We start from the raw sequence: 112,534 nt of genomic DNA, 5'->3' as shown, positions 1-112,534 counted from the left end.
CATCGGAGCCAGGACGTGGTCCAGCACCTCGAACGCGTCGGGTGCGCGCTCGCCGCGGTCGCGGGCGCGATCGAGCATGGACTGCAGTTGCCGGGTGCGTTCGGCGCGAAGCGCGGCACCGGCCTGCAGCCCCTGCTGACCGCTGCTCGACAGGGCGAAGGCCAGGTGCAGGACGGCCGGTCCGTCAGGTCCGGTGATCTCGCGGGCCACTTGGGCCGCGTAGGTGCGCAGGTCGCCGTCGAGACTCCCGGTGTCGGGCATCGGTGACTGCGCATTGAGGCGGGTGAGCGCCACGTCGGTGAGCAGGGCTTCGAGGTTGCCCCACCGGCGGTAGATGCTGCTGTCGGCCACGCCCGCGCGGGCTGCGACATCGCCGACGGTGAAGTTGCCGTAGCCCCGCTCGCTGATCAGGTCGGTGACGGCCTGGTGTACCTGCGTGCCGACGCGGGCGCTGCGCCCACCGGGCCGTCGGGCTCGCTGTCGCTCGTTCATACCGCCACCTTAACGCAGTTGCCGCTTGCGTTTGCGGAAGGGGCTTCCCTATAGTCGACTAACGCAGCCTCTGGCTGCTTTAGGGCGCTCGGGTGTGTGGCCACCCGCGTCGACCGTGACCGGGCGCAACTGACGATGAGGGGGATTCCATGGCTGCATCCAGTGCGACCGTGGGCAGTCGATCAAGCCGAGCCGTGGTGCTCACGGTGACCTGCCTCGGGCAATTCATGGTGCTGCTCGACAACACCATCGTCGGAGCGGCACTGCCCGATATGCAGCATCGGCTGCACACTCAACTGACCGGACTGCAGTGGATCGTCGACGCGTACGTGCTGCTGGTCGCCATGCTGCTGCTGTCCGGCGGTGTCTTCGCCGACCGATTCGGCCGCAAGCGGGTGTACCTGACCGGGGCGACGGTGTTCACCGCTGCGTCACTCATGTGCAGCCTCGCGCCCTCGCTCGGTTGGCTGGTCGCCGGCCGAGTGCTGCAGGGCATCGGGGCCGCGGCGCTGAGCCCTGCCTCCCTGGCCCTGCTCGCCGCAGCCCATCCCGTGCCGCAAGAGCGAGTCAAGGCGATCGGGCTGTGGGCCGGACTCAGCGGCATCGGTCTGGCCGCGGGACCCGTGGCCGGCGGCGTGCTGACGCAGGCCTTCGGCTGGCCCGCCATCTTCCTGGTCAATCTGCCTGTCGGCGCGGTCCTGCTGCTGGTCGGCCTGCGCCACCTCGGCGAGTCCCGCAACCCGAGCGCCCCCGCGATCGACATTCCGGGCACGGTGCTGTCGGTTCTGGCGGTGGGGGTACTGACGTATGGATTGATCGAGGGAGGTGCCCGCGGCTGGACCTCACCGGTCATCCTGGGCAGTTTCGCCGCCGCCGTGGTCCTCCTCGGCGTCTTCGTCGCCGTCGAAGCCCGTCGTTCCGCTCCGATGCTGCCGCTGCGGCTGTTCGCTCAGCGTCTGTTCACCGTGTCGAACGCCGCCATGGTCGTGGTGGGGTTCGCGCTCATGGGGTCGTCCTTCTTCTTCTCCCAGTTCTTCGTGTACGTCCAGGGCAGCTCCCTCCTGCGCGCCGGCCTGCAGACCCTGCCGGTATCCCTCGCCATGGTGATCGTCAGCCCGTACGCGGGCCGACTCGCCGTCCGGTACGGCTTCCGCATCGTGGTCACCACCGGCCTCGCCTTGGCCGGCCTGGGACTGCTGGCGCTCGGCACGGTGCACGCCGACACCGGTTATGGGAACGTGTGGTGGCGGCTGGGGCTCATCGGCGTCGGCTTCGCACTGGCCATGTCCCCACTGACAGGTGCCGCCATCCAAGCAGTCAGCCCGCGGGAAAGCGGCCTCGCCTCAGGCAGCAGCAGCACCACGCGGCAGATCGGTGCGGTGCTCGGCGTGGCGTTGCTCGGAGCCATCGTCCGGACCCGACAGTCCAGCGGTGCCTCCTTCGAGACCGGCCTTGACAGCGCCTTCGTCGCCGCCGGCGCCGCCGTCTTGGTCACCGCCCTGTCCACCGGTGTGTGGTTGGCCAGGTCCAAGTCCGCGGAAGACAGTGCGGAACCGCACCGTTCCACTGACCCAGCTGCGGTCACCACCCTGAACGAGGCGTCGGTAAAGAGCCGTTGACAACAACCGCGCCGACAGGGACGAACCGCTGCGCGCGCCGGGGGGCATCGACTCCACCATGCCGCTACCGAGGCCCTCGGCGAACTCGCCTTGCACCGCAAGGTCCCGCACATCCATGGACCGGAGCGTCCCACCATCGGCAAAGATCGAGTGCTCACCACCTGAACCACCGTCCGCTATGGATGAGACCATCAAGATCAAGCTTCCTACGCGTACGGAAGCCCTCTTGAACCCTTGTCCCTATTTGAAGATCGTTCTCTTGGAGATCGAAGCATGCAGAATCTGCCGACCTTCGTTTTTGTTCACGGGGCCTTCGCGAATTCGTTCTCGTTCGCGCCGCTGCAGGCCGAACTCGCTCTCCTGGGGCACCGTTCGGTGGCGGTCGACCTTCCGGGGCACGGCTTCGAGGCGACCTTCCCCGCGGCGTACCAAGCCCCCCAGGATCTCGACGCCCTCTCCGCGGAACCGGGACGCATCAAGGGGGTCACGCTCGCCGACAACGCCGCCCGCGTGATCGAGATCCTCGAACGGGCCAAGCGGAACGGGCCCACCATTCTTGTCGCCCACAGCAGGGGCGGCATCACCACCACCGCCGTCGCCAACGCCCGGCCCGAGCTGATCCACCGCATCATCTACGTCTCCGCCTGGTGCCCCGTCGATCTGGACGTGAGCGACTACTACGCCCAGCCGGAGATGGCGGACGTCGACGCGGGAGCCTTCGTTGCCACGCTGGTCGGTGACCCGGCCCAACTCGGCCTGCTTCGCACCAACTTCCGCACCGCCGACCCGGCGGCACTCGCCGCGTTCAAGCGAGCGTTCGCGGCCGACCTCACCGATGACGAGTTCCGGACCTTCCTCAACACCTTCCAGCCCGATGAGAATCTCGACGTCGGCACGTCCGCCGACCGAGCACAGGCCACCACCTGGGGTCGGATTGCCAAGACCTATGTGCGCCTGAACGCCGATGCCAGCATCCCGCTCGCCATGCAGGACCGCATGATCCGCGAAGCCAACGCGCTCACACCCGACAACCCCTTCGACGTCCGCACACTCGAGGGGAGCCACCTGCGCTGGCTCGTCCACCCGAAGCCCGCCGCCGAATTGCTCGCAGACTGCGCAGTTCGCTGACGCCTTCCGAATGTGGTCGGCTTGGTCGCCGCCTGGTCGACGAGTAGGCAACTGGCCTTGCTGATGGATGTGGGTGCCCTGAGGGCCGGCGGCCAAGGCCCGCTACCCCGCGGCCTGCGGGCACATCACCGCGCAGTCGGGCCGAGCAGGGTGGCTGCGCGGTCGACCCCGAGGACGGGGGCGGATACCGGCGGTCGCTGCGGCGGGGGCGGTGCGGTCCCTGTCACGCTGCGCTGGGCATGCTGCGGCGCGCTCGGCAGCAGCCGTCCAGTCGGCCGATTCAGCGGTCAGGACAAGAGGGCATCGGTCCACCACCCGGGCGGCGGGTGTGCCGGGCCGGGACGCGCGGGGTGCTGGGAAGGGCCGGTGACGGGCCAGGGCATCGGCGCGGACCTGCCCTGGCGTGTGACGACGGCGTCTTTGGTGATGTTGAAGACGGTGAGATCCTGCGAGGCTGTGACCGGACCGTCGTACTCGCGGCGCATCTCCTGGAACACCGGTCCGACCGTTTCGTGATCGAGCGCGAGGTGCCAGAAGGACGACATCCGCGCGCCCACGCGCTTGAAGACCCGGCCCGCCATGGTCGGGCTCGTGTGCGCCTGGTCGATGATCTTCGATGCGACGTCCAGAGGCATGCCCGCCTTGGCCGCGAAGGTGGACGCGGTGGGGAACGTTTCGTGGATCAGCAGATCGGCGCCGACGGCAGCGTTTACCAGGGTGCGGCACGGCCTGGTATCGCCGGAGAAGACCACGCTGAGCCCCGCGAAGTCGATGCGGTAGCCGACCGCGCCGTTCAGGATGTGGATCACGGGGAACGAGGTGACGGTCACCCCGTTGCGCTCGTAGACGACCGCCTGCGCGTCGTAGGGCACCTCGGTGGTCAGGGTCCGCGCGCCGCCCTGACGCGGGTCGCCCGCCAATGACTCGGTGTCCCAGGCGAACGCCGCAGCGAGGTGTTCGGTGAAGGCGCGGGTTCCGAGGGCTTGGTACTCGCCGGCCGGGCCCCACACTTCGACCGGGTCCCGGCGGCCGCCCTTGGCCAGGGACCACAGCAGGGTGGGGAGGTCGCCGACGTGGTCCGCGTGCAGGTGCGAGAGGAACACCTTCGTCGCCGCTGTGACGGGCAGGCCCAGGCCGTTGAAGTTCGCGACCGCCCCCGACCCGATGTCCAGGAAGAAGAAGTCGTGCTCCTGGTTGCCCACCTCGACCAGAATCGAGGCGGCCGCCTGGCTCCGGCGGACGAACGGGTCGCCGCTGCCGAGGACGGTCACCCGTATCTCGCCGGCCTCGAGAGGCTCCATCCCTGGCTCGAACACTTCCCCGTAGGTCCGCTCGGGAGTCCCGACCACGGGAGTCGCGGTGAGGGGAAGCCTGCCGCCCTCGTAGGCCAACTCCGTGAGCTCTGACACCTCACTGCTCATGGCTGTCCGTCCTCGGAAGCTTGACGTGGCCTGACCGCGGCTCGCCTCGCGCCCAAGACGGCCGTACTCCTCATCGTGGCACCGTGCGTTTGTACCGGCACCTTGAAGAACCGCCTCCCGACCTGCGGAAACTCTGCTCGTAAGCCTCGGTGGAGGTGAATGCCGCGGGCTCTGACTCCTTGGCCCCAGGTCAACGTCCTCCGCGACGGCCGGCCGGGGCTGGCGACCGGGCCGGGGCAGGTGGCTCAGGGGCAGTCCGGCACGCGGTCCGCAGGCAGCAGGGGGCGCAGGGCGCCGAGGACGGCGCCGACGCAGATGTCGCGGAGTTCGGTGCGGGAGCAGGTCTGCTCGGTGAGCCAGTCGACGACGAGGACCTGGACGAAGACCAACCAGCTCTTCAGTACCGCCGAGACGGCTCGGCGTGCGCTCTCGTCGGCGAGGGGCAGCACGGCGAGCAGGCGGGCGCGGAGCGCGTCCAGCTCGCCGGTCATGATCGTCTGGATGACCGGGTCGCCCGCGAGCACCCGGTTCGCGGCGAGGACGGCGTGGCGGTTGGCCACGAAGTAGTCGAGGTGGACGTCCATCCCCTGGACGAGTTGTTCGACGAGCGAGTCGGCGGGGTCGAGCTTCGTCTCGGCGAGCAGCCGGTCGGCGGCCTGTTGGTAGACCGCGGCGAAGAGTGCGTGCTTGCTGGGGAAATGACGGTAGAGCAGGGCCCGCGAGACGCCGGCCTGCTGCGCGACGTCGTCCATCAGCACGTCCTCGTAGGGGTGGGCCGCGAACATCCGCGCACCGACGGCGAGGAGCTGGGCGCGGCGGTCGGCGGGACGGAGGCGCCGGCGGGGAGTCACGGCGACAGCTTACTTGACATGCGTCTACTTATTCGCTCACGCTGGTGCAGAGCTTAGTAGACACACGTCAACTTATACGTCGGGTCAAGACGTCGGACCAGGACAGGGTGATGGACCAATGGCCAGGACTCTGCGCGTACTCGTACAGCTCATGGGATGGTCGTGTGTGGTGATCGGGCTGATCCATGTCGCCCTCGGCAACGCGGCCATCCCGGGCGCGGGCTCTGCTGGGGCGACCGTCGACAGCTGGGGGCGGTTCATGGGGGCTAGCTTCGTCGGCTACGGCCTGGCCTGGCTCTGGGCCGCCCGGCAGCGGCCCATCCCGGCGACGGCGGTGCGTGCCCTTTCCGCGGTCTTCCTGCTGGGTGGGATCGGCCGGCTGATCTCCCTGGCGGTCCACGGCCGGCCGCAGTGGTTCCAGCTCGCGCTCGGGGTGATCGAACTCGGCCTTCCGCCCGTCCTGCTCTGGCTCGCCCCGTCCGAGGAGCGGGCGACGCAGCCGACGGCGGAACGTGGCGCAGGACTGCGCCACTCCCCGGCCCGGGACCTGTGACGGTCGCGGGCATTGCTGGGAGGGCGCCGGGCGGGGCGATGGTGGCGAGGAGACCCGCGCCGACAGGAGCGGCGGTGGCGCCGACACCGGCGGCGGACCGGCTGTGGTGGAGGCGCGTGTCGGCTCGTCCAGGGCTCACGTGAGTCCGAGAGCGGCCTGCGGACGCGGCATGTCGCGCCTGTGACGGCCGTACGCCGAGCTCGAAACTGCACCTGGTGTGACACCTGACGGCGTCCGGCCGTGTCACCCGGTCAGGGTGATGTCTGCCTTCTTGTCAAGGGACAGCATGGTCACATGGGGGGCCCGGTAGCGGCTACATCTGCAAGGGAGACGCGCTCATGCAGTACGAAATCCGCGTCGAAGGGCAGATGTCGAAAGCGATGACCACCGCATTCCCGGAGCTGGAGAGTTGCATCGTGGCCGGGCAGACCTTGATGTTCGGTCAAGTGACCGACGAAGCCCATCTCTACGGGCTGCTCGCGCGGTTCCAGTCGCTGGGCCTGCACGTGGTGGAGATGCGCAAGACGGCGTCCTGACGGGCGTGTCCAAGCCCCACTACACCGTGACGGCCTGCCATGACAGCCGGCCCACTCGCGTCCCCCCACGGGCAGGGAGAGTTGTGCGTCCGGTGCGCGTCCGCCTCGGCGTACTCTCGCATGATCAGCGAGGGAGGCTGTCCGCGCCGCAGCGGCCATGGTGCGCAGGGGGGGCGGTCGATGTGGTGAAAGAACGCTTTGAAGCCGGCACACAGATGATTCAGGCCCGGCTCGCCGTCCGGCGTGGTGTCGAAGCCGTCCTTGGGGCAGCCGCCGTGGCAGGCGACGCGGACGTCGCAGTCGAGGCAGTAGCGAGGCAGCGTGTCGTGCTTGTCCTGGCCGAACTTCTGCTGCCGGGGTGAGTCGACGAGTTCCAGCAGGTGCCGCTCGCCGATGTTGTCCAGCAGATGGTCGGGCTCGACGAAGTGGTCGCAGGAGTACACATCCCCGTTGTGCTCCAGCGCCAAGGCGCTGCCGCAGGGTTCGGGAGTGCACGCACAACGAGGGCGGCTCCCCGTACCAGTTCGCCAACGCCACGTCGAACATCTGGACGTAGATGCGGCCGACGTCGTGGCGTACCCAGTCATGGAAGACGTCGATCAGGAAGCGGCCGTACTGCTGCCCTGTCACCGACCGGGTGGTGACCCGGTCGCCTTCCTGCCGGTACAGGGGCCGGTCCGTGGCGCGCTGTCCCCACCCTTCGTCGGCCAAGGGAGGGTGTGCGCGTCGGTGCGTTCCACGATCGGGATGAACTGCATGTGCTGCGCACCGCAGTCGTCGCGCTGAAAGGTGTAGATCTCGCGTGCGTGCCCGGCATTGGCGTCGTGCAATGTGGTGAGCACGTTCCAGTTCACGCCGTGTGCGCGCAGGTGGTCCAGGCCGCGCATGACGCGGTCGAACGTGGGCTTGCCCCCTTTGTCGAGGCGGTAGGCGTCGTGCAGGTGGCGGGGGCCGTCGACGGAGAGTCCCACGAGGAAGTCGTGCTCGCGGAAGAAGCGGGCCCATTCGGCGGTGATCAGCGTGCCGTTGGCCTGGATGGTGTTGACGATGCGCTGGCCGCGGCGGGGATGGCGCTTTTCGTACCCCAGGGAGCGGCGGAAGAAGTGCCCACGGGCACCGGCTCCACCGGAAGCATCAACGGGGCGGGGGCCGGACGAAGACGTCCATGACCCACCGCCCGTATCCCGGCCACCACCGCCGGCGTGCCCCCTTCACCTCGTCCTGAAGGAGGCAGGCCGCCCCGCACAAGGCGTCGGCTGTCCCTTCTCAGGTTTCCTTCCGCACGACGCACAGGCCCCAGATGATGAAGCCGTACATCGCGATCAGGAGGAGTGACCACACGGGGTAGTACGGCATCGACAGGAAGTTGGCGATGATCGCCAGGCCTGCGATGCCGACACCGACGACCCGGGCCCAGGTGGCACGCGCCACGAGGCCGGCGCTCACGCCCATGGCGATCACGCCGATGATCAGCTGGATCCAGCCCCAGCTGGTCAAATCGAACTTGAACACGTAGTTCGGGGTGTTCACGAACACGTTGTCGTTGGCGATGGCCATGATGCCCCGGAAGAAGTCCAGGACACCGGCGATGAACAAAAGGACGGCGGCGAACACCGTCAGGCCTCCGGCCGTCGCCTCGGCGGCTGCCGAGTGACGGTGGGGTGTGGTCGTGGCCATGGTCCGTTCCTCACTTCGTCGGCGTTACGCAGCACGCGGTGCTGCTTCTTCGAGCATGCGAAGCGCCCAGGACCGGGTGATCACCCGTGGAGGGTGAGGTTCGCAGGGCGCATTCCTGGGGCCGTGGGATCCCGGGCACGAAAGGGCCGGCAGATGAGCAGCGAAGCCTGGACAGGGGTTGCGGCGGCAGGTGTCACCGCTGCGTACGCACTGGGCTCGCGTCGGCTCGCGTCGACACCGGTGTCGTCGGCGATGGTGTTCGTCGGTTGCGGAGTGCTTCTGGGACCCGCGTCTCGCCGGCAGCGGGCTGCGCCCGCCCACGGTGGCCTACATCGGATGGTTCGGTCCCCGCGGCCTGGCGTCCGTGGTGCTGGGCCTGCTCGTCCTGGAGGAGCACGTTCACGGTGTGCAGCTCCTCGGCAGCGTGGTCGCCGTCGCCGTCGGTCTCAGTGTCCTGCTGCACGGTGTCTCGGCCGTCGCCCTCGCCCGACGGCTACGGCCGCTGGCATGAGCGGACCACGGCCGTGGGCGGGAACTGTACGAGACCACTCCCGTTCAGGCAGCTCAGAGGCGAGGACTGACCGCGCGATGACGCCGCTGCCGGGCTCGTCACCCGTGGGGGGTGATGCGTGAGCAACCTTGCGTGACCAGGGTGGAAGCGAGTCTGTCAGGACTCGGGGCAACGAGGAGAACGGTCATGGCCAAGCCTTTCAGGGGAAGGATCGCCCTCGACATCCGTGACTCCGATCCGGACTGGACGCCGTTCCTCGCGCCGCAGGCCCCGCACAACGCCCCGAACGTCCTGGTGATCGCGTGGGACGACGTCGGCTACGGGACCATGGACTGTTTCGGCGGCCCGGTGCGGACACCGACGATGTCGCGGATCGCCGACATGGGGGTGCGCTACTCCAACTTCCACACCACGGCCTTGTGTTCTCCCACCCCGGCCTCGCTGATGACGGGCCGCAACGCCACCTCGAACGGCATGGCGACCATCGCCGAGCGTGGTGATGGCCGCCCGCGGTATCGGTGAGGCCTTCGGGCTTGACCTGCTGCCCGACGCAGGCGAGGAAGAAGGAGCTGTGACATGAATCTGGCCTACGACTACCCGGTCCTGGGAGCGTTCTGGACGGTCATGTGGGTCTTCCTGTGGATCCTGTGGTTCGCTCTGCTCTTCCGGATCATCGGCGACATCTTCCGTGACGACACGCTCGGGGGGTGGGGCAAGACCGGATGGCTGATCTTCGTGGTCTTCCTCCCCTTCCTCGGCGTGTTCGTCTACGTCCTGGCCCGCGGCAAGGGCATGGGGGACCGCGAGATCCGCCACGCCCAAGCCCGGCAACAGGCATTCGACGACTACGTCCGCGAGACCGCCGGCAGCGGGACGGGACCCGGGAACGAGGCGGATCAACTCGCCAAGCTCTCCGAGGTCCGCGCCCGCGGCGACCTCACGGACGCCGAATACGAGCGGGCCAAGGAGAAAATCCTGCACTGAACCCGGTCGGACACCACCGCGCCGGCTGCTGTGCGCAGCCGGCGCTCCGTGATGCCTTCTCAGGCGGTCTCGGCCGGCAGCTTCCGCCACCGATGCCGTCGGCGAGTGCCTGACGGTCCCGCTCATGGCGATCGGCGCACTGCCCGGCGGCGACCGTCACCAGCGCCCCGTCGGAGCAGGCACCGCCGCCCAGACACGAGACGATGATGATGCGGTCACCGGACCGCCCGCGGGCGAGCGTCGCACCGTACAGGGCACCGAACGTGCGCATGCCGCGCGGCACCCATGGTGCGTCGGCGGCATCCGCCGTCAGTGGTGGAAGCCGACGCGCTCGGAGTCGTGCGGGTGTCCCTGGTCCAGGCGCGTGATGGCCCGGCGCATGTCCTCGGCGAGGAGTTCGATCTCGTCACGGTCGACGCCGTGCCGCACGAGCACCCGCTGGATGACGGTCTCCTGGCGGTCGGGCGGCAGCGGATACGAGGGGACCTGCCAGCCGCGCATGCGGAGCAGGTCGGACAGGTCGTACAGACTCCAGCTCACCGACGCCGGGTCGGTCAGGGTCCAGGAGACGGCCGGAAGCGCTCCGTTGCCGTCGTAGAGCAGGGTGAAGGGGCCCATGTCGGCGACCTGGCGGGCGAGGTGCTGCGCCGTGTCGGCGCAGGCCTGATAGACGCGCCGGTAGCCCTCGCGGCCCAGGCGCAGGAACATGAAGTACTGGGCGACGACCTGGCCGCCCGGGCGAGAGAAGTTCAGGGCCAGCGTGGGCATGTCGCCACCGAGGTAGTCGACGTGGAAGACCAGGTCCGCCGGCAGGACCGCCTTGTCACGCCACAGGGCCCAGCCCACGCCGAGGGGGGCCATGCCGTACTTGTGTCCGGAGGCGTTGATCGAGGCGACCCGGGGCAGACGGAAGTCCCATTCCAGGTCGGGGTGGAGGAAGGGCGCGATGAACCCGCCGGACGCCGCGTCGATGTGCAGGGGGACGTCCAGGCCGGTCTCCGCCTGCAGACGGTCGAGCTCGGCCGCGATCTCTGCCACGGGTTCGTAGGTGCAGGTGTAGGTCACCCCGAGGATCGCCACGACGCCGATGGTGTTCTCGTCGACGTGCTCGCGCAGCTGGTGGGCCTGCAGGCCGGTCGCGCCCGGCTCCACCGGCACCTGGCGCAGCTCTACGTCGAAGTAGCGGGCGAACTTCTCCCAGCACACCTGCACCGGCCCGCACACCAGGTTCGGCCGGTCGGTCGACTGCCCGGCGGCCCGCCGGCGGTCACGCCAACGCCACTTCAGGGCGAGCCCGCAGAGCATGGCCGCCTCGCTGGAGCCGGTGGTGGAGCACCCCACGGCGGGTTCGGTCCCCTCCGAGCCGCCGGGCGCGTGCCACAGGCCGGCGAGGATGTTGACGCACCGGGACTCGATCTCCGCGGTCTGCGGGTACTCGTCCTTGTCGACGATGTTCTTGTCGAGACACAGGTCCATCAGGCGCCTGACCTCGTCGTCGGCCCAGGTGGTGCAGAACGTCGCCAGGTTCTGGGCCGCGTTGCCGTCGAGCAGCAGTTCGCTGCGCAACAACTGGAACACGACCTGAGGCGGCGCCGGCCCGTCCGGCATGGCCCGCTTCGGCAGAACCTCCTCGCTGATGGGCGATGTGAAGATATCGGCAGCCGGGTCAAAGGCTGTCTCCTGGGCATTGTGCAGAGCCACCGGCGCACCCTCTCACGTCATCGTGCGTCTTTCTCGGAGGCTATGAGGCCCAAGGCGCACCCGACACTGGGAGTAGTCCGACCAGGGGGCCTGGCGGGCACCAGGCGAGTCGAGGAACGCATGCCCGGCGGCGGCTGGTGCGGCCAATCGGCGGTCTGGGCGACGTGACACACTGGCGGTTCAGGCGGCGGTGAACGGGGGTGATCCGGTTGGGGCTGGAGATCGAGAGCAGGCCGTCGGAGCTGCCGTACATCGAGCGGGTGTGGCGCAGTCGCAGTGACGACGTGGGTCGGATGACGTCGATCGCCACATCGCACTGGGAGCTCGTCTTCTGGGAGCACCGCGGTCAGGTCCAGGCGGCTGTCATGGGCCCTGAACCGGCAGCATCCCGGGCTCCCGTCCCCGAGAACGCCACGTTCTTCGGCATCAGCTTTGCCCTCGGCACTTCAATGCCGCACATCCCCATCAGCCGGCTCGTGGGCAGCAGCGCGGAGATCCCCGACGTCACGCGACGCTCCGTCTGGCTGAAGGGCTCCACGTGGCATCCGCCCGATTACGACAACGCGGAGGCGTTCGTACGGCGCCTGGTGCGTGAGGGCATCGTGGACCGCGATCCGATCGTGCCCGCCGTGCTCGCCGGCACCGCCCTTCATGTCTCCGAACGCACTCTCCAACGCCGCTTGGTCGCCGCGACGGGCCTCACCCGAGGCGCCATCCGGCAGATCCGCCGCGCCCGTGAGGCGGCGGTCCTGATCCAGGAGGGTGCGTCGGCCCAGGACGTGGTGCACCGGCTGGGCTATTTCGACCAGCCGCATCTGGCGCGGTCCCTGACCCGGTACATCGGCCGGACCGCTACTCGGCTGAGCTCTCCGGACGAGGCGGAGCCCCTGTCGCTTCTGTACAAGACCTCGACTTCGATACCCGCATAGGTTTCTGGTGCAGCCGACGGCTTCGACTCATCACGGAGGAATCATGCGCAAGGTCGTTTCGGGTCTCTTCATCTCGCTCGACGGCGTCGTGCAGTCGCCGAACGAGTGGCAGTTCGCTTTCGACGAGGAGATGGGCGCGGCGCTGGGCAGGACGCTGGAGACGGCCGACACGATCCTGCTGGGCCGGGTGACGTTCACCGAGTGGGCCGGGTACTGGCCGACGGTGACCAGTGGCGAGGACGCCGGTTTCGCCAAGTGGATCAACGATTCGCCCAAGTACGTCGTCTCCTCCGCGCTCGACAGCGTGGAGGACTGGGCGAACAGCACTCTCATCAAGGGCGATCTGAATGCCGCGATCGATCAGCTCAAGGCCGGCGAAGGCAAGGACATCACCGTCGCGGGCAGCCCGACGCTGGTGCGGTCACTGCTGGAGCAGGACCTGCTGGACGAACTGGTCCTGCTGATCCACCCGGTAGTGGCCGGTGGGGGCCGCAAGAAGCTGTTCGCCGACGACGCCGCCCTGAAGAAGTTGGAGCTGGTGAGCGCCCAGCCGACCAGCAGCGGAGTGATCATCGCGACCTACCGACCGACACGCTGAACGCTGCGTGGCGGGGGTGCTTGATTCGGCACACCGGTCGTGCGGCACACTCGCGCGGCTGAAGGACCTGGTCACACTCATGAAGAAGGCAGACCGCCACCGACCGCCCCCGCCACCGCGGCGTCGAGTTCCGTGCGCTGAACGTGCGCCACTGGGCCCGCATCGTCGCCGTCTGGGCCGTCAGTGACGACCAGAAGGTGGACGACGCCTGGCCGACCAAGCCGTCGACTGCGGCTCCAATGGGGCCAGTACGAGTACGTCACCCCTTCACAGGCCTGCGCCTCTTTGAGGCATAAACTCCTGGCGAGACAGGCCTCCGTCCGGTCGCGCGAGACCGAGACGAAGCGGCGCTCAAGGGAGGATGTCCAGGACGAACTCCCCGCCCGTCGCACCTCGTCGGTGTAGCGGCTCGGCGCGCCAGGAGACGCGGCGCCTGGTGGGCACAGCCCATGGTGCAGTACCCAAGCCAGCTGAGGACGAGGGCGAGGAGGCCCTCAACCTGGGGGCCGCCGGGAGGGGCCTGCCGGCATGCGTACGGAGAGGTGCCGACATCCACGAAGCGTTCCTCGAACTCGCCTACTGTCGAGGGCCGATACGGACGCTCATGCGTTTGCGACGCGTGATGTCGTGGCGGTGAGCCGTGGGGGAGACGCTCAGGCGGTGCGCAGACAGCAGTTCCCGGGGCGCGATGGCGAGCACGGCGTGATGGACGCCGTCGCTGTTGAGTCGGCAGTCGCGGAGGACCTTCCAGGTCGTCAGGCGGGCGAGGACGTGCTCGAGGCGGCCCGGACCTGCCTGTGATTTCTGCGCCCCCGCCGGTGCTACTGGCAGCACCGGAGCGGCTTCGGGAGCCGAAATGGTCGCGCAGCGCGCACCACGATGTCGCCGGCGGTCGGGCGGTCACCATGGCCGTGGAACAGGCGTGCACGTCGCTGCTGCTCCGGTTGCGTCAGATGGGGTTCTTACCGTCGTGACGCCCGCCCAACCGACCGCCATGCCATAGTGAGAATCTCGAGTAGTCGAGTGGTGGGGTTGAGTCCGCAGCATCATCTCCGGCACAGCCTGATAGCCTGCGATCTTCGCCGGTCACCCGGACGGAGTCCCCCGGCGGGTCGCCATGTCACACCATCAGCTGCTCATGACAGCCCTCGATGCACTGGACCGCGCCTTCGCTTCTGAAGAGCCGTTCCCCATCGGAGGTTGCACTTACTGCTACGGCGAGGAGGGACTCGCCGAACTCTCCAGGCCGTTGCACCTCATACCCGACGACATGGTGTCCGCGGCCGCCGGAGAGGTGCCCAGCCACTGGGACGACTTCCCGCGTCTCTACCGCCGTCTTGTCCCGCGCATCATCCGTCCCCTTGTCGCCGGTCAGTTCCACGTCTCCGAGGAGCTGATCGCCACCCGCCTGGTCGAGGCAGGCTGGACCACCTGGGACGCGCCCCTGGCCGACGCTCTTCGCAACGTCTGGACCGCATGGTGGCGGGCCACATTGCACACCCACCCCAGCCCGGTGTCCATCAGGGACACCCTCGCCCTCATCACCGTCGCCACCGACAGCCTGCGCCCCTGGCTGGACATTTGGACCGGCACACGAACCCCGGCCGCTGACGCGCACTTGGCGGACCTGATGGTCGACGTGCTGTTCGAGTACGAGATCACCGACCTGAGCCTGGGGTTCTACGACGAGTACCACGCTACTGCGGAGATGGTGGAATGGCTCCTCACCGATGTGCGCGACCGTGTCACCGACTCCCGTCTCGACGACCCGGACTTCATTCACCACCTCCAGCAGCTGATCAGCGCTCCAGCTGACGTCTCAAGCGACGCGGTTCACCAGGGCGACTTCTGAGCTCTTGGGGCGGATGTCGGTTGATTGGTGAGTGTGAGCCCGGCGCCGGTGAGGCAGCCGTCGATCAGGTCGCGCCGGCCTGTTGGACCTGGGCGACTGCTCCGTGGACGGGGCGCACGTCGGGGCTCTCGAAGGGGGCAAGTCGGTCCCTCACCGGTCGACCGCGTCCGCCCCGGCTCCAAGCACCACCTGATCGCTGACCGGCATGAAACTCCGCTCGCCGTCACCCTCGCCTGTGGCAACCGGCACGACGTCACCCAGCTCCTGCCGCTGCTGGACGCCATCCCATCGATCCGGGGACCGCGGGGACGCCCCCGCCGCGAACCCCGGCGGCCGTACGCGGACCGGGGCTACGACTTCGACAAGTACGCCTTCTGCTGTGGAAGCGCGGCATCAAACCCCTGATCGCCCGACGCGGTGTCGCACGGCTCCGGACCGGGCAAGGTGCGCTGGGTGGCCGAACGGTGCGCTTGGCTCCGGCAGTTCAAGCGGCTCCGCACCCGCTACGAACGACGCGCCGATCTCCACCAGGGCCTACGTGAACTGGCATGCAGCCTCATTTGCATCCGACGTCTGTCCGGCCCTCCAAGCGATCGACTAGGAGTCTGAGCGCAGTCCCAACGCGCTGTGCTGAACCGCGACCGCCGGGGCACCTGCAGAACGCGGCTTTCGACGAGTCAGCTCCACCAGCTTCGAGCGGAGCTCAGGCGCTGGTTCACCGAGCACGATGGCGGTGATCACCAACTCAAGCATGACGCAGTCGTAGGCATCGTCCCTGCCTCTATAGCGCTCGCCACCACGCTCTACCACGGCACTGACGATCCGCCATCCACCGCCATCAGCCGGCGCAAAAGTCGCCGCGAATACTCCGTGACCGGTCCAGCTTCGATGCAGGAAGACAACTTCACCTTCAGCGAAGACGTCCCACTTCTCATCCATGTCCCGTGACGCGTAGCCACGCTGGATCCGCTCCCAAGCCTCATCTGACCAGATCCGCTGAGGCAGTTCCGGCATCGGCCGAGGATTTGATATCGGCTGGGCACGACACATCGACCGAGTTGCAGGTTCGTCCTCGGCAGGCATGGAGTGATCTTACGGACGAAGCCGAGTACGACAGCACACTCTTCGTCATCCGCATTCTGAAATGACCAGTAAGTCTCTTGATCCCCACCAGCGGCCTTGCTTCCAGGGCGCGCACTTTCAAGGGTCTTCTCAGGACTCGGGGACCCATTCCACGTGAGGGCGTGTGCGGCTGTAGTGGGCTCCCTTGGTGCCGTAGTGGGCGAGGGACAAAGTCTCACCGTCGACCTGGAGCTCCGCCGGCGGAAGGTTGGGAACGTAGATCCACGGGTTGGAGTGGCCGTCGATCCGCACCGGTTCCCGGGGGTGGTTCCAGGCGTCCGCCCTTCTTTGGGCCTGCTCGCGAGTCGACGGGTTCTTCAGGGTCCGCGGGGCGGCCAGGTCGTGCTCGTAGCCGTTGATGGCGCGCACGAGAGCTTCGCTGTAGACGCCATTGACGCGGCAGTGACCGGGGTCCCAGCGGCCGGGCGGGAGCCACAGCAGGGCTCCTGGACTCCTGGGAGCTTGAGGCGCCTGCTTTCCACTTTTGTCTGAGTGGGCAGCCGCGTTTCGCGTGCGCCCTCGTCGTTTGCCTGCCCCGTGCCCACCCGCCGAAAGAGAGGCGTTCCGGGTGGCCACACTCATCCGATCTGGCTGGCCGCGATGTCCCCGACGGGGTCGTCGATCAGGGCGACGGCGGCAACGATGCGCTTGCCGACAGGCTCCCGGTGCATTTGGAAGCTCTGGCACAGGGCCATCACGATTTCCAGGCCGTGCTGGCCCACCCGGCCGGGGTCGGTGGCCTGGGCGATCGGCAGAGTGGGTTCGCTGTCCCACACCGTCACCTCCACCGCCCCGTCGCGGATCTCCAGAGTCAGCAGGCACGGGCCGGGAGCGTACTTGCGGGCGTTGGTCACCAGCTCACTCACCACCAACTGCACCGCGCCGGCCGCGCGGCCGGACACCGTCAGCCCGTGCACTTTTTCGGCATCGGCGAAGAAGGAGCGGGCCAGGTCTCGGGCCTCGGCGATCTCTTCACTGCCCTCGAAGGCGGCTGACACCGAGATCAGACGGTCGATGACCGGCTGCGCCCCCTTTTCCTGCTCAGGCACGTCCATGCCGTCCGCCCTAGATCCGAAGCGCTGTCCCGCGACCATCCCCCATACCCCCGAAACATCACCGCACTCTCAGTTAGGCGAATGTCTCCGGGAGTTTCCTGCATGCACCCGTGGTCAGGCGCTTCCTGAGAGGAGGAGATTGCCGCGGATCAGGAGATCGCACGCTGGGGCTTCCTCAGCAGCCATGCCCGTGTACTGCTGGCCATCGCAGGAAACCGCGAGCTGCGCCTGCGGGACATCGCTGAGGCCTGCCACATCACCGAGCGCACCGCTCAGAGCATCATCACCGACCTCGAACAGGCCGACTGCCTGAGCCGCGAACGAGTCGGCCGCCGTACCCGCTGCTCCATCAATCTCGACGCGACGCCGCGGCATCCCGCCGAGACCGCACTGCCTGTCCGCGCGCTTGTGGACCTCCTTGCCGGCCGGAATCCGGAAGCAACCGACGCGAAAACGGCCAGGTGACCGTCCTCTTGTCACGTGTCCTTCTACGGCGTAGGGGGGAAGGGGGAAAGGGTCGCTTTGCGGGAGGTGTGATCGTGGGGAGTCATGGCCCGCCTTCATGGTGATCCCATGGACGGAGCAGCCGATGCCGTACGGCAGTCAGGATGCGCTCAGGTAGTTCATGCCACGGTCGGGCCCCATGACATATGAGACGTCACAGATGCCCCTGCCCCCGGCGGCCCGCAGCTCGGAAGACTCCTCCGGCCGTAAACTGGGCTGGAACAAGGTGCCCGAAGTCACCGTCTACTTCTGGATCATCAAGGTGCTGTGCACCACGGTCGGCGAGACGGCGGCCGACCTGCTCAATGAGAAGGCCGGCCTCGGTCTGACCGGGGTGTCGCTGTTGATGAGCGGTCTGCTGGCGGTCGTGCTGGTCGTCCAGTTCCGCACCAAGACCTACCGCGCCGGCGTGTACTGGCTGGCCGTCGCTCTGATCAGCGTCGTCGGCACCCTGGTCAGCGACAACCTGACCGACAACATGGGCGTACCGCTGGAGACCACCACCACCGTCTTCGCGGTCATCCTCGCGATCGTCTTCGTGGTCTGGTACCGGCGTGAGCGGACCCTGTCCATCCACCACATCGATACCACCAGCCGAGAGTCCTTCTACTGGCTGGCCGTGCTGTTCACCTTCGCCCTCGGCACCTCGGCGGGCGACCTGCTCTCCGAGCGCATGTCCCTGGGCTACTGGCTGTCGGCAGTTCTCTTCGGTCTGGCCATCGCCGTGGTTGCGCTCGCGCACTTCAAGATCGGGCTGGACGCGGTGTGGAGCTTCTGGATCGCGTACGTCCTGACCCGTCCGCTGGGTGCGTCGATCGGCGACTACCTCTCCCAGCCCACAGGTGACGGTGGACTCGGCCTGGGCACCGTCATCACCAGCGTGCTGTTCCTCGCCGTCATCCTTGGCCTGGTGGTCTATCTGTCGGTTACCCGCAAGGATGTGGCGCAGCCTCAGCGAGTCGGCCGTCCGGCCTGATGGCCCATCAGCGCTGCTAGTGGCCGTCTTCTGCGGTTGACCGGGGACGCAGCACGGCGGAAGGTCCGTTGGTCGTGCGCCGCGGCGGGCTCTTTCGGTATCGCGGGAGCCCATTCCCGAACCGGACGTCCTGACCGATCGACCGTGCCGCGAGCTCAAGCCGCGAAGGCCGCCTCACGGGTGGCAGGTGAATGTGTGGGTTGTTTCCCCGAGAGCATGATGGAACGGCCAAGCGGGCAGAGCGCCGTAATTACCTGCTGCGTGAACGACGTGCGGCGTAATTCGAGGCGCTGAGTGTGGTGGGGTTCGCCCTGCGCGTCGCCTGCCATCGAGCCCACGCCCGCAAGGAGAAGCTGCAAGCCCGTGAACAGCATTGGCCGCACGTACGCCGGATCGGGTGGGTGCTCGGAAGGTGGGGTTCTGGTGTCGCGGACCTTTCGTGCTTCCCGCCGACGTGGGGGTGTTCCGCCGGCCCGTCGCCCGGCGACGCACACCCCGAGGTCTTCGCCCTGCACGACGACCTCGCCAGACCCGGTTGGAACAGTTCCACCGGCCTTCACGAGCCAGCCGATGACGCTGCCGGGCAATGTCCCATTCCGGGCTACCCCCCGGATTCGAGCACGGAGGCGCCAGTGGAACGGGACGCCGAGCAGCGACGGCCGGACCCCGTCCGATGGACAGCTCCGGCGGTCGGCGGCCACGGCGCACGCGTGCCCTTCGCTCGCCGCCGTCCGAGCGGAGGCGCGGTCGTGCTACTGGCTCGGGCAGTTGGCCCGGCTTCGACGACTCGTCCTTGCCATGGTGCGCCATCGGGCAGAGGACCAAATGTCCTTCCAACAGCTGATCGGGCACTTCGCCCCTGACGTCCGTGACCGCTGAAGGCTTCTTCCGACACTGGTCGGCCAAGCGGCGTCCTGCTGCTCACGTGTCTCCATGGGGTGCCCTCACGTCATGTGCAGGCAGGCACACAAGCGCAGGCCCTGGCACAGCGCCGCGGCTGCTGTCACCGCGGGGTCGGCGTGGCCTCGGCGAGCGAAGTACTCGGCCGCCGCCTTGCGGAAGTGACCAAGGCAGAGCCTGCGCTGTGCTCTGGGGTCGTTGCCATGTCCGCCGCCGCCCGGCGCGGGACTCTCACCACAGCGACCACAAGGTTCATCGGGCAAGTACATCACCCTGGTCGTGATCTTTCTTCTGTCAGAAGCCCCATCTCGGCGCAGGGATGACCGGTTGCCCCGCCGGTGGCGGCTGAAGGCAGCTCGCCCGTGCCACCGCCGTTTTCCCCCAGGGACGCGAGGAGTGGAGCATGCATCCGGCGGCCGCTCGTGCCCTCGGTTGCGACAAGGTGCGGCTCATGCGTCGTGCTGCTCGGCTGCGGCTCCGAGTGCTTCCGCGGTGCCTTCGGCGTGCTCGGATGCGTCGTCGACGAAGCTGTAGGGCGGCAGCGGGCCGTTGATGCGCAGTTCCAGATGCGGGTGCTGCCGGCGGAGTTGGTCGACCGCGTCCAAGAACTGTCCCGCTGAACCACGGTCGATCAGGAAGGAGAGGTTGGCCAGCCACCCGGTGCTCGACGGTGCGGCGCTGACCGTCTCGGCCACCGGGCCCAGTTCCCGCTGGAGCATGTCGGCGTCGGCCGCTTCGCGGGCCTGAAGTGCGGCCGCGATCATCTCCCCCAGCCGGACCTTGTCTTCCTGCGACCCCCCGCCTGCCTGCTGGTTGGCTTCTGCCAGAGAGCGGATCTCGTCGTTGTCCGCCACTACCAGTTGCAGCACGGCCTCTTCGTTGTGGTTGGCCTTGAGGTTGTACTCGGCTTTTCCCTCCAGAGCCGTCAACCGCTCCAGCAGGTGATCCGCGCGCTCGGCGAGCACCGTCGTCACCGTCTCGTCGTCGGGTGAGACGCTGGCGAACCGTATCGGCAGGATCACGCCGCCTTGCCCTGCTGCGTCCAGCACATGCTGGTGGGCGAGCAGATCACGCCGCTTGGGCCGCAAGTCCTCGGGGGCGTCACTGACGATCGCGGCCAGCTCGCCCTCGCGCAGTACACGCACGGGCCGAGGCGGGTCACCCACGCCGTTCACGTCTTCAAGCTGCGAGGCCTGCGAGGCGTGCGTGATGCCGTAGACATAGGTGCTCACTGCTCGTCCCCCCTCTGGCGCGCGGACCGGGTTCCCTGCTTCTGGCGTCCCTCGTCACGGGCCTGTTGAAAAGCCTCGGAGATCGTCTCGGCGGCGCCCGAGAGCGCGCCCTTGGACTTACCGCGGGCACCGGATTCGGTCAGGCTTCCCGTGAGCTCGGTCAGGCCGGCCGGCTTACGCGGGCCCGACTCCAGATCGAGACGGTTGCACGCCTCGGCAAAACGCAGATAGGTGTCGACGCTGGCCACCACGACCCGTATATCGATCTTCAGTATCTCGATGCCGACCAGGGACACCCGCACGAACGCGTCGATCACCAGCCCCCGGTCGAGAATCAGCTCCAGCACGTCGTAGAGGCCACTTGAGCCTCCGCCGCCACCCTGCTGCGTCGCTACCGTCATGACAACCAACCCCTTGCCCGGTGTGGAATTTCGCCTCCGCGGCGCTCGCCCCATCCCAGAAACAGGCAACGCTGTGACACATTCCTGCAGGTCATCCAGGCTCCAGGACGGCGGCGAGGCTCTGGTAGCGGGTAGCCCCCACCTTCGAGAGCAAACGTATGTACGAGCGCTGCCCCTGGGGACGCTGCAGCTTGCCCCAGCGATCATCCGCGGAAAGCCGTCGGGCAGCTCCGTGAGCCGCTGCGTGGGGGTTGTCGCCGCGGCAGGTCAGGGCGGGGAGCGTTTCTCGGCAATGACGACCACGACGTCCTCAAAGGGCTGTGGGGGAGGATCTGCGGGGCGGGGGTCCGTCCGTCGTATTTCGTCACCACTCTCGTGCCGCGGTATCCGGCACCGTGCGGCAACTGAGGCGTCGAGCCGGAAGCTGGTACTTCGTACCGGTGGCACTCGGCGTCGTCCGGGCCGGTCGTCGGAGGCCCGGGCTGTTGCACAGACCCTGCTCGCGGTGGAGGGGGCGCCGGTAGGCGAGGTGGAGTCTGTGGTGGGACCGGTCAGGAACGGAGAAGCCCCGGCCGCCGTGAAGCCTCTAGCGTGATGGTCATGGCAACCACCACTTCCACCGCAGCCCCTACGTCCCTGGCGTCCGTCACCCTTGAGGTGGCCGACCTTGAGGCCGCCCGCCGCTTCTACACTGTCTTCGGCGTGGACACATACATCAATTTGCGGGCCTCGGAGGCCCACTCCACCGGATTCCGCAGCTTCACCCTGGCGCTGACGGTGGCTGGACCGGCCACCGTCGACGGGTTCATCGCCGACGCCGTGGACGCCGGCGCCACGGTACTCAAGCCCGCCGCGAAGTCGCTGTGGGGCTACGGCGGCGTCGTGCAGGCTCCGGACGGGACAATCTGGAAGATCGCGACCTCGGCGAAGAAGGACAGCGGCCCTGCCACCCGCGAGGTCGACGAGGTCGTCCTCCTGCTCGGCGTCGAGGACGTGAAGGCCACCAGGCAGTTCTACGTCGGGCGAGGCCTGACCGTGGCCAAGAACTTCGGCGGCAAGTACGCCGAGTTCGCTGCCGGTCAGTCGAGCTCTGTCAAGCTCGCCCTGTACAAGCGCCGTGCCCTTGCCAAGGATCTCGGTGTCCCCGACGACGGCACCGGCTCGCACCACGTCATCCTCGGCAGCACCGCTGGCACCTTCACCGACCCGGACGGCTTCACCTGGCAGCCTGTCGCGTAGGCCATCCGCCCGACAGCACCCGGGCCTGCGACCTCGTCTGCGAATTCGCGAATGTTGTCCGCCACCGTCGCGGGTACCTGCCGCTGGAGTGGATTCGGTAGGTGGGGCATGGTGCGTCGAAGCCGATGAAGGGCTCGTCGGCTTTCTCGGTCGGGCCTCCTCCGAACTTGTCAGAGGCGTTGTCGGTCGTTGCCTGTAGAAGTGGGGATCGGGCACGGTGCTGCGCAGCATCGCGTCGGTCGCCAGGAGGGTCAGGCTCACCACGGCCGCGGTCCGGAGCAGCATTCGGGCTCAGTACGAGCGCCGCGGCAGTGCTTGCGTAGCTTCTCGTTCTCATGCTTCAGGGCTGTGTTCAGGCGTGTCAGGGGGTGTTGGAGAGCACCCGGATCGTTTGCCACCCTCATCGCCGTCTACGGCGTTCTGATGACCCCGCTCGGCTGGGACTGGGCGGCCGCCGTGTGGGGAAACGCCCTGCTCTGGTTCTTGTTCGAGGACCGCGGCAGACTCGCCGCCCACCGCTGGCTCGACCACCATGCACGCCCGGCACCACACACCAGAGGCCAGGCCGGTGCCCCGGACCCGAACCACTCCGCTGTCGGTCCGCACCGCGTCGGCGGAGGCGCCCGCGGTACGCGGTCCAGCGACACGGCACCGAAGTCTTCCGGTACCGGGCCCGCCTCGCCCACGACCTGACCTGGGAGGCCTACGGTGCTCGTGCCGGCGCCGCGGGCCCGGGTCCGCCCGGGCTGTGGTCGCCCGGACGGCCCCGTGAGCTGCGTGGGATCAGCCGTCGGCCCCGGCCGGGGTGGTCGTGGGGGTGAAGCCTTCCTTCTTGTTGGCGGTGAGGGCGAACTCGTTGGTGAACGTCTTGCCCAGGTCCACCGACGTGGTCACGTTCCCGACCAACTGCTCGGTGGCCAAGGAGGTTTTCGGGCCGCCGGCCGGCATGATCCCGTCCGGCAGGAACTGGCCCTTGTCCTCGCTCAGGGCCGCGATGTAGTCGGCCTTGGTGACCAGCTGGTTCTGCACGAACGACGACGGCAGCTTGTCGGCGATGTCGGCCGCGCTGTGCGAGTTGATCCAGTGCATGGTGGCCACGAGCGCGTCGACGACCTTCTGCACCGTGTCCTTGTGCGAGTTCACCCAGTCGGTGCGGGCAAGGACGCTCGCGCCCGGGAACGCGCCGCCCAGCGCCGCCTTGGCGCCGTCGGTGGTGGCCAGGTCGACCGCGGAGCTGCCGACGCCCTTCTTCTCGATCGCCGCCACCGTGGGCTGCGTCGTCATGACGCAGTCGGCCTTGCCGTGCTGCAGCGCGGCGACGGCGGTGGAGCCCGCACCGACGGCGAGTCGGTGGAACTGGCCGGACTTGATGCCCTTCTTCGCCGCCATGAACTGGGTGAGGGTGTCCGTGCCCGAGCCCAGGTCCGTCACGCCGAGCGTCTTGCCCTTGAAGTCCGCGGCCGACTTCACGCCGCTCTTCTTGGCGCACATCTCCCGCTCGCCGGGCGCGCCGGACAGCTGGACGATGTCCTCGACCGCCTTGCCCTTCGTCTGGAACTCGATGGTGTGGTTGTACCAGGCGCCGGCCATGTCCACCTGCCCCGAGGCCATGGCCTCCTCGGCACCGACACCGCCGTTCTGCTCGGTGCTCAGCTGGACCGTGACGCCGTACTTCTTGTAGAAACCCAGGTTCTGAGCGAGCTGGTAGGGCAGGTAGATCTGCTTGTCGATGCCGCCGACCATGAGCTTGACGGTCGGGGTGGAGCCTGAGCCGGAACCGGACGACACGGAGCTGCCGGAGTTGCCCGAGCACGCGGTGGCGGCACCGAGGGCGAGGACGGTGATGATCGAAGCGGTGAGGGTTCTCTTGAGCATGGCGGGGCTTTCACCTTTCGGGTTGCGGATGCCCTTTCGGGGACACGGGGGACTGCAGGCGCGGAGGCGCGGAGGCGCGGAGGCGCTGGCCGGGAAACGGGGGCGTGGAGGCGCGGAAGCGGGGGAGGCCGGGGAACGGGGGCGCGGGGCGTAAGGGAGTGCGGGCAGGACGGTGAACCGGGCAGAGGTGCGCGGGGCGCCGGGCTCAGAGGACGTTCGTCTCGGAGGGGGCCGGTGGGCGCCAGGAGAGCAGCCGGTGCTCGAGCTTGCCGATCAGCCACTCCGCGCCGAGCACGATCACCGCGATGACGAGCATCGTGGCGAACACGCCGTTGGGGTCGAAGTTGTTCTGCGCGGTCTTGATGACCAGGCCCAGTCCGCTCTGCGCGCCGAGCACCTCGCCGACGAGCGCGCCGACGATGGCGAAGCCGAAGGCACTGTGCAGGCTGGCGATGATCCAGGTCAGTGCGGAGGGCACGATGACGTGCCGGGTGATCTGCACCCGGGAGGCGCCGAGCACCCGGACGTTGGCGAGGACGTTGCGGTCGACCTCGCGCACGCCCTGGAAGGCGTTGAAGAAGACGATGAAGAACACCAGCACCGCGGCCAGCAGGATCTTCGGGGTGACGCCGATGCCGAAGGCGACGATGAAGATCGAGCCGAGGACGATGCGCGGGATGGCGTTGACCATCTTGATGTAGGGGCCGAGCACGTTGGAGAGGTAGCGGCTCTGCCCGAGCGCGATGCCGAAGACGACGCCGGTGAGCGCGCCCACGACGAAGCCGGCCAGTGCCTCCTGGATGGTGGTCCAGACGTTCGAGTAGAAGGAACCGAACTGGGTGCCGTGCTGGAAGAGGTCGATCAGCCGCTGCCAGATCCCCGACGGCTGTCCGAAGAAGAACGGGTCGACGATGCCCCAGGTGGTGAAGGCCTGCCAGCCGCCGATCACGACGACCGCGAGGCCGAGCCGGCCCGCCCACACCAGGGCGACCTGGCGCCGCGCGGCCCGCTGCGCGGCGATCACGGCCGGACTCTTGCCGCCGTCGGCGACGGGGAGCTTCGGAGCGGTGGATGTCGTGCTCATTCGGTGCCTCCCGCGGTGAGGGCGTAGGCGCGCTCCACCTCTTCGCGCAGCGTGTCCCAGATCCGATGCTGCAGTTCGATGAAGCGGGGCTGGAAGCGGATCTCCTGGACCGAGCCGCGCGGGCGGGGCAGGTCGATGTCGAAGACCGCCTTGACCGAGCCGGGGCTCGAGGTCATCACGACCACCCGGTCGGCGAGTGCCACCGCCTCGTCCAGGTCGTGCGTGATGAAGATGACGGACGGCCGGATCTGCTCCCACAGACTCAGCAGTTCGGTCGACATGATCGCCTTGGTCTGTACGTCCAGGGCGCCGAACGGCTCGTCCATGATGAGGATCTTGGGCTCGTTGATCAGGGCCGCGGCCATCGCGACGCGCTTGCGCATACCCCCTGACAACTGGTGGGGATAGCGGTCCTCGAACCCGGCGAGGCCGACCCGGCGCAGCCAGTCGCGCGCCGAGGCCTGCGCCCGCTGCTTGGGCACCCCGCGGAAGACGGGACCCATCAGCACATTGCCGAGGACGGTCTTCCAGGGCAGCAGCGCGTCGGTCTGGAACATGAAACTCACGCCGTCGGTGATGCCTTGCACCTCACGGCCGCCGACCGTGACCGAGCCCTCGCTGGGGCGGTCGAGCCCGGACACCATGCTCAGCGTCGTCGACTTGCCGCAGCCGGTGGGACCCACCACGGCGCAGAACTGGCCGGGCTCCACGGTGAACGAAACGCCTTGCAGTGCCGTGAACACCTCACCGGCGGGGGTCAGGAATCGCTTGGTGAGCCCTGAGATCTCGATGCGCGCGTTCGTCTGGTCCGCCGCACCGGTGCCCGGGCTCGTCGCGACATCGTTTCGCGAAGCCATGATGGGGCCGCTTCCTTCCGTCTGTCGGGGTTCCTCGCAGTCCGAGGAAGGCAGACGCTAGAGGCGGTCGGATGTTGCGTCGCTGTTTCCGAGCTATCTCGCGATAGTTGCGTAAAGCGGGCTTCTGCTCGTTCTGCTCACTGAACGGGGTATGGGCAGCATCTCGGCCATCAGGCACAATCGCGCCACTCGGGTACGGCGCGCGAGCCGTCCCGGCACGACGCTCGACCGGCATGAAGAGGTACCCGTGATACCCACCCGTTTCCGGCCCGACCGCGGCGGAAAGCGCCGGCTTTCCACACGGATCCTCGCCAACCAGCTGGTCATCCTCGCCCTCACCGGCCTGATCGGCTTCGTCCTGTTCGCCTTCGCCCAACGCGCCGAGCTCGACCGCTCCTACGAGCAGCGGGCCCTGGCGATCGCGCAGACCGCGGCCGCCGACCCGCAGATCCAGCAGGCCATGGAGTACGGGGGCGGCGGGGACGTGGTGCAGAGGGTCGCCGAACGGATCCGCCGGACTTCCGAGGCGTCGTACGTGGTCGTGATCGACCTGCACCGGATACGTCACTCGCACCCCATCCGCGCTCTGATCGGCGAGCCGGTGGCCGAGCCGGTCGTGGTCGAGGACGGCCGTTCGCACGTCGGCATCAACCAGGGCGCGACCGGCCGCTCCGCCAACGGCAAGGCCCCCCTGTACGGGCCCTCCGGCACGCTGGTCGGCGAGGTGTCCGTGGGCATCCCGGAACACGACGTGCTCGGCGAGCTGTGGCGCGAGCTGCCCACCTTCGGGCTGTACGCCGCGATCGCCACCGCGATCGGCGCGGCGGCGGCCTATCTGCTGGCACGGCGGCTGAAGCGGACCACCTTCGGCCTGGAGCTGGAGGAGATCGCAGGTCTGCTGCAGGACCGGGAGGCGATGCTGCACGGCATCCGGGAGGGAGTGGTCGCCTTCGACCCCGACGGCAGGATCACCGTCGTCAACGACGAAGCCAGGCGGCTGCTCGGCCTCGGCACCGCGCTCGGCTGCCGGCTGGAGGAGGTGCTGTCCGACGGCAGGCTGCGCCGCGCCCTGGACGGCAGCCTGACCGGCACCGACGTCAGCGTGCTGACCGACGACCACTGCCTCGTCGTCAACCGTATGCCGGTCACCCTGCACGGCCGCGAACTGGGCGCCGTGGTCACGGTGCGGGACCGCACCGAACTGATCGGCCTGCTGCGCGAGCTGGACTCCGTACGGGGACTGACCGACGCCCTGCGGGCCCAGCAGCACGAGTTCACCAACCGGATGCACACGCTGGCCGGTCTGCTGGACATCGGCGAGCACGCGTCCGCGTACGAGTACGCCATCGAGACGGCCCGTTCCGGGCAGGCCCTGACCGAGGCCGTGCGCGAGCACATCGGGAACCCGTTGATGGTCGGACTCATCGTGGCCAAGACCACCGTCGCCGCGGAACGTGGGGTACGCGTCGTCCTCACCGACGACTCCGCGCTCGGCGACGACCCGCCGCATCTGCGGAGGCTGCTGACCATCGTCGGCAACCTGCTCGACAACGCCATCGACGCCACCGCCGAGGCGCCGCCCGCCGACGGCGGCCGGTTGATCCGGCTGACCGTGGCCGAGGGCGACGACCTCCTGCTGGTACGCGTGGCCGACAACGGTCCGGGCATCGCCCCGGGCTCCGCCCAGTCGATCTTCGAGGACGGCTGGTCCTCCCGTCCCGAGCGCGGCACCGCGCGCCGCGGTCTGGGCCTGGCTCTGGTGCACCGGCTGGTGCAGCGCCACGGCGGCACCATCACCGTCGGCGAAGGCCCGGGCGCGGTGTTCACGGTCGTACTGCCGCAGCCGGACAGGGCGGCGGCTCCGGTCCCGGGGGACGCGCTGTTCACGACGGCGTTGCCGACGGGAGGTGACTGCTGATGATCCGGACTCTCGTGGTGGACGACGACTTCCGGGTCGGTCAGATCCACGGCGACTACGTGCGCCGGGTCGCCGGTTTCGGGGTGGTCGGCGAGGCCGCGTCCGTGGCCGAGGCCCTGATCGCGGTCCGCGCCCTCCGCCCGGACCTGCTGCTGCTCGACATCTTCCTGCCCGATGGCAGCGGACTCGACATCCTGCGACGGCTCAGCCAGGATCAGGGCGGCACCCGCCCCGACGCCCTGATGATCACCGCCGACCACGACATCTCCTCGGTCCGCGCCGCGATGAAGCTGGGCGCCATCGGGTACCTCGTGAAGCCCTTCGGTTCCGCCGACCTCGCCGAGCGCCTCAATGCCTACCGACAGCTCCGCGACCGTGTGGACGCGCTCAGCCGGGCGTCCACGGCCGACCAGGCCGACGTGGACGCCCTGTTCAGCGCCGCCCGTCCGCCCGCCGTTCCCCGGATCCCGGCCAAGGGCCACTCGGCGCCCACGCTCAGCGCGATCCACCAGGCCCTGCGCACGGCCCAGCGGGCCCTGTCGGCGGCGGAGGCCGCCGAGGTGACCGGCGTCTCCCGCGCCACGGCCCAGCGGTACCTCTCCTACCTGGTCAAGGAGGGCACGGTCCGCCTGGAACTGCGCTACGGCACCAACGGCCGCCCCGAACACCGGTACCGCATCGCCCGTTGAGCCGAGCACCGGTGCCGCATCGCCCCCCGCCAGGAGGCGAGGTGGGCGGCAGGGAAGCCAGGAGGTCGCACGGGCCCAGGTCGGCTTCGCAATTACCCAGCCCGTGGGCCCTTTTCATGTCACGAACCTACCGGGTCACCCGCCATGTCTGCCGAGGCCGTACGCCGCTTGGCCTGGATCGCGTCTGCCGGGACCTCGAAGACGATCGCGAGCCCGTCGCGCTCGTTCCCCTGCTCGCCCACGCGCGTGAAACCGAAGCCCGCGATGGTGGCCAGGGAGGCGGTGTTGTCGGAGCCGATCCTGGCCCGCACGGTCCTGACACCGGGTTCGGCGGCGGCCCTGACGAGCAACGCCCTCAGCATGGCGCGGGCATAGCCCTGGCGGCGATATCCGGGTACGACGGTGTAGCCGACCTCGACCATGCCGGCCTCGTCCGGTGGCCCGTGGAACCCGGCGTCGCCGACAACGGCCCCGTCCGGCTCGGACACTGCGGCCCGCGTGATCCAGGGCGCGGCAGACGGGTCCTTGGCGAGCTGGTCAGCGCGATAGCCGAAGATCCAGCGGGCCCGGTCGCAGACGAAGTATTCGTCAAGGGCGACCCCCGCCTCAGCGCTGCCGCCGGCGAGGTCACCGTCGGCAAGCGCCCGCAGAGCCTTCGCGCTGAGCTCGACGAAACGGACGCGTTTGGAGATGGAGAGAGGTTCGTGATGCATCGCGGAGATGTTCCCCCCATCATCGCAGGGCTGTCCATCGCTTTACGGCCTCGGCGGACGTAATGATCACTCGAACCTAAATTCCCCCAAGACCGTGCGACTTGACAGTTTGTTACCCACTGCTACTGGGTTCACTGACGTCCAGCTGAAACGGCCGAAATCGACAGGGCGCACATGCCGCACGCCTCCGAATTCCATACCGAGACGTATTTGCGTTGAAGCGCACTTCAACGTCTGGCTTCGGGCGCATGCGATACGTCAAACTCGGAACGACCGGGCTGGAAGTCTCCGCATCACACTGGGCTGTATGAGCTTCGGCGAACCGGACCGGGGCGGCGAGCCATGGTCGCTGGGCGCGGACGCCAGCCGGGACATCATCAAGCAGGCGCTCGAGTGCGGCGTCAACTTCCTCGACACGGCCAATGGGTACAGCGCCGGAAGCAGCGAGGAGATCGTCGGCCGGGCGGTCAAGGACTTCACCCGGCGGGAGGAGGTCGTTGTCTCCACCAAGGTCTGGATGCGGATGCGCCCCGGCCCGAACGGCGCCGGGCTGTCCCGCAAGGCGATCTTCGCCGGGCTCGACGCCTCCCTGAAGCGACCGGGAACCGACTACATCGACCTGTACCAGATCCACCGCTGGGACTACGACACCCCGATCGAGGAAACCCTCAAGGCGCTGCACGACGCGGTCAAGTCCGGGAAGGTCCTACATCGGAGCCTCTTCCATGTACGCCTGGCAGTTCGCCAAGGCCCTGTACCTGGCGGACCTGAACGGCTGGACCCGGTTCGTGTCGATGCAGGACCACTACAACCTCATCCACCGGGAAGCAGAGCGGGAGATGCTGCCGCTCTGCGCCGACCAGGGCATCGGCGTGATTCCGTGGAGCCCGCTGGCGCGGGGCAGGCTGACACGGGCCCAGGACACCGCCACGGCGCGTGCCGAGACCGACGCGGGCGGCAAGATCCTCTCTCGCGACCAGGACCAGGCGGTGGCCGAGCGCGTCCACCAGATCGCGGGCAAGCGGGGTCTGTCCCCGGCCCAGGTCGCCCTGGCCTGGGTCATGCGCAACCCGGTGGTGACCTCGCCCATCGTCGGGGTCACCAAGCCGGCCCAACTGGCCGACGCGGTCGCCGCGGTGGACGTCCGACTTGACGAAGACGAGGCCGCCTGCTTGGAGGCGCCCTACCAGCCGCACGAGACCGCCTACCTGGAGGAGTCCTTCTACAAGCAGCAGCCGGTGGCGGCCTCCCGGTAGTCCGGGCTACCGCCGGGCCTTCGACGAGTTGTCGACCTCGGCCATTGACAACTCTGTGGTCGGTGGTCGGCCCAGCGGTGCGTGCGGGCGGTCGCGCGCAACTGCATGATCCGCGGGCTGCACGCCAGTGATCGACTACCGGTTGCCAGTGCTCAGGGGCGGTAGGCGGAGGTCGCGATCTCGATGATGGACCGGATCAATGGGTTGCGGTCGCCTTCGTTCCACGCCACCACCACTCGGCTCGGCGCCATGTCGGTCAGCGGTACCACGGCCAGCTCTGCGGGCAGGTCGTGTCCGAGCGGGGCCAGACCGATCGTGCCGTTCCACAGCACGGCCTGCAGGCATTCCTGCACAGCGCGCACCACTGGGCCCTTTCGCGGCCTGCCGCCGTTCCAGTACGCCTGCCAGCGGGGATCGGTCCCTTCCGGGAACTGAAACCAGCGACGGTCGCTCAAGTCGGTCAGCCGCAGCCGGTCGCGTCGGGCCAGCGGATCGTCGGCGCGCAGGACCACGCCGACCGGATCGGTCCGCAACACCCGCACCGTCAGGGCGGTCTCGTCGAATGGCGCTCGCGTCAGGGCGACATCGACCAGTCCGGCGCGGAGCCCGCAGGTCGGGTCGGTCAGATCGGTGTCACGGATGCGGATGTCGATACCGGGGTGGCGTCGGCGGTAAGCGGCGGCCAGCCTGGCCACTCCAGGGTCGGTGCCGTCACCCAGGATGCCCACGGTCAGGGGCGTGGCGCCGGCCGCCGCGCTCACGCGCAGACGGACACGATCGGCATGGTCGAGCAGCGACCGCGCCTCGTCCAGCAGCACTCTGCCCACCGCAGTGAGTGTGACGCCTGCAGGCGAGCGGGCGAACAGCAAGGCTCCGACCTCGGCCTCCAACTGCTGGATCGCCCGGCTCAGCGGCGGCTGACTCATATGCAGTCGGGTGGCGGCCCGGCCGAAGTGGAGTTCCTCGGCGACCGCCACGAAGTAGCGCAATGTCCGTAGCTCCACGCTGCAACAATACCCACGAGGTATCGGCGCTGCGGGATGGGTCTTGGACGCCGTCAAGGCCCTGGCGGTGCAATCGTGAGCATGACCGAAGCAGCCAAGACCAGCCGGCCGCAGGCCGGCCCCGCCCTCTCGGTGATGGGCCCCGGTGACGGAGAGACGATCATTCTGGGCACCACGCGCATGCGCGTCCTGGAGGACGGCAGCCACACCGAGCACCGCCTCGCGATCGCCGAGTCCGTCCTCGCGCCGCACACTCAAGGGCCGCCGCAGCACCGCCACGCCCGACATGACGAGGGCTTCTACATCCTCTCCGGCACCGTACGGTTCACCGTCGGAGACGAGGACCACGATGCCACCGCGGGCACGCTTGTGATGGTTCCGCCTGGTATCCCACACACCTTCGCCAACCTGACCGACCAACCCGCCGTCATGCTCAGCACGTTCACCCCCGACCTGTACGTGCAGTACTTCCGAGACCTCCAGGACACTCTGGCCGCCGGCCGGCCGCTGACGCCCCAAGCCAACATCGACGCGATGAAGCGCTACGCGACCGAACCTGCTACAGACCTCGCCTGAGGCCGACGGCCCGGGCCTTCTTCAGGCATCTGTTGGTGATCGACGCCATCGACGGGACCCCGGGAACGGGCGTTCCAGAACGGGAACCATGCACCTCGCCTATTGGATCGTCGCGGGACTTCTCGCCCTCTTCTACTTCTACGCGGGCGCAATGAAGGTGAGCCGCAGCCGCGATCGACTCCGGCCGATGATGGCCTGGGTCGACCGCGTGCCGTTGTCCGTCGTAAGGCTGCTGGGAGCGGTCGAAATACTGGGCGCTACCGGATTGATCCTGCCGCCACTGACCGGCATCGCTCCCTCACTGGCGCCGGCCGCGGCCATCGGCTTCGTACTCCTGCAGATGGGTGCGGTCGCCGTCCACCTGACCGGCGAAGACCGCCGGATCACGCTCAACGTCGGGCTCATCCTCACCGGGACCGCGACCATCTGGCTGGCCACCGGACTGTGATCGAGCACCCAGTTGACCGGCGGCTTCGCCGGAATGCAACCGCCACAGGACCCCTGTCGTGTCTCCTACACATCCAACACGCCGTCATCCACGTCGTGCTCGCTGAGGCGTATATGCCACACGCTGGCGTGCGGTCTGCTGGTGTGATGGCCCGCTTCGTAAGACGTACGGGCTGGGGGTTGCGGCTGCAGGGCCTTGCGGTCGGTGTGTGTGCCCCTGCCCCGGTTCGGTGACGTCGGCCGAGGCGGAGCGGAGGAAACGGACATGGAGGCAACTCGGGGCGCGGCGGGTGCTCGCTGGTTCTCAGATGGGGGTGCCCTCAGCCGCGGCGGCTCGCAGGACAGAGCGGGGGAGCGGGTACGTCCTCGCCGCCGCAACCGATGCCGTCGGCTCCAGGGCGATCAGGCCGGGCGGCGGGCCGAAACCAGCAGCGTCGCCGCCGCCCGCGGCCTCTGACTCGCGGGCCACGTCTCGACGCTGACGTCGGTGAACCCGGCCTCGTGTCGGCCGCGGCGACGGACAAGTCGGCCGGTGGCCGAGTTCCATGACCGAATGCTCATGTCGCAACGCCGGGGCGAAATCGCTGTCGCCGCGCCACCTGCCCTGTCGCCCGCCGCCAGGCTGCGCGGCGCACCCGTGGGGCCGCCGACGATCTACGTCGCGGAGCGCGTCGGACTTCACATGGTGCTGTACGGAGGGCTGGGGCTCGATCACAGGCTGCGGCATCGCCACGTTCGCGGCGACCCGCTGGCTCCAGCATCTGCGGGCAATTGAAACCGCCGAATCGCCCGCGCCGAACGGCGAGTGACGATCACCCCGGGTGCGCCACGGCCTCCTTTTGCAGTTGCACCGCCGCCACCAGGCTCAGCCCCGGCTCCGCCTGACGCAGTGCCTTCACCGCTGCGACCGAGGCGACATCCCCGGTGAAGCCGACGGCGGTCAGCCGGGAGCGGACCCAACGCGCGCGTGCCTCGGCCCCGGTGGCGGCGGCGGTGGACTCGGCGATCGCAACCGCACGTTCCATACCCGCGCGTTCCTCGGGCGAGGCATCGGCCAGCGCCTGGCGCAGGGCGGCCGCGATCACATCTGCATCGCGGAGTATGACTGTGGCGTTTTTTGACGGTCCGAAGATTCCCATGCGGATCAGGTTGGTGGCCAGATGCCCCGGCTGCCAAGCAACTTGAGCGTTTCCAGAGGCTAGTCAGCGAGGTGTACGAGGCCGGCGGTGTCGAAGGCTGCCGTCGGGCTGCCGATGCGCAAGACCGCGTCGGTGTAGGCGTCGGTGGCACTCAGATACATGGCTAACTGGCTCTGACAAGAGCGGTTGATCTGTGACTGTCGGCTTGATCGCCCGTTGGTGACGGCATGGGGTAGCGTCGGTTACGGCTATGGATCGTGTCGGACGAACTGTGGTCGCTGATCGAGTCGTTGCTGCCCGCACCACCGCCCAAGCAGGTCGAGGGGCGGCCGCGGATGCCCGACCGGCAAGCCTTGCTGACCGCCGGCAACCGCAACGACGTCACCCAACTCCTACTCCTGCTGGACACGATCCCGGCCGTTGCGGGAGCCGTCGGCCGGCCACAGAGGGCCCGACATGTTCTTCGCCGACCACGGCTACGACCATGACAAGTACTGCCGGCTCCTGCGCCACCGCGGCAACTCCGGCCCGCCATCGCCGTACGAGGCCAGCCACACGGCACCGGCCTGGGCACCCTCCGCTGGGTCGTCGAGCGGACGATCTCCTGGCTGCACGGTTCCGCCGCCCTCGCATCCGCTGAGGACGACGCGACGACATCCACGCAGCGTTCCTCGGACTCGCGGTTTGCCTGATCACCCACCGACACGTCCAGAGGCTTTGTCAGGGTCAGTTACGCGGACGAAGTACGGCCGGAATGAGCCTTCGTGGATCGACTACCTGCGGTGCGGCAATTGTCTTACCTCATCGTCCTGCATGGGTGTCGGCCGCAAGATGGTTGAGGGCGACTCGCTCCTTGGGCAGTGCGGCGACCGGATCGCCGAGGTCTTCCGTGACCCTGAGCACCTGCTCGCCCCCGCGCAAGCTGAATTCCAACGAGAAATCCTTCACAGGATGAGCGCGGCTCGGAGGACGGTCCTCGGAGCTCATCCACGACTGCGGGGCCGGCCGGTCCGTCAACGGCTGCCGGCCCCGCATTCCGGTTACTTCTCGGCCGCGGCGAGGGCGGCCAGTTCGCGGTCGACCGCGAACCGGTGGGCCTCGGCGTCCTCACGCGCCTTCTTCGGGCTCCAGCGGCCTGCCATCACGAAGACGAAGGGCAGGAACAGCACTTGGCCGCCGACACAGATCCACCACCAGTTGCGCCACTCGCCGGGTCCGTCCTTCGATGCCTTCTGGACCTGGGGGCCGTATTGCCGCAACAACTTGAGCTGAGGCGCGGCCTTCTGCACGACGGCCAGGTTCGCCGCACCGACTTCCTTGACTGCGCGGGCGCCCAGCGCGGGTGGCACCGTGGTCGGGGTGTACTTGTTCAGTTCGGCGAAGAGTTGAGGATGCGCGTTGATGATGGTGAGCGCGGGCGCGGGCCTGAGCCGAGGCAGCCTTGACCTCGGCGCCGTGCTCCACAAGCGGAGTCACGGACGTCACGAGCACCGGAATGAAGGCCGCGGAGACGGCGACAACGATGCGCACTGTCCACCCCCACACCGCCAAACCCGCTGCCGTCGCTGCCGGATTGTGCTTTTCCACGGTCTCGGTGAAGCTCGCCATCCAGGGCGCGTAGGCGATGCCGCTGAAGACTCCGATGCCGATGAACAGCCAGGCGAAGGTGTAGTAGTCGGTCGTCAGGTGGGTGGCGCGGGTAGCGAAGATCGCGGTCACCACGATGGAGCCGACCGCGCCGACGATCATGAACGGCTTGCGGACCTTCAGGCGGTCCGAGAGCAGGCCCACCAGGACCAGGGCGATGGCGTTCGCGCCCCAGTACCAGTTGGCCAGCGCGTTGGTGCGCTGCTCGGTGTAGCCGAAGGTGGTCGCGAAGTAGACGACGAAGTTGCCGACCGCCGCATAGTAGAGCAGCAGGAACACGGCGATGGCGAAGGCCGATCCCAGCACGTCCAGGCGCATCATCTGCCGCCACTCCCCGCGGCGCACCGCCTCGGTGTCCAGCCCCCTGGCGCGCGCCTCGACCAGCGCCCGGTCCCGCAGCGACACCATGGTCTGATCCCGCAGAGCCGGGGACAGCTCGCGCAGCGCGAAGATCGCCACGACGAACACGACGAACCCTGCCATCGCCGAATACCGCAACTCGTCCTGCCAGGTGGCACTGTCGAGGGTGTTGCTGGTGACGGTGGTGACCACCAGAGAGCCGATGACCGGCCCCATCGTCCAGTACCCCATCGCGGTGGCCCGGCCGAGCTGAGGGGAGAAGTCCCTGATCAGTGCTGGGGTGGCGACCAGCACGATGCCCTCGATGAAGCTGACGAGCGCGAAGAGCACCATATAGGCGCTCTTGCTAGCCGCGTTCGGCAGCCCGAAGAAGACCAGCAGCGAGGCGATCAGCAGCCCGTAGACCACCAGATTCGCCCGGCCCCAGCGATCGGCGAGACCGGCGACGAGCGAGGCGAATGCCCCGATCGCGTTGCCGATCACCGAGACCCAGACGAAGTAGCGGTACGTCATGTCGAAGTGCGTGATGATCGACGTCGCCACCGCGTACTGGATGTAGAGCATGTAGTACAGCACGACGGTGGTGACGACCACGATCGCGAGGTACGCCATACGGCGACCGGTGGGCGGATAGTCGGCCAGGTCGCGACGGTACAGGCGGGTCAGCGGACCTTGGGCGTTCACGCGGGGCCCATCAGGCGTGGGTCTGTCGGCGTCGAACGCCGTCGGTGTGGCGGACATGCGGCTCCTCCTGCTGCTACGGAAACGGAAACCGGGTGTGGCGTCACGGCGGCGGGGCTCGTTGCGCCCGGCTCCGAGAGCGTGGCCAGAGGCTAGTACCGACTAGTCGGTACGCCTAGGGGTCGGCGCAAGGTTGTTCACGCCGTTCATCACTTTGTTCTGGCCTTCCGAGTTGTCCGGCAGGCTTTCGGGGAGTCGTTGGTACAGGGCCCCTCTGGCCTCGGTCTCACTGCTGATCTCCCGGGCGTCCTGCCACCAGGCATGCAGGTCACGCCAGCGCAGGTCCTGGATTCAGACTTCTCGGTCGTAGACGAGAGTGTCCTCCGGGTTGCCTCCAACGATCTCGATGTCGTTGTCCACCGCGGACCGGAAGCGGATGGCGGGCTTGGTGAACGAGGCAAAGATGATGTTCTTCGGCCGCCGGGTGCCATGCAGCCGCGTCGCCACCACCGCCTGCGGTGAGGGAGGCCTGTCAGGAGAGCCCACACAAAAATGCCCCCGCGCGGAGGGCGCGGGGGCGGGCCGAAGAGACTGATCAGAGCGCGTCCACGGCGTTCACCTTCCAGCCGTCGGACGTACGGCTCATCGTCATCCGCACCCGGTTCAGGTCCAGGCGGGAGCCCGAGACCTGGGTGCTCTGCGTGACCTGGTTGACGAAGAGCAGGACGGTGACCCTGTCCGGTGCCGCCGAGACGACGGAGGCCGCGGTGACCGACGCCTTCACCACCCCGTGGTACTTCTTCGCCGTCGGCCCGACCACACTCGCCGTCGTCTTTCCATACTCGTCCCGGAAGTGCCCGGTCAGCCGATCACGCGCCCGGGTGAAGTCGCGGTCCAGATGCCGGTAGTCGTACGACAGCACGACTGGCGCCGCCTTGCGCGCGGTCGTCAGAGCCTGCGCCCGGGCGCTCTCGGCGCGCCGCTCCTGCCCGTACTGCCAGCCGAGCACCGAGACCGCGACCAGGCCCATGACCAGGAGGGCGCCGAGCAGCGCGGTGAGCGGCAGCCACCGCCGGGACGGGCGGGCAGGCGCCTCGTCCGTCAGGTCTTCAGGTGCCGGCTCCGGCGGGTCCTCCCAGCCGTCCGCGGCCGGCGGGTCGATCGTCAGGGTGCGCCCGGTGAGGGGTTCCTCGGGGTGCTTCGGGTCCTCGACCCGCATGGTGCGCTTGGCCGCCGCACGGGCGGCCGCGTTCATCGCGCGGCTGCGGGCTGTCGGGTTCGCCATCGTCGTACTCCTCACTGGTGGTGCGTGACCGGTGGTGCGGGTCAGCCCACGAACTCGACGTCGGAGGTCAGCCAGCGCCCGTCCCGGTAGACCAGGTCGAGCTGCAGCCGATAGGTGCGGGCCTCTCCCTTGGGCACGGCAGTGTTGGTGACCTTGCTGTCGGCGACCACCAGGACGCGGGCCGAGTGCGCGTCGGAGCGGACGATGCCGGCGTCGAGGACCTGCCCTTCGGAGACCGACCTGTTCTCGGCGACGAGCTTGGTCAGGTCCTGGGTCTGCGCGCTGAACTGCTTCTTGAAGTCGCCGGTGGCGCTCTCGAGGACGTTGGCGCTGTCCCGGTCGTAGTGCCGGTAGTCGAGCGAGGTGAAGTTCAGCGCGGACTGGCGGGCGGCAGACAGGATGTCCTGGCGCCGCACGTCCTTCTCGTGCTGGTCATAGAGGCGCAGGCTCAGCCAGAGAGCGGCTGCCGTGGTCAGGAGGGTCGCTACGACGAGTCCGACCGTGAGTGCCTTCACGTTCCCGCCGAGTTCCTTCACGGTCAGGCCATAGGACCGACTAGCAGCCATTGCCACGACTCCTTTCCGAACACCGTCTGTTGGCCGCCCGTCGAGCCGATCTCGACGGGCCTTCCGTCCGGGCCGGTCGCGGTGCCGGTCTCCGGGTCGTACGGCGTGACGTACGCCGCCTGGTTCGCGCCACCCGAAGTTGAGCGTGCGCCGGGGGCGTTCTGCGCGCCCCGTACCGAGGTCTTGCTGCCGCGCGGGGCGGTGCAGCGCGCGTCGGTGTTCGCCGCGCGCGTGCCGGTGTCCGAGGGATCCCGCCGGGTCGTGCCGTATCCCTGGGTGCACGGCGCCGGGTCGTCGGCGTTCACCACAAGGCCGAAGTGGAAGGTTCCGTCGCCCGGGACGACCGTGTAGCTGCCCGAGACCAGCGCGGGGAAGGTGACGAGCGCCTGCTCGACGCCGGGCAGGTGGGCCAGTGTGACCTGGCCGCCGCTGATCAGGTTGGCCAGCAGGACCGAAAGCTGCGGACCGGTCGACTTCAGCAGGGAGTTGACCTCCTGAGCGGCCGGCGCGGCATTGCCGATCAGCTTGCGCAGGTCCCCGTCGCTCGACTTCAACTGTGCGGTGAGCAGCGCCAGATCGTGCGCGAACGACTTGATCGACGAGCCCTGGTCGGCCTGCGTCTTGAGGACCTTCCGGGAGTCCTCGATCAGCGAGATCGTCTGGGGCAGCGAGTCGGACGCCGACTCGACGAGCGCGTTGCCGGAGTCCACCAGCCGGCTCAGGTCGGGGCCGGTGCCGTTGAAGGCCTTGCCCAACTCGTCGACGGTGACCCGAAGATCGTCCTTGCCGACGGAGTTCACCAGCCGGTCCAAGCTGAGGACGAGGTCGGTGGTGGGCAGCGGCACCCGGGTGCTGCCCCGCGGGATCGCGCTGCCGTCGAGGAGGTACGGGCCGTGCGAAGTGCGCGGCTGCAGGTCGACGTACTGCTCACCCACCGCCGAGCGGTCGGCGACCACGGCGAGGGTGTCCGCCGGGATGCGCGGCGCCCCGTCCTTGATGTCGAGGGCGACCGACACACCGTCGTCGCCGGTCAGTCCCAGCGAGCCGACGCGGCCCACCGGCACCCCGCGGTAGGTGACCTCGGCGCCCGGGAAGATGCCCCCGGAGTCGGCGAAGTCGGCCCGCACGGTGTAGCCGCGGTCCAGGAGGCTGTCCACCAGGCCGGTGTACTCGGCGCCGACGTACGACACCCCGACAGCGGTGACGGCGGCGAAGGCGAGCAACTGTGCCTTGACGGTACGGGTGATCACGGCTGGACCCCCTTCAGCATCAGCTCAGCGAGCGCGAGGTCGGTCCCGTCGGGTGCGCGGGCGCCGGTGGAGTAGGCGCTTGTGCACACGGGCGGGCACAGCACGTCGCCGCCGCCCGAGGAGGCCGATGGGGCCGGCAGGCCCGGTGTGCTCGGAAGCGCGGTCGGTGTGGGGACGCTCGGCAGGTCCGGGACGTCCGGGAGGTCCGGGAGATCCGGCACGTCGGGCGCGCTCGGGGGCTGCGAACCACCCTTGCCCTTACCGGAGTTGCCGCCCGCCACGTTCCCGTACAGGTCCGCGAGGTCGAGGTCCGCGGTGAGGTGGAGGTTGACGTAGTCGCCCTTGACCGCCTCTGTGGCGTTGCGTGGGAACGGGTAAGTGGTCAGCAGTTCAAGGGAGTTGGGCAGGTCGCTGCCCGCCTTGTTCAGCTGCCGCAGGATCGGCCGGAGCTGCTTGAGGTTCGCGACCGTGTCGTCGTGCGAGGCCTCGACCACCTTGGTGCCGGTCTTGCCGAGCTTCGACAGGGCGGTGAGCATCTTCGTCAGCTTGCGCCGCTCGCCGGCCAGGACCTTCAGAGCGGGTGGCATCGTGTCGACGGCCTTGGCAATGGTCTCCTTCTCCTTGCCGAGCCGCCCCGCGAGCCGGTCGACGGCCTTGATCGCGCGGACGATGTCCGCCTTCTGCTCGTCCAGTCCGCCGACGAACGTGTTCAGCTCCTTCAGCAGCGACCGGACTCGGTTCTCCCGGCCGTCCAGGGCCTTGTTCAACTCCACGGTGATCGTCTTGAGCTGGGCCACCCCACCGCCGTTGAGCAGTGCGGACAACGCGGACAGCACCTCCTCGACCTCCGGGTTGCGGCCGCTGCGGGACAGCGGGATGCGGTCGCCGTCGCGCAGCCGGCCCACGGGGGCCGTGCCGGTCGGGGCGGCGAGTGCCACGTACTTCTCGCCGAGCAGGCTGGTCTGCCGCAGTTCCGCCACCGCGTTGGCGGGCAGCTTCACCGAGTCGGCGACCCTTAGCCGTACGCGCGCGTGCCAGCCGTCCAGCTGCACTTTCTCGACCGCGCCCACGGTCACGTCGTCGACCTTCACCGCCGACTGCGGCACCAGGTCCAGGACGTCACGGAAGTCGACGGTGACGTGGTACGCGTGTCCGTCGTCGGCCGCACCGCCGGGCAGTGGGACGTCGTACCAGCCGTTGAACTCGCAGCCGGACAGCAACAGCGAGCCGACCGCCGCCCAGGCGAAGGTCCCCGCCTTGCGTCGTATGCTCATGCGCTCGCCCCCAGGATCCCGCCGAGCGTCCTGTCGGTCGTGCCGGTCACCGCGGTGCCCTGCGTGGGAAGTTCGGGCAGGGAGTCGAAGAGTTTCGTCAGCTCCTTGCAGTCGGGGTTCTTGCCGCCTTCGGCGCCCGTCGTCCTGAGCAGGGAGCACAGGAGCGAGGCCGGATCCTGGGCCTGTTGGGCGTTGTTGCGGGTGTCGAGGGTGCCGGAGGACGGGTTGTAGGTGTTGTTCAGGTTGGAAAGACCGACGGGCGCAACCGTCAACAGCTCGTTCAGCGCGGCCCGTTGGGTGACGAGCACCTTGGTCACCTTGCTGAGGCCCTTCACGTCCGAGGTCAGCGACTTCTTGTTCTTCCTCACGAAGGAGGACACGTCACCCAGCGCCGTGGCGAGGTTCGCGAGGGCCGCCGCGAGGTCCTTGCGCTCGCCCGAGAGCTGCTGGGCGACCTTGGCGAGGCTGGTGTCGAACGACCGCACGCTCTCGTCGTCGGCCGCCAGCGCCGCCGTGAACACCTGCAGGTTCCGTACCGTGCCGAACAGGTCCGTGCGGCCGTCGGACAGTGTCGTGACCGCCTGCGAGAGGTCCTGGACCGTCTGGTTGAGGTTCTCGCCCTGTCCGTCGAGGTTGTCGGCGCTGACCCCGAGCAGCCGCGACAGGGAGCCGTCCTTGTTGGCGCCCTTGGGGCCGAGGGCGTCCGCCGTGGTGTGCAGGCTGTCGAAGACGCGGTCCAGTTCCACGGGTACGGCGGTGCGCTTCTCGGGGATGACGGCGCCGTTCCGCAGGACCGGGCCCTTCCGGTACACGGGCAGCAGTTGCACGTAACGGTCGCTGACCACCGAGGAGTTGATGATCGCGGCCTTCGCGTTGGCGGGTACCTTGCGCCCTTCGTCGTACTCGAACTCGACGCGCACCCGGTCGCCCTCGGGAGTGATCTTCCGGATCTCGCCGATGCGGACGCCGAGGACACGGACGTCCGAGCCGGGGTAGATGCCGACGGTGCGCGGGAAGTACGCGGTGACATGGATCTTCCCGGGGCGCGGCCACAGCGCGTAGGTGAGCGCAGCGATCAGCGCCACCACGGTGACCAGAGCCAGGTTCCTCCTCACTGCCCCCCTCCCGTCTTCGGGACCACCGGAGCGGCGACCAGGTTTTGGACGTAGGAGTCGAACCAGCGTCCGTTTGCGAGGGTGTTGGTGAAGACCCGGACGTACGGCGCGAGCAGCTTCACGCTGCGGTCCAGGCTGGACTGGTTGCGTTCGAGCATCTGCACCACACGGTTCAGGCCCCTGAGAGCGGGCCCGATCTCCTTGTCGTTGTCGTCGACCAGGCCGGAGAGCTCGATGCCGAGCGTGGCCGAGGTCTTGAGCAGCTGGTGGATCGCCGTACGGCGCTTGCTGATCTCCTTGAACAGGCTGTTGCCGTCCTTGACGAGGGCGGTGAAGTCCTTGGAGCGGTCGGCGAGTACACCGGTGGTGCCGTTGGCGTGGTCGAGGAGTTCCCCGAGGGCCTTGTCGCGCGAGGCCACCGTGCGGGAGATCCGCGACAGGCCCTTGATGGACGCGCGTACCTCGGCGGGCGAGTCCTGGAAGGTGGTGGAGATGGTGTCCAGGGCCTTCGCCAGCTGCTCGGTGTCGACCTTCTCCGAGGTGGTGGTGAGGTCGCTGAAGGCCTGCACGACGTCGTACGCCGCCACCGTGCGCCGCAGCGGGATCTCGCTGCCGGGGCTCAACCGGCCCGGCCCCTTCGGCTGCAGGGCCAGGTACTTCGCGCCGAGGATCGTCTTGACCCGGATCGACGCACCGGTCTCTGTGCCGAAAGCCGGGTTGCCCTTGACCTTGAAGGTCACCTTGACGTGGTCGCCGTCCAGGTCGACGTCCTCGACCTTGCCGACCTTCACCCCGGCGATCCGCACTTCGTCGCCGGGCTTGAGACCGCCGGCCTCCGAGAAGGCCGCGCTGTACGTCCGTCCGTCACCGATGAAGGGGAGGCTGTCGGCGTTGAACGCGGCCACCGTCAGCAGGGCGAGGACGGTGAGGCCCACGGCACCGATGACGACCGGGTTGCGCTCGCGGAAGGGGATCAGGCGGGGGCGCCGCAGCCGTATGCGCGGGAGCCTGGGCGGGTCGATGCGGACCTTCATCATCGGCTGAGGCTTCGGCTGCGGCTTGCCGGGGCGTGGTGCCCGCCGGGGAAGCCGTGGTCTGGGCAGCTTCGGCCGGTCGATGCGGACCCTCATCAGGGGTTCAGGCCTGCTGGGGCGAGGTGTCCACCGAGGGAGCCGTACGGTCGGCAGCTTCGGCGGGTCGATGCGCACCTTCATCAGGGGCTCCGGGCGCTGTTTGCGCGTCACGATCCGCACCTCGCCCTCGCCACGTGCATGTCGGGGGTCAGCACCTGCTTCGTCTTCGGCAGCACGATCCGGCCGTCGAAGTCGCAGAGATAGAAGTTGAACCACGAGCCGTACGACGCGGTCCCCGTCAGTGCGTTGAGCTTGTTCGGCAGCCGCTTCAGCACGCCCTCCACGGTCTTCTCGTTGTCGTTCAACGTCCCGGTGAGATCGGTCAGTTGGGCGATGTCGTCCTTCAGTGGCGGCCGCGCGTCCGTCAGCAGCCCCGAGGTGGCGTCCGTCAGATCGCCGATGTTCACCAGCGACTCGCCGATCGGCTTGCGGTCGGCGGACAGTCCCGAGACCACCCGCCGCAGCTGCTTGAGCAGCCCGGAGAAGCGGGTGCCGCGCTTGTCCAGCGTCCCCAGCACGGTGTTGAGGTTGTCGATCACCGAGCCGATCAGCTTGTCGCGGTCGGCGAGCGTCGTGGTGAGCGAAGCCGTGTGCACCAGAAGGCTGTTGACGGTGCCGCCCTCGCCCTGCAGCGTCTTGATGATCTCGGTGGCGAGCTGGTTGACGTCCTGCGGGCTGAGCGCGGCGAACAGCGGTTTGAAGCCGTTCAGCAGGGCGTTGAGGTCCAGCGCGGGCTGCGTGCGCTTCAGCGGGATGGTGGCTCCGGGCCTCAGCCGGGTGCCGTCACCCGCGCCCTCGGTCAGGGCGACGTACCGCTGTCCGACCAGGTTGCGGTAGCGGATGACCGCATGGGTGCTGGTGAGCAGCGGCCGGTCCGCGCCGACGGTGAAGGTGATCTCCGCCAACGTCCGGTCCTTGATCCGGATGCTCCCGACCTCGCCGACCCGCACCCCGGCGACCCGGATGTCGTCGCCCTTCTCCAGGCCGGTGACATCGCTGAAGACGGCACGGTACGTGCGCTCGGGGGTGAAGGAGACATTGACGATGGTGGCGGCCAGCAGGGCCGTCGCCGCGATCGTGACGAGAGCGAAGACGCTGAACTTGACGAGGGGGGCCGCGGTCTGCCGGGCCGGGGTGGTCCTCATGCCACACTCACCGCCGTCCCGCGCGCCATCGGCCCGAACAGCAGCGTGGCGACCGGCGGCACCTCGTCGGCCGGCACGCCCATCACCGGTGACACCAGCGAGCCGACGGCTTGCTGCTCGGCCCGGGTGGCGGAGACGCCGAGCAGGGGCGAACTCCCCTGCTTCGAGCCGTCGTCGAGGTGCGCTCCGGGGGACGGCACCTGCGGGCTGGGCAGATCACGGCAGTTCGGCCCCGAATGCTCGCCGTATTGCGGCTCCTCCCCGGGCTGGTACGCGCCCCGCTGCCGTACGGCTTCGAGCGTGATGTGCATCCTGCCGCCCCGGAAGGCCTGATCGGAGGCCTGTTCCTCGTGGACCAGGCCGGTCAGGAGGCACGGGTACTCGGGGGAGTAGCGGGCGAAGAGCTCCAGGGTGGGGCGGGAGACCCGGCCGAGGGTGATCAGCCGGTCGCCGTTCGCGTCGAGGAAGCCGTCCGCGGTGTCCGCGGCCGTCGCCGTCGTGGTGAGCGCGTTCCCGAGCCGGACCCGCTCCTCGACCAGCGTGCGGCTGGTGGTGACGGTGTTGCGCAGGATCTCCATCAAGTCGGGGGCTGCATCGCCGTACACCTTCGCGACGTCGGCCAGACGGGCGAAGTCCTCGGTGAGGGAGGGCAGATGGGGATTGAGGCGGTGCAGATAGTCCTCCACGCGGGTGAGGTTGTCGCCGATCCGGTCGCCGCGGCCCTCGAGGGCGGTGGCGAAAGCGGAGAGCGTGGCGTTGAGCTTGCCGGGCTGCACGGTCCGCAGCAGCGGCAGCAGGTCGTTCATCAGCTGCTGCACCTCGATGCCGACGCGGGTGCGGTCCTGGGTGATGACGTCGCCGGCGCGGATGGACCGGGCCGAGGTGTGCGCGGGCGCGACCAGGTCGACGTACTTCTCGCCGAACAGCGTCTTCGGCAGCAGGCGTGCCCGCACGTCGGAGGGGATCTCGGCGACGTACTGGGGCTTTAGTGCGATGTCGAGCGTCGCCTTCGTCCCGTCGGCGCCCACCGAGCGCACCTCGCCGACCAGCAGGCCGCGCAGCTTGACGTCGGCGCCGGGGTCGAGCTGGTTGCCGAGGCCGTCGGCCTCCAGCTTGATCCGCACGACCGGAGTGAACGCCTGCCGGTACACGGCGACGGACAGCGACAGCAACAGTGCGAGGACGGCAAGGAACACCACGCCGTACAACCGCAGTCTCAGCATTCTCATCTGACTCACCCCGCAATACGTACGGTCGTGCTGGCGCCCCAGATCGCGAGCGACAGGAAGAAGTCGAGGACGTTGATCGCCACGATCGAGGTCCGCACCGCGCGGCCCACCGCGACGCCCACGCCCGCCGGGCCGCCGCTCGCGTAGTAGCCGTAGAAGCAGTGCACGAGGATGATCAGGACGGCGAAGACGAGGACCTTGCCGAAGGACCACAGGACGTCGACCGGCGGCAGGTACTGGGAGAAGTAGTGGTCGTAGGTGCCCACCGACTGGCCGTAGTAGCCGGTGGTGATGGTGCGGGCGGCGAGGTACGACGACAGCAGGCCGATCACGTACAGCGGGATCACGGCGACGAAGCCGGCGACCATCCGCGTGGTCACCAGGAACGGCAGCGAGGGCACGCCCATGACCTCCAGGGCGTCGGTCTCCTCGCTGATCCGCATCGCGCCGAGCTGGGCGGTGAAGCCCGCGCCGACGGTCGCGGAGAGCGCGAGTCCGGCCACCAGGGGTGCGATCTCCCGAGTGTTGAAGTACGCCGACAGGAACGCCACGAAGTTGGAGGTGCCCAGCTGGTTCAGCGCGGCGTATCCCTGCAGACCCACCTCCGTTCCGGTGAAGAACGACAGGAACGCGATGACGCCGACCGTGCCGCCCACGACCGCGAGGGCGCCGCGGCCGAAGCTCACCTCGGCGAGCAGCCGAAGGATCTCCTTCTTGTGGCGCCGCAGGGTGCGGCCCGTCCAGGCCAATGAGCGCCCGTAGAAGGAAAGTTGGCGCCCCAGCGCCTCGAGACTGTCGAACAGCGCCATGCCTCAGCCCCTCTGCGGGACGACTTGGAAGTACACCGCGGTCATCACGAAGTTCGTCACGAAAAGCAACATGAAGGTGATCACCACGGACTGGTTCACGGCGTCGCCCACACCCTTCGGACCGCCCTTCGCGGTAAGCCCCTTGTACGAGGCGACGATCGCCGCGATGGCCCCGAAGACGAGCGCCTTGATCTCGGCCGCCCACAGGTCGGAGAGCTGGGCGAGAGTGGTGAAGGAGGCGAGGTAGGCGCCCGGAGTGCCGTTCTGCAGAACGACGTTGAAGAAGTAGCCGCCGGCGACGCCGACCACGGACACCAGACCGTTGAGCAGTACGGCGACGACCATGGACGCGAGCACCCGCGGGACGACCAGCCGGTGGACCGGGTCGATGCCGAGAACCTGCATCGCGTCGATCTCCTCGCGGATCTTCCGCGCCCCGAGGTCCGCGCAGATCGCCGTGCCGCCCGCGCCCGCGATCAGCAGCGCGGTGACGATCGGCGACGCCTCGCGCAGTACGGCGAGGACCGAGGCGGCGCCCGAGAAGGACTGGGCGCCGAGCTGTCGCGTCAGACTGCCGATCTGCAGCGCGATCACGGCGCCGAAGGGGATGGAGACGAGTGCGGTCGGCAGGATGGTGACGCTCGCGACGAACCAGGCCTGCTGGATGAACTCTCTGCCCTGGAACGGCCGTCGGGGCATCGTCCGGACGACGTCCAGCGCCATCGCGAACAGGTTCCCCGACTGCCGCAGCGCACCGGTCGGTGACAGTCTCATACGTCCGCCACCGCCTTCCGCCGCCGCAACTCCGCTTCTCGCTCCGCGATCGCGTCCCAGCGGGGCGGTCGGAGGATGCCTGGGCCCGGCAGCAGGCGGGGAGTCAGAGCCTGGCTGCCGGGAGTCTGTGTGCCGTTGCCCAGTTGGGCCAGCTCCTGCTCGACCTGGGCGGCGTCCTTCTCCTCCGCCATGCCGATCGGTCCCTGCATCCGCCCGTTCAGGAACTGCCGCACGACCGGCTCGTCACTGGTCAGCAGCTCTTCCCGCGGCCCGAACATGACCAGCTCGCGCCGGAACAACAGGCCGATGTTGTCGGGGACTTGGCGGGCAGAGGCGATGTCATGGGTGACGATCAGGAAGGTCGCGTCGATCTGCGCGTTGAGGTCGACGATGAGCTGGTTGAGATAGGCGACCCGGACGGGATCGAGGCCGGAGTCGGGCTCGTCGAAGAGGATGATCTCGGGGTCGAGGACGAGGGCGCGTGCGAGCCCGGCCCGTTTCCGCATCCCGCCGGATATCTCGCCGGGGAGTTTCGGCTCCGATCCGATCAAGCCGACCATGTCCATCTTCTCCAGCACGATGCGGCGGATCTCGCTCTCGGACTTGCGGGTGTGCTCACGCAGCGGAAACGCGATGTTGTCGTAGAGATTCATCGAGCCGAACAGCGCGCCGTCCTGGAACAGCACGCCGAACAGCTTCCGCACCTCGTACAACTCGTGCTCGCGAAGCTTCGTGATGTCCCGCCCCGCGATGCGCACACTGCCGCGGTCCGGCTTCAGCAGCCCGACGAGCGTCTTGAGGAACACCGACTTGCCCGTGCCGGAGGGGCCGAGCATGACGGACACCTCCCCGGCGGGCAGCGTCAGCGACACGTCCTGCCAGATGACCTGGTGACCGAAGGACTTGGTCAGCCCTTCCACGCAGATCTCGACACCCATCCGGTCCACCTCTCGGCCCGTGGAGCTGCTCCGACATCTGCTCTACGGGGAGCGGCGGGCGGTCCGTCGCTCGGGAAGAGAATTTTTTCGGGTGGGTCTGCGGGGGTGGGCCTGAGGGACTCTGCGGGTTGGTTCGGTCGGGGACCGCGGGGCGGGCGGGGCGGACGGGTCTGCGGGAGCGGTGTGTGGCCTGCGGGGTTGATGCGGGCGGGGGTTGCGGGACCGGTTCGAGTGAGCCTGCGGGATTGCTCGGGTGAGGTGTGAGGGGGCTCTACGGGTCGGTTCGGGCACGGCCCGCGGGACTGTTCGAGCGGGCCCGCGGGGCGCTTCGGGTGGACTTGTGGTGATGATGCAGGTGGGCTTGCGGGGGTGGTTCGCTGGGCGGATTCGGGCGGGCCGGCGCCCTGTTTTTGGTGGGGTTACGGGGCCGACGGGAGCGCGCTCAGGGCGGCGGTCGGCAGTGAGGCGGACGGCACCGCGGGGGTGGGGACAGCGGACTCGACCGGCGTGGTGGGCAGGTCGGGGAGATCCGTCACCGTCGGCAGTCCGGACACCGTGGGCACGCTGGGTATCCCCTGCACCTTCGGGACCGTCGGCACCGAAACCTGCGGCAGAGGCGGGACCGACAGCGGTACCACCTGCGTTCCGTCGCTGGGGGACCCGGCCGCCGGGGGAGTGGCCGAGGGGGCCGGTGACTGCCGGGCTCGGCTCGTGCCGGTGCTGTCGGTCCGCAGGGCCCCCGCGCCGGGAGCCACCGACGGATGCGGAGCCGTCGTGGTGCCGCCGCCCCCGTCCAGTGCGTACGGCAGCACGAACCCCGCCACCGCCAGCGTCGCCGCCGTCGACGCGACCGCCACGGCCTGTGCCTTGCCGCCGGCCTTGAGGCGCCCGCGGCCGAGCAGGAACAGCAGGAAGCCGAGGGTCGCGGTCAGGGAGTTGCGCAGCGTTCGGCGGGCCCGGGCGAGCAGGGACTCGACGGTGCGGTAGCTCAGTCCCATCTTCACGGCGACCTGGCCGACGTCCAGGTCCTCCGACTTCAGCCACAGCGCCTCTGCCTGCCGGGCGGGCAGCTCACCGCTGCGCATCGCAAGCCACTTCGCCTCCGCCCGGTCGCACACCGCCTCCTCCACCGGCACCGGACCGGGCGTGATCAACGTCGGGCTGACGCGGACCTCGGCCTCGCGGTTGACCTGCCGGTACCGGTCGACGCACAGCCGCATCGTCACCGTCGTCAGCCACGCACCGAGCCGCTCCTCGTCGAGATCGGGCCGCTCCGCCGCGCGCAGCATCGCCTCGTGCACGGCGTCCTCGGCGTCCTCCTGGCTCATCGACCTGCGCCGAGCCACCTTGAGCAACTGCTCGCGGTGGCTCCACATGCGCCGCCAACGCTCGTCGGCGGCATCCATCTCCGCAGGCATCTCCGTCGCCATGAGGGCTCCTTCGCGCTCACTCGCCGGTGTCCGGTCCGGCGGGTGGCGACATTACCGCCGGGTAGCCGCGGTTGTGGAGGGGGAGGAGGCCATCGAGTCCGCGCCGTTACTGGTCAGAGGCCGGTGCTGGGGAGCACGTCACCGACGGGGAGGCCGATGCTCGGGGTGGGTACGGGGGCGACCGGTTCCCCGGTACTCCCGCTCGCCGGGCGGGAGTTGGAGGGGCTCGGCGAGGCGGGGACGGACGGAGTCGGGGCCGGGGAAGGGGCGGTGCTCGGGCGAGGGGACGTTTTTTTCGGCTTCGAGGTCGGCTTCGGCCGCGAGGGCTCAGGGCGCGTCGAGGACCGTACCGCCGGATCCGCCGTACTCGTCGAACCGTCCGGCACCACCCGATGCCCCTCCAGGAAGTACGCATACCAGGCCCGCACCGTCCGCAGATACGCCGCCGAGTGGTTGTAGCCGAGGATCGCCCGGTCCAGCCCGGCGGCCTCGGACAGGTCCCGCCCGGCCGCGCACAGATACCGCCCCGCAGCGAGCGCCGCGTCGAAGACGTTGTCGGGGTCGGACCGCCCGTCGCCGTTCCCGTCCGCACCCCACCGCGCCCACGTCGACGGGATGAATTGCATCGGCCCCACCGCCCGGTCGTACACCGCGTCCCCGTCGTATGCACCACTGTCCGTGTCCCTTACGACGGCGAAGGCACCCCCGTCCAGTCGCGGACCCAGGATCGGCGTCACCGTCGTACCGTCGGAGGTCACCCGACCACCGCCCGCCTGCCCCGACTCCACCTGACCGATCGCGGCCAGCAACTGCCAGCGCAGCCTGCAGCCGGGCACGCCGAGGCCGAGCTCGGCCTCGGCGTGCCGATAGGCGGCGAAGACGCTGGCGGGCACCGCGCCGCCCGTCGCCGCCGATGCCGTACCCGTGCCCATGTGCCTGCGTGTGAGCGGCGGAAGATCCGTGCGGTACGGAGTGTCACCGGACACGCTCGGCCTGTGCTCCGCGGTCTCCCGAGCCGGCACGGCGGCCCGCCCGTCGGTCACCCCCGGCGCCTGCGACGCCGTCAGCACCGCCATCGCCGCCGCCGCGACCGCCGCACCCCTGACACTTCTGACCCTCTGCCCTGCCACGTCCCGATCCCCTCCCTATGAGCGGTGAGCTGCTCTCGAGTGCTCTACGGGGACGGGCGGCACGTCCGTCGCTGCGCTCAGGGCCTGCCTGGCGGATCAGCCTCCTCCGCAGTGCAGCTGCACGCTTCCCCACCCTCGGCTTCGCTCACGGGCAGCGTGCCTGGGGCAGCCGGGCCTGACCGACATCGGCGTCGGTGTCTCACCCCGGCTGGCCCGGCGCAACGTGCACGCCGAGACCGGCACATGCCGGGCGCCCGCCGGCTCACCCACGGCCGCCGCCGCTGGCGGCGAGCCCGGCGACGACGGCCAGGAGCCGTCCCGCGCGCCGGTGGACGAGCAGCACCATCACGGAGCCCGCGAGAAGGGTCAGCGCCATCGGAATCGGGCAGGCCAAGAAGGCGAGCACGGTCACCGCGGCGATCACGCTGATCACAACAGCCGCCTCGCCCGAACCGGGGCTGCCGGAGACGGGCTCGGCCACGACGGCCGAGGGAGCGCCGACGAATCTGGCGCAGGGCACCACGACGGACATGATGGGGCCTCACCGTCAATCGACACGACGGCTCGGCCGGATGCGAACACGTCCGGCGAAGTGCGAGGCGGATCGGCCGCAGGCCGTGAGCGCCGCATCGCGCTGTCGTCGATGGGGTCGAAGTCGTTTTTGACGATGCAGAGGGGTTTGGGCTGCTTGTTGTAGGCGAACAGAGCGATCATGTCCGGGTTCTCTTGGATCGACGCCTGCGCGAAGGGAGCGCCGTCCGGCACCTCCGACCTATCGCGCGCTCCGCAGACTCCCCTGGCGGCGGTCTCGTGCCACGGCGGCCCGCTCCCGCGCCGTGCGGACAGCCGCCGGCAGGCTCGCGATGTCGTAGGCGCCATGGTGGCGGCGGCCGTTGATGAAGAACGACCCTGACGTCGCCGTTGTAGGCGGTCGCGATGACGACCAGGGCCAGGAGGTCGTCGACGACGGCGATGGTCAGGATGAAGACCCGCAGCCCGGCTGGCACGCGGGCGCCGAACGTGGCGAGCATGCCGAGGTGAAGGCGGTGTCCGTCGACTTCGCTGCTCCCCAGCCGTGCGCCGATGGCCGGCCCGCGTTGAAGGCGAGGTAGATCGCGATCGGGACGAGCCTCCCGCTCATCCCGGCGGCTGGCGGGAGTGCGAGGCGCTTGCGTTCCCGCGGTTCGCCCATGTCGAACTCGCGGCGGGCCTCAAGGCCGACCACGAGGAAGAACACCGTCATGAGGCCGTTGTTGACGAGCTCGTGCAGCGTCAGTGACGCCCGGTAGGGGCCGGCCGGAACGACGACGTGTGCGCTCCAGAACGATTCGTGGTGCTCCGGCGCGGTGTTCGCCCCCATGAGGGCGGCGACAGCGGCCGCAAGGAGTAATCAGATTGTCCGACGGAAACGCCCGGGGGTGAGAGGGCCGGCCAAACGGTTGGAGGGCCAGCGACGGGAGCAGGGGCACGGTGGTCAGCCATGCCCCTGGCCGGGTCGGTGAGCGTTTCGAACCGCTTACCTGACGTCGACGAAGTCGCCTGGCGCCGTTGCGGCGGCGGTGGTGGTGGTGCCGGCGAAGACGTAGCGGTAGTAGCCGTCGACCGTGGCCTTGGTGGTGGTCTTCAGGACGCCGGTGCTGTCTGTCTTGACGGTCTTGAGCGTGGTGTAAGTGTTGCTGCCTTTCTTGCGGAACTGAAGCTTCGCGGGCTGGGACACGTAGCCCGCGTACTTGCCCGTCGACCAGTTCGCGCGGGCGAGCTTGCCCGTGACCGTGATGGTCTTGCCCTTCGTGACCGGCTCGGGCGTGGCGTTGGCGGTCAGCGTGGACGCCTTTTTGATGGCGGTGGTGGTGACGTCGTCGTTGTAGCTGGCGTTTGCGTACAGGTCCCAGGCGCCCAGGAATAGCTTCCAGGTCCCGGCCACTCCGTTGTCCTTCATGTCGGTGGCGGGGTGGATGTTGAAGACGGCCTTGCAGGTGTAGGTGCCCTGGGTCGCCGTCTCCGTGCAGTTGGGGTCGTCGTCCGTGCCCAGGCCGCCGGTGATGCCGTCCGTGGTCGAACTGTCGGTGCCCTGCCACAGGAAGGCCTCGGTGAGGGCGACACCGTTCTGGTCCGTAGCGGTGTAAGTGACGGTGACGGACTTCGTGCCGGTGGTGCCGAGGACGATGTCCTTGCCGCCGTTGATGACAGCCTGCGAGAACTTGGTGTTGCCCAACGAGTCCTGCCGTTGAACGGACTTCGAGGCGAAAGAACTGAGCTTCCCTGCCACACCCGTCCGCTCCGCTGCCTGGGCGGCCACCGGAAGAGCGAGCGCGGACAGAAGGGCGGCACCGGAAACTACGGCGGCCGCAACGCGTATACGCATGAATCCCCCACGGGAAAGTGAGAGGCCCGTCCAAGTCCCCCGCTTGGCCAGGCCTGTTGATCTCCGCATCATATGAACACAGTTCGGGGACAGTGGAGATCTTTCTACAAGAAGAGGTCGTTTTCACCTTTCGCGCAGCCGTATTTCCGCATTGTGCCCGCTGATGTGGCACCAGTGGGGTGGCCGCGGGGGCGGCCGGGGCGCTGGACGGCTGCCCTGCCACCGTCGCCGGCGGCGACCGAACCGTGTGTGGGACGCAAGTGCAGGGCAGCAGATCGGTGCGTACGCCTTCCCCCACGGATCAGGGGACTGACGGTCGCGCCCGACGGGCGGCTGGGCGCGGGCTCGGCTGCGATCGGCTGAAGGGATGATCTGGGCCCGACATGCCGTCATCGGGGAGTGGAGCCGGAAGGATGAGTGGGCCCGGGCCCGTACGATTACGATTCTGCCGAATTTGTCGCATACCTCACGGCTTTTTCGGTTTGGACTGCTTACTCGAAATCGGCGGTGTGCATGAAATCGATGTTCCGTAGTCGGTTGCGGCCCTGGGCCGCAACCTGCGCGACGCTCGTGACCCTGGCGGGCGTGGCCGTCACCGCTCCTGCGGCGCTGGCGGCCGTGCCGGCACGCACACTCGAAACGGGGCACGTCAGCGAACTCCCGCCCGCCGTCGAGGCGATCATGCACAAGCCCGGCTACGAGAGTGCGCAATGGGGCGTCTACGAGGTCGACCCCTCGGACGGGCACGTGATCCACTCACAGTTCGCGCGGCAGTCCTTCGTCCCCGGCTCGGACACCAAACTCGTCACCCTCTCGGCCGCTTGGCACAGCCTGGGCCCCGGCCACCGATTCACCACGCCCGTGTACGCGGCGGGCACGCGCCAGGGATCGACGCTGAAGGGGAACCTGGCCCTGGTCGCCCAGGGCGACCTGACGATGGGCGGGCGGACCAAGCCCGACGGTTCGGTGGACTACACCGACATCGACCACACGTCCGCCAACGACCTGCCCGGCGCCACGCTCACCCCGGAGAACCCGCTCGCCGGAGTGGACCGGATCGCACGGCAGGTGCGCAAGGCGGGCATCACCCGCGTCCAGGGCGACGTCGTCGTCGATCCCAGGATCTTCACGCCCCCGGAGCTGGACCCGCAGCCCACCCCACTGATCATCAACGACAACCTCATCGACCTGCTCACCACCCCCACCACCGCCGGGCACCCGGCCAAGCTGTTCTGGCGCCCGCAGGTCAAGCCGTACAGCGTCGACTTCAAGGTGAAGACGGTGGCCGCCGGAGGTACGACGAGCATCGGGGTCAAGGCCTCCCCGGATGGCACCAAGATCACCGTGTCCGGTCAGATCGCGGCCGGGACGCAGCCCGTCCTGAGGACCTCGCCCGTCCAGGATCCCAATGCCTTCGGCCGTACCGCGCTGATCGAGGCGCTCGGCCGGGCAGGCGTCACCGTCAGCGCCAGTCAGACAGGCCCCAACCCGGAGCGCAAACTGCCCGCCTCCTACGACCACGACTCGCGGGTGGCTGCCTATGTCTCCCCGCCCTACCGGCAGTACGCCAAGCTGATCCTGAAGGTCAGTCACAACCTCGGCGCCAACCTGGCCTTGTGCAACATGGCCGGGCTGCGGGGCAGCAAGGACTGCTTCGCCGGCGGATTCGGGGTCGAGCACGACTTCCTGACCCGGGTCGCGCACGTCGACCCGACGCAGTTCCAACTCGATGACGGACGCGGCGGTGACGCGACAGAGAAGGCCACCCCAGTCGGCCTCGCCCAGGTTCTCGCCTATTGGCTGCGCACTCCCGATGCGACCGCCTTCCGGCTTTCGCTGCCCATTCTGGGGGTCGATGGCTCGAACGCGAGCTCCTGCACTCACTGCCCGGCCAAGGGCAAGGTATTCGCCAAACCGGGAACCGTCATCGGCCTGGACCGGCTCAACGGCCGGTTCGCCGTGGCGGACCAGAGCCAGGCCGGCTACTTGCTGACCGACGACGGCCATGTGGTCATCTTCGTCGAACTGGTCAACTCCGCCACCGCACCCGACATCCAGGGCGTCATGCGTATCTTCGACGACACCAACCAGATCTCCGCACTGCTGCAGGAGGAGGCCTCGGCACACCTATGACGGCATGTGGCACCCGCTGCCAGCGCCGATGGTACGGAAACGCCCGGGATCGCGCCTGTTCGCCGGCCCCGGGCGTGCGCTCGCCCCACCGGACCCACTGGCTACCCGTGGCGTCCGGCACCGCCTGGTCCGCAAGCAGTGCGCTCGCGGCCGGTGCCCGTGCAGGTGTTATCAGGCGGCTGTGGCACAGGCGCACCACTCCAGACCCGGACCAAAAGCGGTTGCACCTGCCATGCGATTCGACGAGATTTATGTCAAGGTCCCCATCGCCGAGGGCTTACGCAGCGTGATCGCACCATGTGTGCGGCTCTGCTTCAGGTGCGTCACGACACGAGGGACGAGCGGTACGCCCGAATGGGCGCTCAATATCGCTGCGCCTTGGCCAGAACGGGCGTCAGTTTCGTCTCGGCAGGTTCCTTGCTGACGGCGATCGGCTGTTCCTTCTTGCCTGGGGCGAGATTTTCGGCGCCGACATAGCTGGTCTCGATCGTCTCGCCGGACGCGTCTCGGAAGTCGATCTGCACGGCGTAGGAAGCCGTATTGCTGGTCTTGTTCGTGATCGTGACGAGGACGGCGAGCAGGCCGCCGGTCTGAGCCCTTGGCATGCCCGTCATGCCGACCTCGGAGATGGCATTGCCTCGGCCTTCGACATTCTTCAGGGCCTGCTGTGCCGCCGTGCTCCTGCGTCGGGTCTCCGCATTCACCGATGCCTCGAACTCGGAAGCGCGGGCCGATGCGGAGGACGCCGCGGCGGACGCGGACGCCTGAGCCGAGCGAACCGCGGCAGAGGCGGAGGAGGCCAGAGCCGGTGGGGGAGTCCCGGAGAACGAGGCCCTGTTTGGTGTGCTGGGGCTGGACGTGGGCGAGGAAGAGGTGTCCTGGCCGCTGCCGGAACTGCAACCGACGAGTCCGGCGGCGAGAAGCAGGGCGCTGAGCCCGCCGAAGGCGATGCGGAGCCGGTGGTGTCCACGGGGGGCGAGAGGGGTGGCAGGCATGATGCCGTCCAGGATGTGAGGGGGCTTTGTCCTTCATCGTCAGGTTTGAGCCTCTGAGATGCGAGTCGGGAGAGAGCCCGCTGATGTCGACGATCCAGGTCCCCCAGGGTTGCCCCGGGGCTGGTGTTGAACCGGATCGATCGAGGTTCAGGCCGCGAGCGCGTCTTGACGTTGGGGTGGCCGGCCCGGAGCGGGCGCTCGGGGCTGTGCGCACGGCCGATCACGTGCTGAACGGGATGTCGCTTCCGTGGAGGTTCGCCTCATGCCTTGGTCGTCGTGCGAGGCTGCGGCCCCTTTTGCGTTCCCAGGCCAACTCCTTGAGGTAGGCCTGTGCGTCCACCTGGATCGTGTGCCGGGTGGAGGCCACGTAGCGGCGGGCCGTTCGGGTGCGATAACCGCGGATCTCGTCGAGCATCGCCTCCCGTCCGGGCAGCGCGCACCTGTTCTGCAGCAGGTCGGCTACCCAATGTGACTGGGCTTCTGCCAGCGGCATGATGGCTCCGAGGGGCTGGATCAGGCCGATGAAATACAGGCCGGGCTGATCGAGGGAGACGACCCGTCGATAGAGCGCCGGGTCGTTGTCGGTGAGGTTGATCAGCTGATCGCTCAGAAAGGGGAACGCGATGTCGTACCCCGTGCAGTAGATGATGGCGTCGATCTCCTCGGACGTCCCGTCCTCGAAGGACACTTGACTCGCGTCGGCGTGGGTGGGCGCGGGTTTCACCGTGATGTCACCGTGGCCCAGCCGGGACAACAAGTCGTCCGAAATCGTCGGATGAGCGGCCAGGACGCGATGGACCGGGGTCGGCAGGCCGTAGTCGGTGAGTCGGCCGCGGCTCAGCCACAGCAGGAGTTGCAGTCCCCGGTCCTGTACGGCGAGGGGCGCCCTGGACAGCCACGAGTGGGTCAGATGGTCCGTGGGGGTTCCGAACAGGAACTTCGGGAGAATGTGCGCCCCTCGACGCATGGCGAGGAAGGTCCGCCGTGAGACCCGAGAGGTCTCGACAGCGATGTCACAGGCCGAATTGCCGATACCCACCACCACTACGTTCCGGTCGGCATACGGCTCAGGCGTGCGGTAGTCGTGCGAATGGATCTGGGTGCCCTCGAAGTCCGAGGCCCCGGCGAGGCCCGGATGCGGCCAACGGGGCTTCCAGTGATGGCCGTTGGCCACAAGTACGGCGTCGTAGACGTCGGTCACGCGGTCGTCCGTGTCGCGATTGCGTGACGTCACGGCCCATCGGCCCGCCGAGGGCACCACCTCGACCACCTCGGTGCGGAAGCGGATGGACGGGCGCAGGCGGAAGTTGTCGACGAACTCGTCGAAGTAGCGGGCTATATGGGCGTGGCTCGGATAGACCGGGTACTCCTCCGACATGGGGAAGCTGGCGTACTCCATGATCTGCCGAGACGTGTTGATGTGGAGGGAACGGTAGGCGGACGATTGGCCGTTGTCGTTCATGTAACGCCAGTTGCCGCCCACCTCGGATCCCAGCTCGAAGCAGTCGTAGTCGATGCCCCGTTCCGCGAGGACTTGACAGGCGGTGATTCCGGAAGAACCGGCCCCGATCACGCACACCTTCTGCATGCCGACCTCCTTGTGACCAGCCGGTCACATTGCCGGCTGATCACAGGCTGGGTGGCTGACGGCATCCTGTCAATAGCTGTCTGAAGGATCGTCAATCTCCTTGCCTGTGCGCTGTATTGACATGTTCAGGATGCCGCATCCATCATGACCGGGCGGTCATGTGACCGTCTGGTCACACAGAGGGAGTGCCCATGCCCACCGACACCTGGACCCGGCTTTCCCCCGCTCGGCGCGAGCGCGTCCTGGTCGCGGCGATGGACCAGTTCGGCACGCACGGCTACTCCACCGGCAGCCTGAACGTCATCGCGCGCGAGGCCGGCGTCGCCAAGGGGTCGCTCTTCCAGTACTTCTCGGGAAAACTTGATCTCTTCGCCTACGTCGCCGAGCAGACGTCGCTGCGGATCTATGCGCACATGCGTCCCTGGCTCGACGGCTACGACGGATCGGTCGACTTCTCCACCCACCTCATCGACGCGCTCGAGGCGTGGCTCGACTACTTCGCCTGTCAACCGCTCGAGCGCGGAGTGACCGCGGCCACCAACATGGAGATGGATCCCACTGTCCGCGAAGCGGTCCGGGTACCGGTCAACGCCATCTACCTCGCGGGCCTTCGCCCCCTCCTGGAACGGGCAGTCGCCGCCGGGGACTTGCGCAAGGAAGCCGATCTGGACGCACTGCTGACCATGCTCCTTCTGCTCCTGCCCCACCTTGCCCTCGTCTCGCATGTTCCCGGACTCGACGGTCCGCTCGCCCTGACCGGAGTCCATCCCGAAGTGCGACGCGAGAATCTCTCACGGCTCATCACCCCGCTGCTTTCGGACTTCACGGCGAGGCACGAGTCATGAGACCCGTCGACTACGACGTCATCGTCGTCGGTTCGGGATTCGGTGGCAGTGTCAGCGCGCTACGCCTCACCGAGAAGGGCTATCGGGTGGGCGTCCTTGAAGCCGGGCGGCGCTTTACCGACTCCGCGTTGCCTCGAACGTCGTGGAACCTGCGGAACTACCTGTTCGCGCCGCGGCTCGGCTGCCTGGGCATTCTCCGCGCCTCCCTGCTCGGCGACCTTCTCGTGCTCACCGGTGCCGGGGTCGGCGGCGGCTCTCTCGGATACGCCAACACTCTCTATGAACCACCGGACGCCTTCTACCGCGGCTCCACGTGGGCGTCCATCGCTGACTGGCGTCAGGAGCTGGCCCCCTTCTTCGACCAGGCCCGCCGCATGCTCGGCGTCGCTCCCAACCCGGTGACCACCGCGGCCGACCTGCTGTTGAAGGACACAGCACAAGAACTCGGCTGTGCCGAGACCTTTCGCTCCGCCCCGGTCGGCGTCCACTTCGGTCCGGCCGGCGCGAGCGCCGGTACGGAGGTTCCCGACCCGTATTTCGGTGGCGCCGGCCCCAGCCGCAACTCCTGCCTCAACTGCGGCGCGTGCATGACCGGTTGCCGGCACAACGCGAAGAACACACTGCCCAAGAACTACCTCGCCCTGGCCGAAGGCGCGGGCGCCCGAGTCCTGGAACGCCGCACTGTCACGGACGTGAAGCGCAGGGACGACGTCTGGGCCGTCACATCGGTCCGTACCGGCGCCGTTCCAGGCAGGCGACGGCATACGCTCACAGCCCGGCACGTCATTTTCGCGGCCGGCGCGCTCGGTACCCAGCGCTTGTTGCACACGCTGAGGGACAACGGCACGCTACCCGACATCTCACCCCGCCTCGGACGTCTGACCCGGACCAACTCGGAGGCGATTCTCGGAGTCCGCGCCAGGGGACGGAGCACGGACTACTCGCGTGGCGTCGCCATCACCTCCTCGGTTCATCTGGACGAAACCACCCACGTCGAGCCGGTGCGCTACGGCCGAGGCAGCAACCTGCTCGCGCTGCTCGGCGCGACGCTCGTTGACCCGGTCCCCGGACGGTCCCGTCTCCTCTTGGGACTCGCCGCCATGGCGCGCAACGCCCGGCGCCTTCCCGCTCTGCACAATCCGCGGCGCTGGTCCCAGCAGTCCGTGGTCCTGCTGGTCATGCAGACAGCCGACAACTCGGTGACCACCTATCTGCGGCGTACCGCCGGCGGACGGCGCCGTCTGAGCAGCAAGCCCGGTGAGGGCGCACCCAACCCGACGTGGATCCCCGCGGGGCACCGTGCCGCCCGCACGGCCGCAGCACGGATCGGCGGCCAAGCCTGCGGCACCTGGGCAGACCTCTTCGACATCCCGACCACCGGCCACCTGATCGGCGGTTGCGCCATCGGTGAGAGCCCCCACACCGGCGTCGTCGACCCGTACCACCGGCTGCACGGCTACCCCGGACTGCACGTCATCGACGGTTCCACCCTCTCCGCCAACCTCGGCGTCAATCCCTCCCTCACCATCACCGCCTGCGCCGAGCGCGCGACCGCTCTGTGGCCCAACAAGGACGAGCTCGACCCCCGCCCCGCCCCCGGCATGCCGTACCGCCATGTTCCGCCCGTACCACCCCGTCGGCCAGCCGTTCCGGCCACCGCTCCGGGCGCCCTGCGCCTCCTGCCCCTCCTCGGAACGGACCCACGCGAATGACTCGCTACCCCGATGAGCCCTGGCACCTGGCCGGACAGATGTACCTGTCCCTCTGGCTCGTGCCCCGCGCGGAACTTCCCCGTGTCGTCCCCGGCACCACCCCGTTCACCGCCACCGGTCGCGGCCTGGTCGGCGCCGCATGGGTCGTCTACGAGAACAACAGCGTCCTGCACTACAACGAACTCCTCCGTGCCGTGCTGCTGCGGGACGGTCTGCGGCCCCGCGTCTGCATCACCGACATCTGGGTCGACAACGAAGCCTCTCTGGCCGGCGGGCGCGCCTTGTGGGGTATCCCCAAGGAGATGGCCGCCTTCGACATACGACGAGCGCAGGCCGCGTCGTTCGCCGCCAAGAGCGACGAAGGACCACTCGCGGCGGGCCGGTACATCGAGCGGAGGCGTCTGCCGGGACGATGGCCTCTGGCTTACAAACTCGCCCAGACCCTCAACGGCCAGATGAAGATCAGCCCGGCTCGCAGCAGCGCCGCCGTACGCCTGGCGCGCGCCGAGTGGCGGACACCCGACGACGGCAGGCTCGGGGCGCTCGGCCGCCGGGCCCCTCTGCTCAGTCTCACCCTGCGTGATTTCGCCCTGCGCTTCGGGGGCTGAGAGCACCCTCCCGTGCCGATGGCTGCCGGCCGCCTCAGACCGCCGAGCCGCCGGCACACCACCTGCCGTCCACATCCTCTGCTCAGGGGTCTACCGGTGTGCCTCGGCGGCACCAGCGTCGAGGCCACTCAAGGAGCACCCGCACACAGCGGAAGATCTCGCACCAGACATCACTGTTTCATTCCCACAGAAAAGGTGATCTCGTGTTGAGAAATACCCTGCGGTCCATAGCCGCGATGCTGCTCCTCGCGGCAGCCGCCTTCACCCTCGCACCGGCCGCGCATGCCGCGCAGCGGCCGACAGCCTCCGCACAAGCGGCGGACCCCTCCGGCCCTGGGGCCTACGCCGTCGCCTACACCGACGTGACGGTGTCGGCGTCCGGACGTTCCTACAGCGCGCGCGTCTGGTACCCCGGGACAACCGGCGGAGCCAACGCACCGGTCGCCGCCGGCGCGCATCCCGGCCTTGCCTTCGGGCACGGCTTCTTCCAGGGCATCACCCAGTACGAGAGCCTTCTCAAGCACTACGCCTCATGGGGCATCATCACCGTCGCCCCCAAGTCCCAGGGCGGCCTGTTCCCGAGCCATTCGGCATTCGCGGACGACCTGAACGCCGCACTCACCTGGCTCACCACGCAGAACAGCACCACCGGTGCACGATTCGCGGGCGCGGTGAACACCGGCCAATTGGCTGTCTCAGGACACTCGATGGGCGGAGGCGCGGCACTGCTCGCCGCGAGCCGGAACCCTGCCGTCAAGTCCGTCACCACTCTCGCGGCCGCTGAGACCAACCCCTCGGCCATCACCGCCTCAGGGGCACTGAAGATGCCCGTCCAGTACGTAGGAGGCAGCTCGGACACGATCGCCGGTGTCGCCGAGAATCAGCAGAAGATGTACGACGCCAAACCGTCCGCCACCCAACTGCGCGTCATCACCGGTGGATTCCACTGCGGCTTCGAAGACAGCTCCGGCTTCGGCTGCGACAGCGGAACCATCACCCGCGCCACCCAGCTGAAACTGACCTACGGCATCACCACGGCGTGGCTGCTCTACACCCTCGGCGTCGACTCCTCCCTGTACGACCAGGTGTGGGGTTCGGCGGCCCAGAACCTGTCCGGAGTGGTCTACTCCGCCAAACCCTGAGAACCCGGCGCGGTGGCTCGGTCGGCTGCATGACCGAGCCGTCTGACGACCGCGTCACCGTTTCCACTCCGACACCCTGAACACCCAAGGGCCGGCGGGCATCCGCGAGCAGTGCGTGGTTGCCCGCACGGTCGTCCAGCTCCAGGACACCGCGACCGCGGCCTCCGGCACGGTGCTCAGCGTCCCTGCGCCCGTCGGGGGAACGGCGGCCTGAACTACGGAGACACGGGATCCGAGAAGGAGGCCGAGGCGTTCGGGCAGATGATGTGGCGGAGATATCCAGGCGTAACTGATACGACCCCAGGACCGGCCGGACGACTCCCTGCCGCTCACGGGAAGATGAAACCGAGTCGGCCGGGGGAGCGCGAGCTCCCGCGGCCGACACCACGACCGTCGTGCCCAACCTCCTCCGCGAGGCCGATCCATGATCCGCCGTTATGACCAGCACCACCGAGAGACGCTCGGCGCTCAACTGCACCTGCCCCGGTCCGAAAGGGTCTGTCCTCTCTGCGGCCACGTCGCGATGCGCAACTACCACCATGAGTCATATGGCCGACCGACACCGGCATGGATCAACTACCTGTGGTGCGCCAATTGCCACGCCTACTCGTCGTCCTTCACCGCTGCCGAACGCAAAATGGTCGAGAGCGACCCGCTGCTCGCGGAATTCGGCGACCGAATCGGCGAGATCTTCGACAACCCCGAGCACCTGCTCAAGATCCTCGACGGCTACTGGAAGGCGGGAAAGCTCCCTCAGGTGATCTCCCGCCGCCCCCGCGCGAGCTGAGATTCTACGAGAAGTCCCAGAAAAGGGAGTATTACTGAGCCTTTTCCATCTTGATCACCTGGCGAGTTCGACGGTGACGATGGCCCGGACGATGGAGGTGATCCGGGTGGTGCTGCAGCGGAGTTTCCGCAGGACCCGCCAGCATTTGAGGGTGGCCATGGCACGTTCGCCGAGGCTGCGGATCTTTGTGTGATCCCGGTTGTGGCGCTGGCGCCAGCCACGCAGGTTCTTGCCCCGGATCGGAACGCGTATGGCCGGCCCGGCGCTCTGGTACGCCTTGTCTGCCCAGCACTTGACGTCGGCGGCGTAGAGAGCGGTGGGTATGCCGTGAGTTCGGGCCGCGGTCAGGTCGTGGGTGGCTCCCGGCAGCGCGTCCGAAGCCCAGATCAGGTGTCCGGCTGGATCTGCGATGACCTGCACGTTCATCCCGTGGTACTTCTTCTTCCCCGAGTAGTACGGGCGGTCGGCGGCAATGCGGTCGATGGGCAGCACGGTGCCGTCCAGGATCACGTACGCCTTCCGTACGGTCTCCATGGCCTGTTCGAGCGTGGGCGCGAGGGCGGCCAGGAGGTCGACCGCCTCGCGTATGTATCGGTAGACCGTCGCGATCCCGACGCGGAAACCGGCGGCCAGGCGGGCGTAGGTGTCTCCGCAGCGCAGGTGGGCGAGGGCGAGCAGGGCCTGACGGCCACAGGTCAGGCGGCGCCTGCGGGAGCCGATGCGGCGGCGGTGACCTGCGAGAAGGGCGGAGAGGTCTTGCAAGGTGCGGCTGGACAGATCGATGGTGGATGGGTAAGCAAGCACGACGACGCTCCTGGTCAGGCGAGTGATCTTGATTGTGAACTCGCCTGACCAGGAACTGCACGCCTTTGTGCGACCAGGGCTGCGTCTCACCTCACCGCGGCCGGTGCCTGGTTGGATGATGCGTATACCGATCAATCCTCGTTGGGCCGCCACAGCCAGCGCAGAGCGTCCGGCAGCAGGACCCCGCCGTGGTTGGGGCTGTGTCCGCCGTCTCCCAGGACGAGACGGAAGTCGTAGCCTGCTTCAGCGAGAGCGGCTGCCACGCGCAGGTTTTCGGCGAGCCAGTTCCACTGAGGCTCATTCCAGTGCAGGTCGCGGTGGCCACCTTGCATGAAGATGCGCAGTGGCTTGCGGGGGGCGCGGGAGATGAGGTGGGGGTAGGGATTGCCGTCCGGCATCTGCGCGAAGCTGGACAGGTATCCGATGACGCTGCGGAACTTGTCCGGACGCAGCCACGCGGCGGTAAAGGCGCAGTTGCCGCCGCTGCTCCCCCCGCAGATTCCCCACTGTTCGGGCGACTGGGCGATGGCATAGCGCTCTGCGACCTGCGGGATGATCTCGGTGAGGAGGAAGGTGACGTACTGGTCGTCGAAGGCGTCGTACTCGTTGTTGCGGTTCTTGGGATTCTCCGCATCGGGGAAGACGCCAGGATCGACGAACACGCCGATGGTGGCAGGGATGTCGCCGCGGTGAATGAGGTTGTCCAGGACGATCGCGCCGCGTACCTCCCCTATTGGGTCCAGGTACCACCATCCGTCCTGGAACACCATCAAGGATGCCGGTTCTGCTGGGTCGTACTGTGCAGGCACATGTACCCAGAACTTCCGGAAGGTTCCCGGGTAGACCTCGCTGTCCCTCCACTCGAACTCGAGTGTCTCGCCAGCGGGCACGCCTGGTTGGAGAGCGGAATCGGGTCCGTGGATGTAGCGCACGTCGGACTGGTCGATCGGGAGTGGCTGGTAGGGCATCTCCATGGTCACGGGGAGCAACCGTAGGGTTATCAACCCCCTTGGCCGCAAGGCAATTTCGTCCAGACGCTCGACCTCGCAGCTTCAGCGCGAGGTTGGAAAAGACTCACTGGCTCTAACAAAAGGCATCGAGGTGTCGAGAGCGAAGATGATACCGAAGAAGGTGGCGTCCTTTGGGACGGGAGCCCGATCGGATCGCCCCATTCACCGCCGCCTGCGCGGTCAGTGTGTCACGTCGCGCGGACAGCTCAAGCCAATGCCGTGACTCTGTTGGTGATCTCAGCTGGTCAGGTTCAGCGCGACCTCGGAATCGGCGGCAAGCCACCGCAGGAAGGCTCGGCGCTCGGGCAGATAGCACCAGCTGCTGCTGAACAAACTGCGCTTGAAGAGGCCGTCCTCGCGGACTCGGCCACCGAGTGGGAGGAGGACGGCAGGTGGGTGTCGGACGGGCCGGCCATGCTCCTGGACCCTAGCGAAGCGGGCTCTGAACTCGACATCGAGCAACCCGGCAGCGGGATGCCTGATCAGGCGCCGGTCCCGCTGCCCGCCGGCCGCTGGAGGGTCCGGGCCACCCACACCAAGGCTGACGAGGAAAACTGGGGCTGGCCTGGTCCAGCTCCTGCCCACCGAGTCGTGAACGGGCAATTGTTTCGACGCGGGCGGTCACGCGCGGCGTGCAAGATTGTGCTGATGGGCAATGCCGAGCATCGCGTGCTGGACGCCTTCGCCTTTCAGCCGGCAGTCCCGGAGAGTCTTCCACATCTTCATCCGTGCGAAAGCGTGCTCGACACGAGCACGGACACGGCGGTGAGAGGCGTCGTGCTGCTGCTTACATGCCGCAAGCTCCCGGCCAGGAGACGCCGGCCGGGGGTGAGCAGTCCGGTGCCGCGACAGCCGCCGTCAGCGATGCCTGCCGGCGGGTTGGCTCTACGGGCTGCGCCGGTGCAACTTCGCATGGCGAAAGGTGCGTTGCTGTTCGGCACGCTGGTGTTGCTCGCGGTCGGCTCACCGTGGGGGCTTGGGCGGGTTGTGGTGCTGACCGGCGCCACGATCCCACCTCTCCTCGTGCTCTTCTCCGTATTGACCGAGTTGCCCGTACAGCGGGCCGTCCTGACCCAGGCGTTTTCCTGGCTGGGCTCCGCGAGCGCGGCGGGCTCGGCCGTCGCGGAGGCCGTCTGCGGCTGGTCGATCGACTCGCTCGGAGCGCGCGGCGGATTGACGCTCACCGCCGCGGCCGCCGCGGCGATGACTTTCCAGAGCCTCGCCGGTCTACATCTGCTGAGCGCACCCGAGCGGCAGTTGACAGCCGTGGAGGCGACGCGAGACTGACGCCGTGCGTGAGCGGTGTCCCGCTGCGGCGGGCGTCGCCCACGGATCGTCGTAAGAATGGGCAGGGCACGTCTTGGCATCGGGACGGCCACTGCCGCCGCATTGCCGAGACGGTCTGACGAAGGCCGACCGGCGACAACGAAGAGGGGTTGCCAGCCATGTCACTCGCCCGCGTCCACAACTTCTCCGTCTCGCTCGACGGCTTCGCCACCGGTGAGGGGCAGAGCCTTGACGCGCCGTTCGGCCACGCCGGCCAACGGCTGCACGAGTGGATGTTCACCACCCGGTTCTGGCACGACATGGTCGGGAAGCCCGGCGGGACCGCTGGCCTCGACGACGCATTCGCGCGCCAGTTCGCTCCCGGGATCGGCGCCGAGATCATGGGCGCCGGGAAGTTCGGCCATCCCGGATGGCACGAGGACCCGGAGTGGAAGGGGTGGTGGGGGCCCAATCCGCCGTTCCACACGCCCACCTTCGTCCTCACCCACCACGCGCGTGCGTCGATCGAGATGGAGGGCGGCACGACCTTCCACTTCCTCGACACCGGTCCCGCCAAGGCGCTGGAGACGGCACGCGAGGCCGCCGGCGGCCAGGACGTGCGCATCGGTGGCGGTCCCACCGTGATCCGTGCCTTTCTCGCCGCCCGGCTCATCGACCACATGCACGTCGTGGTCGTGCCGATCCTGCTCGGCCGGGGCGTCCGCCTCTGGGACGGGCTTGAGGACCTCGACAAGGACTACCGGATCGAGTCCGCCTCCTCACCGAGCGGGGTCACGCATGTGACGTTCACCCGAGCGGGCCTCTGACTGCCCGCCTGTCCGGCTGTCCGGCGTCTCAGGCACCGCGAGCGTCCCTTGCACGCACCACGCCAGGTCATGCCCGCGGCCGTGACGGTCCGGCCTGCTCCCACCGGTACCGCGCGCGTCGCATGTCCACCCGCCCCCCGCGCATCGGCGTGCCCTCCGCGAGCAGCAACCCAGGCGCCCGGCCCCCATGGCAGGTCGCGGGGCTGCCGTCGGCGCGGACCACGCGCCACCATGGCACGCCCTCACCGAGCAGGCTCATCGCCCGCCCCACCTGCCGCGCACCGGCGCCGATGCGCTGCCCGACGTCTCCGTAGGAGGCGACCCTGCCGGCGGGAATGGCCGCCACCGCCTCGCGGATCTCTCCGACGATGTCCATGCCCACCTGCTTCAGCAGGGCGCTGGATAGGTGATGCGCCCGTTCTCGACGTGAGCGCACTCGTTCAAGGACGCCGGGTTCGTCACCGTGGCCGACATGATGTGCGCGACCTCCGCCTCGGCCACGATCAGTGCGTCGGTGATGAGCCGACGGTGGCACCGCCACGGCACGGCCTCGCTGCACATGATGACCGGTCGGCCGTGTTCGGCCAGGCCGAGCAACTCGTCCAGGCCCTGCCGGAACTCGCCGGTCATCATGTAGTCGGCGTAGTCCCGGAACGCCTTCACCCGCCACGCGCCGTTGACGCTCTCGACGCCCTTGGGGGTGTGCCGCCGCCCTCCCAGGGCTCGGATCCACCGGTACTCGATGTTCCGAGGGAGTCCGTCGATGATCGCCTCCTGGTTCCACTGGGGGAACGTGCGCGAGGAGGGGTAGGAGCGGACGTCGACGAGATGGGTGATGTCGTTGGCGCGCAGCATTGTCAGCACCTCGTCGAAGGTACGGGTCGAATGCCCGACCGTGCAGACACGGCTCGCCATCCTGGCCTTCCTTTCCACCCCGGCAGGGCTTCTCTCGCCGCCGTGGCGCAGTCAACGTCCGGCCGTGGCCTCGGGTACCCGGTCCGGGGGAGCGAGAACCACGCGGCAGCGGCCTGGACGGGGTGCCGGCAGCGCCCGCCCGGGTGACTACCCGCCGCCTTCGAGCAGGCCCGCACCAGCGGGAAGCGGCCACTGCCCGGATCGAAAACAGCTTGCGACCTCGAACTCGGAGGGAAGCCGTCGCCGGCGAAGCCAGGAGACCGGCCCGGGGCTGAGGGAAGACCCTGTCATGCGCGGAGGCGCGCTGCCGCTCGGCGCCGATAAGCGCGTTGGTATGAAGCCGATGCCGAAGGCCGGTCCGTCCAGCCCGGACAGTGACACGGAGGCCGCGTGCTCATGACATGAGATCAGGTACCATCTCTGGTCAGAAGGTCTGGACGCACGGGGGTGTTCGGCCGTTCAGTCAGGGGGCGGGGAGCATGTCCGGTGCGGGCTCGGGCGGCTACAGGATCGACGCGAGCGGCATGGACGGCGAGGCCGGAAAGCTCGACCAGGCAGGCAACGACGTCGGCGCCATACGCAAGGCCGTGGAAGACCACATGTGCTACACACCGGACGCTCTCGGCGGCTCCGACTCCGGCCCCGCGTACGACAACTTCGCCGCCGCCTGGCAGGCCGAGGCGAAGACGCTGGAAGCCGCGCTGCACGAACTCGCGGACAAGGTCGGCATCTCCCAGCGCAAATACCAGGGCGCCGACCACGACACCATCGTCGCGCTGCACTCCGCGGGCGCGAACGACGGCCTGAGGACCATGCCCGCACCCGCCGCGGCCCATCCGGGGACGACCACGGGCCCTACCCCGGGCGCGCCTCCGCCGAGCCTTGCCGACTTCGACTGACTGACCGGCACACGCCGTACAGATCGACACAACGGCACACGCAACACAGATCGACATGCCGGACACTTCGCGCACCCGGCCGACGTGTGTGCTTCCACCTGACACCTGACACCTGACACCTGACACCTGACACCTGACTCTGGGCAAGGACGAGCAAGGACAGCGGGGCTCTCACCACATGGCTGACGCAGGCGAATCCACCACCGACCGCAAGGAAGAGATCGACCGTTACACGGGAGACCTCGCGACGGCCGACAGCAAGAACGAGGTCCTGGAGGCCATCGGCAACCTCCTCGGTGTCTCCGCGCCGGTCGGCTCCCCGAGCACCCTGGACGCCATCGCCCAGCGCTACAAGAGCCAGGCCGACAACGCCACGGACGTACAGCACCGGGTCGAGAAGGTCGCCTCGTCAGGGCTGCCATCGGTGTGGGTGGGCAGCACCGGCGCCAAGGCGGCCGAGGTGGTGGCGGCGGCCGGCCGTTCCGCCGAGCAGATGGCCGAGGCGTTCCGTAAGGCGTCCAAGGCCCTCTACGACCTCTCTGACGCGCTCACCTCCGCCCAGTCCAAGGACGACGACGGCCGTGAGCAGCTTCGCAAGGCCCGCACGATGCTCGGTGGCGATGACGGTTTCTTCGACGACATGGTGGAGACGGACGACGAGGAAGCCGACCGCAAGCGGGCCCAGGACATCGCGGGAACGGGGGCCAACTTCCTTTACGCCGCCGCGCAGGAGGCGGACGACGCGGCGCGGACGGCGGCCCGGGAGCTGAACAAGTACGCGGCCGAGGCTCGTGCCGGGCACATGCACACCGACAACATCTCCGCCGCCGACCGCCTCGTCCTCGCCGACGTCGGCGTGTTCGGGGGCCCGCAGGAGGAGAACGAACTCCTCACCGCGGGCGACCTCGAACGTTCCGGCCGTTTCATGGAGAAGATGAACGCGCGGGACCAGGCCCGCTTCGAGCAGATGCTCGCGGATGCCAAGACACCGCAGGAGCGGGCGTATCTGGTCAAGGCGCTGGCCGCGGGCTACGACGTGGACGAGGTCGGCGAGTTCCGCGACAAGATCCACGGCAAGGACCCGTACTGGCTTCAGCAGCACCTCAGTCCGATCGTCACAGCCGGCGACGGCAAGGTGGACGAGGGGCGCAATCCGGACGGGTCGAACCGCAACACCGACTACCAGTGGTTCGGCGACGAGAAGTGGTCCCAGGAGGGCAACACCTGTGTGCCGTCGAGCACCGTGACCGCCCGCGCCATGGTCGATCCCCTCTACGCACTGGAGTTGACCGGCGGACCGTCCGGACAGGAGAACGACCCCGACGCCTTCCGCCACCGTCTCCACGACGAACAGCTGCGCCTGCACGAGGAAGGCGACGGCGACTACCTGCACTGGTGGTCCGACGTTCCGGATGGAATGGACAGCGACGGGCAGAACGAGATCGCCAACGACGAGATCAGCCCGCATACCGGCAGCAAGTACGAGTACGAGCAGGTTCGCGGTGCGGACGAGCGCCGTGACGTACTGCCGGACATCGAGAAGTCCGTCGCCGAGGGAAAACCAGTCCCCTTCGAAGTGGAGGGGCACGAGAAGGACGGCAGCCGGGTCGGACACCAGATGATGGTGATCGGCCAGGAGGGCGACATGTTGGAGATCTACAACCCGTGGGGCCAGACGACCTGGGTGAGCGAGGACGACTTCGTCAACGGTCACATGGACAAGGCCTCTGACTCCCGCATGCCCGACGCGTACGCCGTCCACCTGCCCGCCGACCGATAAGTGAGCGTCATGACCAGTGCCCTGCGCCGACTCGCCCTTCCCGCTCTGCTGATGACCCTGCTCGCGGGCTGCGGCAGCACCGGGCCGGACACCTACGAGCTGGGTGAGAAGCACATACAGGTGGATGCGGGGGAGGAGTTCAGGCTGTCCGTTCCGGTCGACACCGCGATGGGGGAGTGGTGGTATCTGACATCGCCGGAGCCCGACCCTGACGTCGTCCGGAAGACGGGCAAACAGGAGGAGGTCATGGCCGACGACGACGCCGTCGGCAGCGGGAGCGGAACGGACTCCTTCGGCTTCAAGGCCGTCGGTTCGGGCACGACGAAGATCCGGCTCATCCAGTGCCCGCGCGGCGCCTGCGCCGGCGGCGATGCCGGCGGTCCCGTCACCCCGTCCCCCGTCCCCAGCGGCAGCCCCACCCCTCAGAAGAAGTACCGAGCCACCATCCACACCTTCACCGTCACCGTGAGGAAGCCATGACCTCCGCGTCGCAGACCCCGCCCCCCGGCCGGACCGACGACGAGCTGGCGCAGTCGGACATCCCGGCGATGCTGCGCTACGGCCTCTCCTTCGCCGGCCCGCACCGCACCGCCCTGTTCGGCGACGGCGCGGTGGGCGCCGCCGTCCTGCTGGACCGGCTCGGCATCCAGCCGCGGGCGGTGGCCTTCCTCGCCAAGGTGGTACGCAGCGGGGGTGTCCGGTATGCAGCCGGGCTGCGCGAGCCGGTGCCGGGCGACGATGCGGCGTCCATGGTGCGTACGTGGCTGGAGTCCGCGGCCACCGCCGCCGACGGGGTCGACGGCGACGAGCAGGCCGCCCGCTGGCTGGAGGCCGTCGCCGAACTGCTCGGCCTCCGGCACGTCTACCGCTCTCGGACAGCCGGGGAGTGAGCGGCCGGCTCCGCGGCCGTCCAAGCCGACACCTCAGCGAGACCGACAGCAAGCTCCGGTTGTCCAGCACCTTGCTCGTCTCGCGTGTCGGGGCGGTGGCGGCCTAGAGGGAGGCCGCGGGGTCGTCCAGACGCACGAGGCGACGGTAGACCGAGAGCGAGACGTGAGCCGTGCACTGAGTGCACGTGAGCTCCCCCAGCAGTCTGTGGGCGCCGGTGTCGCGGGCCAGGAGCCGACTCGTCATGCGGATCGATGCGCCCAGTCTGCCGGCACGGGCCGCCGCGAGGGAAGGCCCTCGGCCGCCAACCAGTCGGACAGCTGGGCGTCCAGGCCGGGAGGACCGTCGCGGCGCCACGCACCGGCGCGTCCAAGAGGCCGAAGCCGCCGGGGTGACCGCCGATCTCGGCGAGTACCCGCTGCACGGTCTCGGCGGGAAACCGGCTCAGACCGGGGGAGGCAGATCCCAAGATGGAGGGTGGCACGACGTTCCACTTCCTCCACACCGAGCCGGCCATGGCGCTGGAGGCGGCCAGCCAGGCCGCCGGCGGCCAGGACGTGCCATCGGTGGCGGGCGCACTGTACGCACGGCACACACGTAGATCGGCCGCCCTCTCTCGGATGCACTGGCCGACTCTCTCCATAGCCACAACGGATCAGGCGACTTTGTTCTGCCCATCTACCACCGGCTCAGCAACCTGCACCTCATCGAGCAGGAATACCGGAGCTACCGGCGAACGGAAGAGGCGAAGCGCCAGCGGGCCGAGGAACAGCACCGGACCGCTCCGGACCACAGTGGCCTGTCCCAGGGACCGCACCTGTACTGGGATCCGGCGTGGATTCCTTTCGCCTATGACGAGAGCGGAAACAGCCTGTTCATCAGCCAGGTCAGTGATGACACCTTTGGCCGCATCGGAAGACAGGACAAGGAAGACGGACCGTCGTTCTGCGAGCACCCCGTATTCACCTCGCTGCCGCACCGCCTGGACGGAGTCGCGCAGGCTCTGAGCGATGGCGTCTTCGAGATCTGAGGGAGTGGGAACCCGTCGTCGACGACAACGGCCTTCTGGCATGGCGGGAACCCAGAACTGGACGGTGACGTGACAGGTGTCCGTGCCTTTCTCACCGCGGGCTCATCGACCACATGCACGCCGTGATGGTGCCGATCCTGCTCGGCCGGGGCGTCCGCCTCTGGGACGGACTGGAGGACCTCGATGAGGACTACCGGACTGAGTCCGCCTCCTCGTCGAGCGGGGTCACGCATGTGACGTTCACCCGAGCGGGTCTCTGACTGCCCGCACTGGCGCGATTCACGTACGCGTGGCGGGTCTTGGGCTGGGCCGACCGGGGGAGACCGGGCGGCGGACGGACCTGCAGGAGTTCCATCAAAGGGGGCTGCCTTCCCGCCTCACCTGCGATGCCGTCGGCCTTTGCGCCCGTTGGTCGTCCTGCCTGCGCGGACGGTTGCGGCGATTTGGTCCTTCGCTCCCGTTCCTGGTCTTTACCCGTGTGGGGTGGGGGTTCGAGTGGGTGATGAGTGGTTCTTGAGTGGGGTGGTTGAGGGTCGGGGGTGTTTGGTCGTGGGTGGTGTCGGGTGGAGGGAGTGGGTTGGTGAGTGGTGGGGTGTTGCGGTTGGTGCGGGGTCGAGTGTCGGAGGAGGAGTTGGCGGCGTTGACGGTGGTGATGTCGCTGCTGGCGGCCCGGGCCGCCGACGCCGGCGGTGACGCGGCTGACGGCAGTGGCGTGGGTGTCGAGGTTGGGCTGCCGTTGTGGGACGTGGGGGTGTATCGCTCCCCGTTGAGTTGGCGGTAGCTGCCGGGCGGTAGCCGCCGGTTGACGGTGGCTGTCAGGTGGTGGCTGTCAGGGTTGGGTTTGTTGGTGGGTTGGCTCATCTCAGCACTGCATACCGACTTCGCGGTTTGTTATGGTGAGGGATGGCCTGGTGTGGGAGGGAGGGTGTGGCCATGAGTGTGGCTGACGACGTTTCGCAGGTGTCCGTGGCGGGTGCGGGTGCGGGTGCGGGTGGGGGTGTGTCCGTGGCCGTTGCGGAGTTGGAATTGGTGCGTGCGGAGGCGCTGGCCGGTCCGGGGGAGGAGGCGACGAAGGCACAACACGCGCGGGGGAAGCTGACGGCGCGGGAGCGCATCGATCTGTTGCTGGATGCCGGTTCCTTCCAGGAGGTCGGACTGTTGCGTCGGCATGGGGCGAGTGGGTTCGGTCTGGAGGCGCGCCGGCCCTACACCGACGGTGTCATCACCGGCTGGGGCACGGTCGAGGGGCGGACCGTCTTCGTCTACGCCCACGATTTCCGGATCTTCGGCGGCGCGCTGGGCGAGGCCCCACGCCGAGAAGATCCACAAGATCATGGATATGGCGATCGCGGCCGGTGCACCGCTGGTGTCGCTGAACGACGGCGCCGGCGCCCGCATCCAGGAGGGCGTCTCGGCGCTGGCCGGCTACGGCGGCATCTTCCAGCGCAACACCGCAGCTTCCGGCGTGATCCCGCAGATCAGCGTGATGCTCGGCCCGTGCGCCGGCGGCGCGGCCTACAGCCCCGCCCTGACGGATTTCGTTTTCATGGTCCGCGGAACGTCGCAGATGTTCATCACCGGCCCCGATGTGGTCAAGGCAGTGACGGGGGAGGAGATCACCCAGAACGGCCTCGGCGGCGCCGACGTGCATGCGGAGACCTCCGGGGTGTGTCACTTCGCCTATGACGACGAGGAGACGTGTCTGGCGGAGGTCCGCTACCTCCTCTCGCTGCTGCCACAGAACAACCGGGCGTTCCCGCCGTGTGTGCCGTGCACCGATCCGCCCGCGCGGTCGACCGAGGCGTTGGTGGGCCTGGTCCCAGCCGACGGCAACCGCCCCTACGACATGACGGCCGTGATCGGGGAGATCGTCGATGACGGTGAGTTCGTGGAGGTCCATGAGCGCTGGGCGCGCAACGTCGTATGTGTGCTGGCCCGGTTGGGGGGCCAGGTCGTCGGGATCGTCGCCAACCAGCCGCAGATGCTGGCCGGCGTGCTGGACATCGAGGCGTCGGAAAAGGCGGCCCGATTCGTGCAGATGTGCGACGCCTTCAACATCCCGCTCGTCACCCTGCTGGACGTCCCCGGCTTCCTGCCCGGTGTCGATCAGGAGCACGGGGGGATCATCCGGCACGGGGCGAAGCTCTTGTATGCGTACTGCAATGCGACTGTGCCGCGGATCTCGTTGATTCTGCGCAAGGCATACGGCGGCGCCTACATCGTCATGGACAGCCAGTCCATCGGCGCCGATGTCACCTATGCGTGGCCGACGAACGAGATCGCCGTGATGGGCGCCGAGGGCGCCGCGAACGTCATCTTCCGTCGGCAGATCGCCGCAGCCGAGGACCCCGAGGCGATGCGCGAGCGCATGGTCAAGGAGTACAAGTCCGAGCTGATGCACCCCTACTACGCGGCCGAACGCGGCCTGGTGGACGACGTCATCGATCCGGCCGAGACCCGCGAGCGGCTGATCGGCGCGCTGGCGATGTTGCGTACCAAGCATGCCGATGTGCCGTCGCGTAAGCACGGCAATCCCCCTCAGTGACGGAGCGGTCGATGGTCAAGCAGGAACGTGCGCTGCGCACCCGGCAGGCACTGATCACGGCGGCGGCCGGGGCCTTTGATGAGGAGGGGTTCCAGGTTGCGTCGCTGACGAAGATCAGTGCGCGGGCCGGGGTGAGCAGCGGGGCGCTGCACTTCCACTTCGCCAGCAAGGCGGCGCTGGCCGCCGCGGTCGAAGAGGCCGCGGCGGACATCCTGCACACCCTCACCCACACCCCGGGACCGTCCTCGCGCGGGCCGGGTCATCTGCAGCACCTCATCGACGTCACCCACCTGCTGGCCCAGGCCCTACGTCAAGAGGTGGTGCTGCGGGCGGGGTTCGCCCTCAGTGGAGAGGTCACCCGCACCCCCCACACCGACCTGCGCGCCCGCTGGCGCGAGTGGGTGGAGCAGCAGGTCGGCCGAAGCCTGGCGCGCGGGGAGCTGGATCAGGTGGCGGCCGGCCGGGTCAGTGAGGCAGTAGTCGCCGCGACCGTCGGGTTTGAGGTCCTCGGCGCCCGTGATGCAGCCTGGCTGTCGGCCGCCACCATCGCCGGGTTCTGGCGCCTGCTGCTGCCCGTCATCGCCTCCCGGACGGTCATCGCCGGCCTGAATACCACCCGACCAGCCCACCACCCCTGACCCCCACCCCCGACCTGGCCCGACCCGTCCCCCCGCTCGGCACGGCCGGGCCACATCGTCGGCCCGGGTCGTGCACCCGAGGCGTGGGAGAAGGGCATGGACGACGCCCTCGACGCGGGCCGTCGCCGACACACCCGACACGGCGCCCCTGCGTGCCCTGCTTGAAGACGGGGCTCACGCACAAGACTGTCCGGCCGACGCAGGTCAGGACGACGGGGAAGGTGCGGTCGGGCAGTCGCGCCTGATCCCGTATAACGCTACGCCCGTGAAGTCCAAGGCCGTGCCCTTTGCTTCGGCGGCAGCCCGGCTACCGACTGCTCCTTCGAGACCGATCCCACCGCGACGTTCAGATCCCACCAGAGACGGTGGAACATGAAATCTTGGCCGGGCCCCGCGGCTCCCGGTAATGCCCAGCCCCCGTCCAGCCGCGCAACCTCAGCCCGGCAGCGATCTTGTCGGTTACCGCACGCGACGGCACCGTGTCGGTTCCTACGCAAGCCACCATCTGACACGGATTTCGGCGCGGCGCGGCGCAGCGCTTCGGGCGGAGCGGGAGGGAACACGGCATCCTGCCGCCCTGTGTGTCTCACCTGGCTGGAAGACTGGCGGCGCAATGAAGCCCGAAAGAGCAGGGCGTCGTGGCCGGGGCACGTAGGTCGAGCGCCGCTGCTCGGGGGCGGCTGATATCACGGAGAGATGCGCGGCTGTGATCTTTGACAGGCTTGATGTGTCGTACGGCGAAATGTGGGGTCCCCTGCAAGGGACGACTCACCCGGAACCTATGTCGCGCGAGGTCGCGTCTCGCAGACACGTTGCCGGGATGGATTATGCGGTTCTGCTGTCCTCGCGGGAACGACCGCTGGCACTGGTGGAATACTGGCCGCGCCGGATGTGGCGGCTATATCTGTTCGACGACAGGTCCTGGCGCATGCAGATGATCGATCTCACCCCGCACAGCACAGGTATGTTGCTCGCACACCGGAATACTCGCTGGCAGTTCCACAACGAGCAGGAGTACTCGTCCTCCAAGTGGGCTGTTCAGGAGACTACGACCGTCTCAGCCGACGGGAAGGCCGAGGTGAAGTCCGAGTTCGCCAGGCCGACGGGGGCGTCGACTGAGCCGCTTCACGCTGGATCATCCGACCCGTCGGCAGTGCGGCGCTTCCTGGTGCAGGTCGAGGACTTCCTCTACCCCGCACCCGAATTCGGCGACTGGCTGGTATTCGTGTCGCTTCTTGCCCAGCAGGGGCACGAGCCCGCCGCTTCCGTGATCCTGAGCGACGGACCGGAGGACGAAGGGACCGGACCACTGCGCCCCACCGCGATCGGCCAACTGTTCAGTCCAGGGGCACGCGACACTCAGGATGGGGCGGCCGTTGTCGAGCTCGCGGAGGCCGGTTCGCTGGGGATCACGTCGGGGCAACTGACGGTCTCTGACCCCGGCTGGATCAAGGACCCGAGGACCGTCGCTGTACCGTCGGGCGAGTTCCCCGTCACGCTGTCGCTTTTGCGCACGACACGTGGGGTCAACGTCGCTGCGGCCAGGGTGACGTTCTTGGATACTCCGCCCTGTGAGTGGGAAATGGCCCTCCGGCCCGATGAGGACTTGGGGCTGCTTGGCGAGGGTGCGTTCTACGGGGTCGGCGTCGATACCGGCGCAGTGGCGTTCATGGACGCCACTCGGACGGTGATCGAAGACAAGTTGGACGAGGACCTCTTCATACCTCTCGAAAGTCGCTTCACTGTCGAGCTGTCTGGCACGGCGCCGGAGTCGAACTTGATCGCCTTCCGTGCCGGCCGGGGCGATGGGGCCTATCCCGTCTGGATCGGCCGCACCGATGATGGACAGGTTGCTTGCGTCCTGGTCGACTTCCGGCTTCATGCCTCGGACGGGCAAGAGTAGGGAGCCACCGATTATCGCCGGGAGGGGCTCCTGCTCGGTCCGTTTTCAACTCACCGACCAGGAGGGGGATTTTTCTCGCTCGGCTCATATCCTGGACCTCCACGGGTGGGTCGCCGGGTTCAACGGCATGGTCTATAAGATCCGGACTGGGGCCGCTAGGGCTGCCCCGTGGTGTGGGCAGTCTTGCTCGGTCCGCCTCCACCGGCGCCGTGGGAGCCGCCTCTGCCGGACCGTCGCGTGCTCAACCGGCCCCACGCGCCCGCCCAGCCGGCGCGTCAGGAGGGGCCCGTCCCCGCCACCGCCCTGGGTGGGTGGTCGCGGCCGGAGTTGTCGAGGGCGATCCAGTAGCGGCGCTTGACTCCGATCTCGGTGTGGCGCACGTCCTGCAGGATGCCACCGTTGCGTTCGATGGTGCGCGCCGAAGCGGCGTTGTCGTCGTCACAGGTGAGAAGGACGCGGTCCAGGCCGAGCGCGGGGGCCTTGAGCAGAACCGCTCCCAAGGCCCAGGTTGCCAGTCCGCGCTGTCTGGCGGACGGGCGGATGCTGTAGCCGATGTGTCCGCCGCCTTCGAGGAGAAAGGCGTTGAGGTAGTGCCGAAGGTCGATGGCACCGAGATAGGTTTCGCCGTCGACGATCCACCAGTGGGTGGCGTGGACGCGTCCTTCTCCGACGGGCCGCGAGCGGTCTGACTGCTCGCGCAGCCTCTCTGTCCACGAGGCAAACCCGTACAGAGTGTCGAGGTCGTCGTGGGTGGCCAGACGCAGGCCGCTTCCGTCCTGGTGCGCACCGGGCTGCCACTCCTGGCACGCGCTGAGCCACGAGGCATGCAGCCGTGCGGTGGGAGCGATCAGTTCGGCCATGCGAGGGACGCTAGCACCCGCACCTGCGGCTGATCCGGGTTTTCGTGCTGACTGTGGCTGATGACTGGCGAGGGGAAGTAAGGGGTGGATGAGAACGGGAGGAGATCGCCTCCTCGGAGGCGCGGGCACGGCCCTGAATCGGGGCACTCCGATATGCCGCGTCGATAAACGAGCGCATCTCTGCTGAACTACCGACAGCGCCTACCTGCACTGATGGGGCCAGCCTGAAGCTGATGGTGCCGGCCTGAAGCTGATGGTGCCGGCCTGAAGCTGATGGTGCCGGCCTGAAGCCGACCGCTAGGCGCACGGAGAACTTGCCCTGACCTAGGAGACCGCTATGCACGTGGCAGCCGTTCTGCAGTGGTCGCGCTCGACGCGGTGATCAGAGCAGTTCGTGCACGACCAAACGCGACTGCTTGCCCGCGAAGGCGCTTCGCAGTGCTCGGGCCTCACGGTTCCGGGCAGCGAAGACCCCTCGTTTGTCCACGTGCACGACCAGGACGTCATAGCTATCGATGACCTCGGAGATGCCCCGCACCTGGATGGTGTCCCGCCAGGCTTCCGTGTTCCGACCGAACCAATCCGGTAGTCCGCAAGGCTCAGCCACGGCGTCCCAGAAATCATCAAGCGTCTCGATCGGCCTACCTCGTAGGTCAACCACCAGTTCCGACTCAATCCTCTTGGCCATCACGACAGAGTATTTGGGCCTCTTCCGAGGCACCAGCCCCAAAGGTGCTATGTCCACGGGAAGGAGAATGGGCTCTGGTCCACTTCTTGTGGACGTGTACGCAGCGTGAGGGCCGCCTTTAGTGTGACGGCGGTAGAAGCCCGTCGGCTGAAATCACAACCCCCATGAAGGGTCGAGCGGCCCCGGTACTGAGCGTCCTCAATCCTCTCTATTGTCCACCGTCAACAAAGACGGGTGCAGTGCCGTCGTCCGGGAAGAAAGTGTCGGCAATCCGGACGAGCTCGGCGTCGCTCAGCTGAGGTGGTGTCCACCTGCGCCCGCGTGCGTGATCAACGAATTGTGCGCCGAGGGGCACGTGGTAGTGCTCGACGTAGTACGCCAGATCCGTGTACCAGAACCACTCACCGTCAGTGAGGAGACGCAGGCCGCCGATCAGCTCGTTCCTAGCGCTGAGGACGTCATGGACCCGTGAGGTGGTCGCGGCCAGCACCGAGCCAGCACGCAGGTAGCGAATGAGGTCCGTTTCATAGGCCGCACCCTTTCTTTGCATGCAGTCCCTCAGCGAGGGCCCGTCGGTGCGGCCATGCTCCAACTCCCTGAATTCCCCGAGGAATCGGTCTGCGTGCACGTTCGCGCTGCTCACGGCAGCATCCTATGCGCCGATCGCAGGCTAAGGCAGAGTCTCCGCAGACGAGCTCTGAAGGCTCTCGCTCACGCCAGCAGGACGCGCTTGCGGAGGAGCTCGAATCCTTCGCGGCCGAACATCTGGCGCTTGAGCATCTTGATCCGGTTGACATGACCTTCCACGACGCCGGAGTTCCACGGTTGGGAGAGCCCTGCGACGACGGCGTCAAGGTCGCGTTCGAGGTGGTGAGCGAACCGGCTGAGACTGGGCAAGTCGGCAGAGGCTCTGGCTGATTCGATCCACTCTGGCAGTTGGTCGCCTCGAAGGTCGGTGACCATGTGGGCGAAGGCCCGCACGTGCTTGGCGAGGACATCCAGCTCGGGGCAGTTGACCAGCACAGCCTTGAGCTGGATCCGGTCGCTTTCGACCAGTGCGTCCGGGTGGGTCAGGACCCAGCGGGTCACGGCGCGGGCCGAGGGCGGCCGGGGCCCGACCGGCTGGGGTTTGCCGCGCAGAGTCCTGCTCACGTAGCTCCGGACGTTTCCGTAGCCGTCCGGGTAGCCCTGCTCTCTGATCTCCTCCCACAGTTTTCAGGCGTTGGTGCAGCCTTCCTGCCAGCGCTGGGCTAGGTAGGGCTTGTAGGCGTCGAGCTTGGTCGCGCGGCTTTGCCACTGCCCGGTGAACAACTCTTCCGGCGTGGTGGCGCGCGAGAAGCGCAGGATCGTGTTGAGCGTCATGCCGAGCTGCCGGGCGACGGACCGCTTGCTGTGGCCGGCGTCCAGAAGCGCGTGGATGGTGGCGTGCTTGGCGCGGGTGCGTTCGGCGAACCGGTGGCCTGTGGGCCAGGGCGACGTCGCGGCCGACTCCGCCTCCTCCGCGTGCTCCTCAAGCAGTTCTGGCGCGGGGCGCAGGCAACCGCGGTGCCGGTAGACGCACTTCTCGGCGGCTTCGCCCAGGTTGTGCCAGAGGTGCCACCGGTCCGCAATTTGAATGGCCTGTGGGGCGCCACGGGTCGCGCCCTCGGCGAAGAAAGGGGCACGGTCGCGGCAGACGATCTCGATGCCGGGCCGTTTGGCCAACCAGGCGGCAAGCGTGTCCGCCTCCCGGTCCGGCAGGAGATCGATCGGGCGACGTGTCTCGACGTCGACGAGCACAGTCCCGTAGATACGTCCCTTGCGCTGGGCGTATTCATCCACGCCGACCACGCGGGGCACCGTGACCGGAGGAACGGGCAGCGAGACGATCAGCCGCAGCAGAGTGTTCCGGCTGACCGGTGCCGCCAAGACGTCCGTCATACGGGCGCCGGCCCTGCCGGCAAGGGCAAGGCCGACCGAGAGCAACATTGATCGCAGCCGCTCGGTCCGACGACCGAACCGGCGGGTCAGCCCGGGCACCTGCTCGGCAAATGTCCTCCGCGAGCAAGACTCCTCCACGCAGACGAAGCGACGCACCCGTAACGACACCACAACGAACTTGCCGACCGCTGGCAGATCACGAGGGAACCGCAGGTAGGAGCCGTGTATTCGGTCCGACCAGCACCCGCACCGCGGGCATGCCAGCCCGGCTGGCAGTCGTGCGGGCCGCGACACGGACGACCGTGTCGGACACCTCGACGGATTCCACGAACACGCCCTCCATCGAGGAGAACAGCAGCTCATCCCGCTGCGGCCGTACCTTGTTCACGGCGTAGCACTGTCGACCCTGCCGCTTGTCGGCTGGGCGATTTTCGGGCGACCTCGACCCGCATCGCCCAGAGATCAATAATCACGCTGCGTACGCCACCACAAGAAGTGGACCAGAGCCAAGATCGGTTCTGGCTCGCTTTCCGTGACGCGTGCACGGTGAGTGATCTCCGCTGGGAGACCAGCGGAACGAAGATGGGTCTCAGGTGCAGACGATGGGGCAGCCGCGTCGGATCGAGTGCTGGGCAGCGCGCAGGAAAAGTGCGACGTAGAAGGCCGTGTCAAGGTCCTTGGTCCACGGTCCTGTTCGAGTAGTGGCCAGATCCTTTGCTTGGTGCCTGAACCACATGCTCAGGTCGAGGTTGTCGCATGTTGCGGGGGTTTCGGCTGGCAGGTCGATGGCTGCCGCCAACTTCTCGGCGAGCGGTAGTACCTGCGGAGCGCCTGCCACCATGGACTCGTGGTCGACGGAATCGATGGGCAACCAGATCTCCTCATCGAGTGAGAAGGGCACGATCACGGTCCAGCCGCAGAGGATCTCCGATTCCTCTCGCGACAGGTGCTTCTGACACAAGTCGAGGAACCCGGTCATAGAGGGGGTCAGCTTCTCCTCGAAGGCTTGCCCTGAGCCAGGTGCGAAGTCTGTCTCTGGGGGGACGTCCTCGTAGGACGGCAGGCCCCGTCGCCTGAGTTCGGCATTGAGCGCCGCAGCAACTTCACCCCATCCGTCCTCCTCGTCACTGAACCATTCCTCCGCGCCGACGCTCACCAGATAGACACCCATGTCGGGAAGCTATCGCGCGCATCTGACATCGATCAGTGAGCCAACAGGACTCGCTTGCGGAGCAGTGCAAAGCCGGCCCGGCCGAACATCTGGCGCTTGAGTATCTTGATCCGGTTGACGTGTCCTTCGACGACGCCGGAGTTCCAGGGCAGCGTGAGTCCGGCGATGACCGCGTCGCGGTCTCGGTCGATTCCGGCCGCGAAAGTGTGGAGGCTGGGCAGGTCATCCTGACGGACTGCGTCAAGCCACTGCGGGAGCCGTTCGCCCTGGCGCTCGGTGACCATCTCGGCGAGGGACCGGACGTGACCGGTCAGGGCATCGAGTTCGGGGCAGCTGGCCAGGACGGCCTTGAGCTGGAGCTGTTCGATCTCGGTCAGCGTCTCGGGTCGGCTGAGGATCCATCTCGTCACCACGCGAGGTGCCGGCGGTTGCGCGGTGATCGGCCGTGGCGAGGTGCGCTTCTCTCGCAGGTAGGCGCTGACCCGGCCGTAGCTGCCCCTGCAGCCCAAGGGAACGATCTCCTCCCGGCGCTTCCAGGCGACCCTGGCCTTGCGGTAGGTCGCGTCGAGGTAGATGTAGGGGAAGCGGGTGTGGTCCAGGGGCCGGGTGCGGAACACCGACAGCTCGGCGTCCAAGGCGCCGTAGGTCCGGGAGACTTCGGACTTGGAGATTCCGGTGTCGCCGCCCAGGGCCTTGACCAGGTCGTCCACGCTGCGGGTGGACACCCCGTGCACGTATGCCTCCATGATGACTGCATAGAGGGCCTCGTCGATGCGGCGCCGGCGTTCCAGCAGGCTGGGGAAGACCGAGCCGGTGCGGACCTTGGGGATCGCCAGGTCCAGATCCGCGGCCCTGCGTGGTCAGCACCTTCCCTCGGTGCCCGTTGCGCATCGTCGTGCGCGTCTCGCTGTGCTCACCGGGCGCGGCACCGATGTGCGCGATGGCCTCCGCCTCGATCAGCTCCTGCAGGATCCGCTGGGCCAGAACCCGGACCAACTCAATTCCGTCCGCCGTACGCAGTGACTGCCTCAGCCGAAGTAAGTCATGCTGGGACAAGGCCCATCGTGTCGCCTCTCTCAACGAGCCTCGCTACTCGGAGAGTTGCGCGGTGGCCGCCCCATGACCAGGGGCTATGCCGAGATCGCTGTTACACCACTTGGTAGGACACCATCCCACTGGTCGATCCGCAAGCTCAAAGCGGCGTCGGTGCGCTGACGCTCCTGGAACGCAACGGTGTCTCCGTGCCGGAGGAAGTGGCCCTGGTGGGTTTCGGCGACATCGAGGCCCTGGTTCGCCTCACCATGCTTGACCACGGTCGATCCGCATTGATTCGCCGTCGCACGCACCGCCGTGACGCTGCTGCGTACGCGCATGCTGGCGGACGACTTCCGGCAACTCCCTGGCCGCTGCGAGCACACCGAGTTCACGCTGCGGCTGTGCAGGTCCTCTGGCCTGTCGCATGACACGTCGACTTCTGCACCGACCTGAAAGGCCTCGACTGCCTTGGCAGTTGACGTCGCCTCGATCGCGTCGACCAGAGAGGCCGGAGACCGTTGCGCCTGGCCGTCGAGTCCTAATTGACAGATCAGCCCCTGGTCAGAGGGCCCCGCTCTCTTCAGGCTCCGGCGGATCTACCGGCTTCGCGCTCTCCGTGAACTGATCGAAGATCATGACAGCGGCGCGCGTCGCCAGCGACCAGTCCGCGTCTCCCAAGGGGTCCTGCAGGCCGTCCCGGCCGGCGATCCACCGTATGTGGAAGCCGTCCAGCAGCGCCGCGATGGTGGTGGCGAGGTTCTCGACCGTGTAGGGGGCACGCATGCGTAGGTCGAAGGTGTCGAGCAGGAACTGGTAAGCCTGGATGGCTGCTTCGTTGAACGAGTCGCCGTAGTGTGCCAGAGCCTCACGGACGCGAGGATTGGCGGCACTGGCGTAGAACCCGAGCATCACGCGGTAGATCGGGTCTGTGCGGTGGTGTTCGTGGTTGGCGGTGAGGACCTCGTTGAGCACGTCCTGCCAGCTGGTGCCGCTCCTGGTGGCCGCTTGGAAGATCCGGATGCTCTCGTCGAGGCTGGGGACCAGTTCGGCCTGCCGCGAGGTGAGGTGGAACAGTAGTTCCGCCTGGAAGTCGGACTGCGCCGGCCAGATCTGGTAGATCGATCCCGTGGTGACCGCCGGAGCCTTCTCGTCCCTCAGGCGGTCCCGGACGATGCGGGTGGCCTCCTCGGTGACTTGCTTGACCCGCACGTGAGCCAGGGCGGCGGTGACCGCGGCCCTCGCTGCTATCGGCCGTGCCTGCGCAGACGAGGCGTGTGGCCGCCTCCAGCATCAGGGCTCGGGTCTCCTCGAGCGAGCGCTTCGGGAGCCTGCGCCTCCCGGCTTCCACCGTCATGGTGTTGATCCCCCTTGGCCTAGGGCCCTGTGAATTCGGCGCGTCTGGGGCGTTGACAGGTCGTAAGCCTACACCTAGATTCCCGACTCGTAAGAAAGTTACGAAACACGAAGGCCTCACCTGGCTGACGTCTGCACGGCTCTGACCTGGCCTGATCCTTGGCCTGCCGCTATGTCGCGGGCAGTGAGCCGCCCTTTCTCTCTCCGCCCAGCTCTGTGATTCCGCCTGCGCCGATCAATGGTCTGCGGTGTCCTATTTCGGAGGTTTTCGCATGTTCGCAACGTCGCGATCCCGAAGGCTCGCTCTCGTCTCGACCCTCGTGGCGCCCTTGGTCGCCGTCGCGGGATGCAGCGGATCGAGTACGTCCGCCTCGACCTCGCAAGAGGATTCGTCAGGAGCCGCCTCCGCGACGTCCGACAACCGTCCGTCGACCGCCGTCGTCACCGACTACGCCGGCTACACCGGCGGCAAGAAGGGCAAGGCCGACTCCAAACTGGCGCCGATCGGTCTGGGTTGGGTCAACGTGGAGGGCGGCCCCGGCGGCAGTCCCGAAGCGACCCTGGGCGCACAGGCGGCGGTCCGTTACATCAACGACAAGCTCGGCGGGATAGGTGGTCACCCCCTGAACCTGGTGGTGTGCACGGTGGTCTCCGCCGAGGAGGAGGGCCAGAAGTGCGGTCAGCAGCTTCTCGGTGACAAGACCGTCTCGGCCATCGCCGTCGGCAACCTGTACCTGGGGGACTCCTCCTTCAACTCCGTGGTGGCAGGGCGGAAGCCGGTGCTGGTCGGTGTCGCGACCGGGCCCTCGCTGGCCACGGCAAAGAACACCTACAGCACGTTCGGTGACCTGCCGCACATCTTCGGCACCTGGGGCACGTACGCACGTGATGTCCTCAAAACAAAGACCGCGGCGGTTCTCCACACCAACACGCCTGGCGACAAGATCGCCTCCAGTGCGGCGGTGAAGGGTCTGAAGGCCGCCGGGATCACGGTCAAGTCGGTCGGCTTCGACGCGCAGGCCACCGACCTGATTGGTCCGGTCACGGCTGCCGGGGCCAACACCGCCGACATGGTCGTACCCATCACGACCGGCTCGGGATGCGTCGGAGTCGCCAAGGCGCTGCAGCAGCTGGGCGTCAAGAAGCTGGTGGTCGCCACTCCGCTGTGCATGTCCCCGGACGTCGCCCAGGGCCTCGGCGGAGACCTCCCCCAGTGGACCTACGGCATCGCACAGACCCTCCCCACCGATACCTCGGCACTGGACTCCAAGGCGTTCCTCAGCGCGTCCGCGCAGGTGGGTCTGAACAAGGCCACCGCTTCCCAGGTCTTCGCGCCGGTGGCCTGGAGCACCGTCCTCACCTACGCCAAGGTCCTGAACTCCGTCGGCGCCGACAAGATCTCCCCGGCGACGGTCACCGCGCAGCTGAAGAAGTTCACCGGGCCGGTCGCCATGGGCGCCGCCGAGGTCAAGTGCGGCAAGTACCAGGACGCGCCGGCGGTCTGCAACGACCAGGCGAGGTTCTACGCGTACAAGGGCAAGGGCCGCTTCCAGCCCCTGACCGACTGGATTCGCCAGCCGAAGTAGTAGCCCCGAACAGTCCGACCGGCCCCACCAGGGGCCGGACCCCTCCCGCTCCCGAGCCCGTGCGCGTTGACGGCACCTTCTCCGGAGCGGGGTATCCGGGAGTGACGTATGGAACAGATTCTTCTCTTCGCCCTGCTCGGCCTGGGTCAAGGAGCGCTGATCGCCGGCATCGCGCTCGGTGTGGTGGTGACCTACCGCGGCTCGGGCATCATCAACCTCTCCACCGGCGCCGTCGCCATGGTCTCCGGCTACGCCTTCTGGTCGCTCAACTCCGGCTTCTTCGGGTTCTCCCTGCCGATCGCGCCCGCGGTGGCCGGGGCTCTCGTGGCCGCCCTCGCGGTGGGAGTGCTCACCGAGGTCGCCGTCTTCAAGCCCCTGCGTACGGCGTCCCCCCTGGCCAAACTCGCGGCATCCCTGGGCATCCTGCTCACCCTGCAGGCCACGGTGCTGCTGGTGTTCGGCACCCAGCCGCAGCGTGCGGCGAGCGTACTGCCGACCGATCCCGTCACCGTTCTGGGTGTGGCCACCCCCCTCGACCGGTTCATCCTGACCGGGCTGGTCGTCCTCGTGGCCGTGGGTCTCGGCGCCGCGTACCGGTGGACCCGGTTCGGCCTGGCCACCCGCGCGGCCTCCGAGAACCAGCAGGCCGCCATGCTGGCGGGACTGTCACCGGACGGCCTCGGCCTCGCCAACACACTGCTGTCCAGCCTCGTCGCCGGCCTGCTCGGTGTCCTGGCCGCGCCCATCATCCAGGTCGACTCGGTGACGTTGCCGCTGCAGGTCGTACCAGCTCTCGCGGCCGCGCTCTTCGCAGGCTTCACCTCACTGTGGATCGCCTGTTGCGCGGGCATCCTCATCGGGGTGTTGCAGTCGGTGGTGTACTACCTGTCGACCCTGAGCTGGTTCCCGACCGACAACGGCAACGCCATGCCGGGTCTCCAGCAACTCCTGATCTTCGCCCTCATGGTCGTCGCCCTGTACACGCGTGGCGCCGGTCTGCCCAGGCGCGGCGACCTGGTCGAACGACGGCTGCCGGCCGTGCCCCTGCCCGAGCGGCTGCTGCGCCCGGCCCTGATCGCAGCGGCTACCGCGGCGATCGCCCTGGTGATACTGCCGTTCGACTTCCGCCAGGCGCTGACGAACTCGCTCATCGGCATGATCATCGTTCTGTCGTACGTCGTCATCACCGGCTACGTGGGACAAATCTCCGTCATGCAACTCGCCCTCTCGGGCACGGCCGGGTTCACCCTGTCGCATCTGGCGGCCGGGGCGGGTGTCCCCTTCCCATTGGACACGCTGGCGGCGACCGTGCCGGCCACTCTGCTCGGCGTCCTCTCGGGCATCTCCGCCCTGCGAGTGCGCGGAGTCGCGCTGGCCGTGGTGACCCTGGCGTCGGCACTCGCCATGGAACAGGCGCTGTTCACCAACACCTCGTTCGGCGGCACCGCGGGAGTCTCCGCACCGCCGCCGCGCCTGTTCGGGGTGAACCTCGGACCCAGCGCAGGCTTCCGCGGCCTGGACGGAAACGAGCCCAGCCCGGTGTTCGGCTTCCTCGTGCTGCTGGTCGCCGTGCTCCTGGGCGTGTACGTCGCGAATCTGCGGCGCACCGGCCTGGGCCGACGGATGCTCGCCGTCCGCTCCAACGAACGCGCGGCGGCCGCCGCCGGAGTCGACGTACGCGCCGTGAAGATCGCGGCGTTCGCCATCAGCTCATTCATCGCCAGCGTCGCCGGCACGCTGTACGCCTACAACTTCGGGTCCGTCAGCGCGGCCCGGTTCACCGCGCTCGCCGCTCTCGGCCTGATCGGGTTCGCCTACATCGGCGGCATCACCATGGTCTCCGGCGCCGTCATCGCGGGACTGATGTCGACCGAGGCCCTCGTTCCCCACGCCCTGGACAAGTGGTTCGGCATCAAGGGGACTTGGGCGCTGCTGTTCGGCGGCGTCTCCTTGATCGTCACCCTCATCGGCAACCCGGACGGGATCGCCGGCGCCGTACACCGCCGGAAAGCGGCCCGCCGGAGCGCGCGTACCAAGTCCTCCAGCGTGCTCGCGGCAGCGATCCCGGCGATGAGGTCGGTCGCGGCCGGTGCCGGAGTGTCCTCCGGGCAGCGCCTTGCACGGATCGCCACCGACACCGAGGAGGTCACACCATGACGCTGCTGTCGGTCGAGAAGGTATCCGTCCGTTACGGCGGAGTGAGCGCACTGACCGATGTGAGTATGGACGTCGGTGAAGGCCAGTTGGTGGGACTGATCGGCCCCAACGGTGCCGGGAAGACGACCTTCGTCGATGCCGTCAGCGGTCTCACGCCCGCCCGGGGGCTGATAGCCCTCGACGGCAAGGACCTGAGCTCGCTGTCATCTCACGCGCGGGTACGCTGCGGACTCGCCCGTACCTTCCAGAGCAACGAACTCTTCGAAGACCTCAGCGTCGCGGAGAACCTCCAGGTCAGCGCCGAGCGTCCCACCTGGCGCACCCAACTCGGCGATTCCCTCGGCCGCCGCCGCGCACCGCACCCGGCCGTGGCCGATGCCCTCGCTGCCCTGGGCCTGGACGACCTGGCGAACGCCTCGGCCGAGGAACTCTCCCAAGGGCAGCGCAAGCTCGTAGGCGTGGCGCGAGCCCTGGCGGGCCGACCTCGTGTCATCTGTCTCGACGAACCCGCGGCGGGGTTGGACACCACGGAGAGCATGGCGCTCGGTCGGCGACTGCGTGCCGTCGCCGACGCGGGCACCGCGCTCCTGCTGATCGACCACGACATGGGGCTGATCATGGGAGTCTGCGATCACGTCGTGGTCCTGGAGTTCGGCAAGGTCATCGCCGCGGGGCCCCCGGAGCAGGTCCGCAACGATCCTGTCGTCATCGCCGCCTATCTCGGTGCGTCGGCCGACGGTCCCGCCTACTCCGCCGAGGACGAGTCCCGGCCCATCGGCGTTGCCCAGGAGACGCCATGACGTTCCAGGGCTGTCGTCGACGCCCGGGGCGGTCCGGCCGGGTGGACGCCGAGACCGCACGACGGCCGCGCGGTGGTTCCCGCCCGGGAGCGGAGAAGCCCCCCGGTACGAGGGTGCCTGGTGAGGCGGGGAACCGCCGGGGGACACACGCACGGTCGACGACCAGCGCACACCGGAACCAAGGCACCACGGCTGCAACCCCGCAGACAGCAGAGAGGGCGGTCCTGCGATGAGTACACCTGTCCTGGAGGTCGAAGGCCTCGCCGCCGGCTACGACGGTCCTCCCGTTGTCCGCGACGTCTCGATCACCATCAACGAAGGGGAGATCGTCGCCCTTCTGGGAGCCAACGGCGCCGGGAAGAGTACGACCCTCAGGGCGATCTCGGGGCTGGTGCGACCTTCTGCCGGCACCGTCTCCTTCGCCGGGTCAGCGCTGGACAAGCTGACGCCCGCGGCCCGTGCCCGGCTCGGCATCGCCCATGTCCCCGAAGGCCGCGGCCTCTTCCCCGGACTGACGGTGACCGAGCACCTGCGGCTGGGACACCGCGGTGAGCACCTGGACGAGGCGGCGGCCTACCGGCACTTCCCCGTGCTGTCCCGCATCAAGGACCGTAAGGCGGGCCTGCTGTCGGGCGGGGAACAGCAGATGCTGGCCATGGGGCGGGCGCTGGCACGGAAGCCGAGACTGCTCCTGCTGGACGAACTCAGCCTCGGCCTCGCGCCGGTGATCGTCGAACAACTGCTGCCCATCGTCAGGCGGTTCGCGGACGAGTCGTCCTGTGGTGTCGTGCTCGTCGAGCAACACGTGGGACTCGCCCTGGAGGTGGCCGATCGGGGCTACGTCCTCTCACACGGCCAGATCACCATGCAGGCGACGGCGCAGGAGCTGAGCGCCGACCACACACGGATCGTGGCCGACTACCTCGGTACGCGAACCAACTGACAAGGCTGACCAGGCAGCGGACGCCGCCCACCTCCCTTCAGCAGTCCCTTTCCCACGCCCTTTTTCTTTGGAGCACGATGTTCACCCTTGAGAGCAGTGATGGCATACGTATCCATGTGCGCACCTGGTTGCCCGACGACATCCCCCGCGCGGTCGTACAGATCGCGCACGGTATGGGGGAGCACGCCGGGCGCTATGAGTCACTCGCGAAGACGCTGACCGAGCAGGGGTTCGCCGTGTACGCGAACGACCACAGGGGGCACGGTCTCACCCGGCATGCCGCACCGGGTCATCTCGGTGAGGACGGCTGGAACCGGCTGGTCGGAGACCTGGTGACGCTGTCGGAGCACATTCGGGAGGTGCTGCATCCCGGACTGCCGCTGGTGCTGCTGGGGCACAGCCTGGGGTCATTCGCCTCGCAGCAGTACGTGCTGCGCCACGCGCACCTGATCGACGGCCTCGTCCTGGCCGGGACCACGGCGGTCGACAGGATGCTCGCCGCCCAGTCTTCCGTAAGTCCAGACGTCGATCCCTTGCGTGCCCTCAACGCGTCGTTCGAACCGTCCCGGACGCCATTCGACTGGCTGAGCCGCGACCCCGCCGCGGTGGACGCCTATTTGGCCGACGCGCTGTGCGGGTTCAGTCTGGACGGCCAGGCCATGGGCGAGGTGGCGGTGGCGGCGGCGTCGCTGGCCGACCCTCAGGGCATCCCGCATGATCTTCCGATCTGTGTCCTGGTCGGTGATCACGACCCGCTCAACGCGGAGTTGGCCCTGAGCGACCTGCTGGTCGAGCGCTACCGACAGGCCGGGGTCCGGAACCTCACCTACCGCATCTACCCGGGAGCCCGCCATGAGCTGTTCAACGAGACCAACCGGGACGAGGTGGCCGCCGACCTGCTCGACTGGATGAACCACGCGCTGAAGTCCCCTCGCGACTGATCGCCGTCTGCCTGGCAGTCTGCCTGACCGTCTGCCTGGCCATCTGTGTGGCCCAGACCGCCATCCCGCTCGCGTCTCCGATCATTCGGAGAGATCTACCGGGACATCGCAGCATCGGCCGGCGCGTCGGTCTTGATCCCCGCCACGTCATCCTGCCGACGGCGAGGCCGAGGCGCCTGCAGGCCACTGACTGATCGAAGCCTGCCGAGGTCTGTCCGACGACCGCGGCACGACTGTCCGCCGACTCACATGCCCGACTCTCGCGAAGGAGATCCCCACGTGTTCCGCTTCTACCGCAGCACCATGTCCCGGATGGCCGCGCTGCAAGGCATCGCACTCCTGATCCTGCGGGCCGTGACCGGCTGGCTGTTCATCCTGCACGGCCTCCACAAGTTCACCCCCACCATCGCCGGCTTCGAGGGCGTCCTGAAGCCTCTCGGGCTGCCCGCGCCCGGCCTGCTGAGCGGGCTCATCGCCGGGTTCGAGATCGCGGCCGGCGCCCTCCTGATCGCCGGACTGCTGACCCGGGCCGTCGCTGTCCTGCTGTGTGCGGAGATGCTGGTCACCGGGTTCTGGGTCAAGCTGAGCGTCTGGCACCTGGGCGTCCTCGGCCCGAACGGCGCCGGCGGAGCCGAGGTCGACTTCATTTTCCTCGCGGTCTGTTTGCTGATCGTCGCCGCCGGCCCGGCTGTGCTGGCGGCCGATGCCGTACTCGGCCTTGAGCGATCCTCGCAAGACAGTGACACGGACAGCCGCAGGGACGGGACCCTCGCCGGGTCCTCCGCGTCATGACACCAGGATCGAGGCCGGGAACCGCCCCATCGCACGATCTTCGAGACACGACCCACAACCTTCGCGACACTGCCCAAATAGAACAGGTCACCAGGACATTGCTCGACAGCAGCACCTGGAAGGCCACGTCTTCTCCGGCTCAGGCCATGGCATCAGCGGCTTGGGCCAGGTGTACGACGCTGTCAGGCCCGCCACCGGCAAGACGCTGAGCCGCGTCGGCTGACGGCTCCCTCGCCGACAGACGTTGACAGGGCGGCCGAGCAGGCGGTGCGGGTCCAGAGGGAGCGGACTGCCTGGTGGGGGCGTCGGTTGGTGGATCGGGCGGGGTGGTCTGCTTCTGGTTGCTTTTCCTGGGTGTTTGGTTGGGTGGGGGTGGGGGGTTGGTGTGGGGGTGGGGGGTGTTTTCGGTCGTTGGTGTGTGGGGGTGTGGGTGGCGTGGTTGTGGGGGTGGGGTGGTGGGGGTGGGGGTGGGATGGGGGGTTCGGTCTGGGGTTTTCTGGTGTTTTGGGTGGGTGGTGGGGGTGGGTGTTCGGTGGGGGGTTGGCTGGTTCTGTTGGGTGGGGGCGGCGTGAGTCCGACCTCCATTGACAAACCGACTGTGCTGTTTTTTTATTGGTGGGGTCAGACGCAGCGGAGCACACGCGCCGGCGGCCACAGTGCTCGGGCCGTGTACCGGGCGGGTCTCCGGCCTGGACGGATGGGGGACGATGTGGACATCGAAGTGCTCGGGGTGCTGGCGATAGGGGAGAACGGGGTGTCGGTCGTGCCGACGGCGCCCAAGCCGCGGCAGGTGCTGGCGCTGCTGGCGTTGCATGCCGACCAGGTGGTTCCGGTGTCTGCTTTGGTGGAGGAGTTGTGGGGGAGTGAGCCGCCGCGCAGTGCGCGGACCACGCTGCAGACCTATGTTTTGCAGTTGCGGGATCTGTTGGCGCAGGCCCTGGCGCGGGGTGGGCAGGAGCGCTGCACGCCCAAGGACGTGCTGGCCACCGTGCCGGGCGGTTACCGGCTGCAGAGCCGTGATGGAGGGGTGGATTATCGGGAGTTCGAGCGGCGTGCGGGGGCCGGGTATCGGGCGATGGACGGGGAGGACTACGCCGGTGCCGCCCGGCGGCTGGCCGATGCGCTTTCGCTGTGGAGGGGGCCCGCGCTCACCGATATCCAGGCCGGCCCTTTGATCGCGATGGAGACCAAGCGGCTGGAGGAGGCCCGGTTGTGCGCGCTGGATCAGCGTATCGAGGCCGATCTGCGCCTGGGCCGCCACCGGGAACTGCTGCCGGAGTTGACGGTGCTGGTCAACCAGTACCGGATGCATGAGAGTCTGCACGGCCAGTTCATGCTCGCCCTGCACCGCTCGGGCCGGCGCGGCGAGGCACTGGACGTCTTCACCCGGCTGCGTTCCACTCTCGTCTCCGAACTGGGCCTGGAGCCGTCCTCGGCACTGAGCCGGCTGCAGCGCTCCATCCTCATGGTCCGCCCCGACACCCCCACCGCCCCCGCCCCCGCCTCCGCCGGCGGCGGGGCAGGGCGCCGTCTGGTGGCCCGCACCCACTGACATCGCCCCGCCCTGCCCGGTGTCCCCGTCCCCCCCGGGCGTTGCGGTTTCCCGGCCGTTGTCGGGCAGGCGGTGGGCCTGCCCTGGTGGCCCGTACCCGCTGACATCGCCCCGCCTGGTGTCTTCGTGCCCCCGGGCGTTGTGGTTTCGGCTGCTGTCGGGCAGGTGGTGGGCCTGCCCTGGTGGCCCGTACCCGCTGGCATCGCTCCGCCTGGTGTCTTCGTGCCCCCGGGCGTTGCGGTTTCGGCTGCTGTCGGGCAGGTGGTGGGCCTGCCCTGGTGGCCCGTACCCGCTGGCATCGCTCCGCCTGGTGTCTTCGTGCCCCCCGGGGCGTTGTGGTTTTCCGGCCGCTGTCGGGCAGGTGGTGGGCCTGCCCCGCCGATGCAGCCGGCGGACTGAAGGAATGCGGTCGGTGTTGGCCGAGGCCGGTCTCGCTCTGGCCGGCTGTGCCGGTGCCCGGCTGGTCGGTGTTTTCGGGGCGAGGGTCGGCCGGGACACGTTTCTGCGGTTGGTCGACGTTCTTCGTCAGCCCTCACTCGCGGTGGGTGCTGGTGATCCGCAGCCGTCATCGGATTTTCATGCCGTGGTGGTGTTTCCCGGTGGGTTCGGCCAGGGCTTCGAGGCGATCCTCATCTGCCTCGCCGACCACGTGGGCCCTGGATGACAAACGCAGCTGCCTCGAGGTCATCGCCCGTGATCTAGTGCCGGTCATGCCGTTGCTGATGCTGGATCTCGACAACACCCTGGTCGACCGCGATGCCGCCTTCCGGGACGCGGTGGCCGCATTTTTCACCGAGCATCGCCTGCCCGACGCCGATCTCACGTGGGTGATGGCTCTCGACGCCGGCGGTTATACCGCCCGCCGCGATGTCGCCGCGGCCTTGACCGGGCGGTACCGAGACACGGTGCCCACGACAGCCGTCCATGCCCTGCTCGACCATGGCGCTGCCGATCGCGTCGTCCTGGCCGACGTGTCCCGCGCGGCCCTGGGCAACGCAGTGGCCGGCGGCTGGACTTGCGTGATCGTCACCAACGGCCGCACTGCCCAACAGGAGGCCAAGATCCGTCACACCGGACTTGACCGGCTCGTCCAGGGCTGGGTGATCTCCGAGGCGGTCGGCCGCAAGAAACCGGAACCGGGAATCTTCCACGCTGCCGCGGATGCCGTCGGAGCGTCCCTCGCGGGTGCGTGGGTCATCGGCGATTGCCCGCATGCCGACATCGCCGGCGCCATCGCGCTCGGGCTTCGCAGCGTGTGGGTGTCGAACGGACAGACGTGGGCCCGGGACTCCTACCGGCCCACCCGTGTCGCCGAGGACGTCGCGACCGCGATCGACCACGTCGTCACAGCGACGAGCTAGGAGTTCCGGGCCGGGCATCGGTCGGTGCGGCACAGTCCATGGGTCTCTGCCCGGTCCCGTGGCCTGTGTCCATGGCCGCCGAGGACTACCTTTCGACGATTGATGTGTCGGCCGTGCAGCCGTTCCCGGAGCCGACCTACGTCGACGCCTTCGGAGGCGGTGGGCCAGAGCATCAGGTGCGTGTACTGCAGGGCAGTCGGGCTTTTTGGGATGACGACGACGGGCAGCCCTGGGGTGAGGCCGAAGCCGGACTGCAGGCCTGTCTCGAGGGGCTGGTGGCACGTCTGGCGACTCGATGGGGCCATGTGTTCGTCGTGGGCCTCGGTCCGTATCTCAGTGCCGGCTGCGGGGAAGGGCGCGTGCTTGAGCCACTGGACTATCTCGGCCAACAGGCCATGAGCATGCAGGTGTGGGCGCTTTCCGGCAGCGGTCGTTGGCTCGCATTGAGGATCGGCCAGGCGGCAAGGAGATGCCACTCATACTGTTCGTCGCGGTCGGCCATGCCGCCGCGCTCGACCACGTCGGCGAGGAGCGCGTCGAGCCCTGCCTGGATGAGCCGGCCGGATCCGACGTGCCTGCCGAAGGCTCGCTCGCGCGCGAGGTGGCTGAGCTGCTTGAGGGCGTCATCGGGGGTCATCAGCGTCTTCTCGGCCGGCGTCGGGGAGAAAGAGGCTCGCACATCCGCCGACGCTGCTGCATCGCGTTTTGCTTCGACCCGGCCCGACCCGGCTCGACCCGACCCGGCTCGACCCGGCTCGACCCGAGCCGACCCGAGCCGACCCGAGCCGACCCGACTCGACTCGACTCGACTCGACTCGACTCGAGCCGACAGGTGATCTCCTCAGGTGATGTTCATCGCGGGCTTCCTGCCCGGGGCCGGCACGGTCACTGCGCCAACCGGTCACAGCGGCTCTTGAGGTTCGATTTCACGGTGGCGCAAGCTCACTGAGTCCGCCCTTGACGCACGGCAACGTCCCGGCCGCTGCTATCCGGTGGTGTTGACGGTGGTGGGGCGGGGCGCTGCCTGAGGGGCCCGCACGCTTGGAGAACGCCCTTGGCGTGCCTGCGGGGTCGCGGCGCTGGCGGCCGCTGCTGGTGGTGCGACGGGTGGGGGAGTTGTGTGGCGGCCGGTGCCTGGTGGGGCGGTCCTCGTTTCCGGGCGGGCGGGGCCGTGGTGTCGGTCCGTCGTCCCGGCCCTGGCCTGCTGGCCCTGCGCGGTCTTGCCGTCGGTGCTGTGGTGTCTCCGGCGGCGGATTCCTGTCGGGCTTTGCCCCCGGCCCCGCCGCCGATGCCGCGTTTCTCGCCCCTGGGGTGCCGTGTTCCTGGCCCGTGGGGTGCCGCGTCCTCGCTTTTGGGGGTTGGGGGTTGGGGGTGGCGGGTTGGGGCCGGGTTGGGGGTTAGGGGGTGGTGGTGAGGATGGTTGCGGTGTTGTGGCCGCCGTGGCCGCGGGCGATGACGAGTGCGGTGGTCAGGTGGGGGTGGGGGCGGGGGGTGTTCAGGACGAGGTCGAGGTGGTGGGTGGGGGCGGGGTGGGTGGTGGCGGTGGTGGGGGGGATGATGCGGTGGCGTAGTGCCATCAGAGCGGCGGCGAGGTCGAGCGCGGCGCCGCCGGCTCCGAGGCGGCCGGTCATGGTTTTGGGGGCGGTCACGGGGACGGCGTGGGGGCCGAACAGGGTGGTCAGGGCGGTGCTTTCGGTGTGGTCGGCTGCGGGGTGTGCGGCGGCGTCGGCGAAGACAACGTCGATGTGGGCGGGTGTCATGTGGGCGTCGTGGAGGGCGAGTTCGCAGGCTTGTTGCAGGCGGGGCTGGCCGGGGCCGTCGAAGGTGGCGGCGTAGCCGGCGATGATGCCGTAGCCGGCGTGGCCGCGCCGGGCGGCGTGGTGGGTGTCTTCGAGGACGAGGAGGGCGCCGCCTTCGCCGATGAGGTGGCCGTCGGCGTGGGTGTCGAAGGGCCGGTAGGCGTGGGTCGGGTCGGGGGTGGGGCTCAGGTGTCCGCCGGCGAGGTGGGCTGCCCATCCCCAGGGGCACAGGGTGGAGTCGATGCCGCCGGTGATCATCAGGGTGGCTCCGTGGCGGATGCGGCGTCGGGCGCGGGCGAGGGCGTCGATGGCGCCGGCCTGTTCGCTGATGATGGTGGAGGCGGGGCCGTTGAGGTGGTGGTGGATGGCGATCTGGGCGGGGCCGGCGGCGTGGAAGTAGGCGGCCGGCTGGTAGGCGCTGACGTGGGCCGGGCCGCGGCCCCATAGGGCGGCCAGTGCGCGTTGGCCGGTTTCGGCGCCGCCGGCGCTGCTGGCGGTGATCACTCCGGCGCTGTAGGGCGGGAGTGTGTCCAGGTCGGCGCCGGCGTCGGTGAGGGCCTCCTGGGCGGCCATCATCGCGATGCGGGTGATCCGGTCGGTCTGGGGCAGCAGCCGGCTGGGGATGTGCTCTTCGTCGACGAAGCCGGGCAGCTCGCCGGCGATCTTGACGGGGTAGGGGGAGGGGTCGAAGCGGGTGATGGGGCCGATGCCGCTGCGGCCGGCCAGCAGTGCCTGCCACCAGGCGTCCACGCCCAGCCCGTTGGGCGCGGCCACCCCGATCCCGGTGACCACCACTCGCCGGTGCCGCCCGCCGCCCGCGACCGGTGCCGGGCCGCGGGCTGTCTCCGCGCCGCCGCCCGCGCCGCCCGCGCCGCCCGCGCCGCCCGCGCCGCCCGCGCCGCCCGCGCCGCCCGCGCCGGGGGCGCCGGGGGCGCTGGGGTGGTGGGGGTTCTCGCGGCGTCCGGGTTGTGGTTGCCGGGGGTGTGGTTGCTGGGGGTGTGGGTGTGAGGGTGGTGGGGGGTCATTGGGTGGCCTGGAGGAGGGGGCGGGTGAGGAGGGTGGCGGTGTGGAGGCCGCCGAAGCCGCTGGCGACGTTGAGGACGGTGTGGGTGCGTTGGGTGCGGGCGGTCAGGGGGGTGTAGTCGAGGTCGCAGGCGGGGTCGGGGGTGTGGAGGTTGGCGGTGGGGGGGATGGTGTCGTGGCGGATGGTCAGGCAGCCGGCCACGGCGTCGAGGGCGCCGGCGGCTCCCAGGGTGTGTCCGATCATGGATTTGATGGAGCTGATGGGGATGGTGCGGGCGTGGTCGCCCAGGGCTGTTTTGAAGGCGTGGGTTTCGTGGCGGTCGTTGGGGCGGGTGCCGGCGCCGTGGGCGTTGATGTAGTCGACGTCGACCGGGTTGAGGCGGGCCGCGTTCAGGGCGGTGGTGATGGTGGCGGCGAGGTCCTGGCCGCCGGGGCGCAGTGCGGTGATGTGGTGGGCGCTGGCCAGGGAGGCGAAGCCGGCGATTTCGGCGTAGGGGAGGGCGCCGCGGCGGCGGGCGTGCTGGAGTTCTTCCAGGACGAGGACGGCGGCGCCCTCGGCCAGGACGAAGCCGTCCCGGGTGCGGTCGAAGGGGCGGCTGGCGGTGGCGGCCTCGTCGTTGCGGGCGCTGGTCAGCCGGATGCGGTCGAAGCAGGCGGTGGCGATCGGCGCGATCGGGGCTTCGGCGCCGCCGGCGAGGACCACATCGCAGGCGCCGTCGGTGATCAGGTCCGCGCCGTGTCCGATGGCGTCCAGGCCGGAGGTGCAGCCGCTGGAGATCAGGGCGACCGGGCCCTGCGCCCCGTGGGCGCGGGCGACTTCGGCGGCCAGCGAGCTGGGGACGAAGTAGTCGTAGAGGCAGTCGGCGGCCCGGGTGTGGTCGACTTCCCAGGTGGTGCCGCAGTTGCTGAGCAGGGCGTACTGGGTGGCCAGGGCGGTGGTGCAGCCGATCGCGCTGCCCAGGCTCACTCCCCGGCGTAGTGGGTCGCCGGTGTTGTCCAGGCCGCTGTCGGCCATCGCCTCGCGCGCGCTGACCAGGGCGAACTGAGCGGTCCGGTCCAGGCGTTCGCTCTCGGGGCGGGAGAAGCCGTGGGCCGCAGGGTGGAAGTCGACTTCGGCGGCGATGCGGGAGCGGCGGGTGGAGGCGTCGAAGAGGGTGATGGTGCGGGTGGCGGTGCGGCCCGCGGTCAGCAGCGACCAGAAGGCGTGCGTGCCCACCGCGCCCGGCGCCACCACCCCCACCCCGGTGACGACGACCCGTCTCATCGGTCTTCCCCCGGCTCTGTGATGACGGCCCCTGTCATAGGCCGTGCCCCGCCCTGGTGAGGGCGATCGGTCTCATCGGGTTTTCCCCTGCAGGGCCAGCTGGTGCCGGCAGGCCTGGCCCACCAGCTGTGGCAGTTCCGCGTGGGGGGCGAAGAAGTGATCGCCGGTCACGGTGTGCCGGGTGATCGGTCCGCTGGCCCACTGCTGCCAGGTGCCCAGCGATTCGGGGGCCGCGAGGGGGTCCTGGCTGCCGCCGAAGACGACCACCGGGCAGGCCACGGGGCCGCCGGTGGCCTCATCCAGTGCGGCCCGGCGCAGGGAGCGGGCCAGCCGCAGGTCGTCGCGGAGCACCGGCAGCACCGTCCGGCGCCACAGCCCGCCCGGACCACCGGCCGCTCCCGCGGGCAGCGAGCCGAGATCCCCCAGCAGGGGCAGCAGGTCCTCCTCGGGCAGGTCGGCGGCGCTCACCAGGGCGGTCGCGGTGTGCGGGGGCAGACAGGCGCCCACCGCCAGCAGCAGCGGCGCCGGCGCCCCCACCTCCTCCAGCGCCCGGGTCAGGGTGTAGGCGACCAGCGCGCCCAGGCTGTGCCCGTACAGCGCATACGGCCCCTTTTCGGCCCCCTGCAGCAGGGTGGGCAGCAGGTCGGCCAGCAGGGCGTCACGGCTGGTCACCCGCGGCTCGCGGCGCCGGCCGTCCCGGCCCGGCAGCGGCAGGGCGAGAACGTCGATCGCCGGGGACAGGGCCGCGGGCCAGGTGCGATAGCTGCTCACGCCCGCCCCCGCGTGGGCCAGGCAGTACAGCCTGACCCGCCCGCCTCCCGCCGTGCCGGCCTGCGTCCGCGAAGCCATGTCCCTCCCCGTCCCCTCTCACTGCTCGCCTCTCGCCCCATCCGGCCCCGTGCCGGATCGGGCCCTCCCGCCCGGGCGGGAGGCACGATCACTGCCGCGCCCGGTCGGCCGAGCTTGGCAACCCGGGCTCGGGCGGCGCTCGACCGCGCCGCTCATCACCCCCGCCCGCCCCCCGGCGCGCGCCATTGCAGCCGCTCCCGCACGGCTGCACACCCGCACTGGGGCACCCCACCGGCCGCCGGCCGGGGTGCAGGGGCGGTGCGGTCAGGCGGCGTACAGGTCGAAGGTGGAGGTGCGTCGCGGGCCGGCGATGATGTCCAGGCGGGGGTCGACGGCGAGCATCGCCTGGTGCAGCCTTTGCAGCTGCGGGGAGGGTTCCACGCCGAGTTCGTCGATCAGGCGGTGGCGCAGCCGGCGGTAGACGTCGAGGGCGGCGGCCTGCCGGCCCGAGCGGTACAGCGCGACCATGGCCTGCGAGTGCAGTCCCTCGTGCTGGGGGTGGCGGGCCACCAGGTCCGTCAGTTCCGCGAGCAGTTCCACATGCCGGCCCAGCCGCAGGTCGGCGTCGATGCGCCGTTCCTGGGCGACCAGGCGGCTCTGTTCCAGCCGCATCACCTCGATCTCCAGGATCGGCCCGACCCGCACGTCCACCAGCGCCGGTCCCTCCCACAGATCCAGTGCCTGGCGCAGCAGCGCGGCGGCGCGGGCGTCCTCGCCCTCCTCGAAGGCCTGGCGGCCCTCCAGGACCAGGCGTTCGTAGCGGTAGACGTCGACCGCGTCGGTGGGGATCTGCAGCAGATAGCCGCCATAACGGGTGGCGAGCACGTCCTTGGCCGAGCCGGGCACGTCGGGGCCCATGGCGGTGCCCAGCAGCCGGCGCAGCTGCAGGATGTAGGTCTGCAGTGTGGTCAGCGAGCTCTGGGGGAGTTCCGAGCCCCAGATCTCCTCCATGATCGTCGGTACCGGCACCACCCGGCCCGGGGACAGGGCCAGCAGCGCCAGTACCTGGCGCGGCTTGCCCGCGGTCGGCACGATCGATATTCCGTTGACTTCGGCATTCAACGCACCCAGGACTTTTATGTTCATGATTCCCTCCGCGCCGTAAAGGCGGCCATCGGATCAGAGCGTCGAGCTGGGCTCAAAATACTGTCGCTTTTTGGGGCCGCAGGTGATTGATGCGGTCCGATCGCGAGGGGATCCATACATTTCACGGAGCGAGGTGCAAGGAATGTTCGAGTCCCGCTCGAGCGGGATGCGGGGCGCGGCTGCAGGGCGGGCGGCTAGCTTTTCGGCCATGGAGAGCCATGCGGTGCAGGCGCGGCACGCGCCCGCCATCAACCCGCTCGTTCAGGGCCTGTTGGGCCGTCTGGCCGGGCGGGGCAGGGATCAGTTCCTGCCGCACGTGCCCGACGCCGAGCTGGCTCACGTGCTCGGCGCCTATCAGCGCCTCGCTTGCGGGGGAGGTTTTCTCCAGGGATGCGCCGCACCCTCCTGAAGATCCCTCGAGGAATAGTCCACTGGCGGGCCGCAAACCGCCGCCGAACGCCTTTCCCGCCGCAGCCTGCCGTTATCGTGCACACGGCGGATTTAAGGCTCGTCGGCCCGGTGAGGACGCGATGGAATTGAGGATTCTGGGTCCGGTCGAGATCTACGACGACCGCACCGGGACGGCCTGGGTGCCCACGGGTGCCAAGCAGCGGGCCCTGCTGGGAGCCCTCACCGTCAAGGCCGGCCAGGTGGTGCCCGTCGACCGGCTCGTCGACGAACTGTGGGCCGAACGCCCCCCGGCCGGCGCCGCCAACGCCCTCCAGGCCCACATCGCCCGGCTGCGACGGCTGCTGCCCCCACCGCCCCCGCCCGCCGCCCCACCGCCCCCGCCCGCCGGCGCGCCCCCGCCCGCCGGCGGGCCGGCCGCGGCCCGGCGCGAGCATGCGTGGCTGGTGACCCACCCGCTGGGCTACGTCCTGCACGCGGGCCGCACCCCCACCGACGCCCAGCGCTTTGCGTGCCTGCTCACCCAGGCACGCACCCAGGCCGCCGCCGAACCCGCCCGCGCCCAACGCCTCCTGCGCCAGGCGCTGGCCCTGTGGCGCGGACCGGCCCTGGAAGGCTGCGGGCGCGGCACCATCTGCTCCACCGAGGCCGCCCTGCTGGAGGAGAACCGGCTGCTGGCCCTGGAAGAGCTCTACGACACCTGCCTGCGCCTGGGCCAGCACCGCCGGCTCACCGCGGAACTGCAGGAACTGACGGCCGCCCACCCGCTGCGCGAACGCTTCTACGAACTGCTGATGAGCGCACTGCACCGCACCGGCCGCCAGGCCGAGGCCCTCGCCGTCTACGAACAGGCCCGCCGCAGGCTCCTGCACGAGTTGGGCATCGAACCGGGCCCGCTGCTGCACGCCCGCATGCAGGCCATCCTCCACCGCCGCCCCGACCCGGCACCCCACCCGACCGCCCCGCCACCGCTCCCGCCCCCCGCCGACGACAGCCCAATAGACGGCCACACCCCCTACGACCGCCCCCAGGACCAGCACACACCCGCCCCGCACCCCACCCCGCCCCACACCCGGCCCCGCACCCGGCGGGAGGGCCGCGGGGACGGCCCGCCGCCCGCCGGCCGCCCCAGCGGGACCGGGACACGCGCATGGCGCCCCGCCGACCCATCCGCACCGACACCGCACGAAGCACACACAGCGCCGCCGGGCGGGCCGCAAGGGGCGGGCGACGGCGACCTCGACCTGCGGCTGCTGCACGAGGAGATCGCCCAGCTGCGCCACCGCCTGGAAACCCTCGCCCGCGAACAGCGGGATGTGACCGACCGCCTCGACCGCCTCACCGCCTGGCGCGCACCCGCACCGTGACACCACCGCGCGGCGCTCCCCGGCACCGGCCCTCCTTGCCGACCGCCCCCTTTGGTCTGCAGAGCCGGTGCTCACTCTGGTTCAGGCGGCCCAGCGGCGTCCCGGCCGGGGCCGGTCCATCTCCTGGGCCAGGCGGTGTTCCAGTGGGGTCAGTCCGGTCTCGGGCAGGAGTTGTTCGGGGTGCCCGGCGGGCGGGTCGTGGTACAGCGCGCTGTGGCGCACGTGCATCTCGGGGTCGGTGACGCCGAGGGTGTGCAGCATGCCCACGGCGACCAGGCCGTCCCAGACGCCGCGCAGATACCGGTATGCGCAAAAGCCGTCCTGCCGTCCCACGGGTGTGCTCCTTTCCTCCTCCCCGCCGCCGTCCGGGCGGTAGGGGGAAGCCACCGTGCGCCGTGGGGGTCGAGGAAACGCCCAGCGGCGCTGGAGCGCGGCTGGGGCGCGCCCCGCCCGCCCGGCCGCCGCAGCGCCCCGCCGGCATCGGGCCGGGCCTGCTCAACCACGGCGCGGCCGCGCCCGCCCGCCTGCCCTGGGGGCGGGGGTGTTCGAGCCGGACGCGAGTGGCGTGCGGCCGCCTGTCGAGCGGTTCCGGACAGCATCGCCGTGGCGGCCGCCGAAGGGCCGGGCGGCCGGGCGGCGGGGTGCGGCCGCCGGCCCTTCGGCGGCCGTGCAGGAGCCGCAATGAGCCGCAATGAGCCGCAATGGAACGACACAAGGGGTGTGAGGATGACGGATACGCGCGTGCACCGGGTGGTGTCGGAAGTGACCGCATCGGCCCCGGCCGGCGTGTTGTACGGGCTGATCGCCGATGCCACCCAGTGGCCGCTGTTCTTCGCGCCCTGTCTGCATGTGGAGCAGCTGGACTTCGACGGCACTCATGAGCGGCTGCGGATGTGGGCCGACGCGGGCGGCGCGATCGCCTCCTGGGTCACCAGCCGCCGCCTGGACGTCGGCCGCCACCGGGTGGAGTTTTCTCACGAGGTCCCCGCCGCCCCGGTGGATTCCATGAGCGGGGTGTGGACCGTCCAGCCGCTGGGCGACCGCTGTCAGGTCACCCTCGCCCACGCCTTCAGTGTCCGCGGTGACGCCCCCGACGACGTCGCCCGGCTCACCCGGATCACCCAGGCCAACAGCCGCGCCCAGCTGGACCGCCTGGCCTGGCTGGCCGAGCGCTGGCCGCGCCTGGACGACCTGGTGCTCTCCTTCGAGGACACGATCGCCCTCAAGGGGCCCGCCGAAGTCGTCTACGACTTCTTGTACCGGGCCGCACAGTGGCCCGACCGGCTGCCGCACGTGCACAGCGTGCACCTGGCCGAGGACAGCCCGGGTGTGCAGACGATGGCCATGGCCAGTGTCGGCGCCGACGGCACCGTCCACTCCACCGAGTCGGTGCGTATGTGCTTTCCCGCCGCCGGGCGGATCGTGTACAAGCAGACCCGCACCGCGCCCCTGCTGGCCTCCCACACCGGCGAGTGGTGCGTGGATCCCGACGAGTCCGGCGTCACGGTGCGCGCCCGGCACACCGTGCTGCTCCGCGAGGACGCCATCGCCCCCGTCCCGGGCCTCGACGCCACGGTCCAGGACGCCCGCGGCCGGCTGCGCGAGGAACTCGGCGCCGCCGGCCTGGTGGTGCTGCACCGGGCCGCGCGGCACGCCACCGGCGCGGTCCGCATCCTGTGAGCGCCGCCCCGCACCCCGCCGCCGCCCGTCGCCTGCCCGCCCCCGGTGCTGAACCGGGGCAGGCGGCCCGGCTGGAGGCGGCCCTGGGCGATCCCGCCGACCCGGCCAACCCCCACGGGCAGCTGGCGCTGCTGCGCGCCGACGACGCCCGCGCCGTGCCCGAGGCCACCGAGGCACTGCTGATGCGGGCGGGCCTGCACGCCGAGTTCGTGCCGGCCCATCTGGGCGGGTGCCTGAGCGACCTGGAGCGCCTGGCCCGGGTGCTGCGCCCGGTCTTCCGCCGCGACCTCGCCCTGGGCTACGGCTTCGGCATCACCTCGCTGTTCGCCGCGTCCTCGGTGTGGACCGCCGGGAACGGCGCCCAGCAGCACACCCTGGCCCGGGTGCTGCTGGAGGGCGGCCGGGTGGCGATCGTGCACCGCCAGGTCGCCCACGCCAACGCCATCTTGCGTAACGAACTGACCGCCACCCCCACCGGCGAGGGCGGCTTCGTCGTCAACGGCCGCAAGGACGCCGTCATCAACGCCGACCGCACCGAGGTGTTCGTCACCTACTGCCGCACCGCCGAGAAGGACGGCCCCTCCAGCCACTCGGTGCTGTTGCTCGGACCCCAGCCACCCGCCACCGGCCGGGTGGTGCGCACCGCACGGGTGGCGACCCCGGGCATGCGCAGCGCCCGCTTCCACGGCATCGAACTGAGCGACGTCACCGTGCCCGGCTCGGCCGTCGTCGGCGCGGTCGGCGACGGCGTGCCGCTGGCTTTGCGCAGCTTCCAGATCAGCCACTGCCTGGTGCCCGCCACCGTCCTCGCCGGCGTCGACAGCGTGCTGCGCCAGGCGGTCCGCGCGGCCACCGAACACCGCACCGACCAACAGCCGGCCCGGCGCTGGCACAAGACCCTCGCCGGGGTCTTCGCCGACCTGCTCGCCTGCGACGCCATGGCCGTCACCGGCCTGCGCGCCCTGAGCCTGGCCCCGCAGGACGCCTACCTGCCCGCCGCGGCCGTCAAATACACGATGCCCGACATGCTGCGCGAGGACCTGGAGGAACTGGCCGCCGTGCTCGGCGCCCGCGGCTACGACCGCGGCCCCATCTACGGGGGCTTTCAGAAACTCGCCCGGGACCTGCCGGTGGCCGGCCTGGGACACTCCGGCACCGCCGTGTGCCAGGCGGTCCTGGTGCCCCAGCTGCCGCGGCTGGCCCGCACCACCTGGTTCACCGCCGCCGAGCCACCCGCACAGCTGTTTCGGCCCGGCACGCCGCTGCCCGCCTTCGACCACCACACGCTCGCCCACTTCGGCAGCGGCGACCTGCTCTCGGCCACGCTCGTCGCCGCCGCCGAACGCCTCACCACCCACCCCCGCCCCGGCCCCGTCCCCACCGCGCTGGCCCACCTCGCGCACCGCTTCGTCACGGAGCTGAAGACCCTGCAAAAGCGGTGCGCGGCACTGCCCGGCGCCACCGGCACCGCCTTCGACCCCCTGGCCTGCGTACTGGCCGACCGCTACGCCCTGATCCTGGCCGCCGCCGCCTGCCTGGGCGTGTGGGAGCAGGCCGACGACGGCAGCTTCCTCGCCGACCCGGCCTGGGCCGTGGTGGCCCTGACCCGCCTGGGCCGCAGACTCGGCCTCCAGGTGCCCGACCTTCCCGCCCCCGCGCAGGCCCGCGGTCCTGGCCGAGGTCCTCCAACGCTGCCGCGACCAACGCAGCCTCGACTTGTACGCAACCCCCCTGGCCGGCTGATGCCCCCTCACCCCCAACCCAGATCCGCACCCCCTCCCAGTCCCGGACCCGGCCCGCATCCGAGCGGCCCGACCCGGCCGGCCGCAGGGCAGTGGGGGACACCACCCCCGCACCCGGCCTGCCGGGCCCGGGTGGGACGGCACAGCGCGACACGACCGCCACAAGGAGGACGATGAGCCAGGTCACCTGCGCCCAGCCTCTTCACGTGCCCAGGCCGGCAGGCCCCTGGCACACCGTCCGGGACGACCTCGCCCAGCGCGGCAACGCGCTGGTGTACACGACGTGGACCGAGTGGCTGCCCAGTGTGCTGACCCACCCGCGGCTGCCCGAGCTGATCGGCGCGGACTGGGACCGCTACCGGGGCACCGCCGATCCCCGGGTGCGCCACCGCTTCGCAGCCGCCCGGCTGCTGATCAAGTACACGGCCGCCGCCGCCCTGAACCTGCCGCCCGAGTACCTCGACCTCGCCTACGGCCTGGGCGGCCGGCCCTATCTGCGCGGCTTCGACCAGCTGGAGGTGAGCCTGAGCCACACCGGGGACCTGCTGGCGGTCGGGCTCAGCCGCACCGGCCGGATCGGCGTGGACGTGGAGTTCGCGGACCGCTTCGTGCGCCTGGACCTGCTCACCTCCCGGGTGCTCACTCCCGCGGAGTCCCAGGAGATCGCCGCCCTGCCGCAGCACGAACGGACCGCCTACGTGCTGCGGCTGTGGACGCTGAAGGAGGCCTACACCAAGGCGCTCGGGCAGGGCATGCGGCTGGGCTTTCAGGAGTTCGGCTTCAGCCGCGGCGGCCGGCTGCTGGCTCCCGACGGCAGCACCGCCACCCGCGGGGAGTGGGGCTTTGCCACCCACCGGGTGCTGGAGCGCTACCTGCTCAGCGCCGCCTGCCACGACGCCGGACTGAGCCCGGCGGGCGACATGTCCGTGCACACCATGCTCGACCCGGCACTGCTGTCCGCGATGGACCCCCCGACCGGCACGCACTGATGGCGCTGTTCCCGGCACCGGCGGCGAACACCACCGGGCCCCACCCCCCTGCACCGCGCCCCGCACCGTGCGGCCGGCCATCGTGCGGCGAGGCAGGTGCCGCCGCACGGCGGCACAGCGAGACGGACCCGGCCGCCGGGTCAGGAGACTTGCTCACTGGCTTCGTCTGCGAGCGGGCGCTCTGCCAGCATGACGGCGGCCACGATGCGCTTGCCGACGGGCTCGCGGTGCCTCTCGAGACTCCGGCACAGGGCCATGACCATCTCCAGGCCGTGCCGGCCCACCCGGTCGGTCGGGTCCCTGAGCCACGGACAGGGACGGGTCGCTGTCCCACACCGTCACCTCCACCGCGCCGTCACCGGCCTCCAGGGTCAGCCGGCAGGGGCCCGGCGCGTATGTGCGGGCGTTGGCCACCCGCTCGCTGACCACCAGCCACCCACGGCGCGGTCGGGCACCGGCACACCGTGCACCCGGTGCACATCTGCCAGCAACGAGCGGGCCGGACGGCGGGCCGCGGAGATGTTCTCGCCGCCCCCGAAGGCCTCGCCCACCGTGAGGGGACGGTCCGTGAAGGACTCACGGCCGCCGTCGTCTCGGACCGGTGGATCCATGCCGTCCGCCGCACTTTCGAAGCGCCGACCGTGAACCCACACCCCCTGCCCACCCCGCAAGTCCGTCCTCACCGGACGGCACCCCCCTGCCCGGCGAAGACGACCGCCCCACGGGGTGCGGCCAGGAACACCGAGCACAGCACACCACGGGCCCTGCTCACCCCGCACGCCCGCACCCCTCACCGCCCCTCCCCGCGCGGTGGCGATCTGAACCCGCACACCACCTCGCCCCGGCCGCAGGTGCGGCCCGGCCGGGCTCGAGCCGCCCAGGGGCGGTCCTGAAGGGGTGTCAGCGCACGGTCAGCGGCATGTGTGCGGGCCGCCCCATGATGGGCCGGGCAGGGGCACGCCCCCGGGCCGCCGGTTCCCCCCGGCCCGGTGACCTGCCCGTGCAGCGGGGGAGCGGACCGTGGAGGAGGGTGTTTCGATGGCAGGGCCGGCTCGCCCACGATTCTGGCAGTGGCCTGCCGGCACCGGCCCCACCGGCCGGGCCGGCCTGCGTGGGGCGGGGCGGCCGGTGCGGCCGGTGACCTGGCAGCAGTACGAGGCGCTGCTGGACTCCTTCACCGACCGGCACAGCGGCCGGCACCTCGAGCAGCTGTCGTGGGTGTGGCGCGGGCCGCTGGACCTGCACCGCTTCACCGCGTCCTGGCAGTCGGTCGTGGACAGAGAAACGATTCTGCGCACCGGGTGCGCCCTGCGGCCCGCCCCCACCTCCTGCTGCACGCCCGGGCCCGCGCCGACGTCGTGCACCACCGCGCCGGCAGCGCTAAGTGGCCGGAGCTGCTGGAGGCCGACCGGCGGCGCGGCTTCGACCTCGCCCGTCCCGCCCCGCTGCGCCTGACCCTGCTCGATGCGCCCCCCGGAGGCGCCGGTGTGGGGCCTGCGACCCGGGTGCTGCTGACCTTCCACCACGCGCTGCTGGACGCCTGGAGCGCATGGCTTTTGCAGCAGGAGTTCACCCGCGCCTACCTCGCCGGCGGCGCCCTGCCCGGCGGCCAGCGCCGCCCGGACATCGGGGACTGGACCAGCTGGCTGGAGCGCCAGGACCCGGCCGCCGCCCGCGCCTTTTGGAGCGGTGCCGCCGCGCCCGGACGCATGGTGCTGCTGCCCGCGGCGGCCGGGCCGAAGACAGGCCAGAGCGGCAACGGCCGCGCCGAGACGGTCTTGAGCCGGGCCGAGGCCGGGCGGCTGCACCGCTGGGCCGCCGCCCAGGCCGTGTCCGACTCCAGCGTCCTGCACGCGGTGTGGGCGCTGCTGCTGCACCGCGCTGCCGCCGCCGGTGCGCCGGCCACGGTCCGCTTCGCGGTCACCGCCACGGGGCGCGGCATCGCCCTGGACGCCGCCGAACGGCTGGTGGGGCCGCTGCGCACGCTGCTGCCCCTGACCGTGCGGATCACCCCGGCGCACCGGCTGGAGCAGCTGCTGGCCGCGCTGCGCGACCGGGCGCTGGACATGGCCGCCTACGAGTGGGCCTCGCTCGGGCAGGTGCGGCAGTGGGCCGGCCACGCCCGCACCGCGCGCGTGGCGGACAGCCTGGTCTGCCTGGAGACCCTCCCGCGCCGGCCGGCCGCGCTGCGCGCCGGCCTGGCGGCCGCCGGGATCGGCTTCGAGCAGCAGCACACCGGCGGCGCGCACACCGGCTTCCCCTGGCCCTGCTCGCCCGCCCCGGCGCCGACGGCTCGCTGGCACTGGCCGTCCTGCACGACCGGGCCCGGATCGGCGATGGCGACGCCGGCCGGCTGCTCGCCCACTGCCTGCGGCTGCTGCGGCACCTGCCCGACACCGGCCGCAGGCCACCGTCGCCGACGTCCTGGCCGTACTGGGCACCGAGGAGGTGCCACGCGCGGCCCCCGCACACCAGCCCCCACACCAGCCGGCCCGGCGGCTCGGGCGGCCCTCCACGGGCGGCCCGGCCTCCATCGAGGGCCGCCCGAGCGAACGTTGACACCCTGGGGCGACCGACGCGAGGGAGGCGCCCATGCACGACGACGCACACACGTTCCGCGATCCGGCGCGGCCGCGTCCGCAACCCGCCCGGCCCCCGGCGCCCCGCCGCTGCGGCTGGCCGGAGCCGAGGACGACGAGGACGACACCATCGTCCGCGGCATCGACTGACCCCCGGGCGCCCGCCGCCCGGTCACGTCGGACCGCCTCTGCCTGTCTTTTGTGAACGTAAGGACGCCAGACGATGTCTTTGCCCCAGCAGCGTCCCGCCGCGGCGGGACGCCCCGCCGTGCGGCTGCCCGCCTCCGCGGAGGCGTTCTTGAACGACTCCGCGCATGTCGCCGCCTTCACCACGCTCAGGCCGGACGGGACGCCGCACGTGGCGCCGGTGCGCTTCACCTGGGACGCCCGCTCGGGCCTGGCCCGGGTGATGACGGTCGCCTCCGCACGAAAAGCCCGCAACCTGCTCGCCGCGCCCGGCGGCCGGGTCGCGCTGTGCCAGGTGGACGGATTCGCCTGGATCACGCTCGAGGGCAGCGCCACCGTGGTCAGCGATCCCGCGCGGGTGGCGCTGGGCGCGCAGCTGTATGCGCGGCGGTACTGGTCCGCGCCGCCCGACCCGCCCGGCCGGGTGGTCATCGAGATCGCCGTGGACCGGGTCCTCACCCTCAACACCTGAAGCAGGCCGGCCCCCCCAAAAAAGACGGGGACCACCGGCCCACTCGGCGCGGGAAAGGCCGCCGGCGCCGCCCGACTCACCAGCCCGGCGCCACCCCGCTCAGCCCAGGGCCACCCCGACGCAGACCCGGCGCCCTCGGGTTCAAGCCTTGGCACCACCCCAGTGCACACCCCGGCGCTCCCTCGCTTCAGGCGCTGGTAGCCGGCGGTTTCAGGCGGCAGTGCCCCTGGCTCAGCCCCCGGTCCTTCGCGGCTTGGGCGCCGGCGGCCGGCGGGTTCAGGCGGTGGTGCCACCCGGCTCCAACCCCGGCGCCACCCCGGCTCGCACCCCGATACCGCCCCGGCTCGCACCCCGATGCCGCTCGTTCACCGCCCCGGGTCCGGAGCTTGGTGCTGCCGGCTCAGGCCGCCGGTGCGGGGGAGCCGTCGGCCCACAGCAGCCGGAAGGACAGCCGGGACAGGCGCCAGCCGTGCGGGGTGCGGCGGGCGGTGCCGTCGACGAAGGTGCCGGTGGCGAACAGCGGCGCCAGCCCGCCGGCCACCTGACGGGCGTGGTGCACATGCGTGGAGATCAGGTTGGCGCGCAGGGTGGCCTCCTCGCCGTCGAGGTCGACCAGCGGGGCGCTGCCGTGGTGCTGGGTGCCGGCGAACGCCGACAGCGCCGCGGCGTGGTAGTCGGCCATACCGGCCCGGCCCTGATGGCGGCTCATGGGGAAGGCCACCACCGCGTCAGGGGTGAACAAGGCGGCCGCCCAGGCGTCGTCGAGGGTGTCCTCGCTGTCGTCGAGGGAGAGCAGATACCGGCTCAGCAGTGCGGCGATCTCGGCGCGGGATTCCGCCGGCGACTCGGATTTCGTTGCATCTTCATCAATGCTGCGGGTGTAGGTCATACCTGAGAATGCCGCGCTCCGCCCCTTGTCCGGCAACCCTTCTGACAAAGCTCTGACATAGTCCGCATTCTTATGGACTTCATGGTCGAAAACCTGTACCGGCGGCTATTTACGGCCGTCTGCGGCGCTGGCAATACTGGCCGGACACCAGTGGGGAGAAGGGTCATATGAGCGACTTCGATACGGACGTCATAGTGGTGGGAGCCGGTCCCACCGGACTCATGCTCGCGGGTGAATTGAGACTCAATGGAGTCTCGGTCACGGTGCTGGACAAACTCGCCGAGCCTATTCGCCAGTCGAGGGCTCTGGGTTTTTCGGCGCGGACGATCGAGGAATTCGCGCAGCGGAATCTGATGGCCCGTTTCGGTGAGGTGGGGGTCATCCCCGTCGGTCACTTCGGCGGGGTCGGCCTGGACTACCAGGTGATCGAGGGTGGCTCCTTCGGGGCGCGCGGCATCCCGCAGGCGCGCACCGAGGGCGTCCTGGGCGGCTGGGCGGCCGAGCTGGGCGCGCAGGTGCGCCGCGGCGTGGAGGTCACCGGCCTGCGCACGGACGAAGACGCGGTGAGCGTCAAGGCCCCGCACCGGGACGGCGAGATCGAACTGCGCGCCCGCTACCTGGTGGGTTGCGACGGCGCCCGCAGCGTGGTGCGCACGGCCGCCGGCATCGACTTCCCCGGCACCGAACCCACCATCGAACTGCGCTTCGCCGACGTGGCCGGCATCCGGCTGCGCCCGCGGTTCAGCGGCGAGCGCGTGCCCGGCGGCATGGTCATGGTGATGCCGCTGGGCCCGGACCGCAGCCGGGTCATCTACTTCGACCGCGACCAGCCGCTGCGCACCAGCCCCGGCCCGATCACCTTCGAGGAGGTCGCGAGGCCTTTGGAGCGGCTGTCGGGGGAGGACATCAGCGGCGCCACCCCGCTGTGGGTCAGCTCCACCACCGACGTCAGCCGGCAGGCCGCCGCCTACCGCAAGGGCCGCATCTTCCTGGCCGGCGATGCCGCCCACATCCATCTGCCCATCGGGGCGCAGGGGATGAGCGCGGGCATCCAGGACGCGGTCAACCTCGGCTGGAAGCTGGCCCTGGCGGTCCAGGGCCGCGCCGGCGAAGCCCTGCTGGACAGCTACCACGACGAACGCCACCCGGTGGGCGCCCGCATCCTGACCAACACGCTGGCCCAGCGCACCCTCTACCTGGCGGGGAGGAGATGGCCCCGCTGCGCGAGGTGTTCGCCGAACTCGTCGACGGCTACGACTCGGTGCGGCGTCTGCTGGCCGGCATGGTCACCGGCCTGGACATCCGCCACGACGTCGGGAGGGCGAGCACCCGCTGCTGGGGACGGCGCCTGCCGGAGCGGGAGCTGGTCGTCGACGGCGAGAAGGTCTCCAGCTTCAAGCCTGCAGCACACCGGCCGTCCGTGCTGCTCGAGCTCGGCGCGACCACGGGCTGCGCACGGCGGCGGCCGGACTGGGCCGGCCGGGTCGACGTGGTGGCCGCCGACTTCGACTGCGAGGCGCCCGTTGGACGGCATCCTCCTACGCCCCGACGGCTACGTCGCCTGGGTCGCGCCCGCGGGGCCGGCGCCGACGGCCTGGCGCCTGCGCTGCACCGCTGGTTCGGCCCGGCCGACTGACACACCCCCCAGCCCCGGCCCCCGGCCGTCCAGCCCCTCCGCCCCGGCCTCCGGCCGTCCACCTCCTCCGGGCCCCGGCCCTCGCCGGCTTCGCCGGCCCTCAGCCCCCTGCCCCTGTTCT

Annotated in this window: 107 protein-coding genes and 9 pseudogenes (1 of these 116 cut by a window edge); 54 read left to right on the top strand and 62 right to left on the bottom strand. The window is 69.2% G+C overall.

The genetic code is table 11. The features are described 5' to 3' along the window. A protein-coding gene (locus LN251_RS28650) for a TetR/AcrR family transcriptional regulator (RefSeq protein WP_458247076.1) crosses the window boundary here: on the bottom strand, positions 1-492 show its 5' portion. It extends 75 nt beyond the left edge of the window; 492 of the gene's 567 nt are visible here — the first part of the coding sequence; it begins with the start codon at positions 490-492; its stop codon lies off the left edge, out of view. A gap of 149 nt (positions 493-641) precedes the next feature. On the opposite strand from LN251_RS28650, the gene LN251_RS28645 reads away from it, so the two are divergent. Together LN251_RS28645 and LN251_RS28640 are read left to right on the top strand one after the other, a co-directional pair. After that, positions 642-2,111 (top strand): MFS transporter, encoded by a 1,470-nt coding sequence (locus LN251_RS28645; protein WP_458247075.1) that lies wholly within the window; start codon positions 642-644, stop codon positions 2,109-2,111. A gap of 273 nt (positions 2,112-2,384) precedes the next feature. Then, the gene (locus LN251_RS28640; protein ID WP_458247074.1) at positions 2,385-3,239 is read left to right on the top strand and encodes an alpha/beta fold hydrolase; all 855 of its coding nucleotides are present in this window, start codon (positions 2,385-2,387) and stop codon (positions 3,237-3,239) included. 287 nt (positions 3,240-3,526) lie between these two features. Here LN251_RS28640 and gntH read toward each other — a convergent pair whose 3' ends face one another. Next, a complete protein-coding gene (gene gntH, locus LN251_RS28635; RefSeq protein ID WP_458247073.1) occupies positions 3,527-4,660 on the bottom strand; it encodes a guanitoxin biosynthesis MBL fold metallo-hydrolase GntH in 1,134 nt (377 codons plus the stop codon). Between the two features lie 245 nt (positions 4,661-4,905). Further along, positions 4,906-5,511: a TetR/AcrR family transcriptional regulator gene (locus tag LN251_RS28630; RefSeq protein WP_458247072.1), complete on the bottom strand. Its 606-nt coding sequence runs from the start codon at positions 5,509-5,511 to the stop codon at positions 4,906-4,908. Positions 5,512-5,629: 118 nt separating this feature from the next. Between LN251_RS28630 and LN251_RS28625 the strand changes: the two genes are divergently transcribed. Both LN251_RS28625 and LN251_RS28620 read left to right on the top strand, forming a co-directional pair. Next, the gene (locus tag LN251_RS28625) at positions 5,630-6,064 is read left to right on the top strand and encodes a DUF4345 domain-containing protein (protein WP_458247071.1); all 435 of its coding nucleotides are present in this window, start codon (positions 5,630-5,632) and stop codon (positions 6,062-6,064) included. A 338-nt stretch (positions 6,065-6,402) separates the two neighbouring features. After that, on the top strand, positions 6,403-6,600 hold the full coding sequence (locus LN251_RS28620) for a hypothetical protein (RefSeq protein WP_458247070.1): 198 nt from the start codon (positions 6,403-6,405) through the stop codon (positions 6,598-6,600). Here the strand turns inward: LN251_RS28620 and LN251_RS28615 are convergent. The 3 genes from LN251_RS28615 to LN251_RS28605 all read right to left on the bottom strand — a co-directional run bounded on the left by LN251_RS28615 (position 6,531) and on the right by LN251_RS28605 (position 8,277). Continuing rightward, a complete protein-coding gene (locus LN251_RS28615; protein WP_458247069.1) occupies positions 6,531-7,187 on the bottom strand; it encodes an SPASM domain-containing protein in 657 nt (218 codons plus the stop codon). The two genes, LN251_RS28620 and LN251_RS28615, sit on opposite strands and share 70 nt — an antisense overlap. Before the next feature lie 39 nt (positions 7,188-7,226). Next, positions 7,227-7,616, bottom strand: coding sequence for a hypothetical protein (locus LN251_RS28610; protein WP_458248180.1), 390 nt, complete (start codon positions 7,614-7,616; stop codon positions 7,227-7,229). A 250-nt stretch (positions 7,617-7,866) separates the two neighbouring features. Continuing rightward, a complete protein-coding gene (locus LN251_RS28605) occupies positions 7,867-8,277 on the bottom strand; it encodes a DUF7144 family membrane protein (protein ID WP_458247068.1) in 411 nt (136 codons plus the stop codon). A gap of 322 nt (positions 8,278-8,599) precedes the next feature. Between LN251_RS28605 and LN251_RS28600 the strand changes: the two genes are divergently transcribed. The 3 genes from LN251_RS28600 (at position 8,600) to LN251_RS28590 (ending at position 9,772) form a co-directional block, all read left to right on the top strand. Further along, positions 8,600-8,788 (top strand): hypothetical protein, encoded by a 189-nt coding sequence (locus LN251_RS28600; RefSeq protein ID WP_458247067.1) that lies wholly within the window; start codon positions 8,600-8,602, stop codon positions 8,786-8,788. Between the two features lie 186 nt (positions 8,789-8,974). Then, positions 8,975-9,310 (top strand): sulfatase-like hydrolase/transferase, encoded by a 336-nt coding sequence (locus LN251_RS28595; protein WP_458247066.1) that lies wholly within the window; start codon positions 8,975-8,977, stop codon positions 9,308-9,310. 54 nt (positions 9,311-9,364) lie between these two features. Beyond that, entirely contained in the window at positions 9,365-9,772 is a 408-nt protein-coding gene (locus tag LN251_RS28590) for an SHOCT domain-containing protein (protein ID WP_458247065.1), read from the top strand. 309 nt (positions 9,773-10,081) lie between these two features. Here LN251_RS28590 and LN251_RS28585 read toward each other — a convergent pair whose 3' ends face one another. Further along, complete coding sequence (locus LN251_RS28585; protein ID WP_458247064.1) at positions 10,082-11,473, bottom strand: glutamate decarboxylase; 1,392 nt, start codon at positions 11,471-11,473, stop codon at positions 10,082-10,084. A 209-nt stretch (positions 11,474-11,682) separates the two neighbouring features. On the opposite strand from LN251_RS28585, the gene LN251_RS28580 reads away from it, so the two are divergent. After that, on the top strand, positions 11,683-12,402 hold the full coding sequence (locus tag LN251_RS28580; protein WP_458248179.1) for a helix-turn-helix domain-containing protein: 720 nt from the start codon (positions 11,683-11,685) through the stop codon (positions 12,400-12,402). 43 nt (positions 12,403-12,445) lie between these two features. Next, positions 12,446-13,000 (top strand): dihydrofolate reductase family protein, encoded by a 555-nt coding sequence (locus tag LN251_RS28575; protein ID WP_458247063.1) that lies wholly within the window; start codon positions 12,446-12,448, stop codon positions 12,998-13,000. Between the two features lie 576 nt (positions 13,001-13,576). On the opposite strand, the pseudogene LN251_RS28570 reads toward LN251_RS28575, so the two are convergent. Further along, positions 13,577-13,806 (bottom strand): annotated as a pseudogene (locus LN251_RS28570) (hypothetical protein); the annotation flags it as partial. Between the two features lie 311 nt (positions 13,807-14,117). On the opposite strand from LN251_RS28570, the gene LN251_RS28565 reads away from it, so the two are divergent. Beyond that, the gene (locus LN251_RS28565) at positions 14,118-14,852 is read left to right on the top strand and encodes a hypothetical protein (protein WP_458247062.1); all 735 of its coding nucleotides are present in this window, start codon (positions 14,118-14,120) and stop codon (positions 14,850-14,852) included. Between the two features lie 73 nt (positions 14,853-14,925). Then, positions 14,926-15,461: pseudogene (locus tag LN251_RS28560) on the top strand (transposase); the annotation flags it as partial. Here the strand turns inward: LN251_RS28560 and LN251_RS28555 are convergent. The 4 genes from LN251_RS28555 to LN251_RS28540 form a co-directional block, all read right to left on the bottom strand. Beyond that, positions 15,450-15,866: a hypothetical protein gene (locus tag LN251_RS28555; protein ID WP_458247061.1), complete on the bottom strand. Its 417-nt coding sequence runs from the start codon at positions 15,864-15,866 to the stop codon at positions 15,450-15,452. The pseudogene LN251_RS28560 and the gene LN251_RS28555 sit on opposite strands and share 12 nt — an antisense overlap. Before the next feature lie 198 nt (positions 15,867-16,064). Next, complete coding sequence (locus LN251_RS28550; protein WP_458247060.1) at positions 16,065-16,343, bottom strand: hypothetical protein; 279 nt, start codon at positions 16,341-16,343, stop codon at positions 16,065-16,067. 209 nt (positions 16,344-16,552) lie between these two features. Next, entirely contained in the window at positions 16,553-17,029 is a 477-nt protein-coding gene (locus LN251_RS28545; RefSeq protein WP_458247059.1) for an ATP-binding protein, read from the bottom strand. Positions 17,030-17,143: 114 nt separating this feature from the next. Then, the gene (locus LN251_RS28540) at positions 17,144-17,509 is read right to left on the bottom strand and encodes a hypothetical protein (protein WP_458247058.1); all 366 of its coding nucleotides are present in this window, start codon (positions 17,507-17,509) and stop codon (positions 17,144-17,146) included. Positions 17,510-17,672: 163 nt separating this feature from the next. Between LN251_RS28540 and LN251_RS28535 the strand changes: the two genes are divergently transcribed. Next, entirely contained in the window at positions 17,673-18,509 is an 837-nt protein-coding gene (locus LN251_RS28535; protein ID WP_458247057.1) for a COG4705 family protein, read from the top strand. Positions 18,510-19,858: 1,349 nt separating this feature from the next. On the opposite strand, the gene LN251_RS28530 is transcribed toward LN251_RS28535, so the two are convergent. Both LN251_RS28530 and LN251_RS28525 read right to left on the bottom strand, forming a co-directional pair. Beyond that, on the bottom strand, positions 19,859-20,641 hold the full coding sequence (locus LN251_RS28530; RefSeq protein ID WP_458247056.1) for a GvpL/GvpF family gas vesicle protein: 783 nt from the start codon (positions 20,639-20,641) through the stop codon (positions 19,859-19,861). Further along, entirely contained in the window at positions 20,638-21,042 is a 405-nt protein-coding gene (locus LN251_RS28525) for a gas vesicle structural protein GvpA (protein WP_458247055.1), read from the bottom strand. Before LN251_RS28525 ends, LN251_RS28530 begins: the two co-directional genes overlap by 4 nt. Positions 21,043-21,636: 594 nt before the next feature. Here LN251_RS28525 and LN251_RS28520 point away from each other — a divergent pair. Further along, complete coding sequence (locus LN251_RS28520) at positions 21,637-22,281, top strand: glyoxalase (protein WP_458248178.1); 645 nt, start codon at positions 21,637-21,639, stop codon at positions 22,279-22,281. A 783-nt stretch (positions 22,282-23,064) separates the two neighbouring features. Here the strand turns inward: LN251_RS28520 and LN251_RS28515 are convergent. The 3 genes from LN251_RS28515 to LN251_RS28505 all read right to left on the bottom strand — a co-directional run bounded on the left by LN251_RS28515 (position 23,065) and on the right by LN251_RS28505 (position 26,097). After that, positions 23,065-24,156 (bottom strand): ABC transporter substrate-binding protein, encoded by a 1,092-nt coding sequence (locus LN251_RS28515; RefSeq protein WP_458247054.1) that lies wholly within the window; start codon positions 24,154-24,156, stop codon positions 23,065-23,067. A gap of 205 nt (positions 24,157-24,361) precedes the next feature. After that, entirely contained in the window at positions 24,362-25,240 is an 879-nt protein-coding gene (locus LN251_RS28510) for an ABC transporter permease (protein WP_458247053.1), read from the bottom strand. Then, positions 25,237-26,097 (bottom strand): ABC transporter ATP-binding protein, encoded by an 861-nt coding sequence (locus LN251_RS28505; protein ID WP_458247052.1) that lies wholly within the window; start codon positions 26,095-26,097, stop codon positions 25,237-25,239. Before LN251_RS28505 ends, LN251_RS28510 begins: the two co-directional genes overlap by 4 nt. 247 nt (positions 26,098-26,344) lie before the next feature. On the opposite strand from LN251_RS28505, the gene LN251_RS28500 reads away from it, so the two are divergent. Beyond that, a complete protein-coding gene (locus LN251_RS28500) occupies positions 26,345-28,015 on the top strand; it encodes an ATP-binding protein (protein ID WP_458247051.1) in 1,671 nt (556 codons plus the stop codon). Beyond that, positions 28,015-28,704 (top strand): response regulator, encoded by a 690-nt coding sequence (locus LN251_RS28495; RefSeq protein WP_458247050.1) that lies wholly within the window; start codon positions 28,015-28,017, stop codon positions 28,702-28,704. The genes LN251_RS28500 and LN251_RS28495 overlap by 1 nt, the downstream gene beginning before the upstream one ends. A gap of 119 nt (positions 28,705-28,823) precedes the next feature. Here the strand turns inward: LN251_RS28495 and LN251_RS28490 are convergent, their stop codons facing one another. Further along, positions 28,824-29,417, bottom strand: a complete 594-nt coding sequence (locus LN251_RS28490) for a GNAT family N-acetyltransferase (RefSeq protein ID WP_458247049.1) — start codon at positions 29,415-29,417, stop codon at positions 28,824-28,826. Positions 29,418-29,665: 248 nt separating this feature from the next. Here LN251_RS28490 and LN251_RS28485 point away from each other — a divergent pair. Beyond that, positions 29,666-30,673, top strand: a pseudogene (locus LN251_RS28485) (aldo/keto reductase). A gap of 152 nt (positions 30,674-30,825) precedes the next feature. On the opposite strand, the gene LN251_RS28480 reads toward LN251_RS28485, so the two are convergent. Further along, complete coding sequence (locus LN251_RS28480; RefSeq protein WP_458247048.1) at positions 30,826-31,677, bottom strand: LysR family transcriptional regulator; 852 nt, start codon at positions 31,675-31,677, stop codon at positions 30,826-30,828. Positions 31,678-31,758: 81 nt separating this feature from the next. Between LN251_RS28480 and LN251_RS28475 the strand changes: the two genes are divergently transcribed. Both LN251_RS28475 and LN251_RS28470 read left to right on the top strand, forming a co-directional pair. Then, positions 31,759-32,253 carry a cupin domain-containing protein gene (locus LN251_RS28475; protein WP_458247047.1) on the top strand — a complete coding sequence of 165 codons (495 nt, stop codon included), beginning with the start codon at positions 31,759-31,761 and terminating at the stop codon, positions 32,251-32,253. Positions 32,254-32,341: 88 nt separating this feature from the next. After that, a complete protein-coding gene (locus LN251_RS28470) occupies positions 32,342-32,701 on the top strand; it encodes a DoxX family protein (protein WP_458247046.1) in 360 nt (119 codons plus the stop codon). 811 nt (positions 32,702-33,512) lie between these two features. On the opposite strand, the gene LN251_RS28465 is transcribed toward LN251_RS28470, so the two are convergent. Then, positions 33,513-33,839 carry a hypothetical protein gene (locus LN251_RS28465; protein ID WP_458247045.1) on the bottom strand — a complete coding sequence of 109 codons (327 nt, stop codon included), beginning with the start codon at positions 33,837-33,839 and terminating at the stop codon, positions 33,513-33,515. 353 nt (positions 33,840-34,192) lie between these two features. Here LN251_RS28465 and LN251_RS28460 point away from each other — a divergent pair. After that, a pseudogene (locus LN251_RS28460) lies at positions 34,193-34,557 on the top strand (transposase); the annotation flags it as partial. A gap of 83 nt (positions 34,558-34,640) precedes the next feature. Here the strand turns inward: LN251_RS28460 and LN251_RS28455 are convergent. The 19 genes and pseudogenes from LN251_RS28455 to LN251_RS28365 all read right to left on the bottom strand — a co-directional run bounded on the left by LN251_RS28455 (position 34,641) and on the right by LN251_RS28365 (position 52,970). Continuing rightward, positions 34,641-34,772 carry a hypothetical protein gene (locus LN251_RS28455; protein ID WP_458248239.1) on the bottom strand — a complete coding sequence of 44 codons (132 nt, stop codon included), beginning with the start codon at positions 34,770-34,772 and terminating at the stop codon, positions 34,641-34,643. 174 nt (positions 34,773-34,946) lie between these two features. Next, positions 34,947-36,587, bottom strand: coding sequence for an MFS transporter (locus LN251_RS28450; protein ID WP_458247044.1), 1,641 nt, complete (start codon positions 36,585-36,587; stop codon positions 34,947-34,949). Positions 36,588-36,878: 291 nt separating this feature from the next. Beyond that, on the bottom strand, positions 36,879-37,034 hold the full coding sequence (locus tag LN251_RS28445) for a hypothetical protein (protein ID WP_458247043.1): 156 nt from the start codon (positions 37,032-37,034) through the stop codon (positions 36,879-36,881). 88 nt (positions 37,035-37,122) lie between these two features. Beyond that, entirely contained in the window at positions 37,123-37,812 is a 690-nt protein-coding gene (locus LN251_RS28440; protein ID WP_458247042.1) for a hypothetical protein, read from the bottom strand. Between the two features lie 41 nt (positions 37,813-37,853). Further along, complete coding sequence (locus LN251_RS28435; RefSeq protein ID WP_458247041.1) at positions 37,854-38,384, bottom strand: hypothetical protein; 531 nt, start codon at positions 38,382-38,384, stop codon at positions 37,854-37,856. Further along, positions 38,351-39,628 (bottom strand): MCE family protein, encoded by a 1,278-nt coding sequence (locus LN251_RS28430; RefSeq protein ID WP_458247040.1) that lies wholly within the window; start codon positions 39,626-39,628, stop codon positions 38,351-38,353. The genes LN251_RS28435 and LN251_RS28430 overlap by 34 nt, the downstream gene beginning before the upstream one ends. Next, positions 39,625-40,902 carry an MCE family protein gene (locus LN251_RS28425; RefSeq protein WP_458247039.1) on the bottom strand — a complete coding sequence of 426 codons (1,278 nt, stop codon included), beginning with the start codon at positions 40,900-40,902 and terminating at the stop codon, positions 39,625-39,627. Before LN251_RS28425 ends, LN251_RS28430 begins: the two co-directional genes overlap by 4 nt. After that, a complete protein-coding gene (locus LN251_RS28420) occupies positions 40,899-42,005 on the bottom strand; it encodes an MCE family protein (RefSeq protein WP_458248177.1) in 1,107 nt (368 codons plus the stop codon). Before LN251_RS28420 ends, LN251_RS28425 begins: the two co-directional genes overlap by 4 nt. An 8-nt stretch (positions 42,006-42,013) precedes the next feature. Continuing rightward, entirely contained in the window at positions 42,014-43,054 is a 1,041-nt protein-coding gene (locus tag LN251_RS28415; RefSeq protein WP_458247038.1) for an MCE family protein, read from the bottom strand. Between the two features lie 203 nt (positions 43,055-43,257). Continuing rightward, the gene (locus LN251_RS28410; protein WP_458247037.1) at positions 43,258-44,295 is read right to left on the bottom strand and encodes an MCE family protein; all 1,038 of its coding nucleotides are present in this window, start codon (positions 44,293-44,295) and stop codon (positions 43,258-43,260) included. Beyond that, positions 44,292-45,524 carry an MCE family protein gene (locus LN251_RS28405; RefSeq protein WP_458247036.1) on the bottom strand — a complete coding sequence of 411 codons (1,233 nt, stop codon included), beginning with the start codon at positions 45,522-45,524 and terminating at the stop codon, positions 44,292-44,294. The genes LN251_RS28410 and LN251_RS28405 overlap by 4 nt, the downstream gene beginning before the upstream one ends. A 5-nt stretch (positions 45,525-45,529) precedes the next feature. Further along, positions 45,530-46,333 (bottom strand): MlaE family ABC transporter permease, encoded by an 804-nt coding sequence (locus LN251_RS28400; protein WP_458247035.1) that lies wholly within the window; start codon positions 46,331-46,333, stop codon positions 45,530-45,532. Positions 46,334-46,336: 3 nt separating this feature from the next. Continuing rightward, positions 46,337-47,107 (bottom strand): MlaE family ABC transporter permease, encoded by a 771-nt coding sequence (locus tag LN251_RS28395; protein ID WP_458247034.1) that lies wholly within the window; start codon positions 47,105-47,107, stop codon positions 46,337-46,339. Further along, positions 47,104-48,045 (bottom strand): ABC transporter ATP-binding protein, encoded by a 942-nt coding sequence (locus LN251_RS28390; RefSeq protein ID WP_427164142.1) that lies wholly within the window; start codon positions 48,043-48,045, stop codon positions 47,104-47,106. Before LN251_RS28390 ends, LN251_RS28395 begins: the two co-directional genes overlap by 4 nt. A 419-nt stretch (positions 48,046-48,464) precedes the next feature. Further along, a complete protein-coding gene (locus LN251_RS28385) occupies positions 48,465-49,475 on the bottom strand; it encodes an RNA polymerase sigma factor (protein ID WP_458247033.1) in 1,011 nt (336 codons plus the stop codon). Positions 49,476-49,588: 113 nt separating this feature from the next. After that, positions 49,589-50,605 (bottom strand): lytic transglycosylase domain-containing protein, encoded by a 1,017-nt coding sequence (locus LN251_RS28380; protein WP_458247032.1) that lies wholly within the window; start codon positions 50,603-50,605, stop codon positions 49,589-49,591. A gap of 262 nt (positions 50,606-50,867) precedes the next feature. Further along, a complete protein-coding gene (locus LN251_RS28375; protein ID WP_458247031.1) occupies positions 50,868-51,137 on the bottom strand; it encodes a hypothetical protein in 270 nt (89 codons plus the stop codon). A gap of 178 nt (positions 51,138-51,315) precedes the next feature. Then, positions 51,316-51,965 (bottom strand): annotated as a pseudogene (locus LN251_RS28370) (Na+/H+ antiporter NhaA). Between the two features lie 156 nt (positions 51,966-52,121). After that, positions 52,122-52,970, bottom strand: a complete 849-nt coding sequence (locus LN251_RS28365) for a hypothetical protein (RefSeq protein WP_458247030.1) — start codon at positions 52,968-52,970, stop codon at positions 52,122-52,124. Between the two features lie 585 nt (positions 52,971-53,555). On the opposite strand from LN251_RS28365, the gene dacB reads away from it, so the two are divergent. Continuing rightward, positions 53,556-55,103 carry a D-alanyl-D-alanine carboxypeptidase/D-alanyl-D-alanine endopeptidase gene (gene dacB, locus LN251_RS28360; protein ID WP_458247029.1) on the top strand — a complete coding sequence of 516 codons (1,548 nt, stop codon included), beginning with the start codon at positions 53,556-53,558 and terminating at the stop codon, positions 55,101-55,103. 362 nt (positions 55,104-55,465) lie between these two features. Here the strand turns inward: dacB and LN251_RS28355 are convergent, their stop codons facing one another. Then, positions 55,466-56,098 carry a hypothetical protein gene (locus LN251_RS28355; protein ID WP_458247028.1) on the bottom strand — a complete coding sequence of 211 codons (633 nt, stop codon included), beginning with the start codon at positions 56,096-56,098 and terminating at the stop codon, positions 55,466-55,468. A gap of 220 nt (positions 56,099-56,318) precedes the next feature. After that, entirely contained in the window at positions 56,319-57,686 is a 1,368-nt protein-coding gene (locus LN251_RS28350) for a flavin-containing monooxygenase (protein ID WP_458247027.1), read from the bottom strand. A gap of 191 nt (positions 57,687-57,877) precedes the next feature. Between LN251_RS28350 and LN251_RS28345 the strand changes: the two genes are divergently transcribed. From LN251_RS28345 to LN251_RS28325, 5 genes are all read left to right on the top strand, one after another. Further along, positions 57,878-58,531 carry a TetR/AcrR family transcriptional regulator gene (locus LN251_RS28345; RefSeq protein WP_458247026.1) on the top strand — a complete coding sequence of 218 codons (654 nt, stop codon included), beginning with the start codon at positions 57,878-57,880 and terminating at the stop codon, positions 58,529-58,531. Then, positions 58,528-60,243 (top strand): FAD-dependent oxidoreductase, encoded by a 1,716-nt coding sequence (locus LN251_RS28340; protein WP_458247025.1) that lies wholly within the window; start codon positions 58,528-58,530, stop codon positions 60,241-60,243. Before LN251_RS28345 ends, LN251_RS28340 begins: the two co-directional genes overlap by 4 nt. Further along, on the top strand, positions 60,240-60,851 hold the full coding sequence (locus tag LN251_RS28335) for an acetoacetate decarboxylase family protein (protein ID WP_458247024.1): 612 nt from the start codon (positions 60,240-60,242) through the stop codon (positions 60,849-60,851). The genes LN251_RS28340 and LN251_RS28335 overlap by 4 nt, the downstream gene beginning before the upstream one ends. A 203-nt stretch (positions 60,852-61,054) precedes the next feature. Next, a complete protein-coding gene (locus LN251_RS28330; RefSeq protein ID WP_458247023.1) occupies positions 61,055-61,993 on the top strand; it encodes an alpha/beta hydrolase family protein in 939 nt (312 codons plus the stop codon). A gap of 424 nt (positions 61,994-62,417) precedes the next feature. Next, complete coding sequence (locus LN251_RS28325; RefSeq protein WP_458247022.1) at positions 62,418-62,780, top strand: hypothetical protein; 363 nt, start codon at positions 62,418-62,420, stop codon at positions 62,778-62,780. A 54-nt stretch (positions 62,781-62,834) separates the two neighbouring features. Here the strand turns inward: LN251_RS28325 and LN251_RS28320 are convergent, their stop codons facing one another. Both LN251_RS28320 and LN251_RS28315 read right to left on the bottom strand, forming a co-directional pair. Beyond that, positions 62,835-63,584, bottom strand: a complete 750-nt coding sequence (locus LN251_RS28320) for a transposase family protein (protein WP_458247021.1) — start codon at positions 63,582-63,584, stop codon at positions 62,835-62,837. 131 nt (positions 63,585-63,715) lie between these two features. After that, positions 63,716-64,558 carry an alpha/beta hydrolase gene (locus tag LN251_RS28315; protein WP_458248176.1) on the bottom strand — a complete coding sequence of 281 codons (843 nt, stop codon included), beginning with the start codon at positions 64,556-64,558 and terminating at the stop codon, positions 63,716-63,718. A gap of 219 nt (positions 64,559-64,777) precedes the next feature. Between LN251_RS28315 and LN251_RS28310 the strand changes: the two are divergent. Beyond that, positions 64,778-65,086: pseudogene (locus tag LN251_RS28310) on the top strand (Imm21 family immunity protein); the annotation flags it as partial. A gap of 129 nt (positions 65,087-65,215) precedes the next feature. Here the strand turns inward: LN251_RS28310 and LN251_RS28305 are convergent. Then, positions 65,216-65,496: pseudogene (locus LN251_RS28305) on the bottom strand (transposase family protein); the annotation flags it as partial. A 25-nt stretch (positions 65,497-65,521) separates the two neighbouring features. Here LN251_RS28305 and LN251_RS28300 point away from each other — a divergent pair. Together LN251_RS28300 and LN251_RS28295 are read left to right on the top strand one after the other, a co-directional pair. Further along, positions 65,522-65,881 carry a hypothetical protein gene (locus LN251_RS28300; protein WP_458247020.1) on the top strand — a complete coding sequence of 120 codons (360 nt, stop codon included), beginning with the start codon at positions 65,522-65,524 and terminating at the stop codon, positions 65,879-65,881. A 158-nt stretch (positions 65,882-66,039) separates the two neighbouring features. After that, complete coding sequence (locus tag LN251_RS28295; RefSeq protein ID WP_458247019.1) at positions 66,040-66,687, top strand: dihydrofolate reductase family protein; 648 nt, start codon at positions 66,040-66,042, stop codon at positions 66,685-66,687. Positions 66,688-66,754: 67 nt separating this feature from the next. Here LN251_RS28295 and LN251_RS28290 read toward each other — a convergent pair whose 3' ends face one another. Beyond that, the gene (locus LN251_RS28290; RefSeq protein WP_458247018.1) at positions 66,755-67,063 is read right to left on the bottom strand and encodes an MGMT family protein; all 309 of its coding nucleotides are present in this window, start codon (positions 67,061-67,063) and stop codon (positions 66,755-66,757) included. 11 nt (positions 67,064-67,074) lie between these two features. After that, the gene (locus tag LN251_RS28285) at positions 67,075-67,602 is read right to left on the bottom strand and encodes a DUF488 domain-containing protein (RefSeq protein WP_458247017.1); all 528 of its coding nucleotides are present in this window, start codon (positions 67,600-67,602) and stop codon (positions 67,075-67,077) included. 479 nt (positions 67,603-68,081) lie between these two features. On the opposite strand from LN251_RS28285, the gene LN251_RS28280 reads away from it, so the two are divergent. The 4 genes from LN251_RS28280 (at position 68,082) to LN251_RS28265 (ending at position 71,171) form a co-directional block, all read left to right on the top strand. After that, positions 68,082-68,501: a hypothetical protein gene (locus LN251_RS28280; protein WP_458247016.1), complete on the top strand. Its 420-nt coding sequence runs from the start codon at positions 68,082-68,084 to the stop codon at positions 68,499-68,501. Between the two features lie 178 nt (positions 68,502-68,679). Continuing rightward, positions 68,680-70,281 carry a peptidoglycan-binding protein gene (locus LN251_RS28275; RefSeq protein WP_458247015.1) on the top strand — a complete coding sequence of 534 codons (1,602 nt, stop codon included), beginning with the start codon at positions 68,680-68,682 and terminating at the stop codon, positions 70,279-70,281. A gap of 9 nt (positions 70,282-70,290) precedes the next feature. Then, the gene (locus tag LN251_RS28270; protein WP_458247014.1) at positions 70,291-70,761 is read left to right on the top strand and encodes a protease inhibitor I42 family protein; all 471 of its coding nucleotides are present in this window, start codon (positions 70,291-70,293) and stop codon (positions 70,759-70,761) included. Next, entirely contained in the window at positions 70,758-71,171 is a 414-nt protein-coding gene (locus tag LN251_RS28265; RefSeq protein ID WP_458247013.1) for a hypothetical protein, read from the top strand. The genes LN251_RS28270 and LN251_RS28265 overlap by 4 nt, the downstream gene beginning before the upstream one ends. A gap of 653 nt (positions 71,172-71,824) precedes the next feature. On the opposite strand, the gene LN251_RS28260 is transcribed toward LN251_RS28265, so the two are convergent. Then, positions 71,825-72,124 carry a hypothetical protein gene (locus tag LN251_RS28260; protein WP_458247012.1) on the bottom strand — a complete coding sequence of 100 codons (300 nt, stop codon included), beginning with the start codon at positions 72,122-72,124 and terminating at the stop codon, positions 71,825-71,827. Positions 72,125-72,312: 188 nt separating this feature from the next. Between LN251_RS28260 and LN251_RS28255 the strand changes: the two genes are divergently transcribed. The 5 genes and pseudogenes from LN251_RS28255 to LN251_RS28235 all read left to right on the top strand — a co-directional run bounded on the left by LN251_RS28255 (position 72,313) and on the right by LN251_RS28235 (position 77,285). Beyond that, positions 72,313-72,459 carry a hypothetical protein gene (locus LN251_RS28255; RefSeq protein WP_458247011.1) on the top strand — a complete coding sequence of 49 codons (147 nt, stop codon included), beginning with the start codon at positions 72,313-72,315 and terminating at the stop codon, positions 72,457-72,459. 257 nt (positions 72,460-72,716) lie between these two features. Continuing rightward, the gene (locus LN251_RS28250) at positions 72,717-72,980 is read left to right on the top strand and encodes an acyl-CoA carboxylase epsilon subunit (protein WP_458247010.1); all 264 of its coding nucleotides are present in this window, start codon (positions 72,717-72,719) and stop codon (positions 72,978-72,980) included. Positions 72,981-73,132: 152 nt separating this feature from the next. Next, a pseudogene (locus LN251_RS28245) lies at positions 73,133-74,744 on the top strand (acyl-CoA carboxylase subunit beta). An 11-nt stretch (positions 74,745-74,755) separates the two neighbouring features. Continuing rightward, complete coding sequence (locus LN251_RS28240; protein ID WP_458247009.1) at positions 74,756-75,382, top strand: ScbR family autoregulator-binding transcription factor; 627 nt, start codon at positions 74,756-74,758, stop codon at positions 75,380-75,382. Between the two features lie 820 nt (positions 75,383-76,202). Continuing rightward, on the top strand, positions 76,203-77,285 hold the full coding sequence (locus LN251_RS28235) for a DUF4241 domain-containing protein (RefSeq protein ID WP_458247008.1): 1,083 nt from the start codon (positions 76,203-76,205) through the stop codon (positions 77,283-77,285). A 275-nt stretch (positions 77,286-77,560) separates the two neighbouring features. Here the strand turns inward: LN251_RS28235 and LN251_RS28230 are convergent, their stop codons facing one another. The 8 genes and pseudogenes from LN251_RS28230 to LN251_RS28195 form a co-directional block, all read right to left on the bottom strand. After that, positions 77,561-78,145 carry a GNAT family N-acetyltransferase gene (locus LN251_RS28230; protein ID WP_458247007.1) on the bottom strand — a complete coding sequence of 195 codons (585 nt, stop codon included), beginning with the start codon at positions 78,143-78,145 and terminating at the stop codon, positions 77,561-77,563. A gap of 382 nt (positions 78,146-78,527) precedes the next feature. Beyond that, positions 78,528-78,833: a barstar family protein gene (locus LN251_RS28225; RefSeq protein ID WP_385245692.1), complete on the bottom strand. Its 306-nt coding sequence runs from the start codon at positions 78,831-78,833 to the stop codon at positions 78,528-78,530. Positions 78,834-79,041: 208 nt separating this feature from the next. Next, on the bottom strand, positions 79,042-79,476 hold the full coding sequence (locus LN251_RS28220) for a hypothetical protein (protein ID WP_458247006.1): 435 nt from the start codon (positions 79,474-79,476) through the stop codon (positions 79,042-79,044). A 68-nt stretch (positions 79,477-79,544) separates the two neighbouring features. After that, positions 79,545-79,985, bottom strand: a complete 441-nt coding sequence (locus LN251_RS28215; RefSeq protein ID WP_458247005.1) for a transposase — start codon at positions 79,983-79,985, stop codon at positions 79,545-79,547. A 63-nt stretch (positions 79,986-80,048) separates the two neighbouring features. Beyond that, entirely contained in the window at positions 80,049-81,116 is a 1,068-nt protein-coding gene (locus tag LN251_RS28210) for an ISL3 family transposase (protein WP_458247004.1), read from the bottom strand. A gap of 226 nt (positions 81,117-81,342) precedes the next feature. Continuing rightward, complete coding sequence (locus tag LN251_RS28205; RefSeq protein WP_458247003.1) at positions 81,343-81,924, bottom strand: hypothetical protein; 582 nt, start codon at positions 81,922-81,924, stop codon at positions 81,343-81,345. Positions 81,925-81,956: 32 nt separating this feature from the next. Then, positions 81,957-83,004: pseudogene (locus LN251_RS28200) on the bottom strand (transposase). A 516-nt stretch (positions 83,005-83,520) separates the two neighbouring features. Further along, the gene (locus LN251_RS28195; protein ID WP_458247002.1) at positions 83,521-84,168 is read right to left on the bottom strand and encodes a hypothetical protein; all 648 of its coding nucleotides are present in this window, start codon (positions 84,166-84,168) and stop codon (positions 83,521-83,523) included. A 416-nt stretch (positions 84,169-84,584) separates the two neighbouring features. On the opposite strand from LN251_RS28195, the gene LN251_RS28190 reads away from it, so the two are divergent. From LN251_RS28190 to LN251_RS28150, 9 genes are all read left to right on the top strand, one after another. Beyond that, positions 84,585-85,898: an ABC transporter substrate-binding protein gene (locus LN251_RS28190; RefSeq protein WP_458247001.1), complete on the top strand. Its 1,314-nt coding sequence runs from the start codon at positions 84,585-84,587 to the stop codon at positions 85,896-85,898. 108 nt (positions 85,899-86,006) lie between these two features. Beyond that, positions 86,007-88,055, top strand: a complete 2,049-nt coding sequence (locus LN251_RS28185; protein ID WP_458247000.1) for a branched-chain amino acid ABC transporter permease — start codon at positions 86,007-86,009, stop codon at positions 88,053-88,055. Further along, positions 88,052-88,855: an ABC transporter ATP-binding protein gene (locus tag LN251_RS28180; protein WP_458246999.1), complete on the top strand. Its 804-nt coding sequence runs from the start codon at positions 88,052-88,054 to the stop codon at positions 88,853-88,855. Before LN251_RS28185 ends, LN251_RS28180 begins: the two co-directional genes overlap by 4 nt. Before the next feature lie 229 nt (positions 88,856-89,084). After that, entirely contained in the window at positions 89,085-89,798 is a 714-nt protein-coding gene (locus LN251_RS28175; protein WP_458246998.1) for an ABC transporter ATP-binding protein, read from the top strand. Between the two features lie 77 nt (positions 89,799-89,875). Beyond that, positions 89,876-90,739 carry an alpha/beta fold hydrolase gene (locus LN251_RS28170; protein ID WP_458246997.1) on the top strand — a complete coding sequence of 288 codons (864 nt, stop codon included), beginning with the start codon at positions 89,876-89,878 and terminating at the stop codon, positions 90,737-90,739. Between the two features lie 279 nt (positions 90,740-91,018). Next, complete coding sequence (locus LN251_RS28165; RefSeq protein WP_458246996.1) at positions 91,019-91,531, top strand: DoxX family protein; 513 nt, start codon at positions 91,019-91,021, stop codon at positions 91,529-91,531. A 709-nt stretch (positions 91,532-92,240) separates the two neighbouring features. Then, positions 92,241-93,083: an AfsR/SARP family transcriptional regulator gene (locus LN251_RS28160; protein ID WP_458246995.1), complete on the top strand. Its 843-nt coding sequence runs from the start codon at positions 92,241-92,243 to the stop codon at positions 93,081-93,083. Positions 93,084-93,495: 412 nt separating this feature from the next. Then, positions 93,496-93,747, top strand: coding sequence for a hypothetical protein (locus LN251_RS28155; RefSeq protein WP_458246994.1), 252 nt, complete (start codon positions 93,496-93,498; stop codon positions 93,745-93,747). Between the two features lie 46 nt (positions 93,748-93,793). Then, entirely contained in the window at positions 93,794-94,444 is a 651-nt protein-coding gene (locus tag LN251_RS28150; RefSeq protein WP_458246993.1) for an HAD family hydrolase, read from the top strand. Between the two features lie 376 nt (positions 94,445-94,820). Here the strand turns inward: LN251_RS28150 and LN251_RS28145 are convergent, their stop codons facing one another. The 5 genes from LN251_RS28145 to LN251_RS28125 all read right to left on the bottom strand — a co-directional run bounded on the left by LN251_RS28145 (position 94,821) and on the right by LN251_RS28125 (position 100,465). Then, positions 94,821-95,081 carry a hypothetical protein gene (locus LN251_RS28145; protein ID WP_458246992.1) on the bottom strand — a complete coding sequence of 87 codons (261 nt, stop codon included), beginning with the start codon at positions 95,079-95,081 and terminating at the stop codon, positions 94,821-94,823. 760 nt (positions 95,082-95,841) lie between these two features. Continuing rightward, positions 95,842-97,038 carry a beta-ketoacyl synthase N-terminal-like domain-containing protein gene (locus LN251_RS28140; RefSeq protein WP_458246991.1) on the bottom strand — a complete coding sequence of 399 codons (1,197 nt, stop codon included), beginning with the start codon at positions 97,036-97,038 and terminating at the stop codon, positions 95,842-95,844. A gap of 226 nt (positions 97,039-97,264) precedes the next feature. After that, positions 97,265-98,530, bottom strand: coding sequence for a beta-ketoacyl-[acyl-carrier-protein] synthase family protein (locus LN251_RS28135; protein WP_458246990.1), 1,266 nt, complete (start codon positions 98,528-98,530; stop codon positions 97,265-97,267). A gap of 72 nt (positions 98,531-98,602) precedes the next feature. Then, positions 98,603-99,379 carry a thioesterase II family protein gene (locus LN251_RS28130; protein ID WP_458246978.1) on the bottom strand — a complete coding sequence of 259 codons (777 nt, stop codon included), beginning with the start codon at positions 99,377-99,379 and terminating at the stop codon, positions 98,603-98,605. A 264-nt stretch (positions 99,380-99,643) separates the two neighbouring features. Then, on the bottom strand, positions 99,644-100,465 hold the full coding sequence (locus LN251_RS28125) for an AfsR/SARP family transcriptional regulator (protein WP_458246977.1): 822 nt from the start codon (positions 100,463-100,465) through the stop codon (positions 99,644-99,646). Between the two features lie 208 nt (positions 100,466-100,673). On the opposite strand from LN251_RS28125, the gene LN251_RS28120 reads away from it, so the two are divergent. Further along, complete coding sequence (locus LN251_RS28120; protein WP_458246976.1) at positions 100,674-100,874, top strand: hypothetical protein; 201 nt, start codon at positions 100,674-100,676, stop codon at positions 100,872-100,874. A gap of 121 nt (positions 100,875-100,995) precedes the next feature. After that, a complete protein-coding gene (locus LN251_RS28115) occupies positions 100,996-102,240 on the top strand; it encodes an AfsR/SARP family transcriptional regulator (protein WP_458246975.1) in 1,245 nt (414 codons plus the stop codon). Positions 102,241-102,321: 81 nt separating this feature from the next. On the opposite strand, the gene LN251_RS28110 is transcribed toward LN251_RS28115, so the two are convergent. Further along, a complete protein-coding gene (locus tag LN251_RS28110) occupies positions 102,322-102,573 on the bottom strand; it encodes a DUF6059 family protein (RefSeq protein ID WP_458246974.1) in 252 nt (83 codons plus the stop codon). A 393-nt stretch (positions 102,574-102,966) separates the two neighbouring features. Here LN251_RS28110 and LN251_RS28105 point away from each other — a divergent pair, with 393 nt between their 5' ends. The 5 genes from LN251_RS28105 (at position 102,967) to LN251_RS28085 (ending at position 109,888) form a co-directional block, all read left to right on the top strand. After that, positions 102,967-103,920 carry an aromatase/cyclase gene (locus tag LN251_RS28105; protein WP_458246973.1) on the top strand — a complete coding sequence of 318 codons (954 nt, stop codon included), beginning with the start codon at positions 102,967-102,969 and terminating at the stop codon, positions 103,918-103,920. Then, positions 103,917-105,839 carry an acyl-CoA dehydrogenase gene (locus tag LN251_RS28100; protein WP_458246989.1) on the top strand — a complete coding sequence of 641 codons (1,923 nt, stop codon included), beginning with the start codon at positions 103,917-103,919 and terminating at the stop codon, positions 105,837-105,839. Before LN251_RS28105 ends, LN251_RS28100 begins: the two co-directional genes overlap by 4 nt. Positions 105,840-105,868: 29 nt before the next feature. Next, positions 105,869-106,651 (top strand): 4'-phosphopantetheinyl transferase family protein, encoded by a 783-nt coding sequence (locus LN251_RS28095; RefSeq protein WP_458246971.1) that lies wholly within the window; start codon positions 105,869-105,871, stop codon positions 106,649-106,651. 1,301 nt (positions 106,652-107,952) lie between these two features. Continuing rightward, positions 107,953-109,380, top strand: a complete 1,428-nt coding sequence (locus LN251_RS28090) for a condensation domain-containing protein (protein ID WP_458246988.1) — start codon at positions 107,953-107,955, stop codon at positions 109,378-109,380. Positions 109,381-109,453: 73 nt separating this feature from the next. After that, positions 109,454-109,888 carry a pyridoxamine 5'-phosphate oxidase family protein gene (locus LN251_RS28085; protein ID WP_458246969.1) on the top strand — a complete coding sequence of 145 codons (435 nt, stop codon included), beginning with the start codon at positions 109,454-109,456 and terminating at the stop codon, positions 109,886-109,888. Positions 109,889-110,288: 400 nt separating this feature from the next. On the opposite strand, the gene LN251_RS28080 is transcribed toward LN251_RS28085, so the two are convergent. Next, positions 110,289-110,777 (bottom strand): nuclear transport factor 2 family protein, encoded by a 489-nt coding sequence (locus tag LN251_RS28080; RefSeq protein WP_458246968.1) that lies wholly within the window; start codon positions 110,775-110,777, stop codon positions 110,289-110,291. A gap of 167 nt (positions 110,778-110,944) precedes the next feature. On the opposite strand from LN251_RS28080, the gene LN251_RS28075 reads away from it, so the two are divergent. Then, positions 110,945-112,534 (top strand): FAD-dependent monooxygenase (locus LN251_RS28075; RefSeq protein WP_458246987.1); only part of this gene is annotated, 1,590 nt, incomplete at its 3' end.

The organism is Streptomyces sp. MAI_2237 (genome assembly GCF_054189285.1).
The sequence above is the reverse complement of the archived record's forward strand: the minus strand, read 5'-3'. Positions and strand labels throughout refer to the sequence as shown.

Bases quoted from the DNA above. Each gene is read 5' to 3' on its own strand.
- LN251_RS28285 (WP_458247017.1), bottom strand. From the start codon at position 67,602: ATGGCGAGCCGTGTCTGCACGGTCGGGCATTCGACCCGTACCTTCGAC.
- LN251_RS28335 (WP_458247024.1), top strand. From the start codon at position 60,240: ATGACTCGCTACCCCGATGAGCCCTGGCACCTGGCCGGACAGATGTAC.
- LN251_RS28520 (WP_458248178.1), top strand. From the start codon at position 21,637: ATGGTCATGGCAACCACCACTTCCACCGCAGCCCCTACGTCCCTGGCG.
- LN251_RS28515 (WP_458247054.1), bottom strand. From the start codon at position 24,156: ATGCTCAAGAGAACCCTCACCGCTTCGATCATCACCGTCCTCGCCCTC.
- LN251_RS28345 (WP_458247026.1), top strand. From the start codon at position 57,878: ATGCCCACCGACACCTGGACCCGGCTTTCCCCCGCTCGGCGCGAGCGC.
- LN251_RS28415 (WP_458247038.1), bottom strand. From the start codon at position 43,054: ATGATGAAGGTCCGCATCGACCCGCCCAGGCTCCCGCGCATACGGCTG.
- LN251_RS28190 (WP_458247001.1), top strand. From the start codon at position 84,585: ATGTTCGCAACGTCGCGATCCCGAAGGCTCGCTCTCGTCTCGACCCTC.
- LN251_RS28410 (WP_458247037.1), bottom strand. From the start codon at position 44,295: ATGAGGACCACCCCGGCCCGGCAGACCGCGGCCCCCCTCGTCAAGTTC.
- LN251_RS28615 (WP_458247069.1), bottom strand. From the start codon at position 7,187: ATGACTGGGTACGCCACGACGTCGGCCGCATCTACGTCCAGATGTTCG.
- LN251_RS28365 (WP_458247030.1), bottom strand. From the start codon at position 52,970: ATGCGTATACGCGTTGCGGCCGCCGTAGTTTCCGGTGCCGCCCTTCTG.
- LN251_RS28150 (WP_458246993.1), top strand. From the start codon at position 93,794: ATGCCGTTGCTGATGCTGGATCTCGACAACACCCTGGTCGACCGCGAT.
- LN251_RS28400 (WP_458247035.1), bottom strand. From the start codon at position 46,333: ATGGCGCTGTTCGACAGTCTCGAGGCGCTGGGGCGCCAACTTTCCTTC.
- LN251_RS28425 (WP_458247039.1), bottom strand. From the start codon at position 40,902: ATGAGCATACGACGCAAGGCGGGGACCTTCGCCTGGGCGGCGGTCGGC.
- LN251_RS28210 (WP_458247004.1), bottom strand. From the start codon at position 81,116: ATGAGCTGCTGTTCTCCTCGATGGAGGGCGTGTTCGTGGAATCCGTCG.
- LN251_RS28240 (WP_458247009.1), top strand. From the start codon at position 74,756: ATGGTCAAGCAGGAACGTGCGCTGCGCACCCGGCAGGCACTGATCACG.
- LN251_RS28115 (WP_458246975.1), top strand. From the start codon at position 100,996: ATGGAATTGAGGATTCTGGGTCCGGTCGAGATCTACGACGACCGCACC.
- LN251_RS28535 (WP_458247057.1), top strand. From the start codon at position 17,673: ATGACATATGAGACGTCACAGATGCCCCTGCCCCCGGCGGCCCGCAGC.
- LN251_RS28170 (WP_458246997.1), top strand. From the start codon at position 89,876: ATGTTCACCCTTGAGAGCAGTGATGGCATACGTATCCATGTGCGCACC.
- LN251_RS28135 (WP_458246990.1), bottom strand. From the start codon at position 98,530: ATGAGACGGGTCGTCGTCACCGGGGTGGGGGTGGTGGCGCCGGGCGCG.
- LN251_RS28545 (WP_458247059.1), bottom strand. From the start codon at position 17,029: ATGGACGTGCCTGAGCAGGAAAAGGGGGCGCAGCCGGTCATCGACCGT.
- LN251_RS28605 (WP_458247068.1), bottom strand. From the start codon at position 8,277: ATGGCCACGACCACACCCCACCGTCACTCGGCAGCCGCCGAGGCGACG.
- LN251_RS28620 (WP_458247070.1), top strand. From the start codon at position 6,403: ATGCAGTACGAAATCCGCGTCGAAGGGCAGATGTCGAAAGCGATGACC.
- LN251_RS28350 (WP_458247027.1), bottom strand. From the start codon at position 57,686: ATGCAGAAGGTGTGCGTGATCGGGGCCGGTTCTTCCGGAATCACCGCC.
- LN251_RS28440 (WP_458247042.1), bottom strand. From the start codon at position 37,812: ATGGCGAACCCGACAGCCCGCAGCCGCGCGATGAACGCGGCCGCCCGT.
- LN251_RS28080 (WP_458246968.1), bottom strand. From the start codon at position 110,777: ATGACCTACACCCGCAGCATTGATGAAGATGCAACGAAATCCGAGTCG.
- LN251_RS28470 (WP_458247046.1), top strand. From the start codon at position 32,342: ATGCACCTCGCCTATTGGATCGTCGCGGGACTTCTCGCCCTCTTCTAC.
- gntH (WP_458247073.1), bottom strand. From the start codon at position 4,660: ATGAGCAGTGAGGTGTCAGAGCTCACGGAGTTGGCCTACGAGGGCGGC.
- LN251_RS28640 (WP_458247074.1), top strand. From the start codon at position 2,385: ATGCAGAATCTGCCGACCTTCGTTTTTGTTCACGGGGCCTTCGCGAAT.
- LN251_RS28265 (WP_458247013.1), top strand. From the start codon at position 70,758: ATGACCTCCGCGTCGCAGACCCCGCCCCCCGGCCGGACCGACGACGAG.
- LN251_RS28175 (WP_458246998.1), top strand. From the start codon at position 89,085: ATGAGTACACCTGTCCTGGAGGTCGAAGGCCTCGCCGCCGGCTACGAC.
- LN251_RS28270 (WP_458247014.1), top strand. From the start codon at position 70,291: ATGACCAGTGCCCTGCGCCGACTCGCCCTTCCCGCTCTGCTGATGACC.
- LN251_RS28125 (WP_458246977.1), bottom strand. From the start codon at position 100,465: ATGAACATAAAAGTCCTGGGTGCGTTGAATGCCGAAGTCAACGGAATA.
- LN251_RS28325 (WP_458247022.1), top strand. From the start codon at position 62,418: ATGATCCGCCGTTATGACCAGCACCACCGAGAGACGCTCGGCGCTCAA.
- LN251_RS28205 (WP_458247003.1), bottom strand. From the start codon at position 81,924: ATGGGTGTCTATCTGGTGAGCGTCGGCGCGGAGGAATGGTTCAGTGAC.
- LN251_RS28255 (WP_458247011.1), top strand. From the start codon at position 72,313: ATGCACGCCGTGATGGTGCCGATCCTGCTCGGCCGGGGCGTCCGCCTC.
- LN251_RS28590 (WP_458247065.1), top strand. From the start codon at position 9,365: ATGAATCTGGCCTACGACTACCCGGTCCTGGGAGCGTTCTGGACGGTC.
- LN251_RS28510 (WP_458247053.1), bottom strand. From the start codon at position 25,240: ATGAGCACGACATCCACCGCTCCGAAGCTCCCCGTCGCCGACGGCGGC.
- LN251_RS28315 (WP_458248176.1), bottom strand. From the start codon at position 64,558: ATGGAGATGCCCTACCAGCCACTCCCGATCGACCAGTCCGACGTGCGC.
- LN251_RS28645 (WP_458247075.1), top strand. From the start codon at position 642: ATGGCTGCATCCAGTGCGACCGTGGGCAGTCGATCAAGCCGAGCCGTG.
- LN251_RS28555 (WP_458247061.1), bottom strand. From the start codon at position 15,866: ATGCCGGAACTGCCTCAGCGGATCTGGTCAGATGAGGCTTGGGAGCGG.
- LN251_RS28475 (WP_458247047.1), top strand. From the start codon at position 31,759: ATGACCGAAGCAGCCAAGACCAGCCGGCCGCAGGCCGGCCCCGCCCTC.
- LN251_RS28275 (WP_458247015.1), top strand. From the start codon at position 68,680: ATGGCTGACGCAGGCGAATCCACCACCGACCGCAAGGAAGAGATCGAC.
- LN251_RS28495 (WP_458247050.1), top strand. From the start codon at position 28,015: ATGATCCGGACTCTCGTGGTGGACGACGACTTCCGGGTCGGTCAGATC.
- LN251_RS28490 (WP_458247049.1), bottom strand. From the start codon at position 29,417: ATGCATCACGAACCTCTCTCCATCTCCAAACGCGTCCGTTTCGTCGAG.
- LN251_RS28180 (WP_458246999.1), top strand. From the start codon at position 88,052: ATGACGCTGCTGTCGGTCGAGAAGGTATCCGTCCGTTACGGCGGAGTG.
- LN251_RS28575 (WP_458247063.1), top strand. From the start codon at position 12,446: ATGCGCAAGGTCGTTTCGGGTCTCTTCATCTCGCTCGACGGCGTCGTG.
- LN251_RS28505 (WP_458247052.1), bottom strand. From the start codon at position 26,097: ATGGCTTCGCGAAACGATGTCGCGACGAGCCCGGGCACCGGTGCGGCG.
- LN251_RS28225 (WP_385245692.1), bottom strand. From the start codon at position 78,833: ATGGCCAAGAGGATTGAGTCGGAACTGGTGGTTGACCTACGAGGTAGG.
- LN251_RS28385 (WP_458247033.1), bottom strand. From the start codon at position 49,475: ATGGCGACGGAGATGCCTGCGGAGATGGATGCCGCCGACGAGCGTTGG.
- LN251_RS28230 (WP_458247007.1), bottom strand. From the start codon at position 78,145: ATGGCCGAACTGATCGCTCCCACCGCACGGCTGCATGCCTCGTGGCTC.
- LN251_RS28450 (WP_458247044.1), bottom strand. From the start codon at position 36,587: ATGTCCGCCACACCGACGGCGTTCGACGCCGACAGACCCACGCCTGAT.
- LN251_RS28565 (WP_458247062.1), top strand. From the start codon at position 14,118: ATGTCACACCATCAGCTGCTCATGACAGCCCTCGATGCACTGGACCGC.
- LN251_RS28595 (WP_458247066.1), top strand. From the start codon at position 8,975: ATGGCCAAGCCTTTCAGGGGAAGGATCGCCCTCGACATCCGTGACTCC.
- LN251_RS28340 (WP_458247025.1), top strand. From the start codon at position 58,528: ATGAGACCCGTCGACTACGACGTCATCGTCGTCGGTTCGGGATTCGGT.
- LN251_RS28105 (WP_458246973.1), top strand. From the start codon at position 102,967: ATGACGGATACGCGCGTGCACCGGGTGGTGTCGGAAGTGACCGCATCG.
- LN251_RS28375 (WP_458247031.1), bottom strand. From the start codon at position 51,137: ATGTCCGTCGTGGTGCCCTGCGCCAGATTCGTCGGCGCTCCCTCGGCC.
- LN251_RS28525 (WP_458247055.1), bottom strand. From the start codon at position 21,042: ATGACGGTAGCGACGCAGCAGGGTGGCGGCGGAGGCTCAAGTGGCCTC.
- LN251_RS28405 (WP_458247036.1), bottom strand. From the start codon at position 45,524: ATGAGAATGCTGAGACTGCGGTTGTACGGCGTGGTGTTCCTTGCCGTC.
- LN251_RS28355 (WP_458247028.1), bottom strand. From the start codon at position 56,098: ATGCCTGCCACCCCTCTCGCCCCCCGTGGACACCACCGGCTCCGCATC.
- LN251_RS28395 (WP_458247034.1), bottom strand. From the start codon at position 47,107: ATGAGACTGTCACCGACCGGTGCGCTGCGGCAGTCGGGGAACCTGTTC.
- LN251_RS28290 (WP_458247018.1), bottom strand. From the start codon at position 67,063: ATGGACATCGTCGGAGAGATCCGCGAGGCGGTGGCGGCCATTCCCGCC.
- LN251_RS28235 (WP_458247008.1), top strand. From the start codon at position 76,203: ATGGATTATGCGGTTCTGCTGTCCTCGCGGGAACGACCGCTGGCACTG.
- LN251_RS28295 (WP_458247019.1), top strand. From the start codon at position 66,040: ATGTCACTCGCCCGCGTCCACAACTTCTCCGTCTCGCTCGACGGCTTC.
- LN251_RS28130 (WP_458246978.1), bottom strand. From the start codon at position 99,379: ATGGCTTCGCGGACGCAGGCCGGCACGGCGGGAGGCGGGCGGGTCAGG.
- LN251_RS28085 (WP_458246969.1), top strand. From the start codon at position 109,454: ATGTCTTTGCCCCAGCAGCGTCCCGCCGCGGCGGGACGCCCCGCCGTG.
- LN251_RS28465 (WP_458247045.1), bottom strand. From the start codon at position 33,839: ATGGGAATCTTCGGACCGTCAAAAAACGCCACAGTCATACTCCGCGAT.
- LN251_RS28625 (WP_458247071.1), top strand. From the start codon at position 5,630: ATGGCCAGGACTCTGCGCGTACTCGTACAGCTCATGGGATGGTCGTGT.
- LN251_RS28280 (WP_458247016.1), top strand. From the start codon at position 68,082: ATGTCCGGTGCGGGCTCGGGCGGCTACAGGATCGACGCGAGCGGCATG.
- LN251_RS28120 (WP_458246976.1), top strand. From the start codon at position 100,674: ATGGAGAGCCATGCGGTGCAGGCGCGGCACGCGCCCGCCATCAACCCG.
- LN251_RS28145 (WP_458246992.1), bottom strand. From the start codon at position 95,081: ATGACCCCCGATGACGCCCTCAAGCAGCTCAGCCACCTCGCGCGCGAG.
- LN251_RS28390 (WP_427164142.1), bottom strand. From the start codon at position 48,045: ATGGGTGTCGAGATCTGCGTGGAAGGGCTGACCAAGTCCTTCGGTCAC.
- LN251_RS28185 (WP_458247000.1), top strand. From the start codon at position 86,007: ATGGAACAGATTCTTCTCTTCGCCCTGCTCGGCCTGGGTCAAGGAGCG.